This window comes from Pseudomonas sp. SO81 (genome assembly GCF_030374125.1).
Taxonomy (GTDB): domain Bacteria; phylum Pseudomonadota; class Gammaproteobacteria; order Pseudomonadales; family Pseudomonadaceae; genus Aquipseudomonas.
This window is the reverse complement of sequence record NZ_CP126126.1, coordinates 1,847,010-1,959,577: the sequence shown is the minus strand read 5'-3', so window position 1 is coordinate 1,959,577 and position 112,568 is coordinate 1,847,010. Positions and strand designations below refer to the sequence as shown.

Annotated in this window: 106 protein-coding genes and 2 pseudogenes (2 of these 108 cut by a window edge); 49 read left to right on the top strand and 59 right to left on the bottom strand. The window is 63.6% G+C overall.

What is annotated here, in order from left to right; translation table 11 throughout:
* The 3 genes in view from OH686_RS09390 to OH686_RS09380 are tightly spaced (at most 44 nt apart) and all read right to left on the bottom strand, a layout consistent with a single transcriptional unit that may run on beyond the window.
* Window positions 1-773 carry the 5' portion of an aldo/keto reductase gene (locus OH686_RS09390; protein WP_289538030.1) on the bottom strand. The gene continues 25 nt to the left of window position 1, outside the view, so 773 of the gene's 798 nt are visible here — the first part of the coding sequence; it begins with the start codon at window positions 771-773; its stop codon lies off the left edge, out of view.
* Window positions 770-1,945: an NAD(P)/FAD-dependent oxidoreductase gene (locus OH686_RS09385; protein WP_289538028.1), complete on the bottom strand. Its 1,176-nt coding sequence runs from the start codon at window positions 1,943-1,945 to the stop codon at window positions 770-772. Before OH686_RS09385 ends, OH686_RS09390 begins: the two co-directional genes overlap by 4 nt.
* A gap of 44 nt (window positions 1,946-1,989) precedes the next feature.
* On the bottom strand, window positions 1,990-2,322 hold the full coding sequence (locus OH686_RS09380) for a DMT family transporter (RefSeq protein ID WP_289538026.1): 333 nt from the start codon (window positions 2,320-2,322) through the stop codon (window positions 1,990-1,992).
* Between the two features lie 60 nt (window positions 2,323-2,382).
* Here OH686_RS09380 and waaA point away from each other — a divergent pair, with 60 nt between their 5' ends.
* Window positions 2,383-3,657, top strand: coding sequence for a lipid IV(A) 3-deoxy-D-manno-octulosonic acid transferase (waaA, locus tag OH686_RS09375; protein ID WP_289538024.1), 1,275 nt, complete (start codon window positions 2,383-2,385; stop codon window positions 3,655-3,657).
* Here the strand turns inward: waaA and OH686_RS09370 are convergent.
* Both OH686_RS09370 and OH686_RS09365 read right to left on the bottom strand, forming a co-directional pair.
* Entirely contained in the window at window positions 3,631-4,173 is a 543-nt protein-coding gene (locus tag OH686_RS09370) for a metal-dependent hydrolase (protein WP_289538023.1), read from the bottom strand. The genes waaA and OH686_RS09370 overlap by 27 nt on opposite strands.
* On the bottom strand, window positions 4,170-5,729 hold the full coding sequence (locus tag OH686_RS09365; RefSeq protein ID WP_289538021.1) for a histidine kinase: 1,560 nt from the start codon (window positions 5,727-5,729) through the stop codon (window positions 4,170-4,172). The genes OH686_RS09370 and OH686_RS09365 overlap by 4 nt, the downstream gene beginning before the upstream one ends.
* A gap of 145 nt (window positions 5,730-5,874) precedes the next feature.
* On the opposite strand from OH686_RS09365, the gene serB reads away from it, so the two are divergent.
* Window positions 5,875-7,089 (top strand): phosphoserine phosphatase SerB, encoded by a 1,215-nt coding sequence (gene serB / locus OH686_RS09360; RefSeq protein ID WP_289538019.1) that lies wholly within the window; start codon window positions 5,875-5,877, stop codon window positions 7,087-7,089.
* A 54-nt stretch (window positions 7,090-7,143) separates the two neighbouring features.
* On the opposite strand, the gene OH686_RS09355 is transcribed toward serB, so the two are convergent.
* The 5 genes from OH686_RS09355 to OH686_RS09335 form a co-directional block, all read right to left on the bottom strand.
* The gene (locus tag OH686_RS09355; RefSeq protein WP_289538017.1) at window positions 7,144-9,210 is read right to left on the bottom strand and encodes a GGDEF/EAL domain-containing response regulator; all 2,067 of its coding nucleotides are present in this window, start codon (window positions 9,208-9,210) and stop codon (window positions 7,144-7,146) included.
* Window positions 9,211-9,276: 66 nt separating this feature from the next.
* Window positions 9,277-11,094: a cyclic-di-GMP receptor FimW-related protein gene (locus tag OH686_RS09350; protein ID WP_289538015.1), complete on the bottom strand. Its 1,818-nt coding sequence runs from the start codon at window positions 11,092-11,094 to the stop codon at window positions 9,277-9,279.
* 203 nt (window positions 11,095-11,297) lie between these two features.
* On the bottom strand, window positions 11,298-12,164 hold the full coding sequence (asd, locus tag OH686_RS09345) for an archaetidylserine decarboxylase (RefSeq protein ID WP_289538907.1): 867 nt from the start codon (window positions 12,162-12,164) through the stop codon (window positions 11,298-11,300).
* 8 nt (window positions 12,165-12,172) lie between these two features.
* Window positions 12,173-12,988, bottom strand: a complete 816-nt coding sequence (locus OH686_RS09340; protein ID WP_289538013.1) for a rhodanese-like domain-containing protein — start codon at window positions 12,986-12,988, stop codon at window positions 12,173-12,175.
* A gap of 44 nt (window positions 12,989-13,032) precedes the next feature.
* Window positions 13,033-14,553 (bottom strand): HDOD domain-containing protein, encoded by a 1,521-nt coding sequence (locus OH686_RS09335; RefSeq protein ID WP_289538011.1) that lies wholly within the window; start codon window positions 14,551-14,553, stop codon window positions 13,033-13,035.
* Window positions 14,554-14,673: 120 nt separating this feature from the next.
* On the opposite strand from OH686_RS09335, the gene motA reads away from it, so the two are divergent.
* Together motA and motB are read left to right on the top strand one after the other, a co-directional pair.
* Complete coding sequence (gene motA, locus OH686_RS09330; RefSeq protein WP_289538009.1) at window positions 14,674-15,525, top strand: flagellar motor stator protein MotA; 852 nt, start codon at window positions 14,674-14,676, stop codon at window positions 15,523-15,525.
* A gap of 16 nt (window positions 15,526-15,541) precedes the next feature.
* Window positions 15,542-16,582 (top strand): flagellar motor protein MotB, encoded by a 1,041-nt coding sequence (gene motB / locus OH686_RS09325; protein ID WP_289538008.1) that lies wholly within the window; start codon window positions 15,542-15,544, stop codon window positions 16,580-16,582.
* 42 nt (window positions 16,583-16,624) lie between these two features.
* Here the strand turns inward: motB and rsgA are convergent, their stop codons facing one another.
* Window positions 16,625-17,656 carry a small ribosomal subunit biogenesis GTPase RsgA gene (gene rsgA, locus OH686_RS09320; RefSeq protein ID WP_289538006.1) on the bottom strand — a complete coding sequence of 344 codons (1,032 nt, stop codon included), beginning with the start codon at window positions 17,654-17,656 and terminating at the stop codon, window positions 16,625-16,627.
* 88 nt (window positions 17,657-17,744) lie between these two features.
* Between rsgA and OH686_RS09315 the strand changes: the two genes are divergently transcribed.
* Entirely contained in the window at window positions 17,745-18,515 is a 771-nt protein-coding gene (locus OH686_RS09315) for a class I SAM-dependent methyltransferase (protein WP_289538004.1), read from the top strand.
* Between the two features lie 38 nt (window positions 18,516-18,553).
* Window positions 18,554-19,099 carry an oligoribonuclease gene (gene orn / locus OH686_RS09310; protein ID WP_289538002.1) on the top strand — a complete coding sequence of 182 codons (546 nt, stop codon included), beginning with the start codon at window positions 18,554-18,556 and terminating at the stop codon, window positions 19,097-19,099.
* A 20-nt stretch (window positions 19,100-19,119) separates the two neighbouring features.
* Here the strand turns inward: orn and queG are convergent, their stop codons facing one another.
* Window positions 19,120-20,193 (bottom strand): tRNA epoxyqueuosine(34) reductase QueG, encoded by a 1,074-nt coding sequence (gene queG / locus OH686_RS09305; protein WP_289538000.1) that lies wholly within the window; start codon window positions 20,191-20,193, stop codon window positions 19,120-19,122.
* Between the two features lie 64 nt (window positions 20,194-20,257).
* On the opposite strand from queG, the gene OH686_RS09300 reads away from it, so the two are divergent.
* The 12 genes from OH686_RS09300 to OH686_RS09245 all read left to right on the top strand — a co-directional run bounded on the left by OH686_RS09300 (window position 20,258) and on the right by OH686_RS09245 (window position 33,203).
* Window positions 20,258-21,754 (top strand): NAD(P)H-hydrate dehydratase, encoded by a 1,497-nt coding sequence (locus OH686_RS09300; protein ID WP_289537997.1) that lies wholly within the window; start codon window positions 20,258-20,260, stop codon window positions 21,752-21,754.
* A gap of 56 nt (window positions 21,755-21,810) precedes the next feature.
* Complete coding sequence (gene tsaE / locus OH686_RS09295; protein ID WP_289538904.1) at window positions 21,811-22,227, top strand: tRNA (adenosine(37)-N6)-threonylcarbamoyltransferase complex ATPase subunit type 1 TsaE; 417 nt, start codon at window positions 21,811-21,813, stop codon at window positions 22,225-22,227.
* Between the two features lie 16 nt (window positions 22,228-22,243).
* Window positions 22,244-23,695 carry an N-acetylmuramoyl-L-alanine amidase gene (locus tag OH686_RS09290; protein WP_289537995.1) on the top strand — a complete coding sequence of 484 codons (1,452 nt, stop codon included), beginning with the start codon at window positions 22,244-22,246 and terminating at the stop codon, window positions 23,693-23,695.
* Entirely contained in the window at window positions 23,692-25,572 is a 1,881-nt protein-coding gene (mutL, locus tag OH686_RS09285) for a DNA mismatch repair endonuclease MutL (protein ID WP_289537993.1), read from the top strand. Before OH686_RS09290 ends, mutL begins: the two co-directional genes overlap by 4 nt.
* Window positions 25,573-25,587: 15 nt before the next feature.
* A complete protein-coding gene (miaA, locus tag OH686_RS09280) occupies window positions 25,588-26,559 on the top strand; it encodes a tRNA (adenosine(37)-N6)-dimethylallyltransferase MiaA (protein WP_289537991.1) in 972 nt (323 codons plus the stop codon).
* A gap of 98 nt (window positions 26,560-26,657) precedes the next feature.
* On the top strand, window positions 26,658-26,912 hold the full coding sequence (gene hfq, locus OH686_RS09275) for an RNA chaperone Hfq (RefSeq protein WP_021701802.1): 255 nt from the start codon (window positions 26,658-26,660) through the stop codon (window positions 26,910-26,912).
* A 12-nt stretch (window positions 26,913-26,924) separates the two neighbouring features.
* A complete protein-coding gene (gene hflX, locus OH686_RS09270) occupies window positions 26,925-28,226 on the top strand; it encodes a ribosome rescue GTPase HflX (RefSeq protein WP_289537989.1) in 1,302 nt (433 codons plus the stop codon).
* 96 nt (window positions 28,227-28,322) lie between these two features.
* Window positions 28,323-29,468, top strand: coding sequence for an FtsH protease activity modulator HflK (gene hflK / locus OH686_RS09265; protein WP_289537987.1), 1,146 nt, complete (start codon window positions 28,323-28,325; stop codon window positions 29,466-29,468).
* Entirely contained in the window at window positions 29,468-30,337 is an 870-nt protein-coding gene (gene hflC / locus OH686_RS09260) for a protease modulator HflC (RefSeq protein ID WP_289537985.1), read from the top strand. Before hflK ends, hflC begins: the two co-directional genes overlap by 1 nt.
* Before the next feature lie 110 nt (window positions 30,338-30,447).
* Entirely contained in the window at window positions 30,448-30,633 is a 186-nt protein-coding gene (locus OH686_RS09255) for a DUF2065 domain-containing protein (RefSeq protein ID WP_289537983.1), read from the top strand.
* Between the two features lie 34 nt (window positions 30,634-30,667).
* A complete protein-coding gene (locus tag OH686_RS09250) occupies window positions 30,668-31,855 on the top strand; it encodes an ATP phosphoribosyltransferase regulatory subunit (RefSeq protein WP_137975072.1) in 1,188 nt (395 codons plus the stop codon).
* 52 nt (window positions 31,856-31,907) lie between these two features.
* Entirely contained in the window at window positions 31,908-33,203 is a 1,296-nt protein-coding gene (locus OH686_RS09245) for an adenylosuccinate synthase (RefSeq protein ID WP_289537980.1), read from the top strand.
* 111 nt (window positions 33,204-33,314) lie between these two features.
* Here OH686_RS09245 and ppa read toward each other — a convergent pair whose 3' ends face one another.
* The 7 genes from ppa to OH686_RS09210 all read right to left on the bottom strand — a co-directional run bounded on the left by ppa (window position 33,315) and on the right by OH686_RS09210 (window position 40,898).
* On the bottom strand, window positions 33,315-33,842 hold the full coding sequence (ppa, locus tag OH686_RS09240) for an inorganic diphosphatase (RefSeq protein WP_021701809.1): 528 nt from the start codon (window positions 33,840-33,842) through the stop codon (window positions 33,315-33,317).
* Window positions 33,843-33,919: 77 nt separating this feature from the next.
* Complete coding sequence (locus OH686_RS09235) at window positions 33,920-34,738, bottom strand: M90 family metallopeptidase (RefSeq protein WP_289537976.1); 819 nt, start codon at window positions 34,736-34,738, stop codon at window positions 33,920-33,922.
* A gap of 49 nt (window positions 34,739-34,787) precedes the next feature.
* On the bottom strand, window positions 34,788-35,240 hold the full coding sequence (locus tag OH686_RS09230; protein WP_289537974.1) for a GNAT family N-acetyltransferase: 453 nt from the start codon (window positions 35,238-35,240) through the stop codon (window positions 34,788-34,790).
* A 173-nt stretch (window positions 35,241-35,413) separates the two neighbouring features.
* Window positions 35,414-36,574 (bottom strand): iron-containing alcohol dehydrogenase, encoded by a 1,161-nt coding sequence (locus tag OH686_RS09225; RefSeq protein ID WP_289537973.1) that lies wholly within the window; start codon window positions 36,572-36,574, stop codon window positions 35,414-35,416.
* A 13-nt stretch (window positions 36,575-36,587) separates the two neighbouring features.
* A complete protein-coding gene (locus tag OH686_RS09220) occupies window positions 36,588-37,976 on the bottom strand; it encodes an aldehyde dehydrogenase family protein (RefSeq protein WP_289537970.1) in 1,389 nt (462 codons plus the stop codon).
* Window positions 37,977-37,991: 15 nt separating this feature from the next.
* Window positions 37,992-39,359 (bottom strand): glutamine synthetase family protein, encoded by a 1,368-nt coding sequence (locus OH686_RS09215; RefSeq protein ID WP_289537968.1) that lies wholly within the window; start codon window positions 39,357-39,359, stop codon window positions 37,992-37,994.
* 51 nt (window positions 39,360-39,410) lie between these two features.
* Window positions 39,411-40,898 (bottom strand): amino acid permease, encoded by a 1,488-nt coding sequence (locus OH686_RS09210; protein WP_289537966.1) that lies wholly within the window; start codon window positions 40,896-40,898, stop codon window positions 39,411-39,413.
* Window positions 40,899-41,282: 384 nt separating this feature from the next.
* Here OH686_RS09210 and mpl point away from each other — a divergent pair, with 384 nt between their 5' ends.
* From mpl to OH686_RS09195, 3 genes are all read left to right on the top strand, one after another.
* Window positions 41,283-42,635 carry a UDP-N-acetylmuramate:L-alanyl-gamma-D-glutamyl-meso-diaminopimelate ligase gene (mpl, locus tag OH686_RS09205; protein WP_289537964.1) on the top strand — a complete coding sequence of 451 codons (1,353 nt, stop codon included), beginning with the start codon at window positions 41,283-41,285 and terminating at the stop codon, window positions 42,633-42,635.
* A 146-nt stretch (window positions 42,636-42,781) separates the two neighbouring features.
* On the top strand, window positions 42,782-43,414 hold the full coding sequence (gene ubiX / locus OH686_RS09200; protein WP_289537962.1) for a flavin prenyltransferase UbiX: 633 nt from the start codon (window positions 42,782-42,784) through the stop codon (window positions 43,412-43,414).
* Window positions 43,414-43,707, top strand: coding sequence for a YceK/YidQ family lipoprotein (locus OH686_RS09195; RefSeq protein WP_289537960.1), 294 nt, complete (start codon window positions 43,414-43,416; stop codon window positions 43,705-43,707). Before ubiX ends, OH686_RS09195 begins: the two co-directional genes overlap by 1 nt.
* Here OH686_RS09195 and OH686_RS09190 read toward each other — a convergent pair whose 3' ends face one another.
* The 4 genes from OH686_RS09190 to OH686_RS09175 form a co-directional block, all read right to left on the bottom strand.
* Window positions 43,708-44,319: a class I SAM-dependent methyltransferase gene (locus OH686_RS09190; RefSeq protein WP_289537958.1), complete on the bottom strand. Its 612-nt coding sequence runs from the start codon at window positions 44,317-44,319 to the stop codon at window positions 43,708-43,710.
* Window positions 44,319-44,960: an oxidoreductase gene (locus tag OH686_RS09185; protein WP_137975060.1), complete on the bottom strand. Its 642-nt coding sequence runs from the start codon at window positions 44,958-44,960 to the stop codon at window positions 44,319-44,321. The genes OH686_RS09190 and OH686_RS09185 overlap by 1 nt, the downstream gene beginning before the upstream one ends.
* Window positions 44,961-45,028: 68 nt before the next feature.
* On the bottom strand, window positions 45,029-46,741 hold the full coding sequence (locus OH686_RS09180; RefSeq protein ID WP_289537956.1) for a C13 family peptidase: 1,713 nt from the start codon (window positions 46,739-46,741) through the stop codon (window positions 45,029-45,031).
* A gap of 83 nt (window positions 46,742-46,824) precedes the next feature.
* The gene (locus OH686_RS09175) at window positions 46,825-47,280 is read right to left on the bottom strand and encodes a MaoC family dehydratase (protein WP_137975058.1); all 456 of its coding nucleotides are present in this window, start codon (window positions 47,278-47,280) and stop codon (window positions 46,825-46,827) included.
* A 162-nt stretch (window positions 47,281-47,442) separates the two neighbouring features.
* Here OH686_RS09175 and OH686_RS09170 point away from each other — a divergent pair, with 162 nt between their 5' ends.
* Genes OH686_RS09170 through OH686_RS09160 form a run of 3 tightly spaced genes read left to right on the top strand, consistent with a single transcriptional unit; the run spans window position 47,443 to window position 49,119 of the window.
* Window positions 47,443-47,805 carry a CidA/LrgA family protein gene (locus OH686_RS09170; protein WP_289537953.1) on the top strand — a complete coding sequence of 121 codons (363 nt, stop codon included), beginning with the start codon at window positions 47,443-47,445 and terminating at the stop codon, window positions 47,803-47,805.
* Window positions 47,806-47,807: 2 nt separating this feature from the next.
* Window positions 47,808-48,518 carry an LrgB family protein gene (locus tag OH686_RS09165; protein WP_289538901.1) on the top strand — a complete coding sequence of 237 codons (711 nt, stop codon included), beginning with the start codon at window positions 47,808-47,810 and terminating at the stop codon, window positions 48,516-48,518.
* Between the two features lie 10 nt (window positions 48,519-48,528).
* A complete protein-coding gene (locus OH686_RS09160) occupies window positions 48,529-49,119 on the top strand; it encodes an LON peptidase substrate-binding domain-containing protein (RefSeq protein WP_289537951.1) in 591 nt (196 codons plus the stop codon).
* Between the two features lie 89 nt (window positions 49,120-49,208).
* Here the strand turns inward: OH686_RS09160 and OH686_RS09155 are convergent, their stop codons facing one another.
* Window positions 49,209-50,525, bottom strand: a complete 1,317-nt coding sequence (locus tag OH686_RS09155) for a bifunctional DedA family/phosphatase PAP2 family protein (RefSeq protein WP_289537949.1) — start codon at window positions 50,523-50,525, stop codon at window positions 49,209-49,211.
* A gap of 2 nt (window positions 50,526-50,527) precedes the next feature.
* Window positions 50,528-51,223, bottom strand: coding sequence for a DNA-3-methyladenine glycosylase (locus tag OH686_RS09150; protein WP_289537948.1), 696 nt, complete (start codon window positions 51,221-51,223; stop codon window positions 50,528-50,530).
* A gap of 172 nt (window positions 51,224-51,395) precedes the next feature.
* On the opposite strand from OH686_RS09150, the gene OH686_RS09145 reads away from it, so the two are divergent.
* The 11 genes from OH686_RS09145 (at window position 51,396) to lipB (ending at window position 61,545) form a co-directional block, all read left to right on the top strand.
* Complete coding sequence (locus tag OH686_RS09145; protein ID WP_137975053.1) at window positions 51,396-52,661, top strand: glutamate-5-semialdehyde dehydrogenase; 1,266 nt, start codon at window positions 51,396-51,398, stop codon at window positions 52,659-52,661.
* Window positions 52,661-53,311 (top strand): nicotinate-nucleotide adenylyltransferase, encoded by a 651-nt coding sequence (nadD, locus tag OH686_RS09140; RefSeq protein ID WP_289537945.1) that lies wholly within the window; start codon window positions 52,661-52,663, stop codon window positions 53,309-53,311. Before OH686_RS09145 ends, nadD begins: the two co-directional genes overlap by 1 nt.
* A gap of 7 nt (window positions 53,312-53,318) precedes the next feature.
* Window positions 53,319-53,678 (top strand): ribosome silencing factor, encoded by a 360-nt coding sequence (rsfS, locus tag OH686_RS09135; protein ID WP_137975051.1) that lies wholly within the window; start codon window positions 53,319-53,321, stop codon window positions 53,676-53,678.
* A gap of 9 nt (window positions 53,679-53,687) precedes the next feature.
* Complete coding sequence (rlmH, locus tag OH686_RS09130) at window positions 53,688-54,155, top strand: 23S rRNA (pseudouridine(1915)-N(3))-methyltransferase RlmH (protein ID WP_279866299.1); 468 nt, start codon at window positions 53,688-53,690, stop codon at window positions 54,153-54,155.
* A 10-nt stretch (window positions 54,156-54,165) separates the two neighbouring features.
* Window positions 54,166-56,091: a penicillin-binding protein 2 gene (mrdA, locus tag OH686_RS09125; RefSeq protein WP_289537940.1), complete on the top strand. Its 1,926-nt coding sequence runs from the start codon at window positions 54,166-54,168 to the stop codon at window positions 56,089-56,091.
* Window positions 56,088-57,236, top strand: a complete 1,149-nt coding sequence (gene rodA / locus OH686_RS09120; protein ID WP_289537938.1) for a rod shape-determining protein RodA — start codon at window positions 56,088-56,090, stop codon at window positions 57,234-57,236. Before mrdA ends, rodA begins: the two co-directional genes overlap by 4 nt.
* Window positions 57,233-58,249, top strand: coding sequence for a lytic murein transglycosylase B (mltB, locus tag OH686_RS09115; protein WP_502942784.1), 1,017 nt, complete (start codon window positions 57,233-57,235; stop codon window positions 58,247-58,249). Before rodA ends, mltB begins: the two co-directional genes overlap by 4 nt.
* The gene (locus tag OH686_RS09110) at window positions 58,246-59,256 is read left to right on the top strand and encodes a septal ring lytic transglycosylase RlpA family protein (RefSeq protein WP_502942783.1); all 1,011 of its coding nucleotides are present in this window, start codon (window positions 58,246-58,248) and stop codon (window positions 59,254-59,256) included. The genes mltB and OH686_RS09110 overlap by 4 nt, the downstream gene beginning before the upstream one ends.
* Before the next feature lie 91 nt (window positions 59,257-59,347).
* Window positions 59,348-60,523, top strand: a complete 1,176-nt coding sequence (locus OH686_RS09105) for a D-alanyl-D-alanine carboxypeptidase family protein (protein WP_289537934.1) — start codon at window positions 59,348-59,350, stop codon at window positions 60,521-60,523.
* 126 nt (window positions 60,524-60,649) lie between these two features.
* On the top strand, window positions 60,650-60,928 hold the full coding sequence (locus tag OH686_RS09100; RefSeq protein WP_137975044.1) for a DUF493 domain-containing protein: 279 nt from the start codon (window positions 60,650-60,652) through the stop codon (window positions 60,926-60,928).
* A complete protein-coding gene (gene lipB / locus OH686_RS09095) occupies window positions 60,928-61,545 on the top strand; it encodes a lipoyl(octanoyl) transferase LipB (RefSeq protein WP_289537931.1) in 618 nt (205 codons plus the stop codon). The genes OH686_RS09100 and lipB overlap by 1 nt, the downstream gene beginning before the upstream one ends.
* A 72-nt stretch (window positions 61,546-61,617) precedes the next feature.
* Here lipB and lipA read toward each other — a convergent pair whose 3' ends face one another.
* From lipA to OH686_RS23365, 3 genes and pseudogenes are all read right to left on the bottom strand, one after another.
* Entirely contained in the window at window positions 61,618-62,670 is a 1,053-nt protein-coding gene (gene lipA, locus OH686_RS09090) for a lipoyl synthase (RefSeq protein WP_289537929.1), read from the bottom strand.
* Window positions 62,671-62,880: 210 nt separating this feature from the next.
* Window positions 62,881-63,315 (bottom strand): annotated as a pseudogene (locus OH686_RS23370) (methyl-accepting chemotaxis protein); the annotation flags it as partial.
* Between the two features lie 105 nt (window positions 63,316-63,420).
* A pseudogene (locus OH686_RS23365) lies at window positions 63,421-64,107 on the bottom strand (PAS domain-containing protein); the annotation flags it as partial.
* 218 nt (window positions 64,108-64,325) lie between these two features.
* On the opposite strand from OH686_RS23365, the gene OH686_RS09080 reads away from it, so the two are divergent.
* Entirely contained in the window at window positions 64,326-65,213 is an 888-nt protein-coding gene (locus tag OH686_RS09080; protein WP_289537925.1) for a DNA-3-methyladenine glycosylase family protein, read from the top strand.
* A gap of 69 nt (window positions 65,214-65,282) precedes the next feature.
* Here OH686_RS09080 and OH686_RS09075 read toward each other — a convergent pair whose 3' ends face one another.
* The 5 genes from OH686_RS09075 to leuS form a co-directional block, all read right to left on the bottom strand.
* Window positions 65,283-66,578, bottom strand: a complete 1,296-nt coding sequence (locus OH686_RS09075) for a lytic murein transglycosylase (protein WP_289537923.1) — start codon at window positions 66,576-66,578, stop codon at window positions 65,283-65,285.
* Window positions 66,579-66,675: 97 nt separating this feature from the next.
* Window positions 66,676-66,843, bottom strand: coding sequence for an alternative ribosome rescue factor ArfA (gene arfA, locus OH686_RS09070; RefSeq protein ID WP_289537921.1), 168 nt, complete (start codon window positions 66,841-66,843; stop codon window positions 66,676-66,678).
* Between the two features lie 155 nt (window positions 66,844-66,998).
* Complete coding sequence (gene holA / locus OH686_RS09065; protein ID WP_289537918.1) at window positions 66,999-68,033, bottom strand: DNA polymerase III subunit delta; 1,035 nt, start codon at window positions 68,031-68,033, stop codon at window positions 66,999-67,001.
* Between the two features lie 54 nt (window positions 68,034-68,087).
* On the bottom strand, window positions 68,088-68,699 hold the full coding sequence (locus OH686_RS09060) for an LPS-assembly lipoprotein LptE (protein WP_289537916.1): 612 nt from the start codon (window positions 68,697-68,699) through the stop codon (window positions 68,088-68,090).
* A 73-nt stretch (window positions 68,700-68,772) separates the two neighbouring features.
* Window positions 68,773-71,385: a leucine--tRNA ligase gene (gene leuS, locus OH686_RS09055; RefSeq protein ID WP_289537914.1), complete on the bottom strand. Its 2,613-nt coding sequence runs from the start codon at window positions 71,383-71,385 to the stop codon at window positions 68,773-68,775.
* 192 nt (window positions 71,386-71,577) lie between these two features.
* Between leuS and OH686_RS09050 the strand changes: the two genes are divergently transcribed.
* Both OH686_RS09050 and OH686_RS09045 read left to right on the top strand, forming a co-directional pair.
* Complete coding sequence (locus tag OH686_RS09050; protein WP_289537912.1) at window positions 71,578-72,027, top strand: hypothetical protein; 450 nt, start codon at window positions 71,578-71,580, stop codon at window positions 72,025-72,027.
* Between the two features lie 24 nt (window positions 72,028-72,051).
* Window positions 72,052-72,819, top strand: coding sequence for a YdcF family protein (locus tag OH686_RS09045; RefSeq protein ID WP_289537910.1), 768 nt, complete (start codon window positions 72,052-72,054; stop codon window positions 72,817-72,819).
* A 104-nt stretch (window positions 72,820-72,923) separates the two neighbouring features.
* On the opposite strand, the gene lnt is transcribed toward OH686_RS09045, so the two are convergent.
* The 5 genes from lnt to miaB form a co-directional block, all read right to left on the bottom strand.
* Window positions 72,924-74,462, bottom strand: coding sequence for an apolipoprotein N-acyltransferase (lnt, locus tag OH686_RS09040; protein WP_289537908.1), 1,539 nt, complete (start codon window positions 74,460-74,462; stop codon window positions 72,924-72,926).
* A 244-nt stretch (window positions 74,463-74,706) separates the two neighbouring features.
* Window positions 74,707-75,543 (bottom strand): CorC family transporter, encoded by an 837-nt coding sequence (locus OH686_RS09035; RefSeq protein WP_137975031.1) that lies wholly within the window; start codon window positions 75,541-75,543, stop codon window positions 74,707-74,709.
* 27 nt (window positions 75,544-75,570) lie between these two features.
* Window positions 75,571-76,029, bottom strand: coding sequence for an rRNA maturation RNase YbeY (gene ybeY, locus OH686_RS09030; protein ID WP_289537905.1), 459 nt, complete (start codon window positions 76,027-76,029; stop codon window positions 75,571-75,573).
* Window positions 76,022-77,023, bottom strand: coding sequence for a PhoH family protein (locus OH686_RS09025; RefSeq protein WP_289537904.1), 1,002 nt, complete (start codon window positions 77,021-77,023; stop codon window positions 76,022-76,024). Before OH686_RS09025 ends, ybeY begins: the two co-directional genes overlap by 8 nt.
* Window positions 77,024-77,119: 96 nt before the next feature.
* The gene (miaB, locus tag OH686_RS09020) at window positions 77,120-78,448 is read right to left on the bottom strand and encodes a tRNA (N6-isopentenyl adenosine(37)-C2)-methylthiotransferase MiaB (protein WP_289537903.1); all 1,329 of its coding nucleotides are present in this window, start codon (window positions 78,446-78,448) and stop codon (window positions 77,120-77,122) included.
* 131 nt (window positions 78,449-78,579) lie between these two features.
* Here miaB and OH686_RS09015 point away from each other — a divergent pair, with 131 nt between their 5' ends.
* A complete protein-coding gene (locus OH686_RS09015; protein ID WP_137975027.1) occupies window positions 78,580-78,903 on the top strand; it encodes a DUF1820 family protein in 324 nt (107 codons plus the stop codon).
* Between the two features lie 10 nt (window positions 78,904-78,913).
* Here OH686_RS09015 and OH686_RS09010 read toward each other — a convergent pair whose 3' ends face one another.
* The 5 genes from OH686_RS09010 to OH686_RS08990 all read right to left on the bottom strand — a co-directional run bounded on the left by OH686_RS09010 (window position 78,914) and on the right by OH686_RS08990 (window position 82,973).
* Window positions 78,914-79,516 (bottom strand): tetratricopeptide repeat protein, encoded by a 603-nt coding sequence (locus OH686_RS09010; protein WP_289537902.1) that lies wholly within the window; start codon window positions 79,514-79,516, stop codon window positions 78,914-78,916.
* A 91-nt stretch (window positions 79,517-79,607) separates the two neighbouring features.
* Window positions 79,608-80,237: a DUF6962 family protein gene (locus tag OH686_RS09005; protein WP_289537901.1), complete on the bottom strand. Its 630-nt coding sequence runs from the start codon at window positions 80,235-80,237 to the stop codon at window positions 79,608-79,610.
* Window positions 80,237-81,520, bottom strand: coding sequence for a glutamate-1-semialdehyde 2,1-aminomutase (gene hemL / locus OH686_RS09000; RefSeq protein WP_289537899.1), 1,284 nt, complete (start codon window positions 81,518-81,520; stop codon window positions 80,237-80,239). The genes OH686_RS09005 and hemL overlap by 1 nt, the downstream gene beginning before the upstream one ends.
* A gap of 15 nt (window positions 81,521-81,535) precedes the next feature.
* Window positions 81,536-82,165 (bottom strand): thiamine phosphate synthase, encoded by a 630-nt coding sequence (gene thiE / locus OH686_RS08995; protein WP_289537897.1) that lies wholly within the window; start codon window positions 82,163-82,165, stop codon window positions 81,536-81,538.
* Window positions 82,166-82,175: 10 nt separating this feature from the next.
* The gene (locus tag OH686_RS08990; RefSeq protein WP_289537895.1) at window positions 82,176-82,973 is read right to left on the bottom strand and encodes a hydroxymethylpyrimidine/phosphomethylpyrimidine kinase; all 798 of its coding nucleotides are present in this window, start codon (window positions 82,971-82,973) and stop codon (window positions 82,176-82,178) included.
* 188 nt (window positions 82,974-83,161) lie between these two features.
* On the opposite strand from OH686_RS08990, the gene OH686_RS08985 reads away from it, so the two are divergent.
* Entirely contained in the window at window positions 83,162-85,549 is a 2,388-nt protein-coding gene (locus OH686_RS08985; RefSeq protein ID WP_289537893.1) for a hybrid sensor histidine kinase/response regulator, read from the top strand.
* Between the two features lie 207 nt (window positions 85,550-85,756).
* Here the strand turns inward: OH686_RS08985 and OH686_RS08980 are convergent, their stop codons facing one another.
* The 3 genes from OH686_RS08980 to OH686_RS08970 all read right to left on the bottom strand — a co-directional run bounded on the left by OH686_RS08980 (window position 85,757) and on the right by OH686_RS08970 (window position 87,890).
* Complete coding sequence (locus OH686_RS08980; RefSeq protein WP_354005286.1) at window positions 85,757-86,809, bottom strand: TniQ family protein; 1,053 nt, start codon at window positions 86,807-86,809, stop codon at window positions 85,757-85,759.
* A gap of 211 nt (window positions 86,810-87,020) precedes the next feature.
* Complete coding sequence (locus OH686_RS08975) at window positions 87,021-87,245, bottom strand: BPSL0761 family protein (RefSeq protein ID WP_289537891.1); 225 nt, start codon at window positions 87,243-87,245, stop codon at window positions 87,021-87,023.
* Between the two features lie 339 nt (window positions 87,246-87,584).
* Window positions 87,585-87,890: a DUF6088 family protein gene (locus tag OH686_RS08970; protein WP_289537890.1), complete on the bottom strand. Its 306-nt coding sequence runs from the start codon at window positions 87,888-87,890 to the stop codon at window positions 87,585-87,587.
* Between the two features lie 120 nt (window positions 87,891-88,010).
* On the opposite strand from OH686_RS08970, the gene OH686_RS08965 reads away from it, so the two are divergent.
* Window positions 88,011-88,625 (top strand): Xre family toxin-antitoxin system antitoxin, encoded by a 615-nt coding sequence (locus OH686_RS08965; protein WP_354005285.1) that lies wholly within the window; start codon window positions 88,011-88,013, stop codon window positions 88,623-88,625.
* Window positions 88,607-89,086 (top strand): RES family NAD+ phosphorylase, encoded by a 480-nt coding sequence (locus OH686_RS08960; RefSeq protein ID WP_289537888.1) that lies wholly within the window; start codon window positions 88,607-88,609, stop codon window positions 89,084-89,086. Before OH686_RS08965 ends, OH686_RS08960 begins: the two co-directional genes overlap by 19 nt.
* On the opposite strand, the gene OH686_RS08955 is transcribed toward OH686_RS08960, so the two are convergent.
* Window positions 89,083-89,757, bottom strand: a complete 675-nt coding sequence (locus tag OH686_RS08955; protein ID WP_289537886.1) for a hypothetical protein — start codon at window positions 89,755-89,757, stop codon at window positions 89,083-89,085. The two genes, OH686_RS08960 and OH686_RS08955, sit on opposite strands and share 4 nt — an antisense overlap.
* 247 nt (window positions 89,758-90,004) lie before the next feature.
* On the opposite strand from OH686_RS08955, the gene OH686_RS08950 reads away from it, so the two are divergent.
* The 6 genes from OH686_RS08950 (at window position 90,005) to OH686_RS08930 (ending at window position 96,014) form a co-directional block, all read left to right on the top strand.
* Window positions 90,005-90,553, top strand: coding sequence for a hypothetical protein (locus tag OH686_RS08950; protein ID WP_289537884.1), 549 nt, complete (start codon window positions 90,005-90,007; stop codon window positions 90,551-90,553).
* A gap of 305 nt (window positions 90,554-90,858) precedes the next feature.
* A complete protein-coding gene (locus tag OH686_RS23240; RefSeq protein ID WP_354005284.1) occupies window positions 90,859-90,975 on the top strand; it encodes a helix-turn-helix domain-containing protein in 117 nt (38 codons plus the stop codon).
* A gap of 513 nt (window positions 90,976-91,488) precedes the next feature.
* Window positions 91,489-93,651, top strand: a complete 2,163-nt coding sequence (locus tag OH686_RS08945) for an N-6 DNA methylase (protein ID WP_289537882.1) — start codon at window positions 91,489-91,491, stop codon at window positions 93,649-93,651.
* Window positions 93,648-94,823, top strand: a complete 1,176-nt coding sequence (locus tag OH686_RS08940) for a hypothetical protein (protein WP_289537880.1) — start codon at window positions 93,648-93,650, stop codon at window positions 94,821-94,823. The genes OH686_RS08945 and OH686_RS08940 overlap by 4 nt, the downstream gene beginning before the upstream one ends.
* 428 nt (window positions 94,824-95,251) lie before the next feature.
* Complete coding sequence (locus OH686_RS08935) at window positions 95,252-95,416, top strand: hypothetical protein (RefSeq protein WP_289537878.1); 165 nt, start codon at window positions 95,252-95,254, stop codon at window positions 95,414-95,416.
* Window positions 95,417-95,462: 46 nt separating this feature from the next.
* Window positions 95,463-96,014: a 3'-5' exonuclease gene (locus OH686_RS08930; protein WP_289537876.1), complete on the top strand. Its 552-nt coding sequence runs from the start codon at window positions 95,463-95,465 to the stop codon at window positions 96,012-96,014.
* 312 nt (window positions 96,015-96,326) lie between these two features.
* Here OH686_RS08930 and OH686_RS08925 read toward each other — a convergent pair whose 3' ends face one another.
* The 12 genes from OH686_RS08925 to OH686_RS08870 all read right to left on the bottom strand — a co-directional run bounded on the left by OH686_RS08925 (window position 96,327) and on the right by OH686_RS08870 (window position 111,257).
* The gene (locus tag OH686_RS08925) at window positions 96,327-97,280 is read right to left on the bottom strand and encodes an NAD(P)H-dependent flavin oxidoreductase (protein WP_289537875.1); all 954 of its coding nucleotides are present in this window, start codon (window positions 97,278-97,280) and stop codon (window positions 96,327-96,329) included.
* A 188-nt stretch (window positions 97,281-97,468) separates the two neighbouring features.
* On the bottom strand, window positions 97,469-98,236 hold the full coding sequence (locus tag OH686_RS08920; protein WP_289537873.1) for an enoyl-CoA hydratase-related protein: 768 nt from the start codon (window positions 98,234-98,236) through the stop codon (window positions 97,469-97,471).
* An 87-nt stretch (window positions 98,237-98,323) separates the two neighbouring features.
* On the bottom strand, window positions 98,324-100,102 hold the full coding sequence (locus OH686_RS08915; protein WP_289537871.1) for an acyl-CoA dehydrogenase C-terminal domain-containing protein: 1,779 nt from the start codon (window positions 100,100-100,102) through the stop codon (window positions 98,324-98,326).
* 81 nt (window positions 100,103-100,183) lie between these two features.
* Complete coding sequence (locus OH686_RS08910) at window positions 100,184-100,810, bottom strand: TetR/AcrR family transcriptional regulator (protein ID WP_289537869.1); 627 nt, start codon at window positions 100,808-100,810, stop codon at window positions 100,184-100,186.
* A 313-nt stretch (window positions 100,811-101,123) separates the two neighbouring features.
* The gene (locus tag OH686_RS08905; RefSeq protein ID WP_289537867.1) at window positions 101,124-102,485 is read right to left on the bottom strand and encodes a DUF1329 domain-containing protein; all 1,362 of its coding nucleotides are present in this window, start codon (window positions 102,483-102,485) and stop codon (window positions 101,124-101,126) included.
* Window positions 102,486-102,498: 13 nt separating this feature from the next.
* The gene (locus tag OH686_RS08900; protein WP_289537865.1) at window positions 102,499-104,364 is read right to left on the bottom strand and encodes a DUF1302 domain-containing protein; all 1,866 of its coding nucleotides are present in this window, start codon (window positions 104,362-104,364) and stop codon (window positions 102,499-102,501) included.
* Between the two features lie 90 nt (window positions 104,365-104,454).
* Window positions 104,455-104,772 carry an SCP2 sterol-binding domain-containing protein gene (locus OH686_RS08895; RefSeq protein ID WP_289537863.1) on the bottom strand — a complete coding sequence of 106 codons (318 nt, stop codon included), beginning with the start codon at window positions 104,770-104,772 and terminating at the stop codon, window positions 104,455-104,457.
* A gap of 44 nt (window positions 104,773-104,816) precedes the next feature.
* Window positions 104,817-106,160 carry an amidohydrolase family protein gene (locus OH686_RS08890; RefSeq protein WP_289537861.1) on the bottom strand — a complete coding sequence of 448 codons (1,344 nt, stop codon included), beginning with the start codon at window positions 106,158-106,160 and terminating at the stop codon, window positions 104,817-104,819.
* Between the two features lie 162 nt (window positions 106,161-106,322).
* Window positions 106,323-107,759, bottom strand: coding sequence for an SLC13 family permease (locus tag OH686_RS08885; RefSeq protein ID WP_289537859.1), 1,437 nt, complete (start codon window positions 107,757-107,759; stop codon window positions 106,323-106,325).
* Window positions 107,760-107,886: 127 nt separating this feature from the next.
* Entirely contained in the window at window positions 107,887-109,449 is a 1,563-nt protein-coding gene (locus OH686_RS08880; protein ID WP_289537857.1) for an FAD-dependent oxidoreductase, read from the bottom strand.
* Window positions 109,450-109,527: 78 nt separating this feature from the next.
* Window positions 109,528-110,430 carry an alpha/beta fold hydrolase gene (locus OH686_RS08875; RefSeq protein ID WP_289537855.1) on the bottom strand — a complete coding sequence of 301 codons (903 nt, stop codon included), beginning with the start codon at window positions 110,428-110,430 and terminating at the stop codon, window positions 109,528-109,530.
* Between the two features lie 11 nt (window positions 110,431-110,441).
* A complete protein-coding gene (locus tag OH686_RS08870; RefSeq protein ID WP_289537853.1) occupies window positions 110,442-111,257 on the bottom strand; it encodes an alpha/beta fold hydrolase in 816 nt (271 codons plus the stop codon).
* Window positions 111,258-111,992: 735 nt separating this feature from the next.
* Between OH686_RS08870 and OH686_RS08865 the strand changes: the two genes are divergently transcribed.
* On the top strand, window positions 111,993-112,568 hold the 5' portion of the coding sequence (locus tag OH686_RS08865) for a TetR/AcrR family transcriptional regulator (protein WP_354005293.1). Its footprint extends 165 nt past the window's final position; 576 of the gene's 741 nt are visible here — the first part of the coding sequence; the start codon lies at window positions 111,993-111,995; the stop codon falls past the right edge of the window.

The window sequence follows — 112,568 nt, the reverse complement described above, 5'->3', positions numbered from 1 at the left end:
GTGGCCGCGTTTGCCGCCAGATGTTGCGGGTTGATGGTGCCAACGATGGCGGCGGTGACGCCGGGGTGGCCGAAGACCAGCTCGAAGCTGGCGCGCACCGGGTCTTCGCCGGCGAGTACCGCATGCCCGCTGGCCAGGGCTTTCTTGACCAGGATGCCCTTGTGGTGGGCGGCGGCGTGGTCGAGCACGGCGCGTTCACCCTGTTCGGCCAGGTTGTAGGTGACCATGGCGCAGTCGCCCTGCTGCAGGGCCAGCAGGCCGCCATCCACGGTCTTGCCGGACAGCCCGAAGGCGCGGATCTTGCCCTCGCGCTTGAGCTCGGCCAGGGTCTCGTACACGCCGCTGTCACGCAGGATGGCGACGTCGTTGCCGTCCGAATGGACCAGCAGCAGGTCGATGCGGTCGGTCTCCAGGCGCTGCAGGCTGCGCTCCAGGGAATAGCGCGCATGGCGCGGCGAGAAGTCGAAGCTGGACTGGCCGCCGACGAATTCCTCGCCGACCTTGCTGACGATCACCCAGTCCTCGCGCTGGCCGCGCAGCAGCGGACCTAGGCGCTGCTCGCTGACGCCGTAGGCCGGCGCCGTGTCGATCAGGTTGATGCCGAGGTCGCGGGCCTGGTCGAGCAGGGCGCGGGCGGCGGCGTCATCCGGGATGGTGAAGCCGTTGGGGTACTTCACGCCCTGGTCGCGGCCCAGCTTGACCGTGCCCAGGCCCAGCGGCGAGACGATCAGGCCGCTGTCGCCCAGCGGGCGGTGCAGGTCGTGCAGGCTCACGGCAGCAGCTCCTCCCACACCGGCTGGGCCAGCGGCGGGAGTGGCAGCTCGGGCAGCGGCTCACCGGCCTTGGGCTGGATGCCGTCGCGCTGCAGCGCCGCGACGACCCGGTCGGCGAAGTCTGGCGACAGCGCCAGCTTGGTCGGCCAGCCCACCAGCAGGCGGCCCTGGTCGGCGAGGAAGGCATTGTCCGGGCGCACCAGGCCGGACTGCGCCGGCTCGGCGCGGTCGACGCGCAGGGTGGCCCAGCGGGCGCTGGACAGGTCGACCCAGGGCAGCAGCTCGCCCAGTTCCTTCTGTGCGGCGCGGATCTGCGCGGCCTCGTCGCGGGCCACGCCGTCGGCCTCGGCGATGTCGCCACCGAGGTACCAGACCCACTGACCATCGGCGGCCGGATGGCTGGTCACGGTGACGCGCGGCTTCGGCCCGCCGCCCAGGCAGTGGGCATACAGCGGCTTCAGGCTAGGGCCCTTGACCAGCACCATGTGCAGCGGGCGCAGCTGCTGCCTGGGTTGCTCCAGGCCAAGGTTGGCAAGCAGCTCGGCATTGCCGGCGCCGGCACTGAGCACGATGCGCTGGGCGCGGATCTCGCGGCCGTCGATCTGCAGGCCAGCCAGCGCTCCGCCCTCATGCAGCGGTGTGATCTCGCGCGCGGCCAGCAGGCTGTCGCCGGCCAGTTCGGCCAGGCGGGTGATCAGGCTGGGCACGTCGAGCACCAGCTCGGCCAGGCGGTAGACCTTGCCCTTGAACTTGGGGTGCTGCAGCGCCGGCGGCAGCTGCTCGCCCTTGACCTGGTCGACCCGGCCGCGCACCGCCTTGCTGGCGAAGAAGCTGGCCAGGTTGCCGGCCAGGCTGCCCGGCGACCACAGGTAGTGCGACTCGGACAGCAGGCGCACGCCGGACAAATCCAGCTCGCCGTGGCCGGCCACGGCCTCGCGCCAGCGCCGCGGCATGTCGGCGATGGCTTCCGAGGCTCCGGTCAGCGCGCCGTGCAGGGCGTACTTGGCGCCGCCGTGGATGATGCCCTGGGATTTCAGGCTCTGGCCGCCGCCGAGGCTGCCACGCTCCACCAGCACGGTGGAATAGCCGAGCCGGCGCAGACGGGCATTGAGCCAGAGGCCGGCGATACCGCCGCCGACGATCAGGATATCGGTGCTGAGGGATTGGGACATGCCGGGGCTCGCTATGGAACAGGCGCGCAGTATAACCGCGCCCGTCAGTGCCCGGTGCTGCCGGAGAACAGCTGGATCACCAGCACCCCGGCGATGATCAGGCCGATGCCGGCCAGGGCGGCCAGGTCGAGTTTCTGGCCGTAGATAACCAGGCCGGTGATGCTGATCAGGACGATGCCCAGGCCCGACCAGATGGCGTAGGTGACGCCCACTGGGATGCTCTTCATCACCAGGCTGAGCATCCAGAAGGCGATGCCATAGCCGATCACCACCAGGATCAGCGGTAGCGGCTTGCTGAAGCCCTCCACGGCCTTGAGCGCGGTGGTGGCGATGACTTCGGCGACGATGGCGATGGCCAGGTACAGATAACCGCTCATGGGACTTCTCCTCGGGGGCGGGGCGCATTGTGGCACGCCCCTTTGCTAAGCTGCGCGCCCATGAACAGAACCCTCTATACCCTGATCCTGCACCTGGCCCTGCCGTTCATTTTCCTGCGCCTGTCGTGGCGCGCCTGGCGCGCGCCGGCCTACGGCAAGCGCATCGGCGAGCGTTTCGCCGTCGGCCTGCCGTCCTTCAGGGGCGGCGGCATCTGGATCCACGCCGTGTCGCTGGGCGAGAGCATCGCCGCCGCGCCGCTGATCCGCGAGCTGCTGGCGCGCCACCCCGAGTTGCCGATCACCGTCACCTGCATGACACCTACCGGCTCCGAGCGCATCCAGGCGCTGTTCGGCGAGCGCATCCAGCACTGCTACCTGCCGTATGACCTGCCCTGGGCCTGCGCGCGCTTCCTCGATCGCCTGCAACCGAAGCTGGCGGTGATCATGGAGACCGAGCTGTGGCCAAACCATATCCACGCCTGCCACGTGCGCGGCATTCCCGTGGCGCTGGCCAATGCGCGCCTGTCCGAGCGCTCGGCGCGCGGCTATGCACGGTTCGCCAGGCTGACCGCGCCGATGCTGGGCGAGCTGGATCTGATCGCCGCGCAGACCGAAGTCGAGGCCGAGCGCTTCCGCCAGCTGGGCGCCCATCCGACGTGCGTCGAGGTGACCGGTTCGATCAAGTTCGATCTCAGCGTCGATGCCGAACTGCCGCGCCACGCCGCCGAGCTGCGTGCCAGTTGGGGCGCGGCCGGGCGGCCAGTGTGGATCGCCGCCAGCACCCATGCCGGCGAGGACGAGGTGATGCTGCAGGCTCACCGCCGGTTGCTCGACGAGCATCCCGAGGCGCTGCTGATCCTGGTGCCGCGCCATCCCGAGCGCTTCGACCAGGTGTTCGAGCTGTGCCGTCGCGAAGGCCTCGCCACGGTGCGCCGCTCCACCGAAGAGGCGCCGGGCGCCGAGGTTCAGGTGCTGCTCGGCGATACCCTGGGCGAGCTGCTGTTCCTCTATGCCCTGGCCGATCTGGCGTTGGTCGGCGGCAGCCTGGTCGCCAATGGCGGGCACAACCTGCTGGAGCCGGCCGCGCTGGGCAAGCCGCTGCTCAGTGGCCCGCACCTGTTCAACTTCCTGGAGATAGCCGCCCAGCTGCGTGGCGCCGGTGATCTGCTGGAGGTGGAGGATGCGGCCCAGCTGCATGCGGCGCTGCGCATGCTGTTCGCCGATCCGGCGCAGGCGCAGCAACGAGCGGCGGCGGGGCTGGCGGTGATGCGGGCCAATCAGGGTGCACTGGCGCGCCTGCTCGGCGGGCTAGAGAGCTTGCTGGCGCGGGCGTAGCAGCGCGCGCAGGGCGATACCGCTACTGGCCAGGGCCAGGCAGGGCAGCCACACCCAGCGCGCCTCCGAGATCAGCACTTCCAGCCCGCGCTGGCTGAAGAAGCCGTGCACGAAGGGTGAGACCTCTATCGGCCGCCAGGGCAGGAAAAAGCGTTGCTCGCTCCAGGGCCACAGCCAGGCCACGCCCAGGCCGCCGTCGGTGGCGGCATCCAGCAGGCTGTGCGACGCGGTGGCCAGGGTGATCCACAGGAAAGCCCTGAGCGGTCCGCAGCCGAGCAGGCGGCAGCAGAGGGCGCCGAGCATCCCGGTCAATCCGGCGAACAGCAACGAATGGCTGAAGCCCCGATGGCCGAAGGCGTCGGCATAGGCGATGCCGAGCTTGAAGGCCAGCACATCGGCATCCGGCAGCAGGGTGAACAGCAGGCCCACCAGCAGTAGGCGCGGCGGCACGATGCGCGGGCCGAGGGCGACACCCAGTGCCAGTAATGGCAGTGGGTGGCTGATCAGGGTAGTCACGAGTGTTCGTGCATGCGCGCCAGTTGGCGCTCCAGCAGCGACGGGTAGGGCTCGAGCAGACGCTCGACGCAGCTGGCGCCCTCGGGGCTGGCGATGGCGCGGATGCGCGCGCGCTGGCGCAGCAACGGGTCATCGGCGACGCTGCGCTGCACCAGCAGCAGGTTGCGGCTGTGCTGGGCCAGGGCCAGGGCGTCCTGGGCCGCCTCGCTGAGCAGCACCTCGGCCTGGCTCGGGCTGATTTCCTCGTCGCTGCGGGTCAGGCCCAGCTGCAGTTGCAGGGTGATGCCGCTGTCGGCCACCTCGATCTGCAAGGCATGGCCGAGGGCGCGCAGCAGCTCGCCACAGCACAGGGCGTGGGTCAGGTAGTCCTCGCCGCTCTGGGTGCTGTCGAACAGCAGCAAGCTGCTGCCGTCGTTGAGGGTGAACAGCTTGCCCTGGTACAGCGCGGCGGCCTGCTCCAGGCAGTCGCGGTAGCGCTGCAGCAGCTCCATCAGGCGTGCGCGCGGCAGATGACGTAGCTGCTCCTGGGCGCCCAGCTGGATCGCCAGCACAGCGCTGCTGATCTGCTCTTGCGGCTCGAACGCAGCGACCGGTGGTGGCAGCGGCTCGGGTTCCGGGTCTTGGATATCCTGATGCAGATCGCGCAGGTCGGCGAAGGGGTCGTCCTCGTCGTGGCGCACGACCGGCGCGGGGCGTGGCGCCGGCTCGGCGAAGTCGTCCTGGTAGGCATCGCTGTCGGCGCGCAGGTTCGGCATGTCGAAGCCCGGCTCGCGTGGCTCGTCCTCGTGGAAGTCCTGCTCGTCATGCAGGTCGAGATCGGCGTACTCGTCGTGTTCTTCGAGCGGCGGCTCGGGTTCCGGCTTCTCCGGCACCAGGCGCGCCTGCAGCTGACGGGCAAGGTCGCCGATCTCGTCCTGGCGGCCGGCGCCGGGGGCGGGATCGTCCGGGTCGCGCAGCCACACGCGCAGCTGCAGCAGCGGCGTGGATATATGCCGGCCGAGGCGCAGGCTCAGGGACATGGCCAGGGCCAGCAGGATCAGGCTGAGCAGGCCCATGCTCTGCAGGCTGATGGTCATCGGCTGCTGGAACTGCTGCATGTCCAGGCTGATGCGCAGCTGGCCGGCGATCACTTCCTGGAAGGTGATGGGCGTGGAGTAGAGCCCGTCGGCTTCGCCGAGGATGCTCTGGGTCGGGCGCGAGCCGGCCTCGGCGAGGATGCGGTTGTCCACACTGTATATCGCGGCATGGGCCACCAGCGGGTTCTTCGCCAGGTTGCTGAGCAGCACGTTGAGGCTGAGGATGTCGTTGGACACCAGCAGCTCGGTGGCCGAGGCGGCGGTCTGCACGGTCAGGCTCTGGCCGAGGGCGTCGGCCTGCTGCTGCATGGCCTGCTTGAACTGCATGCCCATCACCCAGGCGTAGATCACCAGGGCCAGGGCGACCAGCAGCAGGCTGTGGCTGGCGATGCGCAGGGCGAGCGGCACGCGGCGCTGGCGCAGGGCATTGAACAGCAGCAGGAAGAAATTGTCGGGCTTGACCTGAACGGGCCGGTTCACAGAGCGCGGCTCTTATCGACTGGAATTGCCGCGCAGTATAACCACCACCCCCAGGCGGGCAAAGCGCCGCCCGTGCCATGGGCCGGGCGAAACGGGTTAGAATGTGCGCCTTTTCGCTGACCCATTTGCAGCTGGAGTGTGCGCCTTGCGCGAAATCGTCCTGATCAACATCACCGGGGAAGATCGCCCGGGCCTGACCGCGGCCATCACCGGCGTGCTGGCGCAGGGCGGGGTGAACATCCTCGATATCGGCCAGGCGGTGATCCACGACACCCTGTCGTTCGGCATCCTGGTCGAGATCCCGGATACCGAGCAGGCCTCCTCGGTGCTCAAGGACGTGCTGTTCACCGGCTACAAGCTGGACCAGCAGGTGCGCTTCACCCCCGTGTCCGAGGCGGACTACCAGCAGTGGGTCGGTGGCCAGGGCAAGACCCGCTATATCGTCACCCTGCTGACCCGCAAGGTCACCGCCGAGCAGCTGCAGCGGGTCAGTTCGATCACCGCCAAGTACGGCCTGAACATCGACCACATCGATCGTCTGTCCGGGCGCATGCCGCTGGATATGCCGGCCGACCAGGGCAAGGGCTGCATCGAGTTCTCCGTGCGTGGCGAGCCGGGGGATGTCGACGCGCTGCGCGCCGAGTTCCTCAGTGTGGCCCAGGAACTCGATGTCGATATCGCTTTCCAGCGCGACTCGGTGTTCCGCCGCAACCGGCGCCTGGCAGTGTTCGACATGGACTCCACGCTGATCGAGGCGGAAGTCATCGACGAGCTGGCCAAGGCTCATGGCGTCGGCGACAAGGTGTCCGAGATCACCGAGCGCGCGATGCGCGGGGAGCTGGATTTCCGCGCCAGCTTCAAGGAGCGCATGGCGCTGCTGCAGGGCTTGCCGGAAACCGTGCTGGCCGAGATCGGCGCCTCGCTGCGCCTGACCGAGGGCGCCGAGGTGCTGTTCGCCGAGCTCAAGCGCCTGGGCTACAAGACCGCCATCCTCTCGGGCGGCTTCACCTATTTCGCCAAGCAGCTGCAGGCCAAGCTGGGCATCGACTACGTGTTCGCCAACGAGCTGCAGATAGTCGATGGCAAGGTCACCGGCGTGGCGATCGAGCCGATCGTCGATGCCCAGCGCAAGGCCGATCTGCTGCGCGAGCTGGCCGAGAAGGAAGGCCTGCGTCTGGAACAGACCATCGCCGTGGGCGACGGTGCCAACGACCTGCCGATGCTCGGCCTGGCCGGCCTCGGCGTGGCCTTCCGGGCCAAGCCGCTGGTCAAACAGTCGGCCAAGCAGGCCATTTCCACCCTGGGCTTGGACGGTATTCTCTACCTGCTCGGCTTCCGAGACCGCGACGGTCAGGAGTGATCGAGCTGCAATGAAAAAGCCCCGCAATCGCGGGGCTTTTTTGTGGGGCGGGGATTATTCGTCGCCGGCGGAGAAGTCGTAATCCATCGACTGACTCGGGCCCTGCAGGTAGTGGCCCTGAATGTAGTTGACCCCGGCCTGCCAGAGGGTCGCCAGCACGGTGGCGCTCTCCACGCAGGGCACGATGGTCAGCTTGGCCTGGGCGTGCAGGCTGGCCAGCAGCGTCTTCAGCGCCTCCTGGTTTTCCGCGCTGGACAGGTCCTGGGAGAAGGAGCCGTCGACCTTCACGAAGTCCACGCTGAGGTGCTTGAGCGTGTTGAACGGATTGATGGCGCAGCCGAACTGGCCGAGGGCGACCTTGCAGTGCAGCTCGGCCAGACCCTGGGTGAGGGTCTTGGCCTGCTTGAGGTAGGCCACTGCGTCCGGTTCGCTGATCTGGAACACCAGCGAGTCCGACGGCAGCCGCGCGGCCTTGAGGGCCACGCTGAGCCAGGGCAGCAGGGTCTGGTCCTGCAGGCTGTTGGCCGACAGGTGCACGAACAGACGGGTGTTGTGGCCCTTGCTGCGGTGCTCGGACAGCAGCTTGACCGAGTTGAGCACGACCCAACGGTCGATCTTCTCGGCCAGGCCGGCGTCCTTGGCGGCGGCGAGGAAATCCGCCGCCGGCACTTCTTCGCCCTGCGGGCTGAGCAGGCGCAGCAGCACCTCGTAATGCTCGTCGCTGTCGCCACGCAGACTGATGATCGGCTGGAACAGCAGGCGGAAGCTGTTGTTGTCCAGCGCCTGCTGGACCATGGCCACCAGGCTGCCACGGCTGGCCGCGGCGGCCAGCTCGTCGGCCGGGTTGTAAATCTTGATGCCGTTGGCTTCGATCTCGTCGGCACAGCGGTGGGCGCGGTCGACGACTTCCTGAGCCTTGCTGGTCTGCTCGCTGAGGCCGGCGACACCGATCGACAGGCTGGTCTGCACGGTGCGCCCGGCGATGTCGAACAGATGGCCCTCGGCCTTCTTCAGCAGGCCTGCCAGAAGCTCGTGGCTCTGCTGGGGGGAGGTGCCCGGTAGCAGGGCGGTGAACACGTCGTCGCCGAAACGCGCCAGCTGGCTGGTCTCGCCGAAATGGTTGCGCAGCATACTGGCCAGGTCGGTCAGCAGCAGATCGATGCCGGCCAGGCCGACTTCGCCGATGATTTCGCTGTAGCGGTCGATGCGGATGTAGGCCAGGCTGGCAACCTGGCCCTCGGTCACTGCGCGCTGGGCGGCACCGTCCATCAGTTCGAGGAAGTACGGGCGGTTGAACAGGCCGGTCACCAGGTCCTGGCTGCTGATCTCGCGCAGCCGCTCTTCGAGTTCGGCGTTGTCGTTCTCGGCGCGGATCACCACCTGAATGCAGGGCTCGCCGTCATAGGTGGCTGGGGAGAACGACATGCGTGCCGCGAAGCGCTGGCCGTCGGGCTTGACCCCGCCGCAGCTGAGTTCGGCGCTGCCCTCGCCACTGGCGTAGCTCTTAAGGAAGTCCTTGAAGCGGGTCTGATCCTCGCTGGCGATCAGGTCGATCATTGGCATGCCTTCCAGCTCGTCCGCATCTTCGTAGTCGAACAGCTTGAGATAGGCGCGGTTGGCATAGATGTGCATGCCGTCGTGGACGTAGGTGATGGCGTCCACCGAGCTGTCCAGCAGCAGCTGGCAGCGCTTCTCGGCTTCGCGCAGGGCCACTTCGGCGGCACGACGGGCGCGGCGTTCCTCCAGGTTGGCCAGCTCGCGGTTGGCCACCAGGATCAGGCGCTCGTCATCGCCTTGCGGCAGCGCATCCTGGGCGCCGAGCATCAGGGCTTCGGTGATGGCGTCGGACTCGTTGCCGGCCACCAGTTGGATCACCGGAATATCCTTGGCCTGACGGCGGATGGCGGTGATCGCTTCGTTGGGATCGATGTGTTCGCTGGTCGGCGCGCTGATCAGCAGATCCCAGCTCTGCTGCAGGGCTTCCGCCAGATTGTCGCTGGAAGTGACGCGGTGAACGCGGGTGGCTCGTCCGGCATTGCGGAACAGGCTGACCAGGCGCTCGGCCTCGTTCTGCGAATCCTCGAGGATCAGCAGCCGTATGGTTTTTTTTTCGATGGCCATGGGGTTTTGCTTGGCAGGCGCCGAAGAGCGGGCGCAAAAAGGCGACGGATGGTCTGTTCCGGCAATCTACAGTGACTTCCAGAGTGAGTCAAAGTCTTCATCTCCGCCCTTGCCAGGCTCCTTCGCTGCTGTGACGGAGGTCCCGGAAGGGGCCTTGGTCTCGTTCAATGCGCGGTACTCGAACTGGCTGAAGCTGCCGGTGCTGGTCTGCTTGCGACTCAGTACGGCGCGGGTTTCGTCGCCGTTGTGGTTGATCACTACCTTGTTGCTCTCTTGGAAGGGCAGGCGAGGGGTGATCAGCGTAGCCGGGCGCGAGATCACGCGAATCTCCGGCAGCAGCAGGGCGCGCAGGTACTGGCTGTTCTGTTCGCTCTTGCGCACCAGCTGCACGCCGCAAGGCTGCGCATGGGGCGCGATCAGCTCGATGCCCATCTGGGTGCCGCCGCCGCGTACCTGGCGGATCCAGCGTACCACCGCCACGCTCCAGCCCTGATCGGGTGCGTCCTGGGTGCCCAGCAGTTCGCCGGCCTGCAGCTGCACCGGGACTTCCTTGGGCCAGCTCAGGCAATAACCGCCCGGGCTGTGATTGACGATTGGCAATTCGTAGCTGGGATAGGCGTCCGCCACTTCCTCGGCGGGTTGCTCCCCGGCCTTGGGCGCGGACTTGTACTGGATCTCCTCCATGGGAATGCCGTGTTCCCACTGGCTCTCGCGCTGGGCGTCGAAGGCCACGGCCCAGACATCCGGTCCGCCGCCCGAGCCCAGTTTGTTGACCTTGAACTGAGCGCTGCGCGGTGCCTCCTCGTGCTTCAGTACGGCGGAGAAGCTGCGCTTGCCGGCCAGGTTGAAATGCACGGCCGACATGCCGATGCACAGGGTCAGGCTGCCGCGGCCCGGGTTGCGCTGGAAGGTGCGCTCGGCGATGTCGCCCCAGGCTGACGCCAGGTGCTGCAACAGGTCCGGCGGCATGCCTTCGGGTATCTGCAGGCGGCGTGGTTCTTTGCTGTCCGGCGGCAGCAGGAGGTGCTCCTTGAGGGCATCGACCAGCGCATGCGGGTCCAGGCCCAGCAAGTTGTGCAGCTCGCCGTCGCCGAACAGCGACTTGTAACGGGGTGGGCCATCCAGTTGCGGGGCGATGGCGAACAGGCTGTTCGGATCGTCGGCGCGGTGCAGGCTGGCCAGCGAACTCCAGCTTTCCAGGGCCTCGGCCAGGCGGGCGATGCCACTCTGGCGCATCTGGTTGCAGCGCGCGCAGCCTAGCAATAGTGCGCCGAGGTAGATCTGTTCCTGGCTCAGGCTCTTGCCATTGCGAGCCAGGCTATCGCGCACCTGCGTCTGCTGCAGGCCATGCAGGCGAGCGATGCGGTACAGCTGGTGCAGCTCTAGCCACAGACCTTCGGGGACCGGGCAGTACAACTGGCTGGCGCGCATCAGCGGGCCGCACAGGGCATGGCTGGCGCGCTGCAGAGCTACGGTCAGCAGTTGCGCGCGCTCCTTGGCGAAGCGCGGCAGTTCCTGGGTGATGATCAGCTTGTAGCCGATGGCCATGTGGTTCTGCAGGGCCTGGCACAGGTTGGCTACCTTGCGCGGGCGCTCATCGAGCACGATGGACTGGTTGAGGAAGTGGCGCTCCAGATGGCTGGTGACGAAGTACACCTCGGGGCGCAGCAGTTCGAGCAGTTGCAGGCGATTGTCGCTGGGCGTGATCAGCTGATTCAGCTCGATCAGGCTCTGGTACAGCTGGCGCGCGGTCTCGCCGATGTTGGCCTTGGGCAGTGCGGCGATCCAGCGCTTCAACTCGCGCGGGTTGGCATCAGCGAAGGACAGGCCCTGTCTGTCAGGAGTCGGGACGCGAAGGAGCAGGTGAGGGCTCTGTTTATCCATACCAGGGAGAGGTCCGTAACTGGCGGGGCGGCGTCCTGGCCACCGGGTTTTTCGGAACTCTAGCAGTATCGCGGCAGGGCCGCAGCCCTGCTCGGGACAATTGCGGAGTCTTGCTGATTCCGACTCCGAGCTCCTCGGGATGTTCCTTCAGTCGTTTCGCCGAGGCCGCCGCCGATTCCCTGGCAGAGGCCTGGCGAGCAGGCTCAGCTGCGCGGCAGGCCCAGCGCCTGGCCCATGCGCACCGGGCTGCCGGCGACCACGCCTTCGGCCCACTGCACCTGTTGCGGCCCGAACAGCACGATGGCGGTGGAGCCCAGTTTGAAGCGGCCCAGCTCGCCGCCCTTGCTCAGCTCGATGGCGGCGCGGGAGGCTTCGTCGTAATGGGTGGTCTTCAGCTCGCGCTTGGGCGGAGTCACCAGGCCGGCCCAGACCGTCTCGACGCTGGCGACGATCATGGCGCCGACCAGTACCACGGCCATCGGGCCGCGCTCGGTATCGAACAGGCACACCACGCGCTCGTTGCGGGCGAACAGCTCGGGCACGTTCTCCGCGGTGGTCTGGTTGACCGAGAACAGGCGGCCCGGCACGTAGACCATCTCCTTCAGCGTGCCGGCCAGCGGCATGTGCACGCGGTGGTAGTCCTTGGGCGACAGGTAGACGGTGGCGAAGTCACCACCCATGAACGGCGCGGCGCGTTCGGCATCGCCACCGAGCAGTTCCTGCACGCTGAAGCTGTGGCCCTTGGCCTGGAAGCAGCGACCCTGCTCGATCGGGCCGAGCTGGCTGACTGCGCCGTCGGCCGGGCAGAGGATGGCGCCGGGCGTTTCGTCCAACGGGCGGGCGCCATCTTTCAGGGCACGGGTGAAGAAGGCATTGAAGTGCTCGTAGGCGGTCAGCTCCTGGACCTGGGCCTCGGCCATGTTCACCTGGTACTGCTTGGCGAACCAGCCGATCAGGCGATCCTTGAACCAGGCGGCGCGGCACTCGGCGGCGAAGCCGATCAGGCGCGACAGCAGGTGGTGCGGCAGCAGGTACTGGCTGAGGATAAACAGGCGCTCTTTCATCGGTATTCCTTGCATCAATGTTCGATCGGGGTGTCGGGCAGGTTGCCCCATTCGGACCAGGAGCCGGCATAGGCCTTGACTCGCGGATAGCCCAGCGCCTTGGCCACCAGATAGGTGAAGCCGGAGCGGCGATGGGTCTGGCAATGGGTGATCACTTCCTTGTCCTTGGTGATGCCGAGACCTTCCAGTATCTCGGCCATGTCGGCACGGATGCGCAGGCCGCGCTGCGGGTCCATGCCGGCGGTCCACTCAAAGTTGACCGCGCCGGGCACGTGGCCGCCGCGTGCGGCGAGCACCTTCTCGCCGCAGAATTCGGCTGGCGAGCGGGCGTCCCACACCGCCAGGTCGGCTGCGCCCAGGCGGCTCTGCAGATAGTCGCGGCTGGCGGTGGGGCCGTCATGCAGGGTCAGGCTGGCAATGCCTTTCGCGGCCGGCGGAGTCGTCGGGCTCAGTTCGCGGCCCTCGCCCAGCCAGGCCTGCAGCCCGCCATTGAGGAAGTGGTAGCGACCGTGGCCGATCACGTCGAGCAGCCAGATGAAGCGTCCGGCCCAGCCGCCGCCCTCATCATCGTACACCACGTAGACCGCGTCGGCGTGGTGGCCCAGTTCGCCGAACAGGGCTTCCAGCTGCGCCCGCTCCGGCAGCAGTCCGGGCGCCGGCGGCTGGCCCAGCTGGGTGCGCTTGCTGTCGACCCAGCGGGCGCCGGGTATGTGCCCCTCGGCATAGCGGGCGGCCGGGCTCAGGTCGACCAGGATCAGCTCGGGTGCCTGCAGGCGGGTAGCCAGGTCGGCCGGCTCGATCACCAGCGGCAGGCCGGAGAAGGCGGACATGCGGAGCCTCCGGAAATGGGAAAGGGCGGATTGTAGCGGAAAGGCTAGGTGCCGCGGCGGGCAAAGGTGGCCAGGGCGCGCTCGATGCATTGCACGGTCTTGCCGAACACCTGCAGGGGCGTGGCGCCGATCTCGCCGCCGCCCTGGTCCGCCACCAGCAGCATCACCACCCGGCCATTGCTGGCCAGCGAGCGCAGCAGCAGGTGCTCGCCATCGAACAGGGCCTTGAGCGTCCCCGGCAGTAGGGCCGAGACCTGGGCCAGGTTGGCCGGACTCAGGCGCAGCTGGCCGGGTTCGATCAGCAGGCGGCGCAGCACCTGGCTCTGCGCCGGATCGAGGCGTAGCTGAGCCGCTGCGTCCGGCAAGCCGGCGACCTGCTGGGCCTGCAGACGGCTGTGGGTGCGGTCGGCCAGCAGGATCAGCACCCGCTGCATGCCGCTGGCCTGCAGGGCCTGGCAGGCGCTGTCGGTCAGCTGCAGCACGTTGGCGAATGGCGAGGGTTGGGCCAGGAGCTTGGCGCAGTGTTGCTTCCACAAATCCAGTTGCGGGTTGAGCGCCGGGGCGGGTGCCTGCAGGTCCTTCAGGCGGCAGGCATCCCAGGGCCACAGCAGCGCCTCGGCCGGGTGCCATAGGTCGGGCATTTCGTACTGACGGGCGCTCTGCGCGGCCTGCTGGTGAACCAGTTGCTGCATCTCCGGCAGGGCGACCTGCAGGTACAGCCCGGTCAGGCGCTGCCAGCGCAGGTGGTGCTCGCAGGCCCAGTTGTGGTGGCTGGAGACGGCCAGGCCGTTGGCCAGCAGGATGCTGTTGGCTGGCTGGGTCAGCCAGCGGCGCAGGTTGGTGTCTTCGTCGAGCAGCTGCTGCTGGTGCAGCGGATGCTCGTTGTCGCGGGCGATGTGCAGGGCCTTGACCAGCAGGCGGCGGTCTTCGACCAGCAGGCGATAGCCCTGGACGATCCACTCCGGCATGCGCCAGTGCCGGGCCAGGGCCAGGCACAGCGCCGGCAGCGACACGCCGAGCAGCTCGCGTTCGACCTTGCAGGGCGGCTCGCCGCGGCCGAGCGCGCGGCGCTCCCAGGCCTCGAACAGCTGCGGGTGGGTGGTCACCAGCGGCCACAACGGGGCGAGGAACAGCAGGCTGCCCCAGTGGATTTCCTGCCACAGGCGAGCCAGGCGCCCGGCGAACAGGCCGTTGGCCTGTTGCGCGGCGTGCAGGCTGATCAGCTGCAACTGGCGCAGGGGCAGGGGAATCTGCGCCTCGTCCAGCACCGGCATCTGCTCGAGAAGCGTTTCCGCACGTTTCAGGCCGAGGCGGTTGAGCGCCATCTCCAGGCTCTCGGCCGGTTCGCCGAGGCTGCCGGTATGGCGGTTGGTCTCGCGCAGTACGGCCAGGGCGATGGCCGGGCTGTCCTGCATCTGCTCGGCGATCTCACGCAGGGACTTGCGGCTGTCCTGCAGGGCGCGGCGCACCGTCTCGTGGTGGTGGGCGGCGATGGGCAGGCGCACCTCGTCCAGCTGTTTGAGCCAGGCATCGAGGCTGCGCGGTATGGGCTTGTCTGTGGGCATGCGGGTTGAGCCAAACTGGCTTTTCGCCTTTACTGCCTATAGTCTGGCGCAATACTTCCGATAATTAGAAGGGTTGTTTTACAGAACCCTTTCGACTGACTCTTCAAGCTCAAATTTCCCATGGTCAAGATCATCGGCATCCTGGTTGTTTTCGGCTGCGTTTTCGGCGGTTTCATTCTGTCGGGCGGCAAGTTCATGGCGCTGGTGCATCCCTTCGAGGTGATGATCATTGGCGGTGCCGCCCTGGGGGCCTTTCTCCAGGCCAACCCCGGCAGCGCCTTCATGACCGTGTTCAAGAAGTCGCTGGCGATGTTCAGCAGCCGCTTCACTCATGCCTTCTACCTGGAAGTGCTGAAGCTGCTCTACGAGATCCTCAACAAGAGTCGCCGCGAGGGTATGATGGCCATCGAGGCCGACGTCGAGGACCCCAACGCCAGCCCGATCTTCAGCAAGTACCCGGCCATTCTCAAGGATGCGCAGATGACCGCGTTCATCTGCGATTACCTGCGCATCATGTCCAGTGGCAACATGGCGCCCCACGAGCTGGAAAACCTCTTCGACATGGAGATCACCAGCCTGAAGGAAGAGCTGGAACACCCGGCCCACGCGGTGGCCAAGGTGGCCGACGGCATGCCGGCCATGGGCATCGTGGCGGCGGTGTTGGGCATCGTGATCACCATGTCCATCCTCGCCACCGCCGACAACGCGCAGATCGGCGAGAAGGTGGGTACCGCGCTGGTCGGCACCTTCCTCGGCATTCTCGCCTCCTACGGTTTCTTCGCCCCGCTGGCCGCCGCCCTGGAACATGACGCCAAGGAAGAGCTGAACCTGTACGAATCGATCAAGGCCACTCTGGTGGCGTCCGCCTCCGGCATGCCGCCGACCCTGGCCGTGGAATTCGGTCGCAAGGTCCTGCTGCCGGCGCACCGGCCGAGCTTCAGCGAGCTCGAGCAGGCCATGCGTGGCAACTGAGCCGGGTCGCTAGGTCATGGAGAACAACCAGCCGATACTGGTCAAGCGGGTCAAGAAGGTCGCCGGCGGCCACCACGGTGGCGCCTGGAAGATCGCCTTCGCCGACTTCGCCACGGCTATGATGGCCTTCTTCCTAGTGATGTGGCTGATGTCTTCGGCCACCCCGGAACAGAAGAAGGCCATCTCCGGCTATTTCCAGGACCCCATCGGCTTTACCGAAAGCGCCAGCCCCTATGTCATCGACCTGGGCGGTACGCCGACTCCCGCGCCCGACCGCACCCTCAATCCTGAACTGAAGGATGCTCCGGACGCTGCCGATGCGGCGGTCGATGCCAAGAATGACCAGGCAGAGATGGATGCCAGCCAGGCCGAGACGCTGGCCGAGCAGGTCGAGCGCGAGCGCCTGGAGCTGCTGCTGCAGGAGCTGCAGACCAAGGTCGACGAAGACCCGCAGCTGCAGAAATTCAAGGACCAGATCCTCTTCGAGATCACCCAGGACGGCCTGCGCATCCAGATCATGGATGCCGAGAACCGGCCCATGTTCGACATCGGCAGCGCCCGTCTGCAGCCCTATTTCGAAGACATCCTGCTGATCCTCGCCGAGACCATCAAGGCGGTGCCGAACAAGATCAGCGTCAGCGGCCATACCGACGCCAAGCCCTTCGCCGGCCAGGCCGAGTTCGGTAACTGGGAACTGTCTGCCAACCGCGCTAACGCCGCGCGGCGTACGCTGGTGGCTGGCGGCTACCCGGAGCCACGGGTGGCGCGGGTGGTGGGGTATGCCTCGTCGGCGCTGTTCGATCGCAAGGACCCGTTCAATCCGGTGAACCGCCGCATCGACATCATCGTCCTGACCAAGAAGGCCCAGCGCGCCATCGAGGGCGAGCAGGATGGCGATGGCGCCGCCGAGTCCGCCGAGCCGCCGGCGCCCACCGAGGCAGTGGCGCCTGGCTCGGAACCAGCGGCGCCGGGCGAGCCGGCCCAGGCGGACGAGCTGCGCCAGCGCCTGAACATCTTCGAGGACGGTGCGCTGCAGTTCGACCAGCCCCAGGAATGAAAGAGGCCGCGATCATCGCGGCCTCTTCGTTTTTCGTCTCTATCAATAATCGGGTTCAGGCAGGCTGGCCAGGATGTGCCGGTAGCTGGCCATGCGCTGTGGCTGGATGCGGCCATCTTCCAACGCCTTGAGCAGGGCGCAGCCCGGCTCGCGGTCGTGCTTGCAGTCGCGGAAGCGGCAGGTGCCGAGCAGGTCGCGGAACTCGATGAAGCCGGCTTCTACGTCCTCGCGGCTGACATGGCCGAGGCCGAACTCGCGGATGCCGGGCGAGTCGATCAGCTCGCCGCCGCCGGGGAAGTGGAACAGCCGGGCGGTGGTGGTGGTGTGGGTGCCCTTGCCGGTGACCTCGGACAGCGGTCCGACGCGGGTGTCGACGCCCGGCAGCAGGCTGTTGACCAGCGACGACTTGCCGACCCCGGATTGACCGACGAACACGCTGACATGCCCGTCCAGGCGTGCCCGCAGCTGATCCATGCCGTCGCCTTCGTGAGCCGAAACCTCCAGCAGCGGATAGCCCAGCTGGCGGTAGGTGGTGAGCAGGCCGTTGAGGTGTTCGGAGTTCTCCTCATCGACCAGGTCGGCCTTGTTCAGTAGCAGCTGCGGCTGGATGCCGGCGTGCTCGGCGGCGATCAGGTAGCGGTCGATCAGGTTGGCGTGAGCGTGCGGCAGTGGGGCGAACACGATGACGATCAGGTCGACGTTGCCGGCCACCGGCTTGAGCACGCCACGCATGTCCGGGCGGCACAGCTCGGAAGTGCGCGGCAGCTGGGCGACGATCACCCCGTTGCCCTGGTTGCCGGGGCGCCAGACCACGCGGTCGCCGGTGACCAGCGCGGGCAGGTTGGCGCGCAGGTGGCAGCGTTGTACCTGGCCGGCCAGCTCGCCTTCCAGTGCCTCGACCTCGACCTGCACGCCGAAGTGGGCGATCACCAGGCCGGTCTGTTCCGGGCCCAGGTCGCCACCCTCCAGCTCTTCGAGCAGGCGCGACTCGCGCTTGGCGGCACGCGCGGCGCGCTCTTCCTGAACCTTGTCGATGCGCCAGTTCTGCCGGCGGGTGAGTTGGCGTTTGGCCATGGCCTTTCCGATATATAAGAAAACGGCGGCGAGTTTAGCACGGGCCCCGGCTGGCCCTGGCCCCCGGCCTGCTGGTACAACAGGCGCCATGCTCGAACTCCTGCGCTCCCGCTATCCCGCCGTCCTTGCCCTCTTGGCCCAGCTCCTGGCTGTGCTCGGCGTGGCGTTGGCGCTGGTTGTCCTTGCGCAACTGGGTGGCTGGCGCCCGACCCTATGGCAGGCGGCCCTGGGGCAGGGCATGCTGGCGGCCGCCTTGGGCCACTGGCTGGGGCTGCGTCGCTGGTGGCTGCCGCTGAATCTGGCCTTCGTTCCCGGGTTGCTGGCGCTGCAGAGTCGCGAGTGGCCGGCCTGGTGGTTCCTCGCCGCCTTCGTCCTGCTGCTGCTGATCAACTGGAACAGCTTCCGCGAGCGGGTGCCGCTCTACCTGAGTGGCGCGCGCACGCGTCAGTGCCTGAGCGAGCGGCTGGCTGGGCTGCCGGCGGATTTCCGTTTCGTCGACCTGGGTTGCGGTCTGGGTGGCACCCTGGCGCAGCTGGCGCGCGACTACCCGCAGGCGCGTCTGATGGGCGTGGAGACGGCGCCGCTGGTGTTCCTGCTGGCCTGGTTGCGCTGCCTGCCCTATCGCCATTGCCAGGTGCGCTACCGCAGCCTGTGGCAGGAAGACCTGGCCGCCTACGACGCCGTGTACTGCTTCCTCTCGCCGGCGCCCATGGCCGAGCTATGGGCCAAGGCGCGCCGCGAGATGCGCCCCGGCAGCCTGCTGATCAGCAATAGCTTCGATATTCCGGGGGTGGTGCCCGGCGAGATCATCGAGCTGAGCGACTGGCGCAGTTCGCGACTGCTGCTCTGGCACCTCTGAGCGGCTAAACTGGCGCCAATCTAGAAGGAGCCGAACTCATGCCGCAGAACCCCAACAACCTGATCTGGATCGACCTGGAGATGACCGGGCTGGAGCCGGAGCGGGACGTGATCATCGAGATGGCCACCATCGTCACCGACAGCGAGCTGAACATCCTCGCCGAGGGCCCGGTGATCGCTGTGCACCAGAGCGACGAGCTACTGGCCGGCATGGACGAGTGGAACACCCGCACCCATGGCGAGAGCGGTCTGACCAAGCGCGTGCGCGAGAGCAAGATCGGCCCGGCCGAGGCCGAGGCGCAGACCATCGCCTTCCTCGAGCAGTGGGTGCCGAAGGGCAAGTCGCCGATCTGTGGCAACAGCATCGGCCAGGACCGCCGCTTCCTCTACAAGTACATGCAGAACTTGGAAGCCTACTTCCACTACCGCTACCTGGACGTGTCGACCCTGAAGATCCTCGCCGGCATGTGGGCGCCGCACGTCAAGGACTCGTTCCAGAAGCAGGGCGCCCACCAGGCGCTGGACGATATCCGCGAGTCCATCGCCGAGCTCAAGCACTATCGTCAGCACTTCCTCAAGGTCTGACCGCAAACGAAAAGGCCCTCCTAGTGCGAGCCTTTTTCATGGTGCCGGGCCAGCGCCCACTCGACATGCTCGCGCACCAGCTCCGATGGGTAGTCGCGGCGCGCCCGCAGGGCCTCAAGCACCGGGATGGTCGAAGGTGCATTGCCCAGTCCCACGGCCAGGTTGCGCAGCCAGCGCTCGTAGCCGGCGCGACGCAGCGGCGAGCCTTCGGTGCGGGTCAGGAACTCCTCTTCGCTCCACAGAAACAGCTCGGCCAGCGAGCTATTGTCCAGGCCATGGCGCGGCTGGAAGTCACCTTGCTCGGTGGGGCGGGCGAAACGGTTCCACGGGCAGACGATCTGGCAGTCGTCGCAGCCGAACACCCGGTTGCCGATCGGTGCGCGCAGTTCCTCGGGAATCGGGCCCTTCAGTTCGATGGTCAGGTAGGAAATGCAGCGCCGCGCATCCAGCACATAGGGGTCGACGAAGGCGTTGGTTGGGCATACGTCCAGGCAGGCGCTGCAGCGCCCACAGTGCTCGGTCACGTGTGGCGCATCCACCGGCAGCGGCAGGTCGACGAACAGTTCGCCAAGGAAGAACCAGCTGCCGGCCTTGCGGTTGAGCACCAGGGTGTTCTTGCCGATCCAGCCGAGCCCGGCCTTCTCGGCGATGGCCTTCTCCAGCACCGGGGCGCTGTCGACGAAGGCGCGATGGCCGAACGGGCCGACGACTCCCTGGATGCGTTCGGCCAGCTGCTGCAGGCGCTTGCGGATCAGCTTGTGGTAGTCGCGACCCAGGGCATAGCGCGACACATAGGCCTGCTCCGGCTGGGCCAGTCGCTCGGTCATCTGGGTGTCGCCGGGCAGGTAATCCATGCGCAGCGACACCACCCGCAAGGTGCCTGGCACCAGCTCGTCCGGGTGCGAGCGCTTGCTGCCATGGGCGGCCATGTAGTCCATCTCGCCCTGGTAGCCGGCGTCCAGCCAGCGTTGCAGGTGCTGCTCGTGTTCACCCAGTTCGACATCGGCGATGCCGACCTGTTGAAAACCCAGCTCGCGGCCCCAGTCCTTGATGGACTGCGCCAGTTGAGCGAGGTCGAGGGTCGAATCGGGCATGACGGGACGGCAGGGCAGGGGAGATGGGTATAATTCTGCCAGACCTCGCCCGAATCGCCGAACCATGCCTGTCAGTCACGACCTGCCCCTTCCTCTCTATAGCGCCGCTCAGGCGCGCGAACTGGATGCCCGCCTGATCGCCGCCGGCACGCCCGGCTTCGAGCTGATGCAGCGCGCCGCCCATGCCGCCTGGCGCGCGCTGCGCCAGCGCTGGCCGCAGGCCGGGGAAATCACCGTGCTGGCCGGGGCCGGCAACAATGCCGGCGACGGCTATTTGGTAGCCGAGCTGGCGCAGAAGTCCGGCTGGGCCGTGCGGGTGCTGGCCGTCGCTGCGCCGGAGAAGCTGAGCGGCGATGCCGCTGCGGCTCGCGATGCGGCGCAGGCGGCCGGCGTCGTCTTGGATGGCTGGAGCGACGGCAGCGAGCTGCGCGGCGTGCTGGTCGATGGGCTGCTGGGCACCGGCTTCAAGGGCGACCTGCGTCCGCCCTACGACTCCGCCGTCGAGGCGATCAATGCTTCCGGCCTGCCGGTGCTGGCGCTGGACCTGCCCTCTGGCCTGTGTGCCGATACCGGGCGAGTGGCCGAGCAGGCGGTACGCGCCGATCTGACCCTCAGCTTTATCGGATTGAAACTCGGCCTGTTCACCGGCGATGCGCCGGACTGGGTGGGCGAGCTGCTGTTCGACGACCTGCAGGCCGATCCGCAGCTGGTCGCCCGGCAGCCCTGCGTGGCCATGCGTCTGGCCGGTGCTGCGTTGCCGCAGCCGGCGCCGCGTGCCCGTACCGCGCACAAGGGCCAGTTCGGTCATGTGCTGGTGATTGGCGGCGACCGTGGCTTTGGTGGCGCCGCCCTGCTCAGCGCCGAGAGCGCCCTGCGTGCCGGTGCCGGCCTGGTGTCCCTGGCGACTCGCCCGGAGCATGTGGCGGCCAGCCTGGCGCGCCTGCCGGAAGTGATGTGTCAGGCCAGCGAATCCACCTATCAGCTGCCCGGCCTGTGCGAGCGCGCTAATGTGCTGGTGGTCGGTCCCGGTCTCGGTCAGCGCGCCTGGGGGCGCAGCCTGCTCAGCGCGGCGGCGGCCAGCCCGCGGCCGCAGGTGTGGGACGCCGATGCGCTGAATCTGCTGACGGATGGCGCTGTGACCTTGCCGGCCGACAGCGTGATCACCCCGCATCCGGGCGAGGCCGGTCGACTGCTCGGGCGTTCGACGGCCGAGGTGCAGTTCGATCGCCCTGCCGCGGCACTGGCGCTGGCGCAGAAGTATCAGGCGGTGGTGGTGCTCAAGGGCGCCGGCAGCCTGGTCGCCGCGCCGGATGGTCGCCTGCGCCTGTGTGACCGCGGTCATCCGGCCATGGCCACCGCCGGCCTGGGCGATGTGCTGGCCGGCCTGATCGGCGCGTTGCGCGGCCAGGGCCTGGACACCTTCGACGCCGCCTGTCTTGGCGTCTGGCTGCACGCCTGTGCCGGCCAGCGGCTCGGCGACCTGGGCCGCGGCCTGGCGGCCAGCGATCTGATTCCGACCATTCGTCAGTTGTTGCAGGAGCATGCACCGTGTCTAAGGTGACCCCGTCGAAGGCGACCCCGCCAGAAGTGACCCTCTATGCCGAGGGCGAAAACGCCATGTGCGAGCTGGGTGCCCGCATCGCCCAGGCGACCGGCGGTCGCGGCGTGATCTACTTGCACGGCGATCTGGGCGCCGGCAAGACCACCCTGTCGCGCGGCATCCTGCGTGGCCTGGGGCATGGCGGGGCGGTGAAGAGCCCGACCTTCACCCTGGTCGAGCCCTACGAGCTGGGCGAGCTGCGGGTGTTCCACTTCGACCTGTATCGCCTGGCCGACCCGGAAGAGCTGGAGTTCCTCGGCATCCGCGACTACTTCGAGGGTGACGCGCTGTGCCTGATCGAGTGGCCGCAGCGCGGCGCCGGCGTTTTGCCAAAGGCGGACCTGGACATTACCATTAGCCCGCAAGGAGTCGGCCGCGCGCTGCAGTTGCAGCCACATAGCGCGCGAGCCGAGGCGTGGTGTGCTGCCTTATAAGAGTTTGTAAATAAAAATGGGGAAGGCTATGCGCATGCGTGCGCTGTTTGGCGGGATCGGGGTAATGCTGGCCGCGCTGGCTGCCGATGTACTGGCCGCCACGGAAATCCGCAGCGTGCGGCTGTGGCGTGCCCCGGATAACACGCGCCTGGTCTTCGACCTGTCCGGCCCGGTGCAGCACAGCGTGTTCACCCTGGCCGCACCCAATCGCATCGTCATCGACGTCAACGGCGCCCTGCTTTCCACCAAGCTGGAGCAGCTGTCGCTGAGCAATACCCCGATCACCGGTATCCGTTCGGCCCAGCGCTCGCCCACGGATCTGCGCCTGGTCCTCGACCTGTCCGCCACCGTGACGCCGAAGAGCTTCAGCCTGGCGCCCAACCAGCAGTACGGCCATCGCCTGGTGGTCGACCTGTTCGACCAGGAAGCCGGCGCGGCGCCCAGCGTGCCCCAGGCACCGCAGGTCAACTCGCCCAACGTCGCCAGCAATCCGCCTCCCGTGGTCGCGGCGCCTGGCGCCGCGCCGGCCAAGCTGCCGCCGGTGCCGGGCGGCAAGCGCGATATCGTCATTGCCATCGACGCCGGCCATGGCGGCGAGGACCCCGGTGCCCTCGGCCCGGGGCGCAAGATCTTCGAGAAGAGCGTGACCTTGGCCATCGCCAAGGAGCTGCAGCGGCAGATCAATGCCGAAAAGGGCTTCCGTGGCGAGCTGGTGCGGACCGGCGACTACTTCATTCCCCTGCGCAAGCGCACCGAGATCGCCCGCAAGAAGGGCGCCGACCTGTTCGTCTCCATCCACGCCGACGCCGCGCCGCGTGCCGCCGCCTTCGGCGCCTCGGTATATGCGCTGTCCGACCGTGGTGCGACTTCCGAAACTGCGCGCTGGCTGGCCGATAGCGAGAACCAGTCCGACCTGATCGGCGGCGCCGGCAGCGTCAGCTTGGACGACAAGGATCGCGTGCTGGCCGGCGTGCTGCTCGACCTGTCGATGACCGCCTCGCTGTCGTCCAGCCTCAATGTGGGGCAGAAGGTGCTGAGCAACATGGGCAGCATCACCTCGCTACACAAGCGCCGGGTCGAACAGGCCGGGTTCATGGTGCTGAAGTCGCCGGACATTCCGTCGATCCTGGTTGAGACCGGCTTCATCTCCAACCCCAACGAGGCGAAGAAGCTGTCCACCGTGGCTCACCAGCAGGCCCTGGCGCGCTCGATCACCGCGGGTGTGCGGCAGTTCTTCCAGCAGAACCCGCCGCCGGGCACCTACATCGCCATGCTGCGCGACTCCGGCAAGATCGCCGCCGGCCCGCGCGAGCATGTGGTCAGCTCCGGCGAGAGCCTAGCGCTGATCGCCCAGCGCTATCAGGTCAGCCTGGCGTCGCTGCGCAGCGCCAATTCGCTGAAGAACGACACCATCAAGGTCGGCCAGACCCTCAGCATCCCGGCGACCGCCCTGGCGGCCCAGCCATGAGCGAGTTGCGTCGCATCCAGCTGCTGAGTCCGCGGCTGGCGAACCAGATCGCCGCCGGCGAGGTGGTCGAACGTCCCGCCTCGGTGATCAAGGAGTTGCTGGAGAACAGCCTGGACGCCGGCGCCCGGCGGGTCGACGTGGAGGTCGAGCAGGGCGGCATCAAGCTATTGCGGGTGCGCGACGACGGCGGCGGCATTCCCGCCGACGATCTGCCGCTGGCCCTGGCGCGCCACGCCACCAGCAAGATCCGCGAGCTGGAAGACCTGGAGGCGGTCTGCAGCCTCGGCTTCCGCGGCGAGGCCCTGGCTTCGATCAGCTCGGTGGCGCGCCTGACCATGACTTCGCGCACCGCCGACGCCGAGCAGGCCTGGCAGGTGGAGACCGAAGGACGCGACATGGAGGCGCGGGTGCAGCCCGCGGCGCACCCGGTCGGAACCTCGGTGGAAGTGCGCGACCTGTTCTTCAATACCCCCGCGCGACGCAAGTTCCTGCGTGCGGAAAAGACCGAATTCGACCACCTGCAGGAAGTCATCAAGCGCCTGGCCCTGGCCCGCTTCGACGTGGCCTTCCACCTGCGCCACAACGGCAAGACGGTGTTCGCCCTGCACGAGGCGCCGGACGCCATCAGTCGCGCGCGCCGCGTGGCCAGCGTCTGTGGCCCGGCCTTCCTCGAGCAGGCGCTGCCGATCGAGGTCGAGCGCAGCGGCCTGCGCCTGTGGGGCTGGGTCGGCCTGCCGACTTTCTCGCGCAGCCAGGCGGACCTGCAGTATTTCTACGTCAATGGCCGCATGGTGCGCGACAAGCTGGTCGCCCACGCCGTGCGCCAGGCCTATCGCGACGTGCTGTTCAACGGCCGTCACCCGACCTTCGTGCTGTTCCTCGAGATCGATCCGGGCGTGGTCGATGTCAATGTGCACCCGACCAAGCACGAGGTGCGTTTCCGCGACAGCCGCATGGTTCACGACTTCCTCTACGGCACCCTGCACCGGGCGCTGGGCGAAGTGCGCCCGGAGGATCAGTTGGCGGCGCCTGCAGCCGTGCAGCAGATGGTTCGCCCCAGCGGCCTGGCCGCCGGCGAGTTCGGCCCCCAGGGCGAGATGGGCCTGGCGGCCCAGATGCTGGAGCAGCCGGTGGCGCAAGTGTCGGTCTGGCGTTCGCCAGGCGCCGGCTACCAGGCGCCGCGCAGCGAGCCGGCGGTGCCGGCGGCCGAGGCCCAGGGCGCTTATCGCGAGTACTTCGCGCCGTTGCCCGAGTCCCAGGCGCCGGTTGGCCTGCCACAGAGCCAGGGCGATATCCCGCCGCTGGGCTATGCGCTGGCGCAGCTCAAGGGCGTGTACATCCTCGCCGAGAACGCCATCGGTCTGGTGCTGGTGGACATGCATGCGGCCCACGAGCGCATCACCTACGAGCGCCTGAAGACCGCCATGGCCAGTGAAGGCCTGCGCGGCCAGCCGCTGCTGGTGCCGGAATCCATTGCCCTGAGTCAGCGCGAGGCCGATTGCGCCGAGGAGCATGGCCAGTGGTTCCGGCGCCTGGGCTTCGAGCTGCAGCGCCTGGGCGAGGAAAGCCTGGCGATCCGCCAGATCCCGGCGCTGCTCAAGCAGGCCGAGGCCACCCAGCTGGTGCGCGATGTGCTTGCCGATCTGCTGGAATACGGCACCAGCGACCGTATCCAGGCCCATCTCAACGAGTTGCTGGCGACCATGGCCTGCCATGGCGCCGTGCGCGCCAACCGGCGCCTGACCCTGCCGGAGATGAACGCCCTGCTGCGCGACATGGAGCACACCGAGCGCAGTGGCCAGTGCAACCACGGTCGCCCGACCTGGACGCAGCTGGGTATGGACGATCTCGACAAGCTGTTCCTGCGCGGCCGCTGAGGCCGCGACTCTGCCATGACTGAGCGCCTGCCTCCCGCCATCTTTCTGATGGGGCCGACTGCTTCCGGCAAGACCGATCTGGCCCTGGCGCTCGCCGACGAGCTGCCCTGCGAGCTGATCAGCGTCGACTCGGCGCTGATCTACCGCGACATGGACATCGGTACGGCCAAGCCGGACAAGGCCACGCTGGAGCGCTATCCGCACCGGCTGGTGGATATTCGTGACCCGGCCGAGAGCTACTCCGCCGCCGAATTCCGTGCCGACGCCCTGGCCGCCATGGCGGAAATCACCGCGCGCGGGCGCATTCCGCTGCTGGTCGGCGGCACCATGCTGTATTACAAGGCGTTGCTGGAGGGGTTGGCGGATATGCCCAGTGCCGATCCGGCGGTGCGTGCAGAGCTGGAGGCCTGGGCCGCCGCCGAGGGTTGGGAGGCGCTGCACCGGGAGCTGGCGCGGGTCGATCCGCAGTCCGCGGCGCGCATTCACCCCAATGACCCGCAGCGCCTCACCCGGGCCCTGGAGGTATATCGGGTCAGCGGCCTCAGCATGAGCGTGCACCGTGAGCGCCAAACGGCTCAAAATAGCGGTCCAGAGGCGCCTGGCGCGGGGCAATTGCCTTATACTGTCGCGCAATTCGCCATTGCTCCCGAGCGGCGCCAGGTGCTCCACGAGCGGATCGCTCGCCGATTTCACCTGATGCTGGAACAGGGCTTTGTCGAAGAGGTCGAAGCGCTGCGCCTGCGGGGCGACCTGCACGCGGGGCTGCCATCGATCCGTGCGGTGGGCTATCGACAGGTATGGGATTACCTGGAAGGTGGCCTGAACCGCGAGGAAATGACGGAACGGGGAATCATCGCCACGCGTCAGCTGGCCAAGCGCCAGTTCACCTGGCTACGCGGCTGGGAAAACCTGCATTGGCTGGACAGCCTGGCCAGTGACAATCTGATGCGTACCTTGAAATACCTGAGGGCGGTCTCCATATTGTGATGAGACCCGTCTATTCGCCGTCTATCCTTGGCTTTTGAGGCTTATACGGCATAAGCCATCTTTGCTTTACTACATTTGACCCTTAAGGAGTGCGGCACATGTCAAAAGGGCATTCGCTACAAGACCCTTACCTGAATACCCTGCGTAAGGAACGCGTACCGGTTTCTATCTATCTGGTGAACGGCATCAAGCTGCAGGGCCAGATCGAATCCTTCGACCAGTTCGTGATTTTGCTGAAGAACACTGTCAGCCAGATGGTCTACAAGCACGCCATTTCCACCGTGGTGCCGAGCCGTCCGGTGCGCCTGCCTAGTGCCACTGAAGGCGAGCAGGTCGAGCCGGGCAACGCCTGATAGGAGCCTGACTTGTTCTTCGAGCGTCACGGCGGTGGTGAACGGGCCATCCTTGTCCATCTGGAAGGCAGCAACCCCGAGGCGGCCGAAGACCCGCAGGAGTTTCAGGATCTGGCGTTGTCGGCGGGTGCCGACATGGTGGCTCTGGTCACCGTGTCGCGGCACATGCCTACCGCCAAGTTCCTGATCGGCAGCGGCAAGGTCGAGGAGTTGCGTGACCTGGTCAAGGCCGAAGAGGCCGAGCTGGTCATCTTCAACCACACCCTCACGCCCAGTCAGGAGCGCAACCTCGAGCGCGTCTTCGAGTGTCGTGTGCTCGACCGTACCGGCTTGATTCTCGACATCTTCGCCCAGCGCGCCCGTACCCACGAGGGCAAGCTGCAGGTCGAACTCGCGCAGCTGGATCACATGAGCACGCGCCTGGTGCGCGGCTGGACCCACCTCGAGCGGCAGAAGGGCGGTATCGGCCTGCGCGGTCCGGGTGAAACCCAGCTGGAAACCGACCGCCGCCTGCTGCGCGTGCGCATTCGCCAGATCAAGCAGAAGCTGGAGAAGGTGCGCAGCCAGCGCGAGCAGGCTCGTCGCGGCCGCCGGCGCGCGGATATTCCTTCCGTTTCCCTGGTCGGCTACACCAACGCCGGCAAGTCCACCCTGTTCAACGCGCTGACCACTTCCGAGGTCTACGCCGCCGATCAGTTGTTCGCCACCCTCGACCCGACCCTGCGCCGGCTGGAGCTGGACGATCTGGGGCCGGTGGTGCTGGCCGACACGGTGGGCTTCATTCGCCACCTGCCACACAAGCTGGTGGAGGCGTTCCGCGCCACCCTGGAAGAATCGAGCAGCTCCGACCTCCTGCTGCACGTGATCGACTCCCACGAGCCGGAACGTGACCAGCAGATCGAACAGGTCATGGCGGTGCTGGGCGAGATCGGTGCCAACGAGCTGCCGATGCTCGAGGTATACAACAAGATCGATCTGGTCGAAGGCGTCGAGCCGCAGATTCAGCGCGATGGCGACGGCAAGCCCGAACGGGTATGGCTGTCGGCACGCGATGGCAAGGGTCTGGAGCTGCTGCGCCAGGCGGTCGCCGAGTTGCTCGGCGAGGATCTGTTTGTCGGCACCCTGCGACTACCGCAGCGCCTGGGGCGCCTGCGCGCGCAGTTCTTCGCGCTGAACGCGGTGCAGAGCGAGGCGCATGACGAGGCGGGCGACACCCTGCTGGCGATCCGCCTGCCGCGCGCCGAGCTCAATCGCCTGGTCAGCCGCGAGGGTTTGAAGCCGCAGGACTTCCTCGCGCAACACACTTTGCAATAAAGCCCGAGCCGCTGTTTTTGCGGCGGCTCGGGGGCTTTCGGTAGCATGGGCCGGCGCGCCGTGGGCGCGTCTTCGCTTTATTTGATGGAGAGCGCTATGGCTTGGAATGAGCCGGGTGGCAACTCGAACAACCAGGATCCCTGGGGCGGCCGCAAAGGCGGTGGACGCCAGGGCCCGCCTGACCTCGACGAAGCCTTCCGCAAGCTGCAGGAGAGCCTCAACGGCATCTTGGGCGGTAAAAAACGTGACAGTGACGGCCAAGGCGGCGGTTGGGGCATCCTCCTGATCGGCGCGGCGCTGCTGTTCGCGGTCTGGCTGTGGAATGCCATCTACATCGTCGATGCCCAGGAGCAGGCAGTGGTTCTGCGCCTCGGCAAGTACCATGAGACGGTCGGCCAGGGTCTGAACATCTACTTCCCGCCGATCGACAAGAAATTCCAGGAGAACGTGACTCGCGAGCGCTCCTTCTCCAAGGAAGGGCAGATGCTCACCGAGGACGAGAACATCGTCGAAGTGCCGCTGACCGTCCAGTACAAGATCAGCAATCTCAAGGACTTCGTGCTCAATGTCGACACTCCCGAGATGAGTCTGCAGCACGCCACCGAGAGCGCCCTGCGCCACGTCGCCGGCTCCACCTCGATGGATGAGGTGATCACCCTCGGCCGCGAGCAAATGGGGCTGGAGGTCAGCAAGCGTCTGCAGGATTTCCTCGACAACTACGGCACCGGTATCACCGTCACCCAGGTCAACATCCAGCGCGCCACGGCTCCGGCCGAAGTCAAGGATGCCTTCGACGACGTGATCCGCGCCCGTGAAGACGAGCAGCGCGAGAAGAACCAGGCCGAGACCTACGCCAACGGCGTGGTGCCCGAGGCTCGTGGTCAGGCCCAGCGCATCATCGAGGACGCCAATGGCTACCGCGATGAAGTGGTGGCCCGTGCCCAGGGTGAGGCCGATCGCTTCACCAAGCTGCTGACCGAATACCGCAAGGCGCCGGAAGTGACCCGCCAGCGCCTGTATCTCGACACCATGCAGCAGGTCTTCAGCAGTACCAGCAAGGTGCTGGTGACCGGCAAGGAAGGGCAGAACAACCTGCTCTATCTGCCACTGGATAAGATGATCGACAGTCGCGGTGGTGCTGCTGCCAACGCTTCGGGCGCGTCTAGCGCCAGTGGCGAGGCCGGTGCCCGCATCATCAATAACGTCGAGCGTGGCGATCTGCGCACCAGGGAGAGCCGCTGATGAGCAATAAATCGCTGTTTGCCCTGATTGCCGGGGTGGTGGTCGCCGTTCTGGCATGGAACAGCCTGTACATCGTCACCCAGACTGAGAAGGCTGTGCTGCTGCAGTTCGGTAAGATCCAGGTGGCCGACGTGCCGCCGGGTCTGCACGTCAAGGTTCCGGTGATGAACCAGGTGCGCAAGTTCGACGCCCGTCTGCTGACCCTGGAATCGCCGATCCAGCGCGTGCTGACCCTGGAGAAGAAGGCGGTGATGGTCGACGCCTACGCCAAATGGCGTGTCGCCGATGCCCAGCGTTACTACACCGCGACCTCCGGCATCCGTCAGATCGCCGACGATCGCCTGTCCCAGCGCCTGATCACCGCGCTGGCCAACCAGTTCGGTACCCGCACCCTGCACGAAGTGGTCTCCGGTGAGCGCGACGCGCTGATGGCGGCCATCACCAAGTCGCTCAACGGCATGGCGCAGAAGGAACTGGGTATCGAGGTGGTGGACGTTCGCGTCAAGGCCATCGATCTGCCGAAAGAGGTCTATCGCAGCGTGTTCGACCGCATGAGTTCGGAGCGTGAGCGCGAGGCCCGCGAGCACCGTGCCAAGGGTCGCGAGCTGGCCGAAGGCATCCGTGCCGACGCCGACCGGCAGAAGCGTGTGATCCTCGCCGAAGCCTATCGCGAAGCCGAGGAAATTCGTGGTGATGGCGACGCCAAGTCCGCCGCCATCTATGCCGGAGCCTACGGCCAGGACGCCGAGTTCTATGCGTTCTACCGCAGCCTGGGCGCTTATCGCGACAGCTTCTCGAGCAAGAGCGATGTGCTGGTGCTGGACCCGGATAGCGAGTTCTTCCGCTATCTGCAGCAGCCCAAGCCCTGACCGAAGGCACCCCGGGGCGGCCGTTCGGCCGTCTCGGGGTGACCTCCGGGTAAAACGTGTTATCATGGGTCAGCCGGGAAAAGCCCGGCTTTTTTGCGTCTGCGGGAATCATGTGGCAGGAACTGGGCATCGCGTTTTGTCTGATGTTGGTGCTGGAAGGCATCCTGCCCTTCCTCTATCCGCGGCGTTGGCGCGGAACGATCGCGCAACTGGCACAGCTGCCCGACCGGCAGCTGCGTCTCATGGGGCTGGCCAGCATGCTGCTGGGGACCACCCTCCTACATCTGCTTCACTGAAGGCTGCCGCCCGTACCGAGAGGGGAATGGCGAAATGGCAACGGTAGACCGCTGGCTGCTGCCAGATGGCATCGAAGAAGTACTGCCGCCGGAAGCGGCACTGATCGAGGCGGCGCGCCGTCAGGTGCTGGATTTGTTCCAGCGCTGGGGCTACGAGTTCGTCGTCACCCCGCACATCGAATACCTCGAGTCCCTGCTCACCGGTGCCGGCCAGGACCTGGATCTGCGCACCTTCAAGGTGACCGATCCGCTGTCCGGACGGCAGATGGGCTTCCGCGCCGACATCACGCCGCAGGTCGCTCGCATGGACGCCCACACTCTGCGTCGCGAAGGCCCGAGCCGCCTGTGCTATGCCGGCAGCGTGCTGCATGCCAAGCCGCGTGCCCTGGCCACCTCGCGCAGCCCGATTCAGCTGGGCGCCGAGCTGTACGGCGACGCCAGCCCGGCCAGCGACGTGGAAGTCATCAGCCTGATGCTCGATACCCTGGCTCTGGCCGGTGTGCCGGATGTGCACATGGACCTCGGTCATGTCGGCATCTATCGCGGCCTGGCCCGCGCCGCCGGCCTGTCCGGCGAGGCCGAGCAGCAGCTGTTCGACGCCTTGCAGCGCAAGGCCGTCGATGAAGTCGACGCGCTCACCGAATCCCTGCAACCGCACCTGGCCAGCATGCTGCGCGCACTGGTCGAGCTGTGCGGCGGTCGCGAAGTGCTGGACCTGGCCCAGGCCTGTCTGGTCGAGGCGCCGGCCGAAGTACATGCCGCACTGGACCAACTGGTAGCCATCGCCGACCAGCTGGAGCTGCGCTACCCCGAGCTGCCGCTGTATTTCGACCTCGGCGAGCTGCGTGGCTACCACTACCACACCGGCGTGGTGTTCGCCGCGTTCGTGCCGGGCGTCGGCCAGTCGATCGCCCAGGGCGGCCGCTACGACGACGTCGGCGGCAATTTCGGTCGGGCGCGCCCGGCCACCGGTTTCTCCACCGATCTGAAGACCCTGGTCACCCTCGGCGACATGCGTGTCGACGAACCGGCCGCCGGGGTCTGGGCGCCGGATCATCATGATCTGTACCTGTGGCAGGCCGTGCAGCGCCTGCGCAGCGAAGGCGTGCGCGTGGTCCAGGCTCTGCCTGGGCAGGATGTAAGTGCGGCGGGCGAGGCGGGCTGTGACCGCCAGCTGCAGCTGCGCGATGGACGTTGGCAGTTGGCGCCGCTGGCGTCCTGATGGTTTTCCGCCGGCCATGGCCGGCATCGAGCTTCCAAAGAGGACAAGTGTTATGGGTAAGAATGTCGTGGTCCTGGGCACCCAGTGGGGTGATGAGGGCAAGGGCAAGATCGTCGATCTGCTGACCGAGCAGGCTGCCGCGGTAGTGCGCTACCAGGGCGGCCACAACGCCGGCCACACGCTGGTGATCGACGGCGAGAAGACCGTGCTGCACCTGATCCCATCCGGCATCCTGCGCGAAGGCGTGCAATGCCTGATCGGCAACGGCGTGGTAGTCGCCCCCGACGCCCTGATGCGTGAGATCACCAAGCTGGAAGAGAAGGGCGTACCGGTGCGCGAGCGCCTGCGCATCAGCCCGTCCTGCCCGCTGATCCTGTCCTACCACGTGGCCCTCGACCAGGCCCGTGAGAAGGCCCGTGGCGACGCCAAGATCGGCACCACCGGTCGCGGCATCGGCCCGGCCTACGAAGACAAGGTGGCCCGTCGCGGCCTGCGCATCGGTGACCTGTTCCACCGCGAGCGCTTCGCCTCCAAGCTGGGCGAGCTGCTGGACTACCACAACTTCGTGCTGGTCAATTACTACAAAGAGCCGGCCATCGACTTCCAGGCCACCCTGGACGAGTGCATGGCGTTCGCCGAGCTGCTGCGCCCGATGATGACCGACGTCACCGCCGACCTGCACGAGCTGCGCCGCGCCGGCAAGGACATCATGTTCGAAGGCGCCCAGGGCTCGCTGCTGGACATCGACCACGGCACCTACCCGTACGTCACCAGCTCCAACACCACCGCCGGCGGCACCGCCACCGGTTCCGGTTTCGGCCCGCTGTACCTCGACTACATCCTCGGTATCACCAAGGCTTACACCACCCGTGTCGGCTCCGGCCCGTTCCCCACCGAGCTGTTCGACGAGACCGGTGCCTTCCTGGCCAAGCGTGGCCACGAGTTCGGTTCCACTACCGGTCGTGCCCGTCGCTGCGGCTGGTTCGATGCCGTGATCCTGCGTCGCGCCATCGAGATCAACAGCATCTCCGGCCTGTGCCTGACCAAGCTGGACGTGCTCGACGGTCTGGACACCATCCGCATCTGCACCGGTTACAACGACGCTCAGGGCAACTTGCTGGTGGACGCGCCGACCGACGCCGACAGCTATATCGGCCTGCAGCCGGTGTACGAGGAAATGCCGGGCTGGAGCGAGTCGACTCTGGGTGCCAAGAGCCTGGAAGAGCTGCCCGCGGCTGCTCGTGCCTACATCAAGCGGGTGGAAGAGTTGGTCGGCGCGCCGATCGACATCATCTCCACCGGCCCGGACCGCAACGAGACCATCGTCCTGCGCCATCCGTTCGCCTGATCCCGCTGTGACGAAAAAGGCCGCTGCGAGCGGCCTTTTTTGTGGGCGATGGAAAAATCGCGGGCAATAAAAAGGCCGGCTTGTGGCCGGCCTTCAGGGGGTGGTACTGGCTTATTTTTGGTAAGCCGCTACCGCCTTCAGAATGGCTTGGCGGGCTTCGTCGGCGTTGCCCCAGCCTTCGACCTTGACCCATTTGCCCTTCTCGAGATCCTTGTAGTTCTCGAAGAAGTGCTTGATCTGCTCCAGCAGCAGGGCTGGCAGATCGGTATATTCCTGCACGTCCTTGTAGATCACGCTCAGCTTGTCGTGCGGGACGGCGATCAGCTTGGCGTCACCGCCGGCTTCGTCGGTCATGTTCAGCACGCCAACCGGACGGCAGCGGATGACCGAGCCCGGGGCAACCGGGTACGGGGTCACGACCAGCACGTCGAGGGGGTCGCCGTCATCGGCCAGGGTGTGCGGGATGAAACCGTAGTTGGCCGGGTAGAACATCGGGGTGGCCATGAAGCGGTCGACGAACAGGCAATCGGTGTCATGATCGATTTCGTATTTGATCGGCGCGTGGTTGGCCGGAATCTCGATGGCGACGTAGATGTCGTTCGGCACGTCTTTGCCGGCCGGGACTTTGCTGTAGCTCATGGTGGATACCCCAGGGTTGGGCCAAAAAAGTGGGCGGATTATAGGCACTTTCCGGTGGCGTTACTACGCCCGCGTGCTCATCCGTTGGTCGTGTCGCGATAGTCCGGATGGCTTTGCTGCAGGCTGTGCAGGCGGGCTAGCGGGTCCTGGCGGTAGAAGGCGGCGAGCTGGGAGTAGACCGCCGGGAAGGCCTGCTGCAACAGGTCGGGGGCGGTGAAGAAGTACTCGCTGGTGACGGCGAAGAATTCGGCCGGATTCTCCGCGGCGTAGGGATCGATGGCGGTCTCCGCGTCGGGATCGGCGTCGAGCTGGGCATTCATGCCGTCGTAGGCGGGCTGCATGGCCTGCGCCCAGTCCAGGATGCGCATCTCGCGGTGCAGCGGCGGCAGGCCGTTGGCGTCGCCGTTGAGCATGTCCAGCTTGTGCGACAGCTCGTGGATCACCAGGTTGTAGGCATCCCAGCCACCGCCGGCCTGTACGCCGGGCCAGGCCAGGATCACCGGGCCCTGCAGCCAGGCCTCACCGCTGCGCTCGTCGTCCCACTCGTGTTCGATGCCGCTGGCGTCGCGGTGGCGCTGCGGGCTGACGAAATCGTCCGGGTACAGGACGATCTCGTGGAAGCCCTGGTACCAGTCCAGGTCGGCCAGGTGCAGCAGCGGCAGCTCGGCCTGGGCGGCCAGGGTCAGGCGGTCGGTCTCGTCCAGCTCGACGCCGGGCAGGGTGGTCAGGCGCTTGTGATGCAGGAACAGGATGGCGCGCTGGAACAGGCGCTGCTCTTCGGCCTCGCTCAGGCCGTCGAGGATTGGCAGGCGCGCGCGTGCCTCTTGCCAGTGGCGGGTGGTGTAGGGCGAGCGGGAGAGGATGCGCTGGCGACGCCAGGCGCGGAACGACCACATGGGATTTCTCGAGGATGCGGCGGACGGGGCGGGCCCGTCCGCCGGCCGGTCAGTCGCCCAGTTCCAGGGTGTAGTTCTTGAAGCGGGTGTCTTCGCGGAAGCCGATGGACTCGTAGGTCTTCTGCGCCACCTCGTTGCTCACGCTGGTGGCCACGCGCATGCGCACGGCGTTGGTTTCCTTGGCCATCTGCTTGGCGGTCTGCAGCAGGCGGTCGGCGACCAGCATGCGGCGTGCGTCCTCGGCAACGAAGATGTCGTTGAGGATCCAGACGCGCTTGAGCGACAGCGAGGAGTAGCTGGGGAACAGCTGGCAGTAGCCGAGCAGCTTGTCTTCTTCATCGGCCAAGGCCAGGTAGATCACCGATTCCTTGCGCTTGAGACGGGTCTCGAGGAACTTGCGCGACGAGTCCGGGAACGGCAGCTCGCCATAGAACTCACGGTACTTGATGAACAGCGGGGTCAGCAGGTCCAGGTGCTCCAGGGTGGCTTGGACAATGCGCATGGCGGGCCTCGGCGTCTATGGAGTGGTGAAATTGGCACTGTGCCAATGGTCGGGTCGATGCTGCCGAAAGCGGATGGAAAGCGCAATCCAAGCAAGCGTTTGATTATGCCTGGGGCCCAGGCCAGCGGCGCCGACCGCTCTGCGACGGTGCTCGCCGGCCCGCGCGAGGTTGCTCACAAGCGGCCATGCAGGGCGTCGGTGAACAGCCTGGCGACGTTTTCCTCGGTCAGCGGCAGTGGATTTCCACCCGCGGAAGGGTCGACCACCGCCATCTGCGCGATCAGCGCGGTCTTACCGTCGTCGACGCCGAGCTCGGCCAGGCTATGCGGCACGCCGGTATCGCGGCGCAGTTGCAGGACCAGTTCGAGGAAGCTGTCGAAGCCGGGGTTGGCCAGTTGCAGGTAGGCGGCCAGGCGGGTGATGCGCTCCTCGATGGCGCTGCGGTTGAACTTCAGCACGTAGGGCATCAGCGTGGCGTTGGTCATGCCGTGGTGGGTGTCGTACAGCGCGCCGATCGGATGCGCCAGGGCATGCATGCCGCCGAGGCCCTTCTGGAAAGCGGTGGCGCCCATGACGGCGGCGGCGAGCATGTCGGCGCGGGCGTCGAGGTCGTCCGGCTGCTTGACAGCACGTACCAGGGCGCCCTTGACCAGGCGCATGCCCTCCACCGCGATGCCGTCGGCCAGCGGGTGGAAGCCCGGTGCGCAGTAGGCTTCCAGGCAGTGGGAGAAGGCGTCCATGCCGGTGCCGGCGGTGATGAAGGCCGGCATGCCGACGGAGAGCGCCGGGTCGCTGATGACGATGCGCGGCATCATCTGCGGGTGGAAGATGATGCGCTTGGTGTGGCTGCGCTCGTCGGTGAGGATGCCGGCGCGGCCGACTTCCGAGCCGGTGCCGGCGGTGGTCGGCACGGCGATCACCGGGGCGATGCCGCGCGGGTCGGCACGGGTCCACCAGTCGCCGATATCCTCGAAGTCCCACACGGGGCGTGCCTGTCCGCTCATGAAGGCGATTAGCTTGCCCATGTCCAGGCCGCTGCCGCCGCCGAAGGCGACCACGCCGTCGTGCTTGCCGGCGCGGTAGGCGGCCAGGCCGGCGTCCAGGTTGCTCTCCACCGGGTTGGGCTTGAGGTCGCTGAACAGTGCAGCGCCGAGGCCGGCTTGCTTGAGTGAGTCGAGGGCGGCGGTGGTGATCGGCGCGCTGCCCAGGCCGCGGTCGGTGACCAGCAGCGGGCGCAGCATGCCGATGCTCTTGCACAGCTCCGGCAGCTCCTGGATGCGGCCGGCACCGAAGCGCACCGAGGTCGGGTAGTTCCAGTTGGCGGTCTTGCTCATGGCGGACTCCTGGTCAGAGCTGGTGGCGCAGGTGGAAGGACTTGGGTCGGGTCAGGTGCTCGTAGCCCAGGCGCGAGAGCGTGGCGCCACGCCCGGTGTGCTTGACCCCGGTCCAGGCCAGGGCCGGGTCCAGGTAGTCACAGCGGTTCATGAACACGGTGCCGGTCTCCAGTTGCTGGCCGATGCGCTCGGCGGCGTCCAGGTCCTCGGTCCAGATGGCCGCGCTGAGGCCGTAGGGGCTGTCGTTCATCAGGGCGATGGCCTCGGCCTCGCTGGCCACCGGCATGATGCCGACCACCGGGCCGAAGCTCTCGTCGCGCATCACCGCCATCCCGTGGTTGACCCCGGTCAGCACCTGCGGTGCCAGGTAGGCGGTGCCGGGGGCGTCGTTGGCGAAGCTGGCAGGGTCGATCAGTGCCTTGGCGCCCTTGGATTTGGCCTCGGCTATCTGGCCGCGCACGAATTCGGCGGCGCTGCTGCGCACTAGCGGGCCGAGGGTGGTGGCCTCATCCAGCGGGCTGCCCAGCACGTACTGTTTGGTCAGCTCGACGAAGCCCTCGACGAAGGCCGGGTACAGGGCCTTGTCCACATAGATGCGCTCGATGCCGCAGCAGCTCTGTCCGGAGTTGAAGAAGCTGCCATCCACCAGGTTCTCCACCGCGTGGGCCAGGTCGGCGTCGCCACGCACATAGGCTGGGTCCTTGCCGCCCAGCTCCAGGCCGACGCCGATGAAGTGGCCGGCGGCGGCGCTCTCCATCAGGCGGCCGCCCTCCACCGAGCCGGTGAAATTGACCTGCTGCACCTGGCCGGAGGCAATCAGGGTGGCGGTCTGGCCGTGGTCCAGTACCAGGTTGTGGAACAGCCCGGCAGGCAGCCCGGCGCGCTTGAAGGCCTCGGCGAAGCGCTCGCCGACCAGCAGGGTCTGGCTGGCATGCTTGAGCAGCACGGCGTTGCCGGCCATCAGCGCTGGGATGATGGCGTTCACCGCAGTGAGGTAGGGGTAGTTCCACGGCGCAACCACCAGCACGGTGCCCAGTGGCTCACGGCGGATATAGCGGCGGAAGCCCTCCTTGGCATCGGGCACCACGTCGGCCAGGGCACTTTCGGCGATGCCGATCATGTGGCGTGCACGTTCCTCGAAGCCGCGCAGCTCGCCGGCGCCGAAGCGGATCGGGCGGCCCATCTGCCAGGCCAGCTCGGGGACTATCTCGTCCTTCATCGCCAGCATGGCGTCCACTGCCTTCAGGCAGTAGGCGGCGCGCTGGCCGATGGCGAGCTCGCGCCAGGCGCGCTGGGCCCGGGTGGCGGCGGCCAGGGTCTGTTCCAGGGCGCTGCTGCTGGCGATGGGGCGTTCGGCGTAGAGGCTGCCGTCCACCGGTGAAATCAGGCGAATGCTGTTCATCTGCTGCTCTCCCTGTCAGTAGCGCTCGAAGCCGCGGCGCAGTTCCCAGTCGGTCACCCGGCGGTCGTATTCCAGCTGCTCCCAGCGCGCGGTGTGCAGGTAGTGCTCGACCACGTCGTCGCCCAGGGCCTTGCGCAGCAGTTCCGAGCGGTCGAGGGCGTCGGTGGCGCCGCGCAGGGTCTTGGCCACTTCCGGCAGTTCGTCGTTCTCGTAGGCGTCGCCGGAGAAGGGCGCCGGCAGCTCCAGCTGTTCGTCGATGCCGGCCAGCCCGGCGGCGATCAGCGCGGCGTAGGCCAGGTAGGGGTTGAGGTCGGCGCCGCCGATGCGGCACTCGATGCGGATGCCCTTGCTGTCCGCGCCGCACAGGCGGAAGCCGGCGGTGCGGTTGTCGCAGCTCCACACCGCGCGGGTCGGGGCGAAGGTACCGGCCTGGAAGCGCTTGTAGGAGTTGACGTAGGGGGCGAGGAAATAGGTGATGTCGCTGGCGTACTTGAGCTGGCCGGCCACCCACTGGCGCATCAGCTTGGACATGCCGTATTCGCCGGCCGGGTCGTGGAACAGCGCCTGTTCGCCGTCGAGGCTGAACAGCGAGTTGTGGATATGGCTGCTGGAGCCGGCCAGGTTGTAGTTCCACTTGGCCATGAAGGTGACGGCCTTGCCCTGCAGCAGCGCGATCTCCTTGCAGGCGTGCTTGATGATGCTGTGCCGGTCGGCCATCACCAGCGCCTCGGCGTAGCGCACGTTGATCTCTTCCTGGCCCGGTCCCCACTCGCCCTTGGAATTCTCTACCGGGATGCCGGCAGCCTGCAGGTGCTTGCGGATGGCGCGCATCACCGGCTCCTCGCGGATAGTCTGCAGGATGCTGTAGTCCTCGATGTAGTAACCGGCGGTCTTGGGGTTCTGGTAGTGCTGGTTATGGATGTCCTCGTAGCTCTGGTCGAACAGGTAGAACTCCAGCTCCGAGGCGAACATGCCCTTGTAGCCGCGCTCGGTGAGGCGGGCGATCTGCCGCTTGAGGATGCCGCGCGGGCTGTGCGGCAGGTCGTGGTGGTGGTGATCCTGCACGTCGCACAGCACCAGGGCCGTGCCTTCCAGCCAGGGCAGCACGCGCATGGTGGACAGGTCGGGCTTGAACACGAAGTCGCCGTAGCCCTGCTTCCAGCTGGCGGCGGCGTAGCCGGGCACCGGCTCCATGTCGATGTCGTCGGCCAGCAGGTAGTCGCAGCCGTGAGTTTCCTCGTAGGCGCTGTCGAGGAAGAACTCGACCTGGAAGCGCTTGCCGATCAGGCGGCCCTGCATGTCGACCATGCAGGCCAGGACGGTGTCGATCTTGCCGGCCACGGCGAGCTCGCGCAGGCCGGCCAGGGTGAGGTGGGCAGTCATCCGTTGGTCTCCGGAAAAAGTGGCCGCGCCTGCCGGCGCGGCCGGGGCTCATCAGTTATTGGTCTTGTCTTTTTCGCGCTGCTCCATGGCGAATTCCTCTTCTGGCGAGAGGATCAGGCGATGGCGGCCGACGATGGCGAAGTAGGTGATGCCGATGGCGAACCACACGGCCACCCAGAACACGCCGAGGGTGTAGGCCGGATCGCCGGTGAGCTGGAAGTACAGGGTCACGGCGGCGATCAGCATGGTCAGCACGGCGCCGGGCACGCCCAGCGGGCTGCGGTAGGGGCGCTCGATGTCGGGCATCTTGCGCCGCAGCAGGATGAACGACAGGGCCTGCATGAAGTAGGAAAACATGGCGCCGAACACCGCCATGTTGAGCAGGGTGCCGCCGATCACCGCGCCGCCCTTTTCCTCACCGAAGATGAACCACAGGGTCATCATCACCGCCAGCGCCATCAGGCTGCCGATCAGCATGGCCACGTGCGGCGTCTTGCGCTGGCCATGGGTGATCGAGAATTGCGGCAGGAAGTAGCCGGCGCGGCTCAACGAGTAGATCTGCCGGCCCATGGCGAAGATGATGGTGTGGAAGCTGGCCACCAGGCCGAGCACCGCCACCAGGGCCAGCAGCTTGGCGATGTCGTCACCGTAGATGGCCTTGAAGCCGTCCAGCAACGGCTCGCCGGAGGAGCCCAGGGCATGGGCGCCTACGCCGCTCACCGCGGGGTTCAGCCAGAGGATCATGAAGGCCGAGAGGATCAGGGTGAACATGCCGAGGATGATGCCCTTGGGCATGTCGCGTTTCGGGTCGACCGACTCTTCCGCCGCCAGCGGCAGCTGCTCGATGGCGAGGAACAGCCAGACCGCGAAGGGCATGGCCGCCAGCACGCCGAGCAGGCCGTTGGGCAGGAACGGGCCATTGCCTTCCGGCAGTTCGACGCCGCCCGGGCCGACGTTCATGGCGAAGCGGGCGAAGTCGATGTGCGGCAGGGCGCTGATCCAGAACACCACCAGGCAGGCTAGCGCCAGCAGGGTGACCACCAGGGTGACCTTGAACGACAGCTCCACGCCGATCACGTTGAGCCAGATGAACACCACGTAGAAGCCGATCCACCACAGCGGCTGGTACTCGCTGGGCGTGCCGAAGATGCTGCCCATGTAGCTGCCAATAAAGAACACGATCACCGCCGGGGTGAGCACGTACTCGACGTTCTCCGCCAGGCCGGTGAGGAAGCCGCCCCAGGGGCCCATGGCGCTGCGGGCGAAGGAATAGGCGCCGCCGGTGTGGGGCAGGGCCGGTGACATCTCCGCCAGGGAGAAGGTCAGGCCCAGGTACATGATGGCGATAATGATGGCGGCGATCAGCATGCTGCCCCAGCCATTGGCCAGGCCGAAGTTCCAGCCGGAGAAATGGCCGGAGATCACCGCGCCGACTCCCAGCGCCCACAGTGACCAGACGCCGGCATAGCGGCGCAGGCCGCGTTGTTCGAAGTAACTCTTGTCGACCGTGGTGTAACTGACTCCCGATTGCTGCTTCATGGTCCTCTCCTGCATTTCGCGTTGGCTCGGGTTCTTGTAGGAATTGCGGCCTTGCTTGAAACGGGATGGAGCACAGCGGCTGACAGCGGGAGGATGCACGGAGGAGAAGCCCGGACGGGCTCGAGAGCCATGCGCGCATGGCGGGTTTGTTGCTCCCCCGGATGCCGGGAAAGTTTCCCGGCGAGATCGAAGCGCAGACGGACATCCGGTCGCTGACAGCTTGCGGGCATGAACGACGAGGAACCTCATGCCGTCCCGGTGTTCCGAGACTCCTGACACTCTAGTCGAGATTTCGCGGGGCGGTACGGCAGCCTGTCAGGTGCCGCCCTGTGCTACCCTGCGGCCAGTTCTGCCGGGGCTTCCCGGTTCTTTTCGAGGTCATCGATGCACATCCATATTCTCGGTATCTGCGGCACCTTCATGGGCTCCCTGGCCGTGCTGGCCAAGGAGCTGGGGCACCGCGTCACCGGCTCCGACGCCAGCGTCTACCCGCCCATGAGTACCCAACTGGAAGCCCAGGGCATCGAGCTGATGCAGGGCTACCTGCCCGAGCACCTGCAGCCGGCCCCCGACCTGGTGGTGATCGGCAACGCCCTGAGCCGCGGCAACCCGGCGGTGGAGTACGTGCTGAACCAGGGCCTGCCCTACGTCTCCGGCCCGCAGTGGCTGGCCGACCATGTGCTGCAGGGGCGCTGGGTGCTGGGTGTGGCCGGTACCCACGGCAAGACCACCACCACCAGCATGCTGGCCTGGGTGCTGGAGCATGCCGGCATGAGCCCGGGCTTCCTGATCGGCGGCGTGCCGCAGAACTTCGGGGTGTCCGCGCGCCTGGGCGGCACGCCGTTCTTCGTGGTCGAGGCCGATGAGTACGACAGCGCCTTCTTCGACAAGCGCAGCAAGTTCGTCCACTACCGCCCGCGCACGGCGATCCTCAACAACCTGGAATTCGACCACGCGGACATCTTCCCGGACCTTGCGGCCATCGAGCGGCAGTTCCACCACTTGGTGCGCACCGTGCCGGGCGAGGGCCTGATCATCCATCCGCAGGCCGAAGAGGCCCTGGCGCGGGTGGTCAAGATGGGCTGCTGGACCCCGGTGCAGACCACCGGCGTTGGCGGCCAGTGGCAGGCGCGCCTGCTCAGCGACGACGGTTCGCGCTTCGAGGTGCTGTTCGACGGCAAGGTCGAAGGCACCGTGGAGTGGGAGCTGACCGGCCAGCACAACGTCGCCAACGCCCTGGCCACCCTGGCCGCCGCGCGCCACGTTGGCGTGGTGCCGGAACTGGGTATCGCCGGGCTGTCTTCCTTCAAGAGCGTCAAGCGGCGCATGGAGAAGGTCGCGGAAGTGAGGGGCGTGACCATCTACGACGACTTCGCACACCACCCGACCGCCATCGCCACTACCCTCGACGGCCTGCGCAAGCGCGTCGGCGACGCGCCGGTGATCGCCGTGATCGAGCCGCGCTCCAACTCGATGAAGCTCGGCGCCCACCGTGACGGCCTGCCGGATTCCGTGGTGCAGGCCGACCAGGTGTTCTGGTACGCGCCGGCCAATCTGGGCTGGGACCTGGCTGCCACCGTGGCCGGCTCCAGCGTGCCGACCCAGGTCTGCGATTCGCTGGAGTCCATCATCGAAGGTGTGAAGGCGCACGCGGTGCCTGGCGCTCAGGTGGTGATCATGAGCAACGGCGGCTTCGGCGGCCTGCATGGCAAGCTGGCGGAAGCGCTGGCTGAGTAGATGGTTGACCCCCTCTCCCTCCGAGAGGGTTGGGGTGAGGGGGGCGCAGGTGGCTCGCAGTGGTCTGAAACATCCCTCACCCCCGGCCCCTCTCCCGGAGGGAGAGGGGAGATATAAAGCATCAACCGGGTTTCCGAGGAGACTTCATGAACGGCCCCGAACGCATCACCCTGGCCATGACCGGCGCCTCTGGCGCCCAGTACGGCCTGCGCCTGCTCGACTGCCTGGTACAGGAAGACCGCGAGGTGCACTTCCTGATCTCCAAGGCCGCGCAACTGGTGATGGCCACCGAGACCGACGTGACCCTGCCGGCCAAGCCCCAGGCCATGCAGCAGTTCCTCAGCGAATACACCGGCGCGGCGCCTGGGCAGATCCGCGTCTACGGCAAGGAAGACTGGATGGCGCCACCGGCCTCCGGCTCCGGCGCGCCCGCCGCCATGGTGGTGGTGCCTTGCAGCACCGGCACCCTGTCGGCCATCGCCACCGGCGCCTGCAACAACCTGATCGAGCGCGCCGCCGATGTGGTGCTCAAGGAGCGCCGCCAGCTGATCCTGGTGCCGCGGGAGGCGCCGTACTCCAGCATCCACCTGGAGAACATGCTCAAGCTGTCCAATCTCGGCGTGACCATACTGCCGGCCTCGCCCGGCTTCTATCACCAGCCGCAGACCCTGGACGACCTGATCGACTTCGTCGTGGCGCGCATTCTCAACTGCCTGGGCATTCCCCAGGACATGCTGCCGCGCTGGGGCGAGCATCACCTGATCAGCGGCGACGATTGATGAAAACCTATCTCTACGGCAGCGTGCTGCTGTTCTGCGCGCTGCTGCCCGGCTGCGCCAGCGTGCGCACCCTGGACGCGGCCAAGCCGGGTGCGCCGATCATCTATTCCGGCACCCGTCTGGACTGGTATTCGCTGCAGGGCGGTTGCTGCCCGGTGGATCGCTTCGGCGCCGAGGCGCCCAAGTACGCCGGTATCGACCTGCCGTTCGCCGCGTTGCTGGAAACCCTGCTGCTGCCCTTCGCCGTGGCCGCCGAGCTGGGGATTGGGCTCGGCGTCAGCGGCGGCAACTGACTAGCTGGCCCAGCCGCGCCAGACCCAGGTCATCGGCCGCGGGCCCGGCAGGTAGCTGCTCTGCACTTCCCTGATCTGGAAGCCGCCGGCGGCGAGCAGGGCGGGGATGTCGCGGTTGAGGTGGCAGCCGCCGGCCAGCGGCTTCCACAGCGGAGTGATGCGGTCCTGCCACACACGCACCTTGGCATCCGGCGCGCGGCCATGTTCACTGAACAGCAGCTTGCCGCCGGGTTTCAGCGCTCGGCGCATTTCCTTCAGCGCGGCCAGTGGATCGGGGATGGTGCACAGGGTGAAGGTGCAGACGATGCTGTCGAAGCTGGCATCGGCGGCCTGGATCTGCCCCAGTTCGAGGGCGACCATCTCCACCGGGATGCCGATGCCTGCGGCGCGCTGGCGGGCGAGGGTCTGCATCTGCGCGGCCGGGTCGACGCCGACTATGGCGCTGACCTTGGCGCGGTCATAGAAGCTCAGGTTGAGGCCGGTGCCGATGCCGATCTCCAGTACCCGGCCTTCGGCCAGCGGCACGACCTGGGCGCGGGTCTTCATCACCTGGCCCATGCCGCAGGCGAAGTCGATCAGGCGCGGCAGGATCTTCTCGTCGTAGAACTTCATCAGCGCCCGAGGCGCCGTAGTTCGTCGGATTCGACGATGCGAATGCCGTCGTTTTCCTCCAGCGCCAGGCGCCACAAGGCGCGGGCTAGGGCGGCGACCTCGATGCCGCGATACTTGCCGGGGATCCAGCGCAACAGCGGCGCGGCCAGGCGCTCGCCGAGGCGGAACTCGCGGCGCGGGCCGAGCAGCAGGGACGGGCGGACGATGGTCAGCTGCGGCCAGTCCATCGCCTTGAGCGCTTCCTCGGTTTCACCCTTGACCCGGTTGTAGAACACCGAGGAGCTTGGATCGGCGCCCAGGGCGCTGATCACCAGCAGGTGGCGGGTGCCCAGCTCGCGGGCGCGGCGGGCGAAGGCCAGCACCAGCTCCTGGTCGACGGCGCGGAAGGCCTCCTGCGAGCCGGCCTGGCGAATGGTGGTGCCCAGGCAGCAGAAGGCCGCGTCGATCTGCCCGTCGAGCTGCGGCAGCAGATCGCGCAGCTGGCCGACCGGGTTGTCCAGGTGGGGATGCTCGGCCAGCGGGCTGCGGCTGGGGGCCAGCACGCGGCTGATGGTCGGCTCGCTGAGCAGGCGGTCGAGCAGGTGTTCGCCGGTGAGGCCGGTAGCTCCGGCGAGCAGTATGTGCTGGGGCGTCAGGTACATGCTGGTCCTCCGCTGTTACTTATCAGCTTAGAGCGAATCGGCAGAAGCGTCCTGAAATTGATCGCCAATTACTGAACTCTCGTCGCTGCGGTCAGCGCCTGCTCGGCCTGCTGCTTGCGCAGCCGTTTCCAGTGTTCCAGCACCGCCTGCGGTGCCCACAGCTGCGGCTCGGAAGGCTCGAAATCGTCGGCCTCCTCGCGTTCGGCGACCTTGGCCTTGGCCAGTTTGAAGGCGCGGCTCAGGTCGTCGGTCTCGTTCAGCGCATCGGCGAACAGCGCGCGGCCGAAATAGGTGAAGTCGTTCTCCTCGGAGCAGCCGAAGGACACCCGATCGGCCCTGGCCGCCGTCATCACCAGGGTCTTGTCATTCTTCAGCGGCGGAATGAAACCGCCCGAATAGCAGGCCGATATCACCACCACCTTGTGGCGGTCGCGCAAGGGTTCGAGCAGCGCAGCGAATTCGCTGGCCGGCAGATCGGCCAGCTGCAGGCGCGGCTGGTCGATGCTCAGTTGATGGTCGCTCGAGCCATGGCTGGTCAGGTAGAGGAACACCAGGTCCTCCGGACCGCTGCGCTCGGCCAGCGCCTGTACGGCGCGGGTCAGGCTCTCGCGGGTGGCCAGCGGGCGGTCTGCCAGGTGGTCACGATGGTTGATCAGGGTGACGTTGCCGCGGGCGCCGAAGCGCTCGCGCAGCAGCTTGCTGACGTAATCGGCCTCGCGCAGGAACACGCTCTGCTTGCCGTCGCCGGCCAGGGTCAGGCTGTACAGCTCGACGGCCGGGGTGGAGGCTGGCAGGGCATCCAGCGCCTGTTGCAACAATTGACCCTGCTGCAGCAGACCGAGTTCCAGCGGGTCCGGTCGGGCCGCGCCGTCGGCCTGGCGGATCAGCTCGCCGCCACGCCAGGTGCCCGAGGTGCGACTGCCGTCCAGCGCGGTCAGCTCGCCCGCGCCGGCGTACTGGCCGTTGGCGAACTGGCCCTGGTAGACGCTGCCGTCGGCCAGGCTCAGTTTGCCCTTGCCGTGGAACTGCCAGTGGCGGAACTCACCTTCGTAGTGGCGGCCGTCGGCGCCGCGGAATTCGCCCTTGCCGGTCAGCCCGCCGTTCTCGAAGTGCCCGCTCCAGACTTCGCCTTCGCCGTTCTGGTAGCGGCCCTTGCCATGGAACAGGTCGTTGCGGAAGCCGCCGCTGTAGCGCTCGCCGTCTTCACCCTGGTAGCTGCCTTCGCCTTGCAGCATGCCGTTCTTGAAGGTGCCGCTGAACTGGCCCTCGGCGTTCTTGCGCACACCCTCGCCCTGCGGCTCGCCGCGCACGAAGCGGCCCTGGTAGCTGCTGCCATCCGGCCATTCGAGGGTGCCGAGGCCGTGGTAGCGATCGTCGCGGAACTCTCCGCGGTAGCTGACGCCGCCCTGCTGCAGGTGGCCTTCGCCGTGCATGTTGCCTTGCTTGAATCCGCCCTGGTAACGGGTGCCGTCGCCGTAGACGAATTCGCCCTGGCCCTCGAACAGGCCGAGGTGGAAGTCGCCCTTGTAGCGCTCACCGCTGCCGCCGTGCCATTCGCCGGGTCCTTCGAGCAGGCCATCCTTGAAGCGGCCCTGGTAGTAGGTGCCGTTGGCGTAGTCGATGCGGCCCTCGCCCTGCAGACGGCCGTCGATGACCTCGCCGCGATAGCGGCCGCCATCGGGCAGCACGGCATCGGGCGGCAGCAGGGGTTCGCCATCGCCGCAGGCGGCGAGCAGCAGGGCGAGGGAAAGTGGGGCTAGGCGGCGAAGCATGGCGGACATCCTGGTCTGGGCATGCGCCGAGTATGCCAGCGCGCAATGCAAACGGGGCGCCTGAGCGCCCCGTTTCTGCGATGCCGGTCAGATCAGACGAAGCACAGCGACAGCGACTCGGCGATGTAGGCGGGTTTTTCCTCGCCTTCGATCTCCAGGGTGGCCTCTACCTTGAACAGCCACTGGCCGGGCCGCTTCTCGGTGATGTCGAGCACCTTGGCGGCCAGGCGTACCCGCGAGTCGACCTTGACCGGCTGGATGAAGCGCACGCTGTCCAGGCCGTAGTTGACCGCCATCTTCAGGCCTTCCGGCGCGAGCATGAGCTTTTCCATCAGCACCGGGATCAGCGACAGGCTGAGGAAGCCGTGGGCGATGGTGGTGCCAAACGGGGTGTGCTTGGCCTTGACCGGGTCGACATGGATGAACTGATGGTCGCCGGTGCATTCGGCGAACTGGTTGATGCGTTGCTGATCGATGGTCAGCCATTCGGAACGTCCGAGTTCCTTGCCTACATAGTCTTGCAGTTGTGCTACGGGTACGAGCGGCATAGATCCTCCTTGAGGATGCGCGGTTATTTGTTGTTTTTGATGAACCAGGCTGGCCCTAGAACAGCATGGGCTGCGGGGGTGGGTCAAGCCGAAAGTCGTGGTTTATGGCGCACCCTCAGGCGTGCCTATAATGGCCGTCTTTTTGCAGCCGGAGTCTCTTGCATGCTGCTTCGCGGCCTGACCTGGCTGGTGCTGTTCCAGTTGCTCGGCACCGCCCTCAATGCCCTGTTCCTGCCCATGTTGCCGGGGCCGATCATCGGCATGCTGCTGCTGTTCGGGTTCCTCCTGCTGCGCGGCGAGGTGGGCGAGCCGATGACCGAGGCCGCCGCCGGCCTGCTGCGCTACCTGCCGCTGCTGCTGGTGCCGCCGGCAGTCGGGGTGATGGTCTATGCCGAGCAGATCGCCGCCGACTTCTGGGCCCTGGCCGGTGCGCTGGGCCTGTCCCTGCTGATCTCCATGCTGTTCGCCGGCTGGCTGATGCAGAAGCTGATCGAGCGCCAGGCGCGCCGCCAGGAGCGCCCATGAGCCTGGACTGGCACGGCGCGCTGCAGGCGGTGGTGCACCATCCGCTGTTCGGCGTCGGCATCACCCTGGCCGTGTACCAGCTGGCGCTGGCCGCCTACGAGCGCACCCGCTGGGTGTTCCTGCAGCCGGTGCTGGTGTCGATGACCGTGCTGATCGGCGTGCTGCTGGCGGCCGGGCTGACCTACCAGGAGTATCGCGAGAGCACCTTCCTGCTCAGCGTGCTGCTCGGCCCGACTACCGTGGCCCTGGCCGTGCCGCTGTTTCTCAACCTCAAGCGCATCCGCCAGCTGTTCTGGCCGACGCTGATCACCCTGCTGGTGGCCGGCGCTTTCGCCACCGCGCTGGGCGTAGCGCTGGCCTGGGCCTTCGGCGCCGAGCGCATGATGCTGATGACCCTGGCGCCGAAGTCGGTGACCTCGCCCATCGCCATGCTGGTGGCCGAGCAGATCGGCGGCGTGGCGGCCCTGGCCGCAGTGTTCGTGCTGATCACCGGTATGCTGGGCGCCATGTGCGGGCCGGAGCTGCTGCGTCGCATCGGTGTGCGTCACCCGGCCGCCCAGGGCATGGCCCTCGGCATCACCGCGCATGCCGTGGGCACGGCGCGGGCCCTGCAGGAGAGCGAGGAGAGCGGCGCCTTCGCCGCCCTGGCCATGAGCCTGATGGGCATGCTGACCGCCGTGGTGCTGCCGCTGGTGGTGGTCCTGGTCGCCTGAGGAGTTGTTCATGAGTTATCCGCTGTTCCCCCTCAATACCGTGCTGTTCCCCGGCTGCATCCTCGATCTGCAGATCTTCGAGGCGCGCTACCTGGACATGGTCAGCGCCTGCATGAAGCGCGGCGAGGGCTTCGGCGTGGTCACCATTCTCGAAGGCCGGGAAGTCGGCGAGGCGGCCAGCCGCTTCTCGGCGCTGGGCTGCGAGGCGCTGATCCGCGACTTCCAGCAGCGCTCCAACGGCCTGCTCGGCATCCGTGTCGAGGGCGGCCGGCGTTTTCGCGTGGGTGAGATCGAGGTGCAGGCGGACCAGCTGACCCTGGCCGCGGTGGACTGGCTCGACGAGCCGGACGATGCGCCACTGCTGGCCGAGCACGCCGACCTGGCCGCGCTGCTGGCGGCGCTGGCCGAACACCCGCTGGTGGCCGGGTTGGCCATGGGCGGCGTGGTTGCCGGCCAGCAGGCCCTGGCCAATCAGCTGGCCTACCTGCTGCCGTTCGCCACCGAGCAGAAGCTGCAGCTGTTGCAGCTGGACGACCCGCTGCGCCGCCTGGGGCAGGTCCAGGTGCTGCTCGACCAACTGCAGGGCGAGATGACCGCGTAGGCAGATCCCGCAGGGTGGATTCGGAGCGAAGCGACAATCCACCACGCTATGCCACCAGGTCTACTGCCTGCGGCGTGTACACCCTACGTCTAGTAACGGTACTGCTGGATCGCCTCCGGCAGCGCCCAGGCGCTTACGCCGCCGAGCAGGGCCAGGGTGGCGGGCAGAACCAGCCACCAGACTCGCGCACCCAGTGGGCGCATCGGCTCACGGCGCTGCAGCCAGGCCAGGCTGGCGGCGCACACGCTGCCGGCCAGCAGGGCGCCGGCGAGGATATCGGTCGGCCAGTGCACGCCCAGATAGACCCGCGAGGCGGCAATGCTCAGTGCCGGCAGGCTGGCCACCACCAGCCAGGTCAGGCGCGTGCGCGCCGTGGCACCGCGGCCGGCCAGCACGCCCAGGGCGAGGAAGAAGGCGAAGGCCGCCGAGCTGTGGCCGCTGGGCAGGCTGAAGGTTTCCAGCGGCTGGTGCAGCACGTCCGGGCGGGCGCGGGCGAACAGTTGCTTGAGTCCGGTGGTGGCCAGGGCGGTGAACAGGGTGCAGCTGCCCAGGAATATCGCCGCGTGCACTCTGCGCGACAGCAGCAGAAGCAGGGTCACCAGCACGCCGGCCGCCACCTGGGTGCGGAAATCGCCGAGCCCGGTGATCAGTATGGCCAGGCTGTCGACGCTGGCGCTGCGGTGTTCCTGGACTAGGGCGATCAGGCCCTGATCCAGCGCGTCGAGATGGGGAATGCCGATCAGCAGGGCCAGCAACAGGACGGCACTGGAGACGGCCGCCGTCGGCACGGTCCAGCGCTGTTCACGCAGGCTGCTGAGGATCAGCACCACCAGCATCAGGCCGACACCGGCGGCGACTATGCCGGCCGCGCTCCAGAAGCCTTCCGGCAGTGGCAGGCGGATGGCGGCGCCGGTGGCCCAGCCCGGCAGGATGTAGGCGATGGCCCAGCCGGCGGCGGCCAGCATGCTGACCAGGAAGAAGCGCACCACGGGCATGTCGAGCATGCCGGCCACCAGCGGCAGCATCGGCCGCAGCGGACCGATGTAGCGGCCGACCAGCAGGCTGGCCACGCCGTAGCGCTGGAAGTAGTGCTCGGCGCCGCCCAGCCACTCGGGGTGGTCGCGCAGCACCGGCAGGCCGCGAATGCCCTGGTGGAAGCGCCGACCCAAGCCGTAGGAGATCGCATCGCCGAGCAGGCCGCCGGCATAGGCCAGCAGCAGGGTCTCGCTCAGGCCCAGGGCGCCGCTGCCGGCCAGCACGCTGAGGGTGAACAGCAGCACGGTGCCGGGAATCAGGATGCCGGCCACGGCCAGGCATTCCAGGCAGGCGGCCAGGAAGATGGTCAGGCCCAGCCATTCCGGATTGGCCTCCAGCCAGTGCGACAGGGTCGCGAACCATTCGCTCATACTTACAGCTCCTCGGGGTTCAGCAGAAGGTAGTCGCGACCTTCGACCTGGCCACGGCGCAATGGGTTGCGTGTGCAGTGGCGGGCGTAGCCGGAGTCGACGAAACGGTAGGGCAGTTGCTCGTCGCGGCCCTTGGGGATGCCCAGGCGGGTGGTCTGGATCACCTGCGCCGGGCGCTGGCCGACGTCCTCAACGAACAACCGCTCGGGATCGAAGCGCTGCGCATCCCACTCCGGCACCCGCAGGCCGAGGGCCTTGCACAGCAGGGTCTGGCCGGCGCACAGGCGCTCCGGGTGGCGCTGGTCGCCGCCGGTGGCGGGGTTGTTGGCCTGCATGCGCTGCAGGGCATCATCAGCGCAGTGCTGATCCAGCCAGGGCATGGCCGACTTGATCAGCACCGCATTGCCGGGGCCCTGGGCGCTGAAGTTCAGCGAGTCGCCGCCGCGGGCGTAGTACATGTAGATATGCCCGCCATCGAGAAACAGCGCGCGGCGCTTCTCGGTGTAGCCGAGGGAGGCGTGGCTGCCCTTTTCGGCCAGGTAGTAGGCCTCGGTCTCGATGATGCGCGCGGCCAGCCAGTGGCCCCGGTGGCGATGGCGGATGACCTTGCCCAGCAGCGCGCGGGCGAGCAGCTGGGCGTCGCGGTCGAAGAAGCTGTCGGGCAGCGCGGCGGCTGCGGGCCAGGGCAGGGCGATCATCGGCGATCCGGGGCGGGAAAAGGCGCGATCTTAGCAATGCCCGCCGGCACTGGCCGTGAATCTTGTTCCGCGATGTTGCACGGGTTGCACCATCCGCCCGGCAGTGCTGGGCGCGGCGGGGTGCGCCCGCTATAATCAGCCACTTTTTCCAACTGCCAGACCTCCGCCGACCATGACCGAGTCCGTGCTCGACTACATGACCCGCCTGGGCCGCGCCGCGCGCGCCGCCTCGCGGGTGCTCGCCCGGGCCAGCACCGCGCAGAAGAATAGCGCCCTGCAGGCCGCCGCTAATGCCCTCGACGCCGCCCGCGCCGAGCTGACCGCCGCCAACGAGCTGGACCTGGCCGCCGCCCGCGCCAATGGCCTGGAGCCGGCCATGGTCGATCGCCTGGCGCTGACGCCGAAAGTGATCGACTCGATGATCGAAGGCCTGCGCCAGGTCGCCACCCTGCCGGACCCGATCGGCGAGATCCGCGACATGCGTTACCTGCCGTCGGGCATCCAGGTGGGCAAGATGCGCGTGCCGCTGGGCGTGATCGGCATCATCTACGAGTCGCGTCCCAACGTGACCATCGACGCCGCCAGCCTGTGCCTGAAGTCCGGCAACGCCACCATCCTGCGTGGCGGCTCCGAGGCCATCCATTCCAACCAGGCCATTGCCCGCTGCATCCAGCTCGGCCTGGCCGAGGCCGGCCTGCCGGCCAGCGCCGTGCAGGTGGTGGAAACCACCGACCGCGCCGCCGTCGGCGCGCTGATCACCATGCCCGAGTTCGTCGACGTCATCGTGCCGCGGGGCGGCAAGGGCCTGATCGAACGCATCAGCCGCGACGCCAAGGTGCCGGTGATCAAGCACCTGGACGGCGTCTGCCATGTCTACGTGGACAGCGCCGCCGACCTCGACAAGGCCATCCGCGTCTGCGACAACGCCAAGACCCAGCGCTACTCGCCGTGCAACACCATGGAGACGCTGCTGGTGCATGCCGGCATCGCCGCCCGCGTGCTGCCGCCGCTGGCCGCCATCTATCGCGACAAGGGCGTGGAGTTGCGCGGCGACGCCGCCACTCGCGCGCTGCTGGGTGGTGACGTGCTGGAGGCGACGGAAGACGACTGGTACGCCGAGTACAACGCACCGATCCTGGCCATTCGCATCGTCGAGTCGCTGGACGCGGCCATCGAGCACATCAACCAGTACGGCTCGCAGCACACCGACGCGATCATCACCGAAAACTTCAGCGATGCCCGGCGCTTCCTCACCGAGGTCGATTCCGCGTCGGTGATGGTCAACGCCTCGACCCGTTTCGCCGACGGCTTCGAGTACGGCCTGGGCGCGGAGATCGGCATCTCCACCGACAAACTGCACGCCCGCGGCCCGGTTGGTCTGGACGGTCTGACCAGCGAGAAATACGTGGTGTTCGGCGACGGGCACATCCGTACCTGATGGCGCGACGTATTGGCATCCTGGGCGGCACCTTCAACCCGGTGCATGTCGCCCACCTGCGCGGGGCGCTGGAAGTGGCCGAGTTCATGGCCCTGGACGAATTGCGGCTGATCCCCAGCGCCCGTCCGCCGCACCGCGAGGCGCCGCAGGCCACGGCCGAGCAGCGTCTGGCCATGGTCGAGCTGGCGGTGGCCGGCGAGCCGAAGCTGACGGTCGATGACCGCGAGCTGAAGCGCGACAAGCCGTCGTTCACCTACGACACCCTGGAGTCGGTGCGGGGCGAGCTGGCGGCGGACGATCAGCTGTTTCTCCTGCTGGGCTGGGATGCCTTCTGTGGGTTGCCCACCTGGCATCGCTGGCAGGAGCTGCTAGGGCATTGCCACATCCTCGTGCTGCAGCGGCCGGATGCCGACAGCGAGCCGCCCGAGGCGCTGCGCGACCTGCTCGCCGGGCGCAGCGTGACCGACCCGCACGACCTCTCGGGGCCGGGCGGGCAGATCAGTTTCATCTGGCAGACGCCCTTGGCGGTGTCTGCCACCCTGGTTCGCCAGTTGCTGGCACAAGGGCGTTCGGTGCGTTTTCTGGTGCCCGACGCCGTATTGGCCTATATCCATGCGCACGATCTGTACCGTGCGAAAAACGATTCATGAGGTAACGATGCAAAACGAAGAACTGGTCAAGGTCGCCGTCGCGGCCCTGGAAGACATGAAAGGCGCCGACATTACCACCATCGATGTACGCGGCAAGACCAGCGTCACCGATTTCATGGTGATCGCCAGCGGTACCTCCAGCCGCCACGTCAAATCGATGGCCAACGAAGTGCTGGAGAAGGTCAAGGAGCAGGGCGTGCGCCCGATCGGCAACGAAGGCCTGGATGGCGGCGAGTGGGCCCTGCTCGACCTGGGCGACGTGGTCGTCCACGTGATGCAGGTCGCTACCCGCCAGTTCTACGACCTGGAGCGCCTGTGGCAGGGCGCCGAGCAGAGCCGCGCGCAGCACCAGGACCCGGCCGAGTAAGCCCGCCTCGTGCGTATCAAGCTGATCGCCGTCGGCTCGCGCATGCCGCGCTGGGTGGAGGAGGGCTGGCAGGAGTACGTCAAACGCCTGCCATCCGAGCTGCCGCTGGAGCTGGTGGAGATTCCGCTGACCACCCGCGGCAAGAACGCCGACGTCACCCGCCTGATTCGTCAGGAGGGCGAGGCGATGCTGAGCAAAGTACAGGCCGGTGAACGCATCGTGACCCTGGAGGTCACAGGCAAGCCCTGGAGTACCGAGCAGCTGGCCGCCGAGTTGGAACGCTGGCGCCTGGATGCGCGCACCGTCAACCTGATGGTCGGCGGCCCCGAGGGGCTGGCGCCGGAAGTGTGCGCACGCAGCGAGCAGCGCTGGTCGCTGTCGCCGCTGACCCTGCCGCACCCGCTGGTGCGCATCCTGGTCGGCGAGCAGATCTACCGGGCCTGGACCGTGTTGTCCGGCCACCCGTATCACAAGTAAGCAGTAGTCGATGCCGCAACCCATTCGCCTGAAGGACCACGAGAAAGACGCCCGCCTGGTGCGACGGCGCGTGGTCGTGGGTGGCGTGGCGGTGCTGCTGCTGACCTGCGTGCTGGTGGCGCGCATGTATTACCTGCAGGTGATCCAGTACGACCACCACACCACCCTGGCGGAAAACAACCGCATCCACGTGCAGCCGATCCCGCCGACCCGCGGGCTGATCTTCGACCGCAACGGAGTGATCATCGCCGACAACCGCCCCAGCTTCAGCCTGACCCTGACCCGCGAGCGCGCCGGCGACTGGCAGCAGGCGTTGGACGTGATAGTCGAAGTGCTGGAACTGACCGCGGACGACCGGGCCCTGTTCGAGAAGCGCATGCGCCAGGGCCGCCGGCCGTTCGAGCCGGTACCGGTGCTGTTCGAGCTGTCCGAGGAGCAGATCGCCCGTATCGCGGTGAACCAGTTCCGCCTGCCCGGGGTGGAGGTCAGTGCCCAGCTGGTGCGCCACTACCCGCAGAAGGAGCGCTTCGCCCATTCGGTGGGCTATGTCGGGCGGATCAACGAGAAGGAGCTCAAGGAGCTCGACCCCACCGACTACGCCGGCACCCACCATATCGGCAAGACCGGCATCGAGCGCTTCTACGAGGACCTGCTGCACGGCCAGGTCGGCTACGAGGAAGTCGAGACCAACGCTCGCGGCCGCGTGCTGCGGGTGCTCAAGCGTACCGACCCGACTCCGGGCATGGACCTGACCCTGAGCCTCGACGTGCGCCTGCAGGAGGCCGCGGAAAAGGCCCTGGCCGGCCGTCGCGGCGCGCTGGTGGCGATCGAGCCGGCCACCGGCGACGTGCTGGCGATGGTCAGCCTGCCGAGCTTCGACCCCAACCCCTTCGTCACCGGCATCGGCTTCCAAGCCTATGCCGAACTGCGCGACTCGATCGACCGGCCGCTGTACAACCGCGTGCTGCGCGGCCTCTACCCGCCGGGCTCGACCATCAAGCCGATGGTCGCGGTGGCCGGCCTGGACGCCGGAGTGGTCACCCCGCAGACCCGGGTGTTCGATCCCGGCTACTACCAGCTGCCGGGTCACAGCCATAAGTACCGCAACTGGAACCGCCTGGGTGACGGCTCGGTGAACATGGAGTTCGCCATCATGCGCTCCAACGACACCTACTTTTACGACCTCGCCCGCAAGATGGGCGTGGATCGCCTGCACGAATACATGACGCGCTTCGGCCTGGGCCAGAAGGTGGCCCTGGACATGTTCGAGGAGACCGCCGGGCTGATGCCTTCGCGCGAGTGGAAGCGCGCGCGCTACCGCCAGGCCTGGTACCCGGGCGAGACGCTGATCCTCGGCATCGGCCAGGGCTACATGCAGACCACGCCGCTGCAGTTGGCCCAGGCCACCTCACTGATGGCCACCCGCGGCAAGTGGATCCGCCCGCACCTGCTGAAGACCGCCGAGGGGCAGACGCCGCAGCAGCTGATGGCCGATGGCGCCATGGACGGGGTGGAGACGCCACCGGACATACTGCTGCGCGACGACAAGTTCTGGGACTACGGCCGCCAGGGCATGGAGGCGGTGATGCACGGCCCGCGCGGCACCGCGGCCAAGGTCGGCGCCACTTCCGTCTACCGCATCGCCGGCAAGAGCGGTACGGCCCAGGTGGTGGCGATCAAGCAGGGTGAGAAGTACGACCGCAGCAAGGTCCACGAGCGCCACCGCGATCACGCTCTGTTCGTTGCCTTCGCCCCGGCCGAGGCGCCGAAGATCGCCGTGGCGGTGATGGTGGAGAACGGCGAATCCGGCTCCGGCGTCGCCGCGCCGGTGGTCAAGCAGGTGATGGATGCCTGGCTGCTCGGCCCGGACGGCCAGCTCAAACCCGAGTACCGCCCGCCGGTACCGGTAACCGAAGAGGCCAGTGCGCAGCGATGAAACGCCAGGAATTCGACCGCAGCATCTCCGATGAGGACGTGTTCAAGCGCCGCGCCACCCTGCTGCAACGTCTGCATATCGACGGCTGGCTGCTGCTGATCCTGCTGGTGCTGTGTGCCGGCAGCCTGTTCGTGCTGTATTCGGCCAGCGGCAAGAACTGGGATCTGGTGATCAAACAGGGCACCTCCTTCGGCATCGGCCTGGTGGCGGCCATCGTCATCGCCCAGTTCGAGCCGCGCTTCATGGCGCGCTGGGTGCCGCTGGCCTACCTGGCCGGCGTCGGCCTGCTCACGGCGGTGGAGGTGATGGGCCATACGGCCATGGGCGCCACCCGCTGGATCAACATTCCCGGGGTGATCCGCTTCCAGCCCTCGGAATTCATGAAGATCATCATGCCGGCGACCATCGCCTGGTACCTGGCGCGGCACAACCTGCCGCCCAAGCTCAAGCACATCGCCATCAGCCTGGTGCTGATCCTAGTGCCGTTCGTGCTCATCCTGAAACAGCCGGACCTGGGCACCGCTCTGCTGATCCTCGCCTCCGGTGCCTTCGTGCTGTTCATGGCCGGCCTGCAGTGGCGCTGGATCATCGGCGCCGTGGCGGCGGTGGCGCCGATCGCGGTGGGCATGTGGTTCTTCGTGTTGCGCGAGTACCAGAAGCAGCGGGTGCTGACCTTCCTCGACCCGGAGAGCGATCCGCTGGGTACCGGTTGGAACATTATCCAGTCCAAGGCCGCCATTGGCTCGGGTGGAGTCTTCGGCAAGGGCTGGCTGCTCGGCACCCAGTCGCACCTGGATTTTTTGCCGGAAAGCCACACGGACTTTATCATTGCCGTGCTGAGCGAGGAGTTCGGCATGGTCGGGGTGTGTATCCTGCTGTTCGTCTACATGCTGCTGATCGCCCGGGGACTGGTGATCACCGCGCAGGCGCAGACGCTGTTCGGCAAGTTGCTGGCCGGCAGCCTGACCATGACGTTCTTCGTCTACGTATTCGTTAACATCGGCATGGTCAGTGGCCTGTTGCCGGTGGTGGGGGTGCCCCTGCCCTTTATTAGCTACGGCGGAACCCATCTGGTGACGCTACTGTCTGGGTTTGGGGTTTTGATGGCGATCCAGACACACCGCAAGTGGATCGCCCAGGCATGACAAGAGTGCAGAATTTGAAGCAAGCAATGCGCAGCTGGGGAGTGGCCATGGTGGCGCTGCTCGGCGTGGCCGGCCAGGTCCAGGCCGCCGGGGAATACCAGGGTTCGCCACAGGTCGCCGAGTTCATTGGCGAGATGACCCGCGACTACGGCTTCGCCGCCGAACAGCTGACCGGGCTGTTCGACCAGGTAGAGCGCAAACAGGCGATCCTCGACGCCATCTCCCGCCCAGCCGAGAAGGTCAAGCCGTGGAAGGAATACCGGCCGATCTTCATCACCGAGGCGCGCATCAGCAAGGGCGTGGACTTCTGGAACAAGCATGCCGAGGCCCTGGCCCGCGCCGAGCAGGAATACGGCGTGCCGGCCCAGGTGATCGTCTCGATCATTGGCGTGGAGACCTTCTACGGCGGCAACACCGGCAGCTGGCGCGTGCTCGATGCGCTGTCGACCCTGTGCTTCGACTACCCGCCGCGCGCCGAATTCTTCTGCCAGCAGCTGCGCGAGTTCCTCATCCTGGCCCGCGAGCAGCAGGTCGACCCGCTCACCCTCAAGGGCTCCTACGCAGGTGCGATGGGGTTGCCGCAATTCATGCCGAGCAGCTTCCGCGCCTACGCCGTGGACTTCGACGGCGACGGCCATATCGATATCTGGACCAACCCGGTGGATGCCATCGGCAGCGTCGCCAGCTACTTCAAGCGCCATGGCTGGACCACCGGCGAGCCGGTGGTCAGCCGCGCCCAGGTCAAGGGTGAACAGGCCGACAGCGGTCTGACCCAGGGCCTCGACCCGGTGAAGAACGTCGGCGAGCTGCGTGCCCTGGGCTGGACCAGCGCCGACGTGCTGCGCGACGACATCCCGGTCACCGCCTTCCGCTTCGACGGCGCCGAAGGTCAGGAATACTGGATGGGCCTGCCCAACTTCTACGTGATCACCCGCTACAATCGCAGCGCCATGTACGCCATGGCCGTCCATCAACTGTCCGGCGAGCTGGTCGCCAAGCGGGGTCGTCCTTGAAGTCCGTCCTGCGTACCCTGACCGTCACCGCCCTCGGGCTAGCGCTGGTCAGCTGCTCCAACAACCGCGCGCCGCAGCCGGTTGCACCGGGCTCCCAGCCGATCTCCGGACCCGGCGACTACAGTCGCCCGCACCGCGACGGCGCGCCCTGGTGGGACGTCGATGTGTCGCGCATCCCCGACGCCGTGCCGATGCCGCACTACGGCAACTACAAGGCCAACCCCTACACGGTGATGGGCAAGACCTATTACCCGATCCGTGACAGCCGCCGCTACCTGGCCACCGGCACCGCCTCCTGGTATGGCACCAAGTTCCACGGCCAGGCCACCGCCAACGGCGAGGCCTACGACCTGTACGGCATGACCGCGGCACACAAGACCCTGCCGCTGCCGAGCTACGTGCGGGTGACCAACCTGGACAACGGCAAGACCGTGATCCTGCGGGTCAACGACCGTGGTCCGTTCTACTCCGACCGCATCATCGACCTGTCCTTCGCCGCCGCGAAGAAACTCGGTTATGCCGAGAGCGGCACCGCCCGGGTTAAGGTCGAGGGCATCGACCCCCACGAGTGGTGGGCCGCCCAGGGCCGTCCGGTGCCGATGGTGCTGGCGCAGCCGAAGATGGCCAGCCAGGGTGCGCCAGCCGTCGCCGAGCCTGTGGCAGTGGCCCAGAGCCAGCCGATCGAGCAGTACACTCCGCCGCCGGCGCAGCATGCAGCCGCCGTGCTGCCGGTGCAGATCGACGTAAAAAAAAACGCTTCGCCCGCAGCATCTGGCCTGTATCTCCAAGTGGCCGCATTCGCCAATCCGGACGCTGCGGAGCTCCTCAGGGCCAAGCTGAGCCAAACGGTGCCTGCCAAGGTGTTTATCAGCTCGGTGGTGCGCAACCAGCAGACCTTGCACCGGGTACGCCTGGGGCCGGTCGAAACCCAGGCTGAGGCCCTGCAGCTGCAGGACAGCGTGCGCCTGGCCAACCTCGGCGATCCCGCCCTGGTCAGGCCGGACTAGAACTTCGTGCGTCGCCCGCAAGGGCGGCGGTGAATGCAGGCGGGCCTCGGCCCGCCTGTGCCATTGTTGAATAGCTATTTCAGAGAGACGGATGAACATCGCCCGCTTTGCCCAACGCCTTTCACTGCTCGTCACCCTGCTGGCCGCGCCCCTCGCCGCGTCCGCCGACTCGGCCATTCCTTCGCCGCCGCAGCTGGCCGCCAAGTCCTACGTGCTGATGGACGGCGCCAGCGGCAAGGTGCTGGTGGAGAACAACGGCGACCAGCGCCTGCCGCCGGCCAGCCTGACCAAGCTGATGACCGCCTACATCGCCACCCTGGAAATCCGCAAGGGCAAGATCGGCGAGCAGGACCTGGTCACCGTCAGCGAGCACGCCTGGCGCACCGGCGGCGCCGCGTCCGGTGGTTCCACCATGTTCCTGCCGCTGAACAGCCAGGTTAAGGTGGATGACCTGCTGCACGGCATCATCATCCAGTCCGGCAACGACGCCAGCATCGCCATCGCCGAGTACATCGCCGGCAGCGAAGACGCCTTCGCCGACATGATGAACGAGACCGCCGAGAAGCTCGGCATGAAGAACTCGCACTTCATGAACGCCACCGGCCTGCCGCACCCGGAGCACTACTCCAGCGCCCACGACATGGCCATCCTGGCCCGCGCCATCATCAACGAGGACAAGGAACACTACGCGATCTACTCGCAGAAGGAGTTCTTCTGGAACAACATCAAGCAGGGCAACCGCAACCTGCTGCTGTGGCGTGACAGCACCGTCGACGGCCTGAAGACCGGCCACACCGAGGAAGCCGGCTTCTGCCTGGTGGCCTCCGCCGTGCGCGAAGGTGCACGCATGATCACCTCGGTATTCGGTACCGACAGCGAGAAGACCCGCGCCGCCGAAACCCAGAAGCTGCTGACCTACGGCTTCCGCTTCTTCGAGACCCAGACCTTCTACAAGGCGGGCCAGGAGCTGGCCCAGGCCCAGGTCTGGAAGGGCACCACCCGCCAGGTCAAGGCCGGCCTGGCCCAGGACCTCAGCCTGACCCTGCCCAAGGGCCAGGTGAAGCAGCTGCAGGCCAGCATGGTGCTGGAGCCGCAGCTGGTGGCCCCGCTCAAGACCGGCGATGTGATCGGTAAGGTCGAGGTCAAGCTCGGCGCCGAGGTGGTGCACAGCGCCGACCTGATCGCCCTGGAGCCGGTGGAGGAGGGTGGTTTCTTCCGCCGCCTGTGGGATAGCATCCGCCTGTTCTTCTACGGACTGTTCAACTAAAGAGTCGTCTTGGCGGCCTTGAAAGACCGCCGTCAGGGCCCCAGATTAGGGCAGCTGAAGACTCACAAGGACGCCCCGTAATCGGGGCGTTCGCATTTCACGGGTGAGCAACCCGGAGTGACCGCGATGACCGATACCGAAGTACAAGCCCCGAAAATCGAATTCCCCTGCGAGCGCTACCCGATCAAGGTGATCGGCGAGGCCGGCGAAGGCTTCTCCGATCTGGTGGTCGAGATCATCCAGCGCCACGCGCCGGGCTTCGACGTCGACACCCTGGTGGTGCGCGATAGCCGCAACGGCCGTTTCCTCTCCGTGCAGGTGCTGATCACCGCCACCGGCGTGGAACAGCTACAGGCGATCCACCTCGACCTCAAGGCCACCGGCCGCGTGCACATGGTGCTCTAGTGGCAGAGCTGGTCGTGCGTCACCTGGGATTGGCGGAGTACCTGCCGACCCTGGAAGCCATGCGCCGCTTCACCGCCGAGCGTGACGAGCAGACGCCCGACGAGATCTGGCTGTTGCAGCATCCCCGGGTGTTCACCCAGGGGCAGGCCGGCAAGGCCGAGCATCTGTTGGCGCCCGGGGATATCCCGGTGGTCCAGGTCGAGCGCGGTGGCCAGGTCACCTACCACGGCCCCGGCCAGCTGGTGGCCTACCTGATGCTCAATCTGCGCCGGCAGAAGCTGGGCGTGCGCGAGCTGGTCACCGCCATGGAGAACGCGCTGGTCGATGTGCTGGCCGGCTATGGCATCGAGGCGGCGCCCAAGGCCGACGCCCCGGGCGTTTATGTCGCTGGTGACAAGATCGCCTCGCTGGGACTGCGGGTGCGCAATGGCTGCTCGTTCCACGGCCTGGCCCTGAACGTCGACATGGACATGTCGCCGTTCCAGCGCATCAACCCCTGTGGTTACGCCGGCCTGAAGATGATCCAGCTCAGGGACCTGCTGGAGACCCCGCCGTCGCTGGGCGAGGTGAGCGAGCGCCTGGAGCGCGCCCTGCGCGAGCGCCTGGGTTACGACTGAGGTTGAGATAGACACCAAGCAAAAGGCCCTGGGGCGGATGCCACAGGGCCTTTTCTGTTTCCAGGCTGGGGCTCAGTTCAGGTTGAGCGCCGGAATCAGGCTGTTGTCCTGCTGCTGGCCGGGCACCGGGGCGGGTGCGGCTAGGCCCAGGTTGTTCTTCTCGAACACCCGGTCGGCGCGGTAGCTGGAGCGCACCAGCGGGCCGGCGGCGACTTCCATGAAGCCTTTTTCCAGGCCGATATCACGGAAGCGGTTGAACTCCTCGGGGCTGACCCAGCGCTGCACCTTCAGGTGGTTGCGCGTGGGTTGCAGGTACTGGCCGAGGGTGAGGATGTCCACGCCGATGGCGCGCAGGTCATCCATGGTCTCGATGATTTCCTCGTCGGTCTCGCCCAGGCCCAGCATCAGGCTGGTCTTGGTTATGACGGTGGGGCGATGGCGCTTGGCGTGCTCCAGCACCTTCAGGGTCTTCTCGTAGCCGGCACGCGGGTCGCGCACCACGTGGGTCAGGCGCTTGACCGTCTCGACGTTCTGCGCGAACACCTCTAGGCCGGAGTCCACCACGCGGGCGATGGCCTCGTGATCGCCGTCGAAATCCGGGGTGAGGGCTTCCACCACCACCTGGGGCGTATTGGCCTTGATCGCCTGCACGCAGGCGGCGTAGTGGGCGGCGCCGCCGTCGGCCAGGTCATCGCGGTCCACCGAGGTCAGCACGATGTAGCGCAGGCCCATCAGTTCCACCGACTTGGCAGTGTTCTGCGGTTCCTCCAGGTCCAGCCAGCCGTTCGGGTTGCCGGTGTCGACCGCGCAGAAGCGGCAGGCGCGGGTGCACACCGAGCCCATCAGCATGATGGTGGCGGTGCCGTTGGACCAGCATTCGCCCATGTTCGGGCAGTGGGATTCCTGGCAGACGGTACTCAGGCGATGCTCGCCGACATTGCGCTTGACGGCGTCGAAGCGGCTGCCGCTCGGCGCCTTGACCCGCAACCAGCTCGGCTTGGGCTCGACGACCTGCGGTTCGGCCGAGGCGCGGCGCTTCTGGCCATCCTTGATCGCGGTGATTCCCTGGGCGTTGCGGAATTTTTCGCCGCTGGATACGGGCTTGGGCGGGGCGGTGTCGGACATCGAGATCTCGGCTCCGGTAGGAGGCTTCGGTAGCGGGGCTTTTGGCCGGCTGGCAGTCTACCACGGATGGCTTACCTGCGGCTTCCGGCCCTTGTCCGACGTGCTCTGCGGCCATAAAGGCACCGCCGCTTTGACGTGCACGGCAGGCTGCCCGACGGCGCGTGCGTTGTACTTCCTGCCCGCCTGGTTCGGCGCAGCGCCGTGCTTTCGTCAGGTCTTCAGCTGGCTGGCGAACTGCTCGACCGCCTGCACCACCTGCTTGGCCCCGTCCTGAATCTCGACGATCACCGCGCCGGCCTCGTTGGCCAGGCTCAGCCCCTGTTCGGCCTGCTGGCGGCTGCTGGCCATGCTGTCCACGGCGCTCTGCGCCAGGTGCTGGTTCTTCTGCACCACCTCGACGATTTCCTCGGTGGCCTGGCTGGTGCGGCCGGCCAGCTGACGCACCTCGTCGGCGACCACGGCGAAGCCGCGGCCCTGATCTCCGGCCCGGGCCGCCTCGATGGCCGCGTTGAGCGCCAGCAGGTTGGTCTGGTCGGCGATGCCGCGGATGGTCTGCATGATGGTGCTGATCAACTGCGACTGTTTGCCCAGGGCCTCGATGCCATCGCTGGCCTCCTGCATCTGGCGGGCGATGCGCTGCATCACCTCGACCGTCTGGCGTACCACGGCGGCGCCCTTGTCCGCGCTGCCGTCGGTGTGCTGGGAAATGCTGTAGGCGATGTTCGCCGCCTCGGCCACCGCCTGCTCCTGATTGACCTGGTCGGTGATCACGGTGGCGAACTTGACCACCTTATACAGTCGGCCGTGAGGATCGAGGGTCGGGTTGTAGGAGGCTTCCAGCCACACCGTCCGGCCGTGGCTGTCGACCCGCTTGAAGCGTCCGGCGACGAACTCGCCGCGGTTCAGTCGCGCCCAGAAGTCGCGGTAGGCCTGGGAGTTGTATTCTTCCGGCTCGCAGAACATGCGGTGGTGCTTGCCCTGGATCTGCTCCAGGCGATAGCCCATGCCGCCGAGGAAGCGGTCGTTGGCGGTCAGCACCTCGCCGGCCAGGTTGAACTCGATCACCGCGGTGGAGCGCAGCAGGGCGTCGATCAGGCCCTCATGCTCGCGGGACGCGCTGATGGTGCGGGTCAGGTCGTTGGCGCACAGGGTGAAGAAGGCCAGCTTGCCCTGGGCGTTCAGCACCGGCTGCCAGATGGCGCGCAGCCAGGCCTCCTCGCCGTTGCCGCGCAGCAGGCGGTAGGCGCCGCTGAGGTGCTCGTTGTGGCGCAGGGCCCGCTGCAGCTTCGGGTAGTTGGCTTCCTGGTGGAAGGACGGCGGGATCAGCGACTCCAGCGTGCGTCCGATCAGTGCCTCGCGCTGGTAGAGCATCTCGTCGAGGAAGTTGTCGTTGGCGTAGCGCACTCGGCCATCGGGCTCGAGTTCCAGTACCAGCATCTCGCTGTAGATCGAGTCCCTGATCTGACGCATGCTGGCGAGCTCCTCGCGTAGCTGCGCCAGTTCTTCTCTCAGCTTGTTGTTGAACATCGGCAAGGCACCTTTGCACAGAGAACCTGACGGTCGCGTGAGGACATCGCCGACCGCCAGCAGGAAATCCACGGTCCCTGCAGTGTAGTCTCCGATCAGCTGCCTTCCTTTTCCTCTGCGAGACCCCGATGTCGCGAATCGAACTTGCCCTGCCGTTGCCCGCCGACTATCGCGTCGGCGACCTGCTGAACTTTCATCGCCGCGATGCGCAGGCCGTGGCCGAGCGGGTGAGCGAGGCCGGCCTGGACAAGGGCATCCTCTGGCAGGGCGTGCCGGCGTGCCTGGGCATGCGCTTCGCGGCGGGGCGGGTGCGGGTGACGCTGGAAGTCGACGGCGTGGTGGCGGGCGACCCGGCGCCGCTGCGCACCCTGGCCGAACGCATGCTGGGCCTGACCCAGCCGGTCGCCGCTTTCGAGGCTGCCCAGGCCGGACATCCATTGCTCGGCGGCTTGATCGCCGCCAACCGCGGCCTGCGGGTGCCGCAGTCGGCCTCACCGTTCGAGGCGCTGAGCTGGGCCATCAGCGGCCAGCAGATCAGTCTGCCGGTGGCGATTTCCCTGCGGCGCAAGCTGGTCCAGCTGGCCGGTCGAGCGCATTCCAGCGGGTTGATCTGCTACCCGGATGCGGCTGCGGTGGCGGCGCTGGACGAGGATACGCTGGGCTGCTCGGGCTTCTCCCGGGCCAAGTCCCAATGCCTGCTGTTGCTCGCCCGCGAGATAGTCGAGGGGCGCCTGCCGCTGGAGGACTGGCTGGAGGATGCACCGGCCGAGCTGATCGGCGAACGTCTGCTGGCGCTGAAGGGCATCGGCCCGTGGACGGTGGACTACGCATTGCTGCGCGGCTTCGCCCGTCTGGATGGTTCGCTGCATGGCGATGCCGCCGTGCGCCGCCAGCTGCAGCGACTGCTGGGGGCGGAGGACAAGCTCAGCCAGTCCTTCGTACGCGACTGGCTGCTACCCTTCGCGCCCTGGCGCGCGCTGGTGGCGGCGCATCTATGGGCGATGCCGGGGAAATGATCCAGATGCCGCGGGGCGGGCTGCCGCTGCGCGGCGAGGCCCGCGCGCTAGCAAGGGCACGCCTGCCATTTAGCGCAGCTGTTGCAGCAGGGCCGGAGTCGGATAGCCGTCGGCCGGCAGGCCCAGGCTCTGCTGGAAGGCGCGCACGGCGCGGCGGGTGTTGGCGCCGATGATGCCGTCGGCCACGCCGGGCTCGTAGCCCTTGGCGGTCAGCCCCTCTTGCAGTTCGATGCGCTCGCTGCGGCCCAGCGGACGCTCGTCCTTCGGCCAGTTGGCCAGCAGCGGTCCGCCGCCATTCAGGCGCTGGCCGAGCAGGCCCACGGCCAGGGCATAGGACGAGGAGTTGTTGTACTTGAGGATGGCGCCGAAGTTGCGGAACACCAGGAAGGCCGGGCCGCGATGGCCGGCCGGCAGCAACAGGTAGCCGGTGTCGTTCGGGTCGACATTGGTCGGTGTGCCCTTCACCCCGTAGCCGTACCATTCGCTGTAGGTCTTGCGGATCTCGGTATCGGCCAGGGCGTAGTCGAAGCCGCTGGGCAGGGCCACCTGGATGCCCCAGGCGCGCCCCTTCTGCCAGCCGGACGCCTGCAAGTAATGGGCGGCCGAGGCGAGGGCGTCGGCGCTGGAATTCCATATATCGCGGCGGCCATCGCCATCGAAGTCCACCGCGTGGGTCAGGTAGGTGGTGGGGATGAACTGGGTCTGGCCCATGGCGCCCGCCCAGGAGCCGCGCAGGCCGCCGACGCTGATATCGCCGCTCTGCAGGATCTGCAGCGCCGCCAGCAATTGGTCTTCGGCGAACTGCGGACGACGCCCCTCGTAGGCCAGGGTGGCCAGGGAACGGATCACCGATTGCTCGCCCATGAACTGACCGAAGCTGCTCTCCATGCCCCAGATGGCGACCAGGGTCTCGCGGTCGACGCCGTAGCGCTGCTCGATGGCGTCCAGGGTGGCGGCGTGCTCGGCGAGCAGGGCCTGGCCCTTGCGCACGCGCACCTGCGAGATGGCGCCCTCCAGGTATTCCCACACCGGCCGGGTGAATTCCGGCTGGGCGCCGTCGGCCTTGACCACGCTCAGGTCCGGGGCAATGCCGGCGAAGGCCTGGTCGAACAGCTGGGCATCGATACCGGCGCGCAGGGCCTTGATGCGGAAACGGTCGCGCCAGTCCGCGAAGTTCAGTGCCGGCGCCGGTTGCACGGCGATCTGGACCTGGGCGCTGCTCGGCTCGATGCGTTGCGGCTGCGCGCCTGGCTTGCTGGAGACCAGTTCGGGAGCGGGATTCGGGGTTTCGGCACAGGCGCCGAGGAACAGGACGGCGCCAGCGAGCAGGCAGCTCAGGCGACCATTGGCGGAGAGGTGGAACATCGTGCGGTGTCTCGGTCTTGCCAAACAGACCGCGACCTTAACATGCCGGGCGGGTTTCAGAACCCTTATGGGCGCTCGGCGATGGTGCGGAAACTGCTCAGGCGGCGAGTTTCTGCGGGGCCATAAAACAGGAAGCCTCCCAGTGGGAGGCTTCGCGGCGGTAGCTGCCTTTGCCCTTCTTCGGCTGTTCCTGGCGGCTGCGGAACAGGGGCTGGGCGACTATGGACTTGGCCTTGTTCGGCCGCTTGGGGGCTTTCTTGCTCATCGGATGGTCCTCGTACGCCCGCGAGATTGCGAGCGGCGCGGACTATGCGCCGATGGTTAAAAAATGTCCAGAGATGCGGGGCGGGGGGATTCACCGAGCGGGCCTCTGGTGTGCTGCCTGCGGCGAGTACAGCCTACGAGAGCGTTCGCGAGTGACTATTCGCTTAGCGGCAGGCGCTGGCCGGCCATCAGCAGGGCCAGGCGCGCCAGGCTGCTCCAGGGATCGCCGGCGGCCTGGCCCTTGACCTGGGCGTCGATGCGCTGGGCATCGATCAGCAACTGGTTCCAGCGCGCCGCGGTGTGGCGTTGCACGGCCTTGCTGATCAGGGGGCGGCGCTTGTCCCAGATCGGCGGCCGGGCGCTGGCGAAGGCCTTCTCCAGGGGAATGCCCTGGCTGAACTGCAGGGCGATGCCGGCCAGCTGGCGCAGCTCGCGGGCCAGCATGACCACGATGAACAGCGACTCCACGCCTTCGCCGCGCAGGCCTTCGAGCATGCGCAGGGCGTGAGCGGCCTCGCCATTGAGCACCGCGTCGATCAGGCCGAACACGTCGTAGCGGGCGCTGTCGGCCACCGCCGCCTGCACGGTGCCGGCGTCGATCTGGTTGCCTTCGGCCAGCAGCTTGAGCTTCTCGATCTCCTGGGCGGCGGCCAGCAGGTTGCCCTCCACGCGGGCGGCGATCAGCTCCACCGCTTCCTGGGTGGCAGCCAGGCCGGCCTGGGACAGGCGCTGGCGAATCCAGCCGGGTAGCTGGCTGGTCTCGATCGGCCAGATCTGCAGGAACTGGCTGTGCTGGCCCTCGATCAACGCCTTGGCCCACTTGGTCTTCTGGGTGCTGCCGTCGAGCTTGGGCAGGCTGATCAGCAGCACCGTGTCTTCCGGCGGCCGCTCCAGGTATTCGAGGATGGCGGCGGTGCCCTTGTCGCCGGGCTTGCCGTTGGCGATGCGCAGTTCGATCAGGCGCTTCTCGGCGAACAGCGAGAGGCTGGCGCCGGCCTCGTAGAGCTGGCCCCAGTCGAAGCTGGCCTCGGCATGAAACACCGTGCGCTCACTGAAACCCTGCTGGCGGGTGGCGGCACGGATGGCGTCCTCGGCCTCCTGGCACAGCAGCGGCTCGTCGCCGCTGACCACGTAGACCGAGGCCAGGCCGCCTTGCAGGTGTTTGCCGAGTTGCGCGGGATTCAGTTTCATCTGGGGCTGGGCGTCGTCGCTTGTGAAAAGGGCCGGTTGCCCGGCCCTCTCGTATTACTGCTTGATCGGCAGCTGGATCGGCGACTGCAGCGGCGCCGACTCCTGCTCGGCGCGGCGGGCGGCCGCGGCGGCTTCCGCCTCGGCCTGGGCGCGGGCCTCGGCCTCCTGCTGCAGCTGTTCCAGCTGGGCCGGGGTCAGCAGTTGCAGGCGCAGGGACATCTGCTGGATCAGCTCGCGACGCATTTCCTGGCGCAGCTGGGCGGACTCCTGGCCGGAACCGATCAGGTTGTTCTCGTCATGCACGTAGACGCTCTGCACTTCCAGCTTGTCGCTGAGCAGCAGCAGGTTCTTCTCGCCACGGATCTCGTAGTCCAGCTGGGTGGTCAGCTCGTACTCGGCGCTGCGGGCGCTGCTGGTGACGCTGGCGGTGCGCTGGGTTTCCTGCTCGTTGGCCAGGAACAGGCGGTAGGGCGCGCCGTTGTGCACCTTCACGCCGCTGTTCTCCAGCAGCTGCTTCAGTTGCTTGGCGGTTTCGCCGTAGGCGTTGCGTGCCTGCAGGTCGATTTCCTTGAGGGCGAACTCGGCGGTGCCGGTACCGCGCAGCTGGAAGCCGCAGGCGCTGAGCAGGACGGCCAGACCGATTACCACCAGATTCCGTTTCATCATTCTCTTCTATCCCCTTGGAGAGTCACGGCGCCACGCAGGCATGGCGCCGAGATTAATCAGTTGGCGAGCGTTTTCAATTGGCCACGATGTTGACCAGCTTGCCCGGCACGACGATGACCTTGCGAATGGTCACGCCCTCGGTGAAGCGCAGCACGTTCTCGTTGGCGCGGGCGGCGGCTTCGACCTCTTCGCGGCTGGCACTGGCCGGCACTTCGATTTGGCCGCGCAGCTTGCCGTTGACCTGGATCACCAGGGTCAGGCTGTCCTGCACCAGGGCCGATTCGTCGACCTGCGGCCACTGGGCGTCGATGATCGACCCGCTCTTGCCCAGCTGCTGCCACAGTTCGTGGCAGATGTGCGGGGTGATCGGCGCCAGCAGCAGGGCCACGGCCTCCAGGCCTTCCTGCAGCAGGGCGCGGTCTTGGGCGCTGGCGCTCGCGGCTTTCTCCAGCACGTTCATCAGGGTCATCACCTGGGCTATGGCGGTGTTGAACTTGTGGTGCAGGCCGACATCGTTGCTGGCCTGCTTGATGGCCAGGTGGATGGCGCGGCGCACGGCCTTCTGTTCGTCGTTCAGGCTGCTCTTGTCGAGCTCGCCCGGCAGGCCGGCGCTGACATGGCCGTGGGCCAGGCGCCAGACGCGGCGCAGGAAGCGGTTGGCGCCTTCGATGCCGGCGTCGGACCATTCGCAGCTCATGTCGGGCGGCGAGGCGAACATCATGAACAGGCGGCAGGTGTCGGCGCCGTAGGCGTCGATCATGGCCTGCGGGTCAACGCCGTTGTTCTTCGACTTGGACATCTTCTCGGTGCCGCCGATTTCCACCGGCAGGCCGTCGGATTTCAGCTTGGCGCCGATGACCTTGGCCTTGGCGTCACGCTCGACTTCCACATCGGCCGGGTTGAACCAGTCCTTGCCGCCGTTTTCCAGGGTGCGGTAGTAGGTCTCGGCGACCACCATGCCCTGGGTCAGCAGGTTCTTGAATGGCTCGTTGGAGGTCACCAGGCCTTCGTCGCGCATCAGCTTGTGGAAGAAGCGCGCGTACAGCAGGTGCAGGATGGCGTGTTCGATGCCGCCGATGTACTGGTCCACCGGCAGCCAGTGGTTGGCCGCGGCCGGGTCGACCATGCCGCCGGTGTATTGCGGCGAGGCGTAGCGGGCGTAGTACCAGGACGACTCGACGAAGGTGTCCATGGTGTCGGTTTCGCGCTTGGCCGCGCTGCCGCATTTCGGGCAGGTGCACTCGTAGAACTCGGGCATCTTGGCCAGCGGCGAGCCGGCGCCATCCGGCACCACGTCTTCCGGCAGCACCACCGGCAGCTGGTCGTCCGGCACCGGCACGTCGCCACAGCTGGGGCAGTGGATGATCGGGATCGGGCAGCCCCAGTAGCGCTGACGGCTGATGCCCCAGTCGCGCAGGCGGAACTGGGTCTTGCGCGCGCCGTGGGCGCTGGCTTCCAGGTCGCCGACTATGGCGTCGAAGGCCTCGGTGAAGCCCTTGCCGTCGTACTTGCCGGAATTGATGGTGACCAGGCCTTCCTTGTCACCGTACCAGGCCTGCCATTGGGCGGCGTCGTAGGCCTTGTCCGCGCCGGCATAGACCTGCTTGATCGGCAGGCCGTACTTGTTGGCGAACTCGAAGTCGCGCTCGTCATGGGCCGGCACGGCCATCACGGCACCTTCGCCGTAGCCCCACAGCACGTAGTTGGCGACGAACACCGGCAGCTTGTCGCCGGTCAGCGGATGGAGGACGAACTGGCCGGTGGCCACGCCCTTCTTCTCCATGGTCGCCATATCGGCCTCGGCCACGGAGCCGGCCTTGCACTCGGCGATAAAGGCGGCGATGGCCGGATTGCTCTCGGCGGCGCGCTGGGCCAGCGGGTGCTCTGCGGCCACGGCCACGTAGGTGGCGCCCATCAGAGTGTCGGGACGGGTCGAATAGACCTTGAGCTGGCCGTCGATGCCGATGCTGGCGACGTCGTAGTCGAACACGATGTCGGCACCGAAGCTCTTGCCGATCCAGTTGCGCTGCATGGTCTTGACCTGTTCCGGCCAGCCCGTCAGCTCGTCCAGGCTACTCAGCAGCTCATCCGCGTAGGCGGTGATCTTGAAGTAGTACATGGGGATCTCGCGCTTCTCGATCAGCGCGCCGGAACGCCAGCCGCGGCCGTCGATCACCTGCTCGTTGGCCAGCACGGTCTGGTCCACCGGGTCCCAGTTGACGGTACCGTTCTTGCGGTAGATCACGCCCTTCTCGAACAACTTGGTGAACAGCCACTGCTCCCAGCGGTAGTAGTCCGGCTTGCAGGTGGTGACTTCGCGGGTCCAGTCCACCGCCAGACCCAGGCTCTGCAGCTGGCTCTTCATGTAGGCGATGTTTTCGTAGGTCCACTTGGCCGGCGCCACCTGGTTCTTCATCGCGGCGTTTTCCGCCGGCATGCCGAAGGCGTCCCAGCCCATCGGTTGCAGCACGTTCTTGCCCTGCATGCGCTGGTAGCGGGCGATCACGTCACCGATGGTGTAGTTGCGCACGTGGCCCATGTGCAGCTTGCCGCTCGGGTAGGGGAACATCGACAGGCAATAGAAGGTTTCCTTGCCCGGCTGTTCACTCACGACAAAGGATTTCTGCGCGTCCCAGTGGGACTGCGCGGCGGCTTCGATTTCACGGGGCGAATACTGTTCGTGCATGGGCTTTCGGCGCTGAAAATGAGGGCTTTCGAGAAACGCCGTAGCATACATGACCCCCCTCGATTCAGGGAAACCCTGATTGCGCGCCTCGCCCGGCCGCTCCGCCGTTTGTCGCGGCGTGCGGCCTCGGCTGCGGCCGGCGCTAAGCTTTGCAGGGAGAGGCGCGAGGTTGGTGCCCGGTCGAGGTGATGGATGGCTGAGTTGCGGCGTGCGGAGGTGGGGGGCGGGCTCTATGAGCGGCTGCTACAGCGCCTGGCGCTGGCCCTGGAGGAAGCGGATACCGCGACCCGCCTGCACGAGGCGCCACCGGATGAACTGGAGCTGCGCGGGCTGACCCCGGCGGAGCTGGAGCTGATCCGCGCCTATCTCGATCGCGATCTCAACTGGCTACGCGGCTGGCATGCCGCCGCCGAAGAACTGGCGCTGATCGAGCAGCAACCGGCGAGCGTCAGCAAGCCGGCCGGCAAGCTGCCGGGACGGGTGGCGAGCAAGTCGCTGCCGCGCGGCAAGCCGGTGATCAAGAAACGCCAGCAACTCTGCTGCGCCCTGTGCGGTACCGCCGCCCAGGTACAGCGCGGCGAGGGTGTGCTGCCGTGCAACTCGTGCGGTTCCAAGCTGTTCCGGGCGGGGCAACCCCGCTAGTCTTCGCGGGCACTGGAGGTGCCCATGGAACTGCGCTTTATCCTCAAACAACTGATCCTTCCCCCTGGCGGCCTTATGCTGCTGATCCTGCTGGCCTGGCTGCTATGGGTCTGGGCGGGGCGGCCGCGGCTAGCGGCGTTGTGTCTGCTGTTCGGCCTGGGTGGGCTATGGCTGCTGAGCCTGCCGGTGGTGATGGAATGGTCGGCGCGCTTGCTCGAGCGTGAGCCCGCGCTGGCCGAGGCGCAGTGGGTCGGGCTGGCGCAGCGCGCCGAGGCGATCGTGGTGCTGGGTTCGGGGCGCGAGGAGGCCGATCCGGCCTGGGGCAGCGACCAGCCCAGCGGCACGGCCATCGAGCGCCTGCGCTATGCGGCGCGGCTGCATCGGGCCTCCGGCTTGCCGGTGCTGATCAGCGGCGGCCTGCACTACGGCCAGCCGCCCAGCGAGGCGGCGATGATGGCCGAGGTGCTGCAGCGCGACTTCGCCGTGCCGACCCGCTGGCAGGAGGAACGCAGCCGCACCACCTGGGAGAACGCTCAGTTCAGTGCCGAGTTGCTTAAGGCTCAGGGGGTGAGTCGTGTGGTGCTGGTGACCCAGGCGGCGCATATGCCGCGCTCGCGCTGGTGCTTCGAACTCGCCGGGCTGGAGGTGGTGACGGCGCCGCTGGGCTTCCTCGGCGTACCCAACGAGCGCCCGCTGGGTGGCTGGCTGCCGGAGGGCAAGGCGCTGTGGCAGAACACCCGGCTGCTCAATGAGGCGATGGGGCTGGCGGTCTATCCGCTGCTGTATCGCTGAGGCGCAGTGGGTGGATTGTCGCTGCGCTCCGAATCCACCCTACGAAACGGCGGGGCCAGTAGGTGTGCTCGCCCGCGGGCAGTACACCGTGGACGCCAATGGGTTCAGGCAGTCTGCATGGCGATACCGCGGCTCGCGCGGCGACGACTGACGAACGCCCAGCCCAGCAGCAGGCTGCACAGCACGGCTAGCGGCCAGGCGCGCCAGATCAGGTAGGGCGTGAGGCCCTGCATCGGCTGCACTTCTCCGTAAAGCACGGCCTGCTGGAACTGCGGGATCTGCGCGGTGATGCGGCCCTGCGGGTCGATCAGCGCGGTGACGCCGTTGTTGGTGGCGCGGACCATCCAGCGGCCGGCCTCCAGGGCGCGCATCTGCGCCATCTGCAGGTGCTGCAGCGGGCCGATGGAGGTGCCGAACCAGGTGTCGTTGCTCACCGTCAGCAGCAGGTCGCTCTGCGCGGCCAGGCCGGCGGCGAACTCTGGATAGACCACCTCGTAGCAGATGAACGGCGCGATCTTCAGGCCCTTGGCCTGCAGTGGACCCTGGTCGGATGGGCCGCGGGCGAAGTCGGACATGGGCAGGTCGAAGAAGGCGATCAGCCCGCGCAGCACTTCCTGCAGCGGCACGTATTCGCCGAACGGCACCAGTTTCTGCTTGAGGTAGGTGCCTTCGCCCCAGCCGGTCACGGTGATCGCGTTGTAGTAGCGCTTCTCGCCATGCTCGTTGCTCTGGCGCACCGGCACGCCGGTGATCAGGGCTGCATCGCGGTCGACGGCGACCCGGCCCATCACCTTCAGGTAACCCTCGGCGAATTCCTTGAGCACTGGTACGGCGGTTTCCGGCCAGACGATCAGGTCGGCCGGCCGGCTGGCCAGGGTCATGTCGCGGTACAGGGCCAGCTGGGCGTCGAGCTGGGCCGGGTCCCACTTCATGTTCTGCTGCACATTGCCCTGGATCGCCGCGACCTTCAGCGGCTCGCCCTTGCTGGCGGTCCAGGCGTGATTCTGCAGCGCCAGACCGGTGATCCAGGGGGCCAGCAGCAGGGCCAGGCCGGCGGCCAGGCGCGGCTTGTCGCCCAGCAGCCGCGGCAGGTTGACCAGCAGCGCGGCGCTCAGGGCCAGGGTCAGCGACAGCAGCCACATGCCACCGACCGGCGCCAGGCCGGCCAGTGGGCCGTGCAGCTGGCTGTAGCCGGAGAACAGCCAGGGGAAGCCGGTGAGGAACCAGCCGCGGAAGGCTTCCTGGGCCAGCCACAGGGCGGCGAAGGCCAGGGCATCGGCGAGCGGCGCATCGCTGCGCCGCAGCCAGCGCGCCCAGAGCCAGGCGGGCAGGGCGAAGAACAGGGCGACGCCGGCACAGAAGCCGAAGGTGAGGAAGCCGGCCAGGGCCGGCGAGGCGGCGCCGTAGTCGTGGATGCTGACGTAGATCCAGCTGGTGCCGGCGAGGAACAGGCCGAGGCCGTAGCACCAGCCGCGCAGCAGGGCCTGGCGCGGATTCAGCTCGCGCAGGCCGAGGTAGAAGATGGCGATGGCCAGCAGGGCCAGCGGCCAGATATCAAAGGGGGCCAGGGCCAGGGTGGTGCAGGCGCCGCCGGCGATGGCCAGCAGATTGCCCGGCCAACCGGGTTGGGTGATCCAGCGCATCGTGCGTCCTTGATCGGGAATTCTGGCGGGCAAGGGTACTGGAAGGGCGGGGAGGCTGGAAGTCGAGCGGTTTGGGGGGCGGGGTGGGCATCTCGCCCCTGAGGAGGGGGCGTTGGCCAGAACGTAGCCCAGACTTTAGTCCGTGGCATGGCATCCTGTTTCCCCTACGAGTCTATGGCGTGGAGTTACCTGGAAGACCCTCACCCCTGGCCCCTCTCCCGTGGGGAGAGGGGAAGGTGGGGCATCAGCGCTCCAGCGGCGTCAGGCGCAGCAGATGCACGCGGCGGCTATCGGCGTTGAGCACGCGGAAGCGGTACTCGCCGATCTCGGTCACTTCGTTGCGCTTGGGCAGGTGGCCGAAGGCATTCATCACCAGGCCGCCGACGGTGTCGAATTCGCTGTCGGGGAACTCGGTGTCGAAGGTCTGGTTGAAGTTGTCGATTGGAGTCAGTGCCTTGATCAGGAAGTCGCCGGACGGCAGCGGCTTGATGTAGCTGTCCTCCTCGACGTCATGCTCGTCCTCGATGTCGCCGACGATCTGCTCCAGTACATCCTCGATGGTCACCAGGCCGGCGACGCCGCCGTACTCGTCGATGACCACGGCCATGTGGTTGTGGTTGGCGCGAAACTCGCGCAGCAGCACGTTGAGGCGCTTGGACTCCGGCACGAAGGTGGCCGGGCGCAGCAGATCCCTGATGTTGAACGGCTTGTCGCCGTTGATGATCAGCGGCAGCAGGTCCTTGGCCAGGAGGATGCCGATGACTTCGTCGACGCTCTCGCCGATCACCGGGTAGCGCGAGTGGGCGGAGTCGATGATGGCCGGGAGGAACTCGGCCGGGCTCTGGCTGGCCTTGATGCTGATCATCTGCGAGCGCGGCACCATGATGTCGCGTACCTGCAGGTCGGCGACCTGGATGGCGCCCTCGACTATGGTCAGGGCTTCGCTGTCGAGCAGCTTGTTCTGGTGCGCTTCGCGCAGGACTTCCAGCAGTTCCTGGCGGTTTCTCGGCTCATGAGCAAAAGCCTGGGTCAGTTTGTTGAACCAGGACTTCTGCTCGTTGCTCGATCGGTCTTCGCTCATGGTGTTTCTCGGGGCCTTCTATGGCAGTTATTCGTCGGCTGCGTATGGATCGGGGTGGCCCAGTTCGGCCAGCAATTCCCGTTCCAGTGCTTCCATTTCCTCGGCTTCCTCATCCTCGAGATGATCGTAGCCGAGCAGATGCAGGCAACCGTGGATGACCAGATGCGCCCAGTGCGCCTCCGGCGTCTTGCCCTGTTCACGGGCTTCGCGCTCGACCACCGGCACACAGATCACCAGATCGCCGAGCAGCGGTATATCCAAGAACTCGTCCGGCACGTCGGCCGGGAAGGACAGCACGTTGGTGGCGTAGTCCTTGTGCCGCCAGGTGTGGTTCAGCTCGCGGCCTTCGGCCTCGTCGACCAGGCGTATGGTCATTTCCGAGTCGGCCGTGCGCTGGCGCAGGGCCAGTTCGCACCAGCGGCGCAGCTGCGCCTCGCTGGGCAGGTCGGTGGCGCTGGAGACGTTCTGCAGGTCCAGTTCAAGCATCGCTGTGGCCTTTGCCTTCGTCCCTGCGCTCGCCCTGCTCCTCGAAGCGCTCGTAGGCCTCGACGATGCGTTGCACCAGCGGGTGGCGCACCACATCCTTGGGCTTGAAGTGGGTAAAGCTGATGCCCGGTACGTCCTTCAGCACGTTCATCACGTGGGACAGGCCGGACTTGGTGCCGCGCGGCAGGTCGACCTGGGTGACGTCGCCAGTGATCACGGCGGTGGAGCCGAAACCGATACGGGTGAGGAACATCTTCATCTGCTCGAGGGTGGTGTTCTGACTCTCGTCGAGGATGATGAAGCTGTTGTTAAGGGTGCGGCCGCGCATATAGGCCAGCGGGGCGATCTCGATCACCTGTTTCTCGATCAGCTTGGCCACGTTGTCGAAGCCGAGCATCTCGTACAGCGCGTCGTAGAGCGGGCGCAGATAGGGGTCGATCTTCTGCGCGAGGTCGCCGGGTAGGAAGCCGAGCTTCTCGCCGGCCTCGACCGCCGGGCGCACCAGAAGGATGCGCCGCACCTGCTCGCGCTCCAGGGCGTCCACCGCGCAGGCCACGGCCAGGTAGGTCTTGCCGGTACCGGCCGGGCCGATGCCGAAGTTGATGTCGTTGTCGAGAATGGCCTTGACGTAGCGCTGCTGGTTGGCGCCGCGCGGCTTGATCGCGCCCTTCTTGGTGCGCAGGGTCACGCCGGCGTCGGCCTTGCCGCTGTCCAGCGCTTCCAGGCCGGACTCCTGCAGGTACAGGTGGACCATCTCCGGCGACAGCTCGGCGCTCTTGGTCTCGCGATACAGGCGGCGCAGCAGGTTCTCGGCGGACTGGGTGTGCTTAGCTTGGCCGACCAGCTCGAACTGGTTGCCGCGGTTGCGGATCTCGATGGCCAAGCGTTGTTCGATCAGGCGCAGGTGCTCGTCGAATTGCCCGCAGAGGTTGGCGAAGCGGCGTGCTTCGTAGGGTTCGAGGGTGAAGCGATGCGGTTCTATGGAGGCGTTCAATGGGGTCCGGTTGCCGTTGTGCGGCGGAGTGATGGTCGAAGGATAACCCCAGGCGCCCGAGGGTGAAAGTTCGGGCGTCCGGCAATCGGCTAGCCGTTAGTCGATAAGGGTGCCGCGCAGGGAGTTGGGCAGTGCCTCGTAGATTTCCACGTCGACGAACTGGCCGATCAGGCTCGGGTTGTCGCAGCGGAAGTTGACCACGCGGTTGTTCTCGGTGCGACCCTGCAGTTGGCCCGGGTCGCGCTTGGCGTAGTCGGTGACGAGGATGCGCTGGGTGGTGCCGACCATCCGTCGGCTGATCTCGAAGCCCTGCTGGCTGAGGCGGCCGTTGAGAATCTGCAGGCGCTGCTTCTTCACCTCGTCCGGGGTGTCGTCGACCAGGTCCGCCGCCGGGGTGCCCGGGCGTGAGCTGTAGATGAAGGAGAAGGAGAAGTCGAAGCCGACGTCCTCGATCAGCTTCATGGTCTGCTCGAAGTCTTTTTCCGTTTCCCCTGGGAAGCCGACGATGAAGTCCGAGCTGATGCAGATGTCCGGCACCGCCGCCTTCAGCTTGCGGATGCGCGACTTGTATTCCAGGGCCGTGTGGTTGCGCTTCATCGCCGCCAGTACGCGGTCCGAGCCGGACTGCACCGGCAGGTGGAGGAACTTCACCAACTGCGGGATATCGGCATGGGCCTGGATGATGGCGTCGGAGAACTCCAGCGGGTGGCTGGTGGTGTAGCGGATGCGCTCGATGCCGTCGATGGTCGCCACCGCGTAGAGCAGGTCGGCGAAGTCGGCGATGTCACCGTCCGGGGTCGCGCCGCGGAAGCCGTTGACGTTCTGTCCGAGCAGGGTGACTTCCTTGACGCCTTTCTCGGCCAGCTGGGTGATTTCCAGCAGCACGTCGCCGAGCGGGCGGCTGACCTCTTCGCCGCGCGTGTAGGGCACCACGCAGAAGGTGCAGTACTTGCTGCAGCCTTCCATCACCGAGACGAAGGCGCTGGGGCCGTCGACGCGCGGTTCGGGCAGACGGTCGAACTTCTCGATCTCGGGGAAGCTGATGTCGATCTGCGCCTTCTTGGTCCTGCGTGCGGCGTCGATCATCTCCGGCAGGCGGTGCAGCGTCTGCGGGCCGAACACCACATCGACATAGGGCGCGCGCTCGCGGATGGCGGCGCCTTCCTGGCTGGCCACACAGCCGCCGACGCCGATCACCAGGTTGGGGTTCTCCTGCTTCAGGGCGCGCCAGCCACCCAGTTTGGAAAACACCTTCTCCTGGGCTTTTTCGCGAATCGAGCAGGTATTGAGCAGGATCACGTCGGCTTCCGCCGGATTCTCCGTGACTTCAAGGGCCTGGTGTTCACCCAGCAGATCGACCATGCGCGAGCTGTCGTACTCGTTCATCTGGCAACCGTGGGTCTCGATATAAAGCTTCTTGGCCATCTGCGTGCGTCGGGGTGATCGGATAGGACCGCGCATTATAGGGGGCGACCTGCGGCGTTCCTAGCGTTGCCTGTCCGGGCGCTGGTAAGATTCGCGCCCCCGATTTCCAGCCGTCCTCTATCCTCCTTCCTATGAGCAAGCGCGAACCCATCTACAAGGTGATTTTCCTCAACCAGGGCCAGGTGTACGAGATGTACGCCAAGCAGATCTACCAGAGCGATCTGTGGGGCTTCCTGGAAGTGGAGGAGTTCGTCTTCGGCGAGCGCACCCAGGTGGTGGTCGATCCCAGCGAGGAAAAGCTCAAGGCCCAGTTCGAGGGCGTGGTGCGCAGCTTCGTGCCCATGCATTCCATCGTGCGCATCGACGAGGTGGAGCGTCTGGGTACGCCAAAGATCAGCGAGGCCCGGGGTGGCGGCAACGTGATGCCGTTCCCCATGCCGATGCCGGAGAAGTAGGCGGACTGTCTTAAGGAACGAAGGCCGGGGCCTGCGGGCCGATGCTGGTGCCCGGTGCGCTGGGGGCGGGGCTGAAGCCGGACGGCGCGCCACTGTCGATGTGCTGCAGCTCCAGCAGGTAGCTGCGGAATATCTGCCCCAGCACCTGGCTGGCGGCCTGCAACTCTTCTCGCTGCATGCGCTCCGCGACCTGGTCAGCGCTGTCCATCGCCTCGTCCGAGCCATTCACCGCCGCCATTTTCAGCACGATGTAGGCCTGCACGTTGTTGGCCGGTACGCCTTCGCCATGGAAGAACATGTTGCCCAGTCGCAGCTGGGCCTGGGCGTTGCCCTGAAGCGAGGATTGCTCGAACCAGTGCAGGGCCTGGGGCAGGTCGCGCGGAGTGCGTTGACCGTCGTAGAAGAATTCGCCGAGTTCGTACTGCGCCTGGGTGTCGCCCTGCTTGGCCATTTCCTGGCAGGCGGCGAGGGCCTGTGGCAGTTCTTCGGGGGAGGCGTTCAGCGAGCAGCGCCCGATGGCGGGCACCAGCAGGGAGTTGTCGCCCGCGCTGGCCAGCAGCGGAGCAACGAGCGACAGGCAGCCCAGGAGCAGGGTGCGGCCGGTGCGATTCATGGAAATCCAAGCGCCTCGCGAAACAGACGGGCCTCATGCCCGGCCGGCGAAACGCGCCGGCCATCACATTATGTGATAAGCCGGGGCGTCCTTACAAAGTCTTTACCGGGATTTCCTCGCGAGCCGGTGTGTGCAGCGTCAGCAGCAGCCAGGCAAGCAGCGGGTAAGCGAGGGTCAGCAGGGCGTGATACAGGTCGACGCGGCGTAGCGGCCCGATAAAGCCTTCGGTGCCGACGGCCAGGCCGGCCACCAGGAACAGTGCAACAACTCCGATCGCCATCAGCCCCGGTTGACGCAGGGGCCACTCGCTCAGGCCGGCGTAGAGGATCAGCAGTAAGGTCACTAGATTGAGTCCTAACCGATAGGGCTGGCCCAGCTTCAAATGCTCCGCACCGATCAACAATGCCACCAGTCCTACCACCCAGACGGTCCAGATGCCTGGGCTCCAGGTTCGGTTTCGGCTAAGGCTCAGTGCTGCCAATCCCAGCAGTGGCAGTCCGAGCAGGCCGCTGAGTTGGCTGAATGCACGATGAATCTCTACCCAGTCTGGTGCCAGACCGTAACGCACCGTGCCGCAGAATGCGGCGACGGCAGGCAGACCAAAACCGAACAGTAAGGCGCGCAGCACCGGCTGGCCGCTGAAGGCCGGGCGCAGCCAGAACAGGCTGGCCAGGCAGGCCAGCGCCAGGATTCCATCACTGATCGCGGTGCTGTACTGCATCACTTCAGCCTGGCGAAGGCGCGCTCGGCCGCGGCGAAGGTGATTTCCAGTTCCTTGTCGCCGTGGGCGATGGAGGTGAAGCCGGCCTCGAAGGCGCTCGGGGCCAGGTACACGCCGCCTTCCAGCATCAGGTGGAAGAACTTGTTGAAGCGCGCCGCGTCGCTGGCCATCACATCACTGAAGGTGACGATATCGTCGGCGCCGCTGAAATACAGGCCGAACATGGCGCCCGCCTGGGTGGTGACGAAGGGGATGCCGGCGGCATCGGCGCGCTCCTGCAGGCCGGCCAGCATGCGGCTGGTGAACTCGGAGAGTTCGGCGTGGAAGCCTGGGCGGCTGATCAGCTGGAGGGTGGTCAGGCCGGCGGCCATGGCCAGCGGGTTACCGGACAGGGTGCCTGCCTGGTAGACCGGGCCGAGCGGGGCGATGCATTCCATGATCGCGCGCTTGCCGCCGAAGCAGCCGACCGGCATGCCGCCGCCGACGATCTTGCCGAAGGTCGACAGGTCCGGCACCACGCCGTAGTGTGCCTGGGCGCCGCCGAGGGCGACGCGGAAACCGGTCATTACCTCGTCGAAGATCAGCACCACGCCGTGCTTGTCGCACTGCTCGCGCAGGCCTTCGAGGAAGCCCGGCGCCGGCGGCACGCAGTTCATGTTGCCGGCCACCGGCTCGACGATGATGCAGGCGACGGTCGAGCCGACCTCGGCCAGGGTCTTCTCGACGGCGGCCAGGTCGTTGAACGGCAGGGTCAGGGTGTGCTTGGCGAAGTCCGCCGGTACGCCGGCCGAACTGGGTACGCCTTGGGTCAGCAGGCCGGAGCCGGCCTTGACCAGCAGGCTGTCGGAATGCCCGTGGTAGCAGCCTTCGAACTTGATGATGGCATCGCGACCGGTGTGGCCGCGGGCCAGGCGGATGGCGCTCATGGTCGCCTCGGTGCCGGAGCTGACCATGCGCACCAGCTCCATGGACGGCACGATGGAACAGACCAGATCGGCCATCTCCACTTCCAGGGCGGTCGGCGCGCCGTAGGACAGGCCGTGTTCCAGCTGCTTGCGCACCGCGTCCAGCACCTGCGGGTGGGCGTGGCCGAGGATCATCGGGCCCCAGGAACCGACATAGTCGACGTAGCGCTTGTCGTCCTCGTCGACCACATAGGCGCCTTCGGCGTGCTTGAAGAACAGCGGCGTGCCGCCGACGCTGCGGAAGGCGCGCACCGGCGAGTTGACGCCGCCGGGGATGTGTTTCTGGGCGTTGGCGAACAGGGCTTCGGAACGGGACATGGCGGTCTCTCTAAATTAGGAGTTGGCGAACAGCGCGCTGAAGGCGCGGGCGCGGGCCTCCACCTCGGTGGCGGAGGGCGCGGAGAACAGGGCATGGATCACCGCCAGCAGGTCGGCGCCACGGGCAATCAGCTCGGCGCCGTTATCCAGGCTGACGCCGCCGATGGCAGTGATCGGCAGGCTGAAGCGGGCGCGGGCCTGCTCCAGCAGCTCGGGCGTGGCGCTCGGCGCGCCGGGCTTGGTCTGTGAAGTGAAGAAGCGGCCGAAGGCGATGTAGCTGGCGCCTTCGCTGGCAGCCTGCTCGGCCAGCTGAAGGCTGGCGTGGCAGGTGCCGCCGATGATCGCCTTGCGTCCCAACAGGGCGCGCGCGGCGGATAGCGAACCATCGCCCTGGCCCAGGTGCAGGCCCACCCCCAGCCTGGCCGCCAGTTCGGCATCGTCGTTGATGATCAGGCTGGCGCCGTGGCGTGCGCACAGCTCGGCCAGTTGCGAGGCCTCGCGCAGGCGGCGGGCCTGGTCGTCGGACTTGTCGCGGTACTGCAGCAGGCGTGCCCCCCCTTTAAGAGCGGCTTCGACATAAGGCAGCAACTTGCCGTCGGCCAATAGCTGGCTGTCGGTGATGGCGTAGAGGCCGCGCAGCTTCACGGGCGGCCCGTCACAGGGAGAAGTCCAGTGGCAGGCGGCGCGGCACGAACTGGCCGCGGCCCGGCTGCTCCGCGTCGCGCAGGGTGCGCCAGGTGTAGTCCAGCGCCGAGCGCACGGCGCTGACCACTTCCTCGCCCAGGGCCAGACGGCCGGCCAGGGTGCTGGCCAGGGTGCAGCCGGAGCCGTGGTAGCTACCCGGCAGGCGCGCGCAGGTGAAGGTGTGGCGATCGCCGCCGCGCACATAGAGGCGGTTGTGCACTTCTGCCTCGTCGCCATGGCCGCCGGTGATCAGCAGGTTCTGGCAGAAGGGCGAGAGTTTCGCGGCGCATTCGTCCGGCGTGCCCTCGGGCAGTTCGGCGAGGATGCGCGCTTCCGGCAGGTTCGGCGTGGCGGCCGCGGCGATAGGCAGCAGGCGCTCGCGCATGGCGTAGCCGACGTCGTCCTTGCCCAGCGAGCCACCGCCGCCGGCACGCAGCACCGGGTCGCAGACTAGCGGCACGCCCGGCAGCAGCTGCATGATCTCGACCACGGTGTCGACCATCTCCACCGAGCCGAGCATGCCCAGCTTGACGGCGGCCACCGGCAGGTCGGCGATGATGGCGCGGGCCTGGGCCAGCACCCAGTCGCGGTCGAGCACGCGGAAGTCGCTGACGTTGACCGTGTCCTGCACGGTCAGCGCGGTGACCGCCGGAGCGGCGTGGCAACCCTGGGCGAGCAGGGCTTCGATGTCCGCCTGCAGGCCGGCACCACCAGATGGATCGTGGCCGGACAGGCAGAGGACGACGGGGCGGGAGTTGTGTCTGTTCATGGCCGGCGAGCTTACCACCTGGCGGCGGGAGGCCCAATCGCCGGGGCGTGACATCTTGTCCGGGGCGTCGGAATTTTCTTCCAGACCCTGTGATAAAGTGCCGGCCATACCAATCAGAAGGATTCTGTGCGCCGTCCCATGGGAGATGAGGGCTCCGGACGGCCGTGCACGAGTTCATGCGGGGCTGCATGCGTTACTGGGTTTTACTTTTCCTGTTGGGCTGGTCCTGGCTGGCGCAGGCCGTCGAGTTCGACGAGCACGCCCGCTACCTGACGCTCGGCTCGAAGATGCAGGTATTCGAGGACGTGCGCGGCGACGCCAGCATCGAGCAGGTCAGCTCCGCCGCGCTGGACGCCAGCTTCCGCGACAACGGCAAGGCGGTGCTCAACGCCGGCTACTCGCGCTCGGTGTTCTGGCTGCGGGTCGACCTGCTGTACAACCCTGTGCAGTCGACCAAGCCGAAGAACTGGCTGCTGGAGCTGGCCTACCCGCCGCTCGACCACCTGGAGCTGTACCTGCCCGATGGCCAGGGCGGCTATCGCCTGGCCGCCCGCACCGGCGACTCGCTGCCGTTCTCCTCCCGGCAGATCAAGCAGAACAACTACCTGTTCAACCTCGAACTGACGCCGGGCCAGCCCAAGCGCGTCTACCTGCGCGCGCAGAGCCAGGGCTCGATGCAGATGCCGCTGGGCCTGTGGGCACCGGACGCCTTCATCGAGGCGCAGCCGGCGCGCATCTACACCTTCGGCCTGATCTACGGCGTGCTGTTGGTGATGCTGATCTACAACCTGTTCATCTTCCTCGCCGTCCGCGACACCAGCTACCTCTACTACATCCTCTATATCGCCTCGTTCGGCCTGTACCAGGTCTCGGTCAACGGCGCCGGCATCCAGTACTTCTGGCCGGACGATCCCTGGTGGGCCAACGCCTCCACGCCGTTCCTGATCGGCTCGGCGGCGCTGTTCGGCTGTCAGTTCGCCCGCAGCTTCCTGCACACCGCGGACCACAGCCCCTGGGTCGATCGCCTGCTGCGCCTGCTGATGGCGGTGGGCGGGCTGGTGATGGTGCTGGCGCTGACCACCAGCTACGCCAGCGCGCTGCGCCTGGCCACCCTGCTGGCCCTGGCCTTCACCGTGGTGATCTTCAGCGCCGGCGTGCTGGCCTGGCTGCGCGGCATGCGGGTGGCGCGCTACTTCATCATCGCCTGGTCGGCCTTCCTCGCCGGCGGGGTGATCAACACCCTGATGGTGCTGGGCTATCTGCCCTATACCTTCTTCACCATGTACGCCAGCCAGTTCGGCTCGGCGCTGGAGGTGGGTCTGCTGTCCCTGGCCCTGGCCGACCGCATCAACGCGATGAAGGAAGAGCGCGCACGCATCCTTCAGGAGGCCGGCCGCGAGCTGGAAGTGCTCAACCGCGAGCTGGCCGACAGCAACCGCCTGAAGGACGAGTTCCTCGCCACCGTCACCCACGAGCTGCGCACGCCGATGAACGGGGTGATCGGCTCGCTGGAGCTGATGCAGACGGTCAAGCTGGATGTCGAGCTGGAGCAGTACCAGCGCACTGCCGCCAGCTCGGCGCGCGACATGATGCGCATGGTCAACGACATCCTCGCCCTCACCGAGCTGCAGGCCGGCAAGCTCTACCCGCGGCGCGAGCCGTTCAGCCTGCGCGGCCTGGTCGACGGCCTGCGTGCCCAGTACGGCGGCAAGGCGGCGGAGAAGGGCCTGCAGTTCGCCGTCGAGCTGGAAGACAGCCTGCCCGACACCCTGGAGGGCGACGCCGCCAAGCTGGCCCAGGCCCTGGGCTACCTGCTGGACAACGCGGTGAAGTTCACCCACCAGGGCCAGGTCACCCTGCGCATCGGCGCCGCCGGGCCGCTGGCCGGCAGCATGCCGCTGCGCCTGGAGGTGCTGGATACCGGCATCGGCTTCATCGCCCCGCAGGACGGCAACCTGTACCAGCGCTTCCACCAGCTGGATGGCTCCATGACCCGCCAGTACGGCGGCCTGGGCATCGGCCTGGCGATCTGTCGGCAGCTGGTGGAACTGCTCGGCGGCAGCCTGCAGCACCAGTCGCAACCCGGTCGTGGCAGCACCTTCGCCATTGCCCTGCAGCTCGACCTGCCGGCCCAGCGCCAGGACGTCGCCCCGGCCCCGCGCAGGGTCGGCGGCCAGCCGCAGCGCCGCGCGGAGCAATGCACCGTGCTGATCGTCGAGGACAACGCGATCAACCAGCTGGTGACCCGCGGCATGCTGCTCAAGCTCGGCTATCGGGTGCGCACCGCCGACAACGGCGTCGAGGCCCTGGAAGTGCTGCGCAGCGAGCCGATCGACGCGGTGCTGCTGGACTGCCAGATGCCGGTGATGGACGGCTTCGCCACCTGCCGTGCGCTGCGCAACCTGCCCGGTTGCGCCGAGACCCCGGTGCTGGCCATCACCGCCCACAGCCACAGCGGCGACCGCGAGCGCTGCCTGGCTGCCGGCATGAGCGACTACATGGCCAAGCCGGTGAAGTTCCTCGAGCTGCAGGCCCTGCTGCACGACTGGGTACTGTGCCGCGCGCCGAGCGCCTGACTCTGCTTCGCTGACGACGATAGGGCTGCTGTAGGCAAAAAATATAACTTGGAAGTAGGGACCTGATTCTTCGCGGCTTTCAGCGGCCCAAGGAAGGACCAAAAAACAAATATAACTTGGTGAAAACGACCATTATGACCCTGCTGCAAAAAATATAATTTGGAAGGAATTCTCACTCCTTTCGCTGATGGCAGTAATTCACGCCGATTACAGCCTATACATGTAAGTAGACTCATATTTGAATTTTTCGAGTAAATAGCTACGTTTGCTCGATTCCATGGGTTCGGTCTTAATTGTTTCGAGCCGCTTTGACCAGCGAGAATCGTACTTTTCTAACCATTCCATCTCAGGGCTGCCTCTAGGGCTACGCAACGCCTCATATCGATAGACCCACTTCCAGTTTATGCCTGGGTTGTTCTCCTGGAATATTTTTGGGTGCTCATTCGACGAATTTAGAATTCCGCATTTTGCGTAGCTTAAAAACTCCATCGGATCGCTAAAAAAAGCCGAGATTTCGCGGAGGGTACCCGAAACCAGTGTGGAGTGAGATGGGGCGCGCCACCGAATCTTCCATAAGCTAGGTAAAATCTGTTTGGTTCTTTCGGCGATGTTAGGGGTTTTTATTGCTTTTGATTTCCATATTTTGTAGTCAATGACCTTGAGTTTGTTAACCCCGTTCATCGAGTTGTTTAAAATGAAGTGCACTGTTCTAGCATATTTTAGGCGGTGGTCTGTTTGGGGGAGCGTTGACTGGATGTTAGCCTTTTTACTATAAAAGCTGCCGGGCCTAATCGAGTCATTAAATTGATATTCAGCAGTAAGCTTTGTTCCATGCTTCCAGCAATGGGTCACTTCATAAATTTGATGTGATCTATGCCAGTACATAACTCCGTATTGCGATGAATCTTCTGCCATGCATCGGTCGCATACCTTCGTGAATTCGCTTACCGATACGGGTATGTGGGCCAGATCCCTGGCGTAGCGGTCCCCAATCGTTAGCGGGTCAAACGTGTGATCTCGGTACAGCTTCTCCAAGATCTTCTGCGGGTCGCCTGGGATTCGTTGGGCCAGAGTTCTTATGTTCCTGCGCAGCGTCACATGTATTAGGCTTGCGGCTGGAACGTAACTTTTCTCAGCAGGCCCAAACAGAGCTTCAAAAGAACGCTTTAGGCTACTTGATGCGGTTAGGTGATGATAGCGCAGAAGGATGGAGTCCATTGACTCATCGGGCAATGGAGTCGGAAAATAAGTAAGTTTCAAAGCTATTTTTGCTGTTGGTTTGATGTGTAAGCGAATGCGTTTTTAGGTTCAAGAGGCAGTTCGGTTCGCTCTATCCCGAACTCTGCAGTCATAGCTGCAAAGAGTATTCACTCCAACGTAGCGATTTTTCCAAGTTTGACGGCGCCTGCCTAAGTTCTGGAAAAAAGTCAGTGTTGCAGTTGAAAAAATTGTTATCAAGTTGAGCGCTTCGTCACTTTAACGAAGAGCTGAATACAGGGCCTTGTAGGGGCAGCAAATAGTTAGACTGTTCTTCTATTTTTCCCGCAAGGATGACGTCATCTAAGGTTGGGTAATGGCGCAGCAGGAACTTGGCATCGTGGCGGATTTTTTCTGGCAAACTGCTATCTCGTGAAAGTGCTACAAGGAAATCCCGAGTCATCACTACCGCTCTTGATCGCTCGTTGGGCATCGTCATATTCACCTCCCTCAGAACCGAACCGGCCAAGATGGCCCGAACACCTCTCGATTAGACCACCTCGCGAATGATCGCCGCAGACATCCAAGACGGAAGCTTGTGTCGCACAGAAAACAAATCCTGCCAGTCCTGCGGAGACAGTCGTCCACGCAGTTTCTCCATCGCTGTATTTACATGCGCCTCGCCTAACCAGGCGAGCGCTCTGATCACCGCTCCAGGTAGTAGTGTACAACCAAGCGCTAGCATCCACTTTGGCGCGCGCCTGATCTCGACCTTCGTCTTATTAAACGTAAGCGTTTTTCCTCGACCGCTGGTGAGGAACACGTATTGTACGGGCACCTAGGTGGTCAGTCCGAGGCTATTAGCGGCCCAGCCCCCACCCTCAGTAATTGTTTCTCGTGTGCTCTGAGCCAACGACTGTACGGTCTGCTGTACCCCTGGCGGACGCACCCCGAACCTGGTGCTTATTGGCACCACATACAGCCCGCGTGCTGGTCGCATAAGCAATCCGACCCTCGCCAACCGCGAAAGCGCTTGGTGCACAGCCGCCCGAGTGCCCAGATGTAGGAATTCGCTTGGTGTGAGAATGGCCCCTTCGGCCAATTTCCTACCGTGGTCCAAGATCGTTTCAGAAAGAGACTTCATGGTGCAGAGCCGGAGGTATCTGTCATGTCATAAATTTTGGCCAGTATCTGGCATTGATCAAACAGTGACCGCCACGGGCGGTGGCTCTATACTGCCAAATGACTAGAACCGTTCCGTCATATGACGGTGGAGCACGTTATGGTGGCGAGGAAGCACGGTGGAAAGGAGAAAGCTGAGCCCGGGGCTTCGAAGGCCAAAACAAAAGCCGGTTCGATTATGAGGTCGGGTGTTCAGAGTGGGCTCGTGAGAAACCTTGGATCAATAGCGAGGGCCGCTCTTAGCCCCGACGCGCCGAAGAGATCCAAAGCTATCACTGGTAGTGAGACTGCCTTCTGGGGCTTGGTCAATGAAACCGCCAGTACTAGTGAGCAGGAGCGCATCGTCAGGATCATCGAAGGCTACCCAGCTGATCATCTGGTGACTGTCAGGTCCGCATTGACGTTGACAGCGACTCTGGCTGAGCAACTGTTCGCGGTGTCGCAATCAACCCTGCTACGTCGCCTGAAGGACAGGCAGCGTTTGAGTTCCGTGACGTCAGAGAGGCTGGATCGGCTTGCCTCCGTGGCCCACCTAGCGCAGGAGGTGTTTGAAAATCGGGATCGAGCTCTGTCTTGGCTCTCCTCTCCTAACATCGCCCTTGGCAGCCAGCCGCCGATCATGTTGTGTGAAACCGAGCTTGGCGCAAACCAAGTTCGTCGAGTGCTTCATGCCCTCGAATGGGGGGGCGCCGCTTGAGGATCGCATGGCGGCTATCTAAGGCGAAGCACGGAAGCGATCTCTCCGGTACAGGGTCTGCAATCAGTGGCGGACGTTGGAATAACAAGGACTTTCCGGCGCTTTACTTGGGAGAGAACCCAGCTATTTGCTGCCTAGAACATTTCGTAAACGCGTCCGGGCCACCTTCGACGGCCATGGTACTGGCTCAGATTGAGCTTCCGGGCGATGAAGGTTTGTACTGGGAACCCGAACCACTTCCTATTGGGTGGGATAGCAAGCCGGCGGACACTCCTAGCATGGAGTTCGGCACGGCCTGGCTGAAATCTGGGAGCCACTTGGGTCTGATCGTTCCCTCAGCTGTATTACCTGTGCAGAGGAATATGGTGATCAATCCTCGACACCCCGCTTGGGCTTACATCAAGGTCATAGAGGTCCAAGACTTCTTCTATGACCCCAGAATGTTTCAGAGTCGAATCTAGGCTGCCGCGGTAGGAACCGGTATCACTACGTTAGCGGACTCTTGTACTCCGCGTGGCTGACTTGTTTCCAAATAGGCCTTTGCCCGCTTTGCGATTAGGTAGTTTACGTAGCCTTTCCACATACCTACTGCACAAATGAAGAACACTAGGCAAATGCCCGCCCCTGCAATCCAACCAAAAGGCGATGGTAGGAATACGCCGCTCAACAGCAGGAAGACCACGCCGACAAAGATGAAGTAGCCGCCAGCAAACAGACAGAAAATCGCATCAAGCTTGCTAGAGCGGCCCATGCAAATGCTTGGCTCGTCTGCATCAGGCTCAAGACGAACGAATCCACTGATTGAGCGAAGTTGGCTGTGATCCCACCGCCCCATGGACGCAAGCTCGAGCATGTATTTCATTTTCTCGGGACTCGCAGAGATTCCTGATGCGATGCGGAAGACTTCTCCTTGTATCGAGCCATCGAGGTAGCCTGCTAGCGACGTACCCTCCGGCGTGTATTCACGCAGCTTGCGCAGACGTTCGTACTTCTTGTGGACGACATGCCTGTCGTGGAAGTCCAAGAGCCGAGTCAAGATCGTCAAAATAACTGTGATCAACCCAATAAGGGTCGCGACTATAAAGTAAGTGTTTCCCAGCATAGCGCGGGCAGCTTCGATGATCGATTCCATTTTTAATTCCTTAAGAGTAAGCCCGTCAAAACACTGCCCTTGAGAAGGGTTAGACTCCGTCATCTCTGCAGTCTCGGCAGTGTCCCCCTAACTGCCCGACATACATTGCAGTCCGATTGCTGAGCAGCGTTCAAATGGCATCGGACTCTTAGCAAAAGTATGTAGCAGGCACACCAGCTCTTGCTGGACGAGTAATATTGCCCGGCAAATGCGTTGTTTGCACAATTAACCTGTTCGGAATGTGCCGATGAAGTGGACTGTCCCCAATATTCAGAATGCCGGATTCACTCAGTTTTGCGATTTCATTCGAAAATCAGCTGTTCGCCCTGCAGCAGGCCTATCTCCCAGCACACATCAGAATCATTTGGAGGTTATTCATGTACCCGTAATTCCTCAACCGGGCGCCATGCTTGGGAGTTGCTGGTTTAACTGCCTCGAACACATGCTGGCCAATGGTGGAGAGGTCGTGTACGGCTGGGCTCTATGGCACCGCGAGGGGGCCTATCTTGGCCAACACCATGCGGTATGGCGTGGCGGGCAAGGTCAGCTGCTCGATCCAACGCCCAATGTAGTTGGTGATAAGCACATTATTTTCATGCCAGACAACCGCGCGCCATTTGATATTGAAAAGCTGCGCAGCCCGTTCTCTGTGAGCTGGAGTAGCGATAGCCAATGGGCATGGGTGGCAGCAGATGGCACACAGGTCCGTGAGTTCTACATCGCGGCGATGGAACCCACCCCCGCGCAGCGAGCTCGGATCGAGCGAATTCGTCAGGAGCTGAAACTCCGCAAGTGATATCCTTACTTTCTGCCCATGAGCTTCCTCTCCCGGCTATCGATACCGGTGACGAAACATGGTTGAGGCGGCCCTTGGGCCGCCTCCGTCATTTATGCGCTTGATCCGCAGTACGGCTATGCAATGGCTGGCGGAAGAATGACTTCACGAGAGCCCACAGCGCTTCAATCGCTGCGACTGGAGGCTGGCTCGAGGATGCACCTCCTGCTCGCAGAGGGCGTTGCGCTGAGCAATGTAGCGCTGCGTATTAGCCTTATCGCGCTGCTACACGAGCAATTTGCTGCGCGCTCAGTTGCCCGGACCAAGTGCGCAGCCTGATCACCGAGACTCTGGGCAGTCATCAACATTCAATCGAGAACGTGGCCGCGCTGCTTGGAATACATCCGCGGACTTTTCAGCGAAGATTGATGGCAGAAGACTGAGCTTCAAGAGGCTTCTTTCTGAAGTGAAGCTGTGAACAGCTTGCTGGCACCTGCAGGCCGCCACGATCGACCTAACGCGCCTCTCCGACGTGTTGGGTAACCAGAGTCTGGCCGTCTTTTCCAAGGCATTTCACAACCGATTGGGGATGTCCCCCACTAGCTGGCGGAAACTCGCGATCTCTCGAAAAGAGTAAAAATCTACATCGGTCTTCCTCAAGGAGGCGGCCGAGTGTGCTGATGGCCGTAGGACTCCCTCACGTTGCAAAGTTCGGCGACACGCTTCGTCTTCGCCTAGCCCCGCATGGAGACATGGCTAACCGTAGTGACGCGTACTCAGGTGCGCCGCCAGGATGGTTGAACCAGGTTTACGAAGGCGGCCTTGATAAGACCCCTTCCTCCATAGAGTTCTACTAGCGGTCGAGTGCCGATCGCCGAACCTCATGATAGATTCCGTCGCCATGCCTCGTGCGGCTTAAGCCCATCACCTGGAAGGACAACGGGAGAGAGATCAGGATGTACGAAAACCAGGCTGTGCAGCGCATCTATGCCTATCTGACCAACGAGCTCGGATACCCCACAGAACTGGTGCAGCGCGAACACCGATCGAGTCGCAATACACAGCTGGACTTAGTTGTAGAAGTGGGAGGCCGCATACAGATCGTTTGCGAAGCCAAGCGCCTCGACACCTTGCCTCACGACGTCAAGCTGCTTCCATTCGACGCCCTTATCCGCCAGATTCAATTTGCCGCAATCGAAGTGGGAGCAAGGTACTTCCTGATCTCCGATGGGCAAAAGATGCTTTGGTTCGAGACAGATGAATCGGGCCGTCCCCTCCCACTTGCCGCCCCCAAATCCTATCGTGATCTGTTAGCAGCAGGACCTGACAGTCGGTCGCGTGCTAGCCATATTGCGGGAGCACGAAACACGTTGCGCCACTTATTGGAGCTAGCGCGGCTTGAACAGTGGTCCCCTGAAGTCCTAGCGCTGATTCTCTACGCATACCTTCAGCGTCGGCACGGAATCGAAATATTCTATCAACTGCTATTGAGCAGCTCCGAATCGCAGAGTGCACTTCACGCGGCGCAATCGCACTGGCCGGATGAGTCTGTCACAGGATTCGTAGAGGCACTCGAATACTTCTCTAAGCGAGACAGGACCTCACATCGAGCTCTCGAAAAAGCACTTGAGATGCTCAACGCATCGGCGTTGGACGAGCTCGCTCCTGCTGACGCACTACTGCTTCTCGATGACATCCTCGACCGCTACCCAGCCTGGTCGGGAGCCAGTCGATTACCGCGCTGGACCTCAGACTTACTCGTGCGCCTCGCAGACATTGAAGACGGCGATAGCGTTCTCGACCTGCATTGTGGCTTGGGGAATATATCGGCTGCTATACGAATGGCGAGAGCCACACCGACCATGCGCATGGGCTTGCTAGCTCGCAACTCAACTGAGGTCTTGTGGGCCAGTGTTCAGCAGTTGATGTTCGGTGCTGACCTGCCGTCAGTCTCTATTAGCGATTCGCGCGATCTTACTCGACACATTGGAGTACCAAGTGTTCGGGCTCACCGCATTCTTGTGGCGCCACCTTTTGGACGAACCATTTGGGATGAGCGCTTCAGCAATCGGCGGGATGGCAAGCTTTCAAGCGAGGAGGCATATCTCCGCTATGCGTTAGAGCTACTGGCGCCGAATGGCCGCATCGTTGCGCTACTGCCAAACGGCCTATTGAGCAACCCGGGCAAGTCACAACTGCGTGAGTTCCTGCTGAATAATGGCTTGAAAGCCGTGATCGACGTGGGTACCTACCTGCCTGATTCGGGTGTAGCTGCAAGCATCGTAGTGCTAGACAAATCCATGCCCGCCAGGGATTCGCTGTTTTTTGCAAAAGCCCAAAATCGACAACAGCAGGACAGCTTTGACTGTACTTCCTTGCCTGGGCTGCTCCATGTGTTGAACCGATTCGAAGCATGGATGCGAGGTGATGAGGTTGGCGAAGACGATTTTGGCCTAACCGCCACGGAGTCACCCTCGCAAGGTGTATTGAGCGCCGGGCCGTATCTTGCGCGCCAAGCACAACGCGAGCTCACCCTTACATCCTTCAAACATCATTCGCTAGAAAGCCTCGCCCTCGTGACCAAGGGAGGGTCTATCCGCCGCTCGAAGGAGGCGGGTGGCGTGGTGTTCATTGGACCCGGCGCAGTGAGGCCCTTAGATATCCAGTTGGATTCTTTAGATCGAGCGGACAATGCCGAGGTGATGAAATATCCCAAGGCGATTGCAAGCGAAGGTGACATCGTAATAAACGGCCTTAGTACCTATTTAGGTGCCGCGGCGCTAATCGAGAGCGGTCATTATTCTATTAATCGACACATCTTCCGCGTTCGCGTTCACAACCCTCTCGTGCTGCCGGCGTACCTCGCTATCGCGATCAACAGCCGCTATGTGCATGAAGCTCTGATCGCAGGTTCCGGCGGAAGCGTGATGACGATGCTGAGGTTGGATGTCCTTAAGCAAGCCTTGATTCCAGTCCCCCCGCTCGATATTCAAGCCGAGATCGTCCAAAGAGTCGCCGAAGCCAAGGCAGAGCGTGAAGCTGCCGAAAAATTGCTTCAACAGAAAAAACAGGCCCTCTCTGCTGTGGTGCGTAATCTCGATTTAGGAGATATGGCATGAAGTATCCAGTTCATGTCAGCGGCAGAGTTCTCGAGCAGACGCTCGACTCGGTGCTGAAGCTCCTGGGTGGTTCGGGGCATGTGCTATTCGCCGCCATGGACCGTATTACCGCAGGTACAACTTCTCACGTCGCCGCACCTACTAGCCCCTCCGAGTTCGAAAAAAAGAGAAACGAGATCGCGCGAATTCTCCAGTCGCCAATGATGCTGCGAGGTCTAGGGATTGCTCTGGAACTATTCGAGGAGGTCTATCGAGACGTGCACGCGATGGGTGGTGTTCCGGGCCACCGACCGCAGGATCTGCTGGAGCTATTGCGCATCGACACCGAGCAACCTGATGAAACGATCTCGCTTTCCACAGACATGCGATGGGTCGTAGAGTGGCCTGTTCGCTTGCCGGCCGATGGTCCTGAGACGCGCATGAGTTGCGAGTGGCTAGCCCGACCTTGGGGTACCGTGGTACCTCCCTACATCGTCAACTATCTCTCAAGTGCTGCTACCGCCCGCCGCCAAAAGCGCAATGACGCCGCCGTAGCCCTATTGTCGATTGCTGCGGAGGCGACGCTTCGTGACGTCCTCTCGAGCCACGGCTATTCGTTCACGTCCGGTGCGACATCAAAAGACATTTACGCCTACAGTCACGCGCAGGTCACTGCAGACGTTGCTGCTGGCACCTACATCGTGAAATTTCAAGGCTCGATGCCGTTAGGTGTGAGTGATTTCATCACCTCTTTCGCTGGTGCACCGGTGCAAATAAAGTTGAAACGCGTACCAAAGGACAGGAGCGGGACGCGTGTGGATCTCAACATCGTCGCGCCCAATCCACTCTGCGAGCACTGGACATCAGCAACGATAGCTACCCCTGGTGTCCGCACTGTTGGTGGCCTCGGCGCCGCGCTGGACATCGCGCGCAATCAGGTAGCTTGCGTAACGGCAGAAGACTTAGCTCTCGATTTCGACGAGGTGTTGCAGGCGGTCAGGAACAACCTAGTTCATCTGTCGGGGGTAGCGCTCGACACGCCGCTACCGCGTTTCGACGTCATCAAGAGCGGCTTCTCGCTGAGAGACTTCCTAATGGAGGATTTGTTAGTGCAAGACTTCGTCGCTGCGATTTCGAGGTTCGTGACGGTCCAATACGTCAAGCTTCGCAGCTCCGGGACGTTATATAGCTAAGGTACTTGGATAGAGCCTTTTCGTTGCCGGGCGGCTAGTCGCCGTCCGTCTCTCGTGGCCTCTAAAAAAGGGCCGCTACTTTCCCACGTGGAAAATTTACGTTCGCTAACGGCGGAGCATACATATGCAACACGAGACTGCTAATGGGGCGCTGACACAAGGCTTTTGATTTTTTCTTCTGGTTTTCTCGTTTCGAGGCCGCACTTAAGGAGTCTGGCTTTCTGAAGGGTGAGGCTGAAGGCAATGTCGCCGAGCCGAGCTGGCAGAAGTTCGTAGGTGCCTATGCTGCCCAGTACGAGATTACAGACTCTGGACGAAGATTGCTGGAGCTGGCGCCTGAACAGCAGATCGTCGGCGTGGGAAAGAGGCTCACATGGCATCAAGTAGACCTAGGGAGATGCCAGAGCGAGCTTTGCAAAGTGGTCAGCATGCTCAAAACCCTGCGAAACAATGTATTTCATGGCGGGAAAAGTGGTGGATCAGGGTGGGACCAGCCTGCTCGGACTGCGGATCTGCTGGACAATGGCATCAGTGAGCTACATGCGCTTGCTGTCCTTGCAGGATTAGAAGCAGATCTTTGGCAGAAGTACTAACGTAGCCTCCTGAAGCCCAAACCAGATCAGTAGAGGCCTTGTATCGATGAGCCAGAAAAACGAAGTCTATATCTCGGTTGATGTCGAAACTTCAGGCCCAATTCCAGGTGAGTACAGCATGCTTACGATAGGTGCTTGCCTGGTTTATGAGCCAGATCTGGTGTTCTCGTGCGAGCTCAAGCCAACTTCTGCCAATGCGGATCCTGAGGCGTTGGCGGTAGCGGGTCTTTCTCTTGATAGGCTTGCGGCGGACGGACTGGCTCCTGACATTGGAATGAAGGCGTTTCAGAGTTGGATTGAGAAGGTCGCCGGCGCTGACCAGCGACCCGTGTTCGTAGGGCTTAACGCTCCATTTGACTGGTCATTCATCAACTACTACTTCCATTGTTACCTTGGATCGAACCCCTTCGGTTTCACTGCTCTGGACATCAAAGCTCTCTACATGGGCGCTACAGGGTCGAGCTGGGGTGACACACGTTCCAGCCAAATGGCTGCACGGCTTAACTCCAAGCTTGAAGGGGACCATCAAGCGCTGCATGACGCTCAATTCCAAGCGGAGCTATTTCGTTTGATCAGGGCGATCAAACCAGAGATCTGAGTTCATTCCTTCCTGAGTATTCTCATCGACACCGACACTAATTTGCACGCCGAACCGAAACCGGATCGCATGCAAAACCGCCGGCCATCCGCGTCGCCGACGCATGCTCGCATCTCCACCACTGATTCGCGTACGCCGCCAATTTGATTGATCAACCGTTGAGACAGCACGGACCATCAAGGCCATAGAGCCGATCATGTGATTTCGCAGCAGAGCACGGCGAGATCGGGCCGTTCGCTTGTGCCGGTAGGTACCTCCTCTCATGAACGACCGCTACCGGCCAGAAGCGGACACTAAGCCCCACGTTCCGATTTAGATGTTCAGCCTGGCCTTGGCCTCGGCATACTCGTGCTTGAGCTGTGCAATGTACTCAGCAGCCTTTTGTACCTTGGAAATCGAACCGATGCCTTGGCCGCAACCCCAGATGTCCTTCCAGGCCTTTTTGGCATCTCCGCCAAAGTTCATCGCGCTTGGATCACTCTCGGCAAGGTTGTCTGGATCCAGGCCGGCAGCTTTGATCGAGGGCTTCAGGTAGTTACCGTGCACGCCGGTGAATAGGTTGCTGTAAACGATGTCGTCGGACGTGCAGTCGACGATGCTTTGCTTGTAGGCCTCGACGGCATTGGCCTCTTCACTAGCGATGAAAGCTGAGCCGATGTAAGCGAAGTCCGCCCCCATGGCTTGAGTCGCGAGAATGGCTCCACCGGTGGCAATCGATCCAGACAAAGCAACAGGGCCATCAAACCACTGGCGGATCTCCTGGATCAGTGCAAATGGGCTCTTCACGCCGGCATGGCCGCCTGCGCCTGAAGCAACTGCAATCAGACCGTCAGCCCCTTTCTCGATGGCCTTGCGAGCGAAGGTGTTGTTGATCACGTCATGCAACACCACACCGCCATAGGAGTGCGCGGCAGCATAGATGTCCTCACGAGCTCCCAGTGACGTGATGATGATAGGCACGCGGTACTTAACGCAGAGCTCCATGTCGTGCTCCAAACGGGTGTTGCTCTTGTGCACGATTTGGTTGATGGCAAACGGCGCTGCCGGCTTGTCAGGGTTGGCCAGGTTGTAGGCGGCTAGTGTCTCTGTGATCTCTTTCAACCACTCGTCCAGGAGTGTCGAAGTACGAGCGTTGAGTGCTGGCATGGAGCCAACTACTCCTGCCTTGCATTGTTCGATTACTAGCCTCGGTGTGCTAATGATAAAAAGAGGCGAACCGATAACCGGGAACGCCAGTCGATCCAGCGGTGCTGGTAGTCGAGACATGCGGAACTCCTGAGCTGCAGAGGGTGTGTGTTTTGTGGAGTGAAGGGATCGCCTACCTGGTGTCCTGTCGGCCACCAGGCATTGTTCTCTTTTCTAACCAGGTACCGACTCGAATTTTCGAGTGGGCGGGTTGCTACGGGCAGACAACTCCTTCAGAAGGCCCCCCTGCAGCGATAGTGCCGTGAGTCTCATGAAATTCGCGCGAAGTTCGGTGTACGCTTCTCTGCGAATGCTGCAAAGGCTTCGCATGCCTCTGCGCTAACCAGCCGTTGATCGAAGATCGCATTCTCCCGATCAATGATCTCAACCAGCCTTTCTGCATCTCTCATCAAGGATTTCATTGCAGCTAGAGAGCCGGTCGGTTTCGTTGCGATTCTCTCTGCTACCAACCGGGCCTCATCATGCAGGGACTCGGTAGTGCAAACCTTATTTGCTAGGCCCCAAGCCAAAGCTTTCTCAGCACTCAACGGCTCTCCAAGGGTAAACAACTCAAATGCCCTGGCATATCCAATTCTTAGGGGCAGCAGTAGGGTTGAGGCCGCTTCCGGAACCAAGGCCAGATTCACAAACGGAACCAGAAGCTGAGCATCCTCCGAAAGCAGTACGAAATCGCAATGGAGCAGCATCGTGGTGCCGATACCCACGGCTTTGCCCTGAACTGCAACCACGACGGGGAGGGTGGCCTTGGCTAAAGCGTGTATGAACCGGAAAACCTGCCGTTCCTGAGGGAAATGCCCCTGGGAACAGGTGATGAAGTCTCCCATATCGTTCCCAGCACTGAAGAAGTCGCCATCTGCCTTCAGCAGAATTACCTTGAGTTCCTTGCTCGAGTGAGCAAAGTCGATAGCGTTAGCTAGTGCCTTATACATTTCCTCTGTGATCGAGTTTTTCTTATCGAGACGAGAGATCGATACGGTAAGAATTCCTTTGTGTGCATCGAGACGGATATTTGGCATGACGAGAAATCTCCTTGCAGGATCTGGCGGGCAGCGAAGAGATTTTCAGGCTGCGAGCTATGTCTCTGAACGGTGTGTGGTGATGCACTAGAACTGCGAAGCATCCAGTAAGAAGAGCGACTCGCTACCAGCCTTGACCGAGGCGGTCAGCGAGTGGATACGCGGCAGCAGGCGGGCGAAGAAGAAGCGCGCGGTGCCCAGCTTGCTGGCGTAGAAGTAGTCCTGACCTTCCTTGCCCAGCGAGGCGCGAGCCATCAGGGCCCACATGTAGGCGTAGGCGGTGTAGCCGAACACGTGCAAGTACTCCACCGAGGCGGCGCCGATTTCGTTCGGGTTGGCCTTGGCCTCGTCGATGACCCAAGCGGTCAGCGCGTCGAGGTTCTCCACCGCGGCCTGTAGCGGCGCGGCGAACTCGGCCAGCGACGCGTCGGCGGAGGCGACGAAGCTCTTGATCTCGTCGGAGAACAGCTTGTAGAAGTTGCCGCCGCTGCCGACGATCTTGCGGCCGACCAGGTCCAGCGCCTGGATGCCGTTGGTGCCCTCGTAGATCTGGGTGATGCGGCAGTCACGGATCAGCTGCTCCTGGCCCCACTCACGGACGAAGCCGTGGCCACCGAAGATCTGCTGGCCGTGCACGGTGGTTTCCAGGCCCATGTCGGTGAGAAAGGCCTTGGCCACCGGCGTCAGCAGGGCGACCAGTTCTTCGGCGCGCTTGCGGGTGTCCTTGTCTTCGCTGTGCTTGGCGACGTCCAGCTGCATGGCGACGTAGCTGGAGAAGGCGCGACCGCCCTCGTTCAGTGCCTTCATGGTCAGCAGCATGCGACGCACGTCCGGATGCACGATGATCGGGTCGGCGGCCTTGTCCTTGTTCACTGGGCCGGTCGGCGCGCGGCTCTGGATGCGGTCACGGGCGTACTCGATGGCGCTCTGGTAGGAACGCTCGCCCAGGGCCAGCCCCTGGATGCCAACGCCCAGGCGCTCGTAGTTCATCATGGTGAACATGGCGTTGAGGCCCTTGTTCACTTCGCCGATCAGGTAGCCGGTGGCGCCGTCGAAGTTCATCACGCAGGTGGCCGAGGCCTTGATGCCCATCTTGTGCTCGATCGAGCCGCAGGACAGCGAGTTCTTCTCACCCAGCGAGCCGTCGGCGTTGACCATGACCTTGGGCACCAGGAACAGCGAGATGCCTTTCGGTCCGGCCGGGGCGTCCGGCAGCTTGGCCAGCACCAGGTGAACGATGTTCTCGGTCAGGTCTTGCTCACCGCCGGTGATGAAGATCTTGGTGCCGCTGATCTTGTAGCTGCCGTCGACCTCGGGCTCGGCCTTGGTGCGGATGATGCCCAGATCCGTGCCGGCGTGCGGCTCGGTCAGGCACATGGAGCCGGTCCAGATGCCGGAGTACATGTTCGGCAGGTACTGCTGCTTCAGCTCTTCGCTGGCGTGGTTGAGGATCGACAGGCAGGCACCGGAAGTCAGCATCGGGTACAGGGCGAAGGACAGGTTGGCCGAGTTGACCATCTCCTCGACCAGGGCACCGATCACTTTCGGCATGCCCATGCCGCCAAACTCCGGCGCGCCGCCGACACCGACCCAGCCGCCTTCGGCGTAGGTCTTGTAGGCCTCGGGGAAACCGGCCGGGGTTTTCACCACGCCGTCGGTCCAGGAGCAGCCCTCTTCGTCGCCGCTGCGGTTCAGCGGAGCGATTACGCCACCGGTGACCTTGCCGGCTTCCTCGAGAATGGCGGCCGCGGTGTCGGCGTCGACCACTTCAGCCAGGCCGGGCAGCTCGGCCCACAGCTTGGAAACGTCGAAGACTTCATTCAGAACGAAGCGCATGTCGCGCAGGGGAGCTTTGTAATCAAGCATGGTGTTCTCATTGGTTGCGGGGGCTGCTTGCCTCCCGGAGTTTCGATAGCGTTACTGTTGCCGCTAGGCTGCAAAGCCATTTCAGTCAGGGGGGGCTGATTGCTGAAAGGCAATACTTAATACGCCGTTGATAACAGCGTCGATGACTTCACGTCGTTGAGCCGGGCTAAGTGTTTCTGACCCTGCCCAAGTCGGTAGATTGTTCAAACAAGAGACAACAGCGCGGACGGTTGCACGAAGGATCGGAGGTGATGCGCAAGCACCTGCATCCAGCAACCGATGCAGTAACGCTTCCTCGTAGCGCGCTCGCATCCCTTGAATCAGCTCTTGATACTCGGACGAGAGATAGCAGAGCTCCTGTTCGCCCAGTAAAAAATACAGAGGACGTTGCTCTAAAAGCTCCGCATGCGCAGACAATAGGGCGAGAAATGGGTTTCCATTCACCGACTCTGTCAGGACGGCAGCTTCGAGTAAGTCGCTATAGAGATCTTCAATTACATCGAAGAGCAAATGCTCTTTGCTTGTGAAACGGTGATAGATCGATTCAGCACCTATTCCAAGGTGCTGAGCGAGCTCGCACATGCCAACTTGGGCAAAGCCCCTCCTTACGAACAGTTCTAGCGCTTTGAATCGCATTTCCTCGAATCGTGAGCTAGCACGGGTTTGATGTGACGTATCAGGTACTATTTTCGCTGGATTGGGCGACATGCTTACGCTCCCCATTACCAAGCAGTCTCAATGTGGCGATCATTCATAGCGATAGAAACCAAACCGTAACCCCTTTTTCGGCCCAGGCGTTCGGCGGCAACCACCTCCTTGAATAGGGGACAGGGCGGTACTTTGTGTCGCCGAAACCGTCTTGAAAGAGTGAGCTGAGCGAATGGCACTGGGAGCTAGAAGTTGATGGGGAAGAGTTGAAACAGCTCGAAGAGAGTCAGGGATTAGATTTATAAGCAGAACCTGCCCCGCAGCTTGAAGACAAGCACGGGGCAAGTACTACTTAAAACGCCGTATCATACAGTCAGCGAATGGCAGCGTTTCTTAATGCTGCTGGTGTGTAATCCGCCGAAGATGCCTTTACACCAAACTCAATAGGAGACTTTTCCTCGTTGCGCATTCCTGCCACAAAGTAGCGGCCATTCTGTAGATCGTAGAGCGCCTCCACCCCTATCCAAGGTATCTGTTTGTCATACAGCGGCCTCATAAAGCCCTCACCTACACGCCACAGCCCCCCTTTGGAGTCGTAGTGATCCGCAAGAACAGCGCCCCAGGTATCCTCATCTATATATAGAACTCGCTTTGCATAAATATGTCGACTGTCAGGTTTAAGTGTCGCCTCAACAACCCACACCCGATGAAGCTCATAGCGAATTAATTCAGGCGCGATATGTCCAGGCTTAACGATATCCTTATATGTGACCGCACTCGATTCAAGCTTGAAGTTATTGTAAGGAATTAGAACCTCACGTTTTCCAATGAGCTTCCAGTCATAGCGATCAGGAGAGCCATTGAACAAGTCCACATTATCTGTCGCACGCTGACCTTCACTACCCTGGAAAGGACTGTCATAGGCAATTTGCGGCGCACGACGCACGCGACGCTGTCCTGTATTATAAGCCCAAGCCAAACGCGGCTCTTTGACTTGGTCAAGAGTCTCGTGAATTAAGATGACATCGCCGGCGAGACGAGCAGGTGCGGTGATGAATTGCTTGTAATAGAACAGGACATTTGAAAGTTTATCTGGATCATAATCCGATAACTGGTCTCGATAAGTGAACTGCTGCTTCAATGAAACGGGTACAAAAACGCCATTTGCTGTCGGGGTCGCCTGCACATAGGTGCGCAAGACACTTCCTCCCCGATACTTTGTCAAGTGATTCCATAGAACCTCTAGCCCACTCTGAGGTATAGGGAAGGGAACGGCCGTCTCGAAATTTTCTAGCCCATTGCCTCCGGGCACCATCTTCGTATGAAGAGCATTGCGAGCAGCTGCCTGATACACAAACTCAGGGTAGTTAGCCGTTCGATGAGATGGATAAACATACATCTTATAACTATCAGGATAGCGCTGGAACATTGCCTGCTGACCTGGAGTCAACTGACCGGCATGATTCGCAAGGTTATCCTTACCAATGATATACATAGGCTTTTCAGCTGCATAAGGATCACTGAGCTCTCCAGTCTGCGGATTAACAGTACCTGCTGCTGCATCCAACCCTCCCGTCCATGCGGGGATAGTAGAGTCGGTATTACCGTGCTTCTCAGCACCAATGGGGGTTAATAGCGTGCCAAGCTTTTCAGCTTCGCTGGGTGAGACTGCAGCTTGGAGAGCATTATTCGCAAGCAGAACACATCCAAACATAAAGATTTTTGTTGTTTTCATTACCGTAACTCTCTTAAAAAGAAACACCAAAACTCATCGCAAGAAAATCTCGATCAACGTTGGTGTTGTATTTTCCATCAAAGAAGTTGGTGTAGGAAACACTTGCCGTGTAAGTACTCAGATAAACGGCATCCAAGCCAATGGAAATAGCCTTGGCTCCTTCATTGAATCCCGGCTCAGGCCCATACCCGCTTACATCATGCGACCACGCTAGATTAGGCTTGAGCTCCACGCCCTGGATCACATTGTTGTATTCAGCAATCAAGCGGGCACGATAGCCCCACGAAGTACTGGTTACGAAACCATCATCCTCGCAATTATCTGGAAACGCACTGTTCGTCCGTGATGTACACAAAGAGTTATCAGGGTATAACTCACCTTGACCGTATGCAGAGCCGCGCCCGTATCGAATTCCACCTTTCTTATCCAGGCCACCGACATGAGTGACGCCCACCTCGCCGACAAAGGTGAGTCGATCAGCGCCCATAACTTGGTCAAAGAAGTGCGTAAGCGCCACTTGAGCCTGCGTTACTTCTTTGCGACGGTAGCCACTGTCGACAGCACCATTTACCGAAGTGATAGCCCCAGAAGAAAGCAGCGGACTTAATTCAGCCACACCAAGGTTTGCCAAACCGAGATCCACTGGGTTTATCTGAACAGGAAGATTTGGTCGATAACTAAGCTCACCAGACAAGGTACTCCCAGTGGGGAGGTTTGTGCTAAAGCTCAAGCCGTATAGGCGAATATCTTCGGGATATTCAACAAAGTATTTTGAAGTGCCTAAACGGTAGACCTGCGTCAGGCTTTCACCGAGGCCTGCGAAGAAACCACCGCAACCCGCAAGCGGAATGCCGAGGTTCGAACACAGCTGCGGAGCAAAATCGAGATCCGCAACATGTGGGCTGCGTATGTAGCCTAAGTAGCCTTGACGGCTATGGTAGTTCATAACATAACCACCGAACTCAGTTTCAAGCGCAGGTGCAAACCAACGAACTGCAAGACCCCATTGGCCACCATCGCGAGCGTCTCGATCATCCGCTCGAGGTACAATGATGCCTTCCTCGTCCAGTTTGATTCCAAACGGGGAAAATGCTGCTTGGGCTAAAGCGCTTTGATTAAGCGAGGGACCGGAGGGCAACTCATCGCAGCCGTCTGCAAGCACATCCGCAGCCGAGAAAAACGTACCGCAGTTATCTAATACTGTTTGTTCCCATTCGAGCTGATAGAACCCTTCAAACGATACCTCGTCATTAATGCTTTGCGAGGCATAGAACATATTAACGGGGATCAGGCCTTCTTTAATTTCTGCTCCCGGCCTCCGAAAGGCAGCGACATCCACCGGGTTGACTACGTTGATCCCTCCTGGAATGAATATCCCCTCACCCCAGTTAACAACCTGCTTCCCAAGCCGTGCATTGCCTGGCACGTCTCCAATCGACCAATTGTGATATACAAAGGCATCCAACAGCTGCACGCCCGATGCTTGAGCTCGCGTCTTCCGGTTCGAGTCATCGATATCTTTAAAGAGGCGCCCCTCGTCCTTCAGCTCAAAGTCATACCAATAGTTGCCCCTGACGAAAATCCCACTATCGCCATACTTGAGCTCTAAGTCATGGATACCCTTGAAGACTTTCGAGAACGTCTCGCCTTGTTTAAAATTCCTCCGACCATCATCTGCAGCGCGGCTACCCAAAAGCTCCGGATCTGGATCATCGAGAGCCCAGCTAGCACCTACGGAAAGCGTCGAGTCGAACTGCCCCTCAACCTCACCAATATTGAAATTTACGGCCATCGCCTGGGTACTCGTACCCGCTAGCGAAACCGCTGCAATTGCAACAGCAAGGCGAGAGAATCTCACCCCTTCATTCGTGGCAGCCATTTCATGCACCTCTCAATTGTTCTTGTAGTTGCAGCCAACACGACGGGCAGGCTTAAAAGCCACCCGAGAATAAGTTGAAATCTAGCTCCTCTACCGGAGCTTGGCAGGGTCGAACATTGTCTTCAGCTTGATACCGATCCCTTTGTTTCCCTTAATCTTAAATTTCCCGAGAAGAAGACCGGTTGCTGGGTTCATCCTCCCTGTAAGCAGAGCCACCAAATTATCGTCAGTGATGATGACTGTCAGATCTGCGTTTGCCGGATTACCTTCCATCAAGGTGCAAGTACCATCCTTGACGATAAAATAGGCCGGTGCAGAAGTGACAAAATGAATAATACAATTCATCCCCACCGCCGCCGCAGAGTTGAAAGCTTCTGGAAGCTTATAAAGAATTTCAGGACTCACCATATCTATCTCCTCACTCAAGAGCCAGCCAGAGCTTGCCGGCACGCTTAAACATCGAAACTCACTTCCGAAATAACTCGGGCCCCCGACTCAAATAGCCCAGACTTAAGAACATCTAATTCGCCGAATACCAACTTCCCATGTCTTTTCCTCCAGTCGCCATTAACCATAACGCTATCAATATTCGCTACACTGGCTTGAAGCACCGTTGCGATAGCATCATGACTGGGCCAGAGATTTATTGGAGAGGCATCTATCAACACCAGATCAGCAAGCTTTCCTACTTCAATTGAGCCAACTTTGTCGGACAACCCAAGAGCCTTAGCCCCTTGAACCGTTACCCATGACAAAGCGTCTTTGCAAGTTACGCTCAGCGGAAACGCCATCAGCCCGGTCTCTTGTCTTGCTTGTTCATGATCAAGGGCACGTTGCTGTGCCAGGGCCATCCGCGCAGCAACCAACATTTCTCCCGAGATACAGCTCTCGATATCTATCCCCAGCGATGGACTAGTTCCGAGATTTTGCAAACGACCAGTAATGGAATAACCATGTCCCACAGTCATTTCGATCTCAGGTGTCACTGTGAAACTCACTCCAAGATCGACCAAACGATGCAACCTATCGTCTGCCAGATCGGTGCCATGGACGACATTAACGTTTGGACCTAAGACGCCTGCGGCCTCGACTCGGTCCCAACCATCGACTGAACGCGCGGGGCCCCCGCTTTGATGCATTGAAACGATAAGTCCCTTGTCCTTCGCAAGTTGAAGATCTGAGATTGCAACTTCCGGAGTGGAGTAATGGGGCCCCAGAATAGCCATACCAAGAGTCAAAAGATCGTCATCCGAGATGAACTGGGTTCTCAACAGCCGGTCAATTTCAGATGCAGGATGGGGGACTTCAGAATGATCAATACTTTCGTCGTGAGGATGCGGCGTTCCATGAAGATAAACCGCACGGATTCCGGACTTGCGTAAACCGCGAATCGCTGCGTCGGTATGATCTGGAGTTGGATTGTTATGGCACCAATCCGCTAGTGTCGTCGTTCCACAGTTGATCTGATTAAGAGCACCAGCAAGCGTAGCTATCTCAATATCATGAGGCGTAAATTTGCTGGCCAACTCGCTGTGCATCCAATGGACATATTCAATCAAAGACCAGTTCGCTGCCACCCCTCTAAGCCCGGTCTGCCAAGTATGCATGTGAGCATTAATCATGCCCGGCATAACTATCTTGCCAGAGGCATCGACAACTTCTGCACCTTGATCCTCAAGATCGGCACCAATAGCGGCAATTCGCCCGTTCTCAATCAAGAGATCGACATGCTCGGAATCTGGGCGCCCCGCAGCCATGCTAATAACCTGACCACCCTTAATTAATGTTTTCTTCACAAAAAAACCCTCCATTAAGACTCGTAAAGCCTAAACACCAGCCCGAGACCTTCTTCATATCTGACAACACGCACCCAAATGCGGATATAGCCAAGTGCTTTTCAACCAAACACAATTAAACTAGAAACTCATAATCCAGCCATGACTAATCGAACACGCCAATCAAACCAAACCCAGATACTTCAGCCAAAAATAATCCAACGGAAAAAGAATAAAAGCCGTAATCAGAGTTAGCATCAAGCAAAGCTTAGTTCCATCTTTCAATGAAACACCACCCAGCCCCATTGCAACGACTATGGGCGGACACTGATATGGAAAGATTAGAAGTCCGTACACCGGCACCTGAAGCATCAGAACCGAGTAAATTGAAAGCCCGGTAGCTTCGGCAAAGTCCTTGGCCAACGGCGTTAGTACGGCAGGCAGACTCGGCAGCGTAGTTATGAGCCCAATCAGCGCACTAATCGAGGTCAGCACAGAGACACCAACAGCAGGTGAGTCTCTTGAAACTTGAGCAGCCTCCAATAGAAATCTGCCTAGCTTTAGACCAATACCGCTTTCTGCCACCACCGCTCCCAGTCCCAGGAAGCCGGCAACGTAAATCAAAGGAACAATATGAACATTATCTGCAAACGTCTTTACAGACATTATGTTTGCCGCTGGCCAAAGACATAGCACTGCTGCAGCCAGTGATACCCATGCAGGAGATACGCCGTGAATAAAATCAGTTACGAATAGACCTACCGACACCACAAGCACAGCGACTAAATTTCGTTCCGAGACCGATAAGGACATATCGGCCTTCCGCACAACTTGCCTGCATATCCGCGGCTCAGGAAATAGCCTAGCGATTACTTCAACAATCAGGAACGCCTTTACAACGCCAAGCACGGGGAAATGCGTCAGAAGATACGAGCCGTAGGATAGATGTATTCCATAAAGAGACTCAGCAGCGCCCATAAGAACGCTATTAGGCAAATTCGCCGGCAAAATGGCGGTCGGCGGTAGATAACTTGCAATGGCTACCGCGAGGATAAATCCAGTATGTCCTTTCGATCCTGGGGCCAAGCCAACTTCTTTCGCCAGAGCTATAACAATTGGCGTAAGCAAAAGAATACGCCCCATGGTTGATGGCATGAGGAATGCCAGCGCAACCGAAAGCAGCGTGATGCTGTACAAATATTGCCGGTAGGATGTTGCCCAACCGCTAAATACTAGCGTAGCAATCCTTGTCCCGACCCCCGTTGTCTTTATCGCCACCCCAACAACGCTGCCTGCAAATACAAGCCACCACGCCGTGGAGCTAAATCCGGAAAAAACCACTTTGGCTGAAACGACATCAAATACAACTACCAACAGGAAGAAAATCAGTGTAGGGATTGGCTCTTCCAAAACACCCCAAGCCCATGCAATAAGCGTAAAAGCTACGACCAACGCGGCTTGCAGTTCATGCACAGACATACCATGCGGCAATTCCATGTATCGAACGCATGATAGCGCTACGATGAGCAGCGAATAATAAATGGCCGCAAAGTAGCGCCTGAAAGACCTGCCACCTTGAAGCTCTTTATCGCTGCACTCAACGCTTTTAGCCACAGACATGCCACCACCTACGCTTGCAAGGAATACGCGCCACTCACTATGAGCGGAATAAGCAACCAACTCCGCGACTGCCTACCTACAGCAGGCAGCCGCGCTCGAACATAACGTGATCTATCTCAGTATCCGATCACTTCTGAATTCCGAAGCTGGAGAAATATTTGTAAATCATTGCCGCCCAATTATGTGTGGCTATCTGGGCAATATAGCCATCCGGCCTTACTAGAAACGAAACACTCTCGCCTACATCTATCCCATAGTTGATTCGTGCGTGCGCCTGATCGTCTGCCAGATCATACATTTCACTGGCACCGTGAGAGGAACTCACGGCAACTACTTTGACTAAGTCACAACTCAGTGTTAAGCCCTTGCACTCTTCAATGGCTTTTTCGCCGAAGGCCAGAACGGTAAATTGCGGGCCTTTGAACATGTCGAAAAGAGTTGTCAGCCCGGTGAGGCGGCTTGAGCAAGGTGCGTCCGGAGCGCGATCACCCGCAGTCAATTTTCTCGTTCTTTCGGACACTCCACCAAAGGTCAGCGAACTATCTCGATAGTTGATTTGAAGCTGACGCTCCATATCCCCTCTTGTCAGTTTCGGCAGCCTGATTTTGCTTACCGTCTGGAAAAGCTTGCTGGAAATCTCAAGTACCGCAGCGGCAACCGGCATCCGCTCTTCTTGATAAGTATCAAGTAACGTATCCGGTGCCCCCCTTAGGACTAAGGCCATCTTCCACCCCAAGTTATAGGCGTCTTGTACGCCTGTATTGAGACCTTGGGCTCCCGCTGGTGTATGAACATGGGCTGCATCTCCTGCTAGAAATACCCTTCCAACTCGGTACTTCTCTACAAGCCTCACATTCGGACGGAAAAGCGAGAGCCAGGTGGGGCTATGCAGCCGTATCTCTCTGTTTCCCGTAACAGACATCCATCTTTCTTGAATAGCGCGCTCGGTCAGCTCCGGATCATTCTCACTGGGATTGATCTTCATCATTAGCTGAAACAGATCGGTGTGCGGCAATGGACACAACCCAATTAGTCCGCCACTAAGAGAAGGCCAAACATGCCAGTTATGACGACCAAGACCGTCAACATGAACATCTCCGACTATCATGCGGCCCTCTTTTGAAGTGGTCCCAATGAATTGGACACCCAAAGTTTTGCGCACAAAGCTTCGACCACCATCTGCCCCGACAACGTAGCGGGCGCGAATACTCCTTACCCCATCTGCGGAGTTGGATTTGACAGTCACACCCTCACTGTCCTGCACAATCTCCTGGGCCTCTGTCCCCCACTCAACCTGGCCGCCCAATTCACTCAAGCGATTACGCAATATTTCTTCAGTTTTCCACTGCGGGATAAGGCAGACGTTCGGGAAAGGGACATCGGGCGACTTCTTTCGATGTTTGATCATCGCCCACTCAATACCAATAACAGGGAGATTGAGTTTCATAGGCGGATACTTTGCGCCAGCCCTTACTACAGCATCTGCGATATCAAGGTCATTAAATACTTCTAGCGTTCTAGGCTGGATACCTTTCCCCCGCGAACCGCGGAATGGCGTATCGGACTTCTCAATCACTCGGAACTTAATACCCCGTCGAGCCAGATCGCAGGCAAGTGTTAGTCCGGTAGGCCCAGCCCCGACAATTAGAACATCCACAACTTCATCAGACAGATTACCTTGCGAAAACATAAGCAGAATCTCCGAACTCTATTTCCAACCGCCGCTATGGTTAAGTTGCTTTCACGCACGCCTTGCAGCCGCCGACATTCAAGATGCCGGCTTTGTTTTTAAATTTTGAACAAAATCAATAAACAATGAAGAGACAATCTCAGGATGCTCAAATGGCGCCATATGTCCACAATCGTGAATAATGTGTGACTCTCTTGGGCGTAGAAGTGATTTCACTATCGGCATTCCTGACACTGGGGTTACTTGATCTTCAGCCCCCCACAGCAGAAGCTTTGGCAGTTCAAGGTCTCCAGCGCGCCAGAACAGTTCCTGCTGCCCATACAGAGGGAAATTTCTGAGAGTGGAAAGTAAGGAGTACATCGATCCTTTGTGCTTGAATGCCTCGCCCACCATTTTTTTCAGTTCGACGGCATGCTCCTCTGCAAGGACGTTATGATTGAGGTGGTCTACAACTCCCTTACTTCCAAGAAACTTCCCAAATAGCTCAGCCACCCACCTCGTTCTGGCGATGCGCACTGCCAGAGGGATTTGACTCGATATACCCGCTGGTCCGACTAAAGTAAGGGTTTCCGGATTTATCCACCCATCGATCACCAAAGACATGGCGACCAGCGCCCCCATCGAAGTTGCTATTACATGCTTTATCTCGGCATCACTTACAGCCTCGACCAACTCTTTGGCCTGCTTTAAGAACAGTTGCTTGGTATAAGCACTGCGGATACGATCGGAATACCCACGCCCATATGCACTAAATGACAGTGTTCGATAGCCACTGCGGTGTAATTGTTCGGCGAACTTGCTCCAATAGAAGAGTGGTATAGTCAAACCTGGAAGTAGCAGAACCAACTCTCCGTCTTTAGGCCCTGACAGCTGATAGTGCGTCACGCCATCGGAGAGAGCTACATAAGAACCAGGCAGTCGAACTCTTGATAGGCGATCAAGATCTTGGGTCTCTCCGCGCGCGATAAAATAGGACAGCATAGTCGGTAGCATTATTTTGCGAACCCCTTGATAACGGCATCTGCAATCTCTCCCGGCGCCTCTTCTGGTATTAGGTTACCGACACCCGGCAGAAGTATGTCCCTGCTATTTTTTATATCTCTCGCAAAGTGCTGCCCATCCACACTTTCCCCGCGCATGATTATGGTCGGGTTTACAATATTTTTTATTTCCAATGAGCGATCACGTTGATTGGTTCTGGCCAAGTCAATGAATGCCTGCTTATTGGCTGGTTCCGCCATTAATGTGTAAACCCTGTCGACCATGGCGTCAGGGACGTCGCCCATTCGTGCCCCAACCAGCTTCCTTAGGTTTTTCTTTGTTGCAGGCTTGGAGATCATGCTTCGCAAGATGAATCGACCAATGGAACTTTTCGCTAGTCGCATAGCGAGTGGCAGTTTCTTACCTGGATATCCTGTTGCATTCATTAACAGCAGGTTTTCAACCTTATGCGGGCAGTCCAATGCAAAGCACCACGCGATATTTCCACCCAGCGAATTACCACCAAGGCTGAAGCGATTGATTGAAAGCGCTTGGGTAAAGTTATCGAGGAACCTCACATAGGTTTCGATTCGATAGTCACGATCCCTACGCGGATCTGTCAGACCGGCCCCTGGCAAATCGAGACGGATCACCTCAAAAGCCCCGGCGAGTCGGGGCACGACCTCATCGAAGCAATGCAGCGAAGAGCCACTGCCATGCAGCAACACCATAACCGGCCCACAGCCCTCTCGCTTGTAATGGACACGGATCCCTTCGACCTCAGTAAACAAAGAGGAGGCATCTTGGTAATCGCGAACTGTTGGCATGGCAGGCTCTGACAAGGCTGATCTATGGCGTCCCAAGGCACGAACGGAGCTGACCCTGGACTTATGGATACGATGTAGCCATAATTGGCTCAGACATGTCAACAGCCTTTGCACTCCAAGGCATCTCAGCCCAGTCCATATGGCTACGGAGCCAGGGCCCAACGGTGCCTACGCTCACACAGCGAGTCCTTTACCCACGTGTCAGCCCAGTCTTGCCAATCCACTCCACCTGCCCGTCCGTCGGGAAAGGATGCTCGAGCAGCCCGACATGCGGCTATTGAGCTCATCTTCTCCGATGCTTAATCGAGCCTACATGATGGTGCTTTAAGTAGAATGGCATGCCGCCCAATTCAAAAGGCTGCGATTTAACATCAGGTCAAGCTGATTATTACGGCAAACCGAAATAGACAGAGATAAGCAACAGTAAGCAATCGCCCCAACAAGGCGCTACGTAGATAAAATAATGGGTAACAGCGACGGCTACGCGAGGTTTGGATTGACATTGTCACCGGCAGGAAACTTCAGTTATCCTGTTAGTTGATTGCAACTCCAAACCTGAAATTGGAGTCTTATCCTGACAGTGTGGTTGTGCTGACGAGACTTATGTCATTTAACGTTTTTGCCTAGGTACAGGAATGGCGTGTTAAACAGGCACGCCTACAGGAGCTCTACTCTTCCAAACCATATCCACCTTAGTCAAAGACCGACTAGAAACTGCAGATTCGCAATTTGAATATGAACATAGACACTCGAAACACTTTTCAGCCCGGCAGCCCGCAGTGGTGGTCAACTCAACCAAGAGAACGAAATAGTTCTTCCGGTAGAGGTCGCCCCTCAATTTCCTTTGAAAAAATCATTGCAACTGCGCTTGAGATCGTTAACTCAGCAGGTCCGCAAGCGCTCAATATGCGAGTGTTGGCTGATCGCCTAAATTCCGGCACAGCCACGTTATATAGGCACTTTGAAAGCAAAGATGAAATCCTTGCTTACGTGGTTGATCGCTTTCTAGGGTTACTTTTGGAGCACAAGCGAGACCTGAGCAACTTAGACTGGCGGGGTGCATGTTTTGTTACAGCGACAGATTTCTATCACCAACTTAGCGCATGCCCTCATATCATTCCCTTGCTGTCATCGCAAATACCAGTTGGACCGAACGCCTTAACGCTAAGAGAAGCATGGCTCTCTATGCTTCTCGATGCAGGCTTTCCGCCTAGCATGGCGGCTTCCGTCTATACGACTATTGCCCACTATGTTCTTGGCTTCGCAAGCCAGCTCAGCGCAGGCGGCCGAATTAGCCAGGACACTAGCCAT

Excerpts from the sequence above, each read along its gene's own strand:
- nadD (WP_289537945.1), top strand. The coding sequence starts at position 52,661 with ATGGCGCGACGTATTGGCATCCTGGGCGGCACCTTCAACCCGGTGCAT.
- OH686_RS09060 (WP_289537916.1), bottom strand. The coding sequence starts at position 68,699 with ATGATGAAACGGAATCTGGTGGTAATCGGTCTGGCCGTCCTGCTCAGC.
- OH686_RS09170 (WP_289537953.1), top strand. The coding sequence starts at position 47,443 with ATGCTGCTTCGCGGCCTGACCTGGCTGGTGCTGTTCCAGTTGCTCGGC.
- OH686_RS08985 (WP_289537893.1), top strand. The coding sequence starts at position 83,162 with ATGCGTTACTGGGTTTTACTTTTCCTGTTGGGCTGGTCCTGGCTGGCG.
- OH686_RS09035 (WP_137975031.1), bottom strand. The coding sequence starts at position 75,543 with ATGAGCGAAGACCGATCGAGCAACGAGCAGAAGTCCTGGTTCAACAAA.
- OH686_RS09290 (WP_289537995.1), top strand. The coding sequence starts at position 22,244 with ATGGGGAAGGCTATGCGCATGCGTGCGCTGTTTGGCGGGATCGGGGTA.
- hflC (WP_289537985.1), top strand. The coding sequence starts at position 29,468 with ATGAGCAATAAATCGCTGTTTGCCCTGATTGCCGGGGTGGTGGTCGCC.
- miaA (WP_289537991.1), top strand. The coding sequence starts at position 25,588 with ATGACTGAGCGCCTGCCTCCCGCCATCTTTCTGATGGGGCCGACTGCT.
- OH686_RS08945 (WP_289537882.1), top strand. The coding sequence starts at position 91,489 with ATGTACGAAAACCAGGCTGTGCAGCGCATCTATGCCTATCTGACCAAC.
- OH686_RS09195 (WP_289537960.1), top strand. The coding sequence starts at position 43,414 with ATGAAAACCTATCTCTACGGCAGCGTGCTGCTGTTCTGCGCGCTGCTG.
- OH686_RS09080 (WP_289537925.1), top strand. The coding sequence starts at position 64,326 with ATGTCGCGAATCGAACTTGCCCTGCCGTTGCCCGCCGACTATCGCGTC.
- OH686_RS08970 (WP_289537890.1), bottom strand. The coding sequence starts at position 87,890 with ATGAAGTCTCTTTCTGAAACGATCTTGGACCACGGTAGGAAATTGGCC.
- rodA (WP_289537938.1), top strand. The coding sequence starts at position 56,088 with ATGAAACGCCAGGAATTCGACCGCAGCATCTCCGATGAGGACGTGTTC.
- OH686_RS08930 (WP_289537876.1), top strand. The coding sequence starts at position 95,463 with ATGAGCCAGAAAAACGAAGTCTATATCTCGGTTGATGTCGAAACTTCA.
- OH686_RS09050 (WP_289537912.1), top strand. The coding sequence starts at position 71,578 with ATGGCTGAGTTGCGGCGTGCGGAGGTGGGGGGCGGGCTCTATGAGCGG.
- OH686_RS08900 (WP_289537865.1), bottom strand. The coding sequence starts at position 104,364 with ATGGCTGCCACGAATGAAGGGGTGAGATTCTCTCGCCTTGCTGTTGCA.
- OH686_RS09355 (WP_289538017.1), bottom strand. The coding sequence starts at position 9,210 with ATGGCCATCGAAAAAAAAACCATACGGCTGCTGATCCTCGAGGATTCG.
- mltB (WP_502942784.1), top strand. The coding sequence starts at position 57,233 with ATGACAAGAGTGCAGAATTTGAAGCAAGCAATGCGCAGCTGGGGAGTG.
- OH686_RS08915 (WP_289537871.1), bottom strand. The coding sequence starts at position 100,102 with ATGCTTGATTACAAAGCTCCCCTGCGCGACATGCGCTTCGTTCTGAAT.
- OH686_RS09005 (WP_289537901.1), bottom strand. The coding sequence starts at position 80,237 with ATGCAGTACAGCACCGCGATCAGTGATGGAATCCTGGCGCTGGCCTGC.
- OH686_RS09160 (WP_289537951.1), top strand. The coding sequence starts at position 48,529 with ATGAGTTATCCGCTGTTCCCCCTCAATACCGTGCTGTTCCCCGGCTGC.
- rsgA (WP_289538006.1), bottom strand. The coding sequence starts at position 17,656 with ATGGCCAAACGCCAACTCACCCGCCGGCAGAACTGGCGCATCGACAAG.
- OH686_RS08950 (WP_289537884.1), top strand. The coding sequence starts at position 90,005 with ATGAAGTGGACTGTCCCCAATATTCAGAATGCCGGATTCACTCAGTTT.
- mutL (WP_289537993.1), top strand. The coding sequence starts at position 23,692 with ATGAGCGAGTTGCGTCGCATCCAGCTGCTGAGTCCGCGGCTGGCGAAC.
- hemL (WP_289537899.1), bottom strand. The coding sequence starts at position 81,520 with ATGTCCCGTTCCGAAGCCCTGTTCGCCAACGCCCAGAAACACATCCCC.
- OH686_RS09300 (WP_289537997.1), top strand. The coding sequence starts at position 20,258 with ATGCCTGTCAGTCACGACCTGCCCCTTCCTCTCTATAGCGCCGCTCAG.
- OH686_RS08960 (WP_289537888.1), top strand. The coding sequence starts at position 88,607 with ATGGGGGGGCGCCGCTTGAGGATCGCATGGCGGCTATCTAAGGCGAAG.
- miaB (WP_289537903.1), bottom strand. The coding sequence starts at position 78,448 with ATGGCCAAGAAGCTTTATATCGAGACCCACGGTTGCCAGATGAACGAG.
- OH686_RS09250 (WP_137975072.1), top strand. The coding sequence starts at position 30,668 with ATGGCAACGGTAGACCGCTGGCTGCTGCCAGATGGCATCGAAGAAGTA.
- OH686_RS09335 (WP_289538011.1), bottom strand. The coding sequence starts at position 14,553 with ATGCCCACAGACAAGCCCATACCGCGCAGCCTCGATGCCTGGCTCAAA.
- OH686_RS08885 (WP_289537859.1), bottom strand. The coding sequence starts at position 107,759 with ATGTCTGTGGCTAAAAGCGTTGAGTGCAGCGATAAAGAGCTTCAAGGT.
- motA (WP_289538009.1), top strand. The coding sequence starts at position 14,674 with ATGGTCAAGATCATCGGCATCCTGGTTGTTTTCGGCTGCGTTTTCGGC.
- ybeY (WP_289537905.1), bottom strand. The coding sequence starts at position 76,029 with ATGCTTGAACTGGACCTGCAGAACGTCTCCAGCGCCACCGACCTGCCC.
- OH686_RS09185 (WP_137975060.1), bottom strand. The coding sequence starts at position 44,960 with ATGTACCTGACGCCCCAGCACATACTGCTCGCCGGAGCTACCGGCCTC.
- OH686_RS08910 (WP_289537869.1), bottom strand. The coding sequence starts at position 100,810 with ATGTCGCCCAATCCAGCGAAAATAGTACCTGATACGTCACATCAAACC.
- OH686_RS08955 (WP_289537886.1), bottom strand. The coding sequence starts at position 89,757 with ATGGAATCGATCATCGAAGCTGCCCGCGCTATGCTGGGAAACACTTAC.
- OH686_RS09230 (WP_289537974.1), bottom strand. The coding sequence starts at position 35,240 with ATGCGCATTGTCCAAGCCACCCTGGAGCACCTGGACCTGCTGACCCCG.
- holA (WP_289537918.1), bottom strand. The coding sequence starts at position 68,033 with ATGAAACTGAATCCCGCGCAACTCGGCAAACACCTGCAAGGCGGCCTG.
- OH686_RS08870 (WP_289537853.1), bottom strand. The coding sequence starts at position 111,257 with ATGCCAACAGTTCGCGATTACCAAGATGCCTCCTCTTTGTTTACTGAG.
- OH686_RS09255 (WP_289537983.1), top strand. The coding sequence starts at position 30,448 with ATGTGGCAGGAACTGGGCATCGCGTTTTGTCTGATGTTGGTGCTGGAA.
- OH686_RS09225 (WP_289537973.1), bottom strand. The coding sequence starts at position 36,574 with ATGAGCAAGACCGCCAACTGGAACTACCCGACCTCGGTGCGCTTCGGT.
- waaA (WP_289538024.1), top strand. The coding sequence starts at position 2,383 with ATGAACAGAACCCTCTATACCCTGATCCTGCACCTGGCCCTGCCGTTC.
- mrdA (WP_289537940.1), top strand. The coding sequence starts at position 54,166 with ATGCCGCAACCCATTCGCCTGAAGGACCACGAGAAAGACGCCCGCCTG.
- OH686_RS08935 (WP_289537878.1), top strand. The coding sequence starts at position 95,252 with ATGCTCAAAACCCTGCGAAACAATGTATTTCATGGCGGGAAAAGTGGT.
- OH686_RS08880 (WP_289537857.1), bottom strand. The coding sequence starts at position 109,449 with ATGTTTTCGCAAGGTAATCTGTCTGATGAAGTTGTGGATGTTCTAATT.
- OH686_RS08905 (WP_289537867.1), bottom strand. The coding sequence starts at position 102,485 with ATGAAAACAACAAAAATCTTTATGTTTGGATGTGTTCTGCTTGCGAAT.
- lipA (WP_289537929.1), bottom strand. The coding sequence starts at position 62,670 with ATGTCCGACACCGCCCCGCCCAAGCCCGTATCCAGCGGCGAAAAATTC.
- OH686_RS09100 (WP_137975044.1), top strand. The coding sequence starts at position 60,650 with ATGACCGATACCGAAGTACAAGCCCCGAAAATCGAATTCCCCTGCGAG.
- queG (WP_289538000.1), bottom strand. The coding sequence starts at position 20,193 with ATGCCCGATTCGACCCTCGACCTCGCTCAACTGGCGCAGTCCATCAAG.
- OH686_RS09235 (WP_289537976.1), bottom strand. The coding sequence starts at position 34,738 with ATGTGGTCGTTCCGCGCCTGGCGTCGCCAGCGCATCCTCTCCCGCTCG.
- hflK (WP_289537987.1), top strand. The coding sequence starts at position 28,323 with ATGGCTTGGAATGAGCCGGGTGGCAACTCGAACAACCAGGATCCCTGG.
- OH686_RS09385 (WP_289538028.1), bottom strand. The coding sequence starts at position 1,945 with ATGTCCCAATCCCTCAGCACCGATATCCTGATCGTCGGCGGCGGTATC.
- OH686_RS08895 (WP_289537863.1), bottom strand. The coding sequence starts at position 104,772 with ATGGTGAGTCCTGAAATTCTTTATAAGCTTCCAGAAGCTTTCAACTCT.
- OH686_RS09180 (WP_289537956.1), bottom strand. The coding sequence starts at position 46,741 with ATGTCCGCCATGCTTCGCCGCCTAGCCCCACTTTCCCTCGCCCTGCTG.
- OH686_RS09380 (WP_289538026.1), bottom strand. The coding sequence starts at position 2,322 with ATGAGCGGTTATCTGTACCTGGCCATCGCCATCGTCGCCGAAGTCATC.
- OH686_RS08975 (WP_289537891.1), bottom strand. The coding sequence starts at position 87,245 with ATGACGATGCCCAACGAGCGATCAAGAGCGGTAGTGATGACTCGGGAT.
- OH686_RS09190 (WP_289537958.1), bottom strand. The coding sequence starts at position 44,319 with ATGAAGTTCTACGACGAGAAGATCCTGCCGCGCCTGATCGACTTCGCC.
- mpl (WP_289537964.1), top strand. The coding sequence starts at position 41,283 with ATGCACATCCATATTCTCGGTATCTGCGGCACCTTCATGGGCTCCCTG.
- motB (WP_289538008.1), top strand. The coding sequence starts at position 15,542 with ATGGAGAACAACCAGCCGATACTGGTCAAGCGGGTCAAGAAGGTCGCC.
- OH686_RS09220 (WP_289537970.1), bottom strand. The coding sequence starts at position 37,976 with ATGAACAGCATTCGCCTGATTTCACCGGTGGACGGCAGCCTCTACGCC.
- OH686_RS08925 (WP_289537875.1), bottom strand. The coding sequence starts at position 97,280 with ATGTCTCGACTACCAGCACCGCTGGATCGACTGGCGTTCCCGGTTATC.
- OH686_RS08920 (WP_289537873.1), bottom strand. The coding sequence starts at position 98,236 with ATGCCAAATATCCGTCTCGATGCACACAAAGGAATTCTTACCGTATCG.
- OH686_RS09015 (WP_137975027.1), top strand. The coding sequence starts at position 78,580 with ATGAGCAAGCGCGAACCCATCTACAAGGTGATTTTCCTCAACCAGGGC.
- OH686_RS09175 (WP_137975058.1), bottom strand. The coding sequence starts at position 47,280 with ATGCCGCTCGTACCCGTAGCACAACTGCAAGACTATGTAGGCAAGGAA.
- leuS (WP_289537914.1), bottom strand. The coding sequence starts at position 71,385 with ATGCACGAACAGTATTCGCCCCGTGAAATCGAAGCCGCCGCGCAGTCC.
- OH686_RS08940 (WP_289537880.1), top strand. The coding sequence starts at position 93,648 with ATGAAGTATCCAGTTCATGTCAGCGGCAGAGTTCTCGAGCAGACGCTC.
- OH686_RS09245 (WP_289537980.1), top strand. The coding sequence starts at position 31,908 with ATGGGTAAGAATGTCGTGGTCCTGGGCACCCAGTGGGGTGATGAGGGC.
- OH686_RS09010 (WP_289537902.1), bottom strand. The coding sequence starts at position 79,516 with ATGAATCGCACCGGCCGCACCCTGCTCCTGGGCTGCCTGTCGCTCGTT.
- OH686_RS08965 (WP_354005285.1), top strand. The coding sequence starts at position 88,011 with ATGACGGTGGAGCACGTTATGGTGGCGAGGAAGCACGGTGGAAAGGAG.
- OH686_RS08875 (WP_289537855.1), bottom strand. The coding sequence starts at position 110,430 with ATGCTGTCCTATTTTATCGCGCGCGGAGAGACCCAAGATCTTGATCGC.
- OH686_RS09150 (WP_289537948.1), bottom strand. The coding sequence starts at position 51,223 with ATGATCGCCCTGCCCTGGCCCGCAGCCGCCGCGCTGCCCGACAGCTTC.
- OH686_RS09045 (WP_289537910.1), top strand. The coding sequence starts at position 72,052 with ATGGAACTGCGCTTTATCCTCAAACAACTGATCCTTCCCCCTGGCGGC.
- OH686_RS08990 (WP_289537895.1), bottom strand. The coding sequence starts at position 82,973 with ATGAACAGACACAACTCCCGCCCCGTCGTCCTCTGCCTGTCCGGCCAC.
- rsfS (WP_137975051.1), top strand. The coding sequence starts at position 53,319 with ATGCAAAACGAAGAACTGGTCAAGGTCGCCGTCGCGGCCCTGGAAGAC.
- OH686_RS09210 (WP_289537966.1), bottom strand. The coding sequence starts at position 40,898 with ATGAAGCAGCAATCGGGAGTCAGTTACACCACGGTCGACAAGAGTTAC.
- OH686_RS09340 (WP_289538013.1), bottom strand. The coding sequence starts at position 12,988 with ATGTCCGCCTTCTCCGGCCTGCCGCTGGTGATCGAGCCGGCCGACCTG.
- hfq (WP_021701802.1), top strand. The coding sequence starts at position 26,658 with ATGTCAAAAGGGCATTCGCTACAAGACCCTTACCTGAATACCCTGCGT.
- OH686_RS09350 (WP_289538015.1), bottom strand. The coding sequence starts at position 11,094 with ATGGATAAACAGAGCCCTCACCTGCTCCTTCGCGTCCCGACTCCTGAC.
- tsaE (WP_289538904.1), top strand. The coding sequence starts at position 21,811 with ATGTGCGAGCTGGGTGCCCGCATCGCCCAGGCGACCGGCGGTCGCGGC.
- ubiX (WP_289537962.1), top strand. The coding sequence starts at position 42,782 with ATGAACGGCCCCGAACGCATCACCCTGGCCATGACCGGCGCCTCTGGC.
- OH686_RS09315 (WP_289538004.1), top strand. The coding sequence starts at position 17,745 with ATGCTCGAACTCCTGCGCTCCCGCTATCCCGCCGTCCTTGCCCTCTTG.
- OH686_RS09105 (WP_289537934.1), top strand. The coding sequence starts at position 59,348 with ATGAACATCGCCCGCTTTGCCCAACGCCTTTCACTGCTCGTCACCCTG.
- OH686_RS09155 (WP_289537949.1), bottom strand. The coding sequence starts at position 50,525 with ATGAGCGAATGGTTCGCGACCCTGTCGCACTGGCTGGAGGCCAATCCG.
- lnt (WP_289537908.1), bottom strand. The coding sequence starts at position 74,462 with ATGCGCTGGATCACCCAACCCGGTTGGCCGGGCAATCTGCTGGCCATC.
- arfA (WP_289537921.1), bottom strand. The coding sequence starts at position 66,843 with ATGAGCAAGAAAGCCCCCAAGCGGCCGAACAAGGCCAAGTCCATAGTC.
- OH686_RS09075 (WP_289537923.1), bottom strand. The coding sequence starts at position 66,578 with ATGTTCCACCTCTCCGCCAATGGTCGCCTGAGCTGCCTGCTCGCTGGC.
- OH686_RS09215 (WP_289537968.1), bottom strand. The coding sequence starts at position 39,359 with ATGACTGCCCACCTCACCCTGGCCGGCCTGCGCGAGCTCGCCGTGGCC.
- OH686_RS09145 (WP_137975053.1), top strand. The coding sequence starts at position 51,396 with ATGACCGAGTCCGTGCTCGACTACATGACCCGCCTGGGCCGCGCCGCG.
- ppa (WP_021701809.1), bottom strand. The coding sequence starts at position 33,842 with ATGAGCTACAGCAAAGTCCCGGCCGGCAAAGACGTGCCGAACGACATC.
- orn (WP_289538002.1), top strand. The coding sequence starts at position 18,554 with ATGCCGCAGAACCCCAACAACCTGATCTGGATCGACCTGGAGATGACC.